The sequence below is a fragment of the Aquitalea sp. FJL05 genome (assembly GCF_003852595.1).
GTDB lineage: Bacteria > Pseudomonadota > Gammaproteobacteria > Burkholderiales > Chromobacteriaceae > Aquitalea > Aquitalea aquatilis.
In genome coordinates this window covers 1-115,343 of record NZ_QAJS01000015.1, presented here as the reverse complement: position 1 = coordinate 115,343, position 115,343 = coordinate 1, and the positions used below count along the sequence as shown (strand labels likewise).

General features: G+C 56.7%; 100 protein-coding genes and 1 tRNA gene (1 of these 101 running past the window's edge). 57 read left to right on the top strand and 44 right to left on the bottom strand.

Features of this window, described 5'->3' with window-relative positions; all coding sequences use genetic code 11:
- Both DBR44_RS13365 and DBR44_RS13360 read right to left on the bottom strand, forming a co-directional pair.
- Positions 1–34 carry the 5' end (the start) of a response regulator transcription factor gene (locus DBR44_RS13365; protein ID WP_124644534.1) on the bottom strand. The gene continues 566 nt to the left of window position 1, outside the view, so 34 of the gene's 600 nt are visible here — the first part of the coding sequence; the start codon lies at positions 32–34; its stop codon lies beyond the left edge, outside the window.
- Positions 31–2,160 (bottom strand): ATP-binding protein, encoded by a 2,130-nt coding sequence (locus DBR44_RS13360; protein WP_199731053.1) that lies wholly within the window; start codon positions 2,158–2,160, stop codon positions 31–33. The genes DBR44_RS13365 and DBR44_RS13360 overlap by 4 nt, the downstream gene beginning before the upstream one ends.
- Before the next feature lie 183 nt (positions 2,161–2,343).
- Between DBR44_RS13360 and DBR44_RS13355 the strand changes: the two genes are divergently transcribed.
- Positions 2,344–3,675, top strand: a complete 1,332-nt coding sequence (locus DBR44_RS13355; protein WP_124644532.1) for an MFS transporter — start codon at positions 2,344–2,346, stop codon at positions 3,673–3,675.
- A gap of 1,150 nt (positions 3,676–4,825) precedes the next feature.
- Here the strand turns inward: DBR44_RS13355 and DBR44_RS13350 are convergent.
- Complete coding sequence (locus DBR44_RS13350) at positions 4,826–5,155, bottom strand: helix-turn-helix transcriptional regulator (protein ID WP_124644531.1); 330 nt, start codon at positions 5,153–5,155, stop codon at positions 4,826–4,828.
- Positions 5,156–5,313: 158 nt separating this feature from the next.
- Here DBR44_RS13350 and DBR44_RS13345 point away from each other — a divergent pair, with 158 nt between their 5' ends.
- The 6 genes from DBR44_RS13345 (at position 5,314) to DBR44_RS19635 (ending at position 11,467) form a co-directional block, all read left to right on the top strand.
- Positions 5,314–6,351 (top strand): ScbA/BarX family gamma-butyrolactone biosynthesis protein, encoded by a 1,038-nt coding sequence (locus DBR44_RS13345; RefSeq protein WP_124644530.1) that lies wholly within the window; start codon positions 5,314–5,316, stop codon positions 6,349–6,351.
- A gap of 1 nt (position 6,352) precedes the next feature.
- A complete protein-coding gene (locus tag DBR44_RS13340) occupies positions 6,353–7,033 on the top strand; it encodes an HAD family phosphatase (protein ID WP_124644529.1) in 681 nt (226 codons plus the stop codon).
- On the top strand, positions 7,030–8,247 hold the full coding sequence (locus tag DBR44_RS13335; RefSeq protein WP_124644528.1) for a cytochrome P450: 1,218 nt from the start codon (positions 7,030–7,032) through the stop codon (positions 8,245–8,247). The genes DBR44_RS13340 and DBR44_RS13335 overlap by 4 nt, the downstream gene beginning before the upstream one ends.
- 18 nt (positions 8,248–8,265) lie before the next feature.
- Positions 8,266–9,792: an MFS transporter gene (locus DBR44_RS13330; RefSeq protein ID WP_124644527.1), complete on the top strand. Its 1,527-nt coding sequence runs from the start codon at positions 8,266–8,268 to the stop codon at positions 9,790–9,792.
- Between the two features lie 217 nt (positions 9,793–10,009).
- Positions 10,010–10,255, top strand: a complete 246-nt coding sequence (locus DBR44_RS13325; protein WP_124644526.1) for a helix-turn-helix domain-containing protein — start codon at positions 10,010–10,012, stop codon at positions 10,253–10,255.
- A gap of 465 nt (positions 10,256–10,720) precedes the next feature.
- A complete protein-coding gene (locus DBR44_RS19635; protein WP_199731052.1) occupies positions 10,721–11,467 on the top strand; it encodes a hypothetical protein in 747 nt (248 codons plus the stop codon).
- Positions 11,468–11,564: 97 nt separating this feature from the next.
- On the opposite strand, the gene DBR44_RS13315 is transcribed toward DBR44_RS19635, so the two are convergent.
- On the bottom strand, positions 11,565–12,452 hold the full coding sequence (locus tag DBR44_RS13315; protein ID WP_124644525.1) for a LysR substrate-binding domain-containing protein: 888 nt from the start codon (positions 12,450–12,452) through the stop codon (positions 11,565–11,567).
- 103 nt (positions 12,453–12,555) lie between these two features.
- On the opposite strand from DBR44_RS13315, the gene DBR44_RS13310 reads away from it, so the two are divergent.
- Both DBR44_RS13310 and DBR44_RS13305 read left to right on the top strand, forming a co-directional pair.
- The gene (locus DBR44_RS13310; protein WP_124644524.1) at positions 12,556–12,813 is read left to right on the top strand and encodes a carboxymuconolactone decarboxylase family protein; all 258 of its coding nucleotides are present in this window, start codon (positions 12,556–12,558) and stop codon (positions 12,811–12,813) included.
- 10 nt (positions 12,814–12,823) lie between these two features.
- Positions 12,824–13,387: a DUF4865 family protein gene (locus DBR44_RS13305; protein WP_158613616.1), complete on the top strand. Its 564-nt coding sequence runs from the start codon at positions 12,824–12,826 to the stop codon at positions 13,385–13,387.
- Between the two features lie 148 nt (positions 13,388–13,535).
- Here the strand turns inward: DBR44_RS13305 and DBR44_RS13300 are convergent, their stop codons facing one another.
- Complete coding sequence (locus DBR44_RS13300) at positions 13,536–14,213, bottom strand: carbonic anhydrase family protein (RefSeq protein ID WP_124644522.1); 678 nt, start codon at positions 14,211–14,213, stop codon at positions 13,536–13,538.
- Positions 14,214–14,320: 107 nt separating this feature from the next.
- Here DBR44_RS13300 and DBR44_RS13295 point away from each other — a divergent pair, with 107 nt between their 5' ends.
- The 3 genes from DBR44_RS13295 to DBR44_RS13285 all read left to right on the top strand — a co-directional run bounded on the left by DBR44_RS13295 (position 14,321) and on the right by DBR44_RS13285 (position 18,847).
- Positions 14,321–15,235: a LysR family transcriptional regulator gene (locus tag DBR44_RS13295; RefSeq protein WP_124644521.1), complete on the top strand. Its 915-nt coding sequence runs from the start codon at positions 14,321–14,323 to the stop codon at positions 15,233–15,235.
- Positions 15,236–15,488: 253 nt separating this feature from the next.
- Entirely contained in the window at positions 15,489–17,108 is a 1,620-nt protein-coding gene (locus tag DBR44_RS13290; protein WP_124644520.1) for a methyl-accepting chemotaxis protein, read from the top strand.
- Between the two features lie 650 nt (positions 17,109–17,758).
- Positions 17,759–18,847 carry a polyamine ABC transporter substrate-binding protein gene (locus DBR44_RS13285; RefSeq protein WP_168190807.1) on the top strand — a complete coding sequence of 363 codons (1,089 nt, stop codon included), beginning with the start codon at positions 17,759–17,761 and terminating at the stop codon, positions 18,845–18,847.
- A 93-nt stretch (positions 18,848–18,940) separates the two neighbouring features.
- Here DBR44_RS13285 and DBR44_RS13280 read toward each other — a convergent pair whose 3' ends face one another.
- Positions 18,941–19,834, bottom strand: coding sequence for a LysR family transcriptional regulator (locus DBR44_RS13280; RefSeq protein WP_124644518.1), 894 nt, complete (start codon positions 19,832–19,834; stop codon positions 18,941–18,943).
- 110 nt (positions 19,835–19,944) lie between these two features.
- Here DBR44_RS13280 and DBR44_RS13275 point away from each other — a divergent pair, with 110 nt between their 5' ends.
- Genes DBR44_RS13275 through DBR44_RS13260 form a run of 4 tightly spaced genes read left to right on the top strand, consistent with a single transcriptional unit; the run spans position 19,945 to position 24,192 of the window.
- Positions 19,945–21,012 (top strand): agmatine/peptidylarginine deiminase, encoded by a 1,068-nt coding sequence (locus DBR44_RS13275; protein WP_124644517.1) that lies wholly within the window; start codon positions 19,945–19,947, stop codon positions 21,010–21,012.
- Positions 21,005–21,937, top strand: coding sequence for an N-carbamoylputrescine amidase (gene aguB / locus DBR44_RS13270; protein ID WP_124644516.1), 933 nt, complete (start codon positions 21,005–21,007; stop codon positions 21,935–21,937). Before DBR44_RS13275 ends, aguB begins: the two co-directional genes overlap by 8 nt.
- A 17-nt stretch (positions 21,938–21,954) precedes the next feature.
- Positions 21,955–23,031: a polyamine ABC transporter substrate-binding protein gene (locus tag DBR44_RS13265; RefSeq protein WP_199731051.1), complete on the top strand. Its 1,077-nt coding sequence runs from the start codon at positions 21,955–21,957 to the stop codon at positions 23,029–23,031.
- Positions 23,032–23,085: 54 nt separating this feature from the next.
- Positions 23,086–24,192, top strand: coding sequence for an agmatine/peptidylarginine deiminase (locus DBR44_RS13260; RefSeq protein WP_124644514.1), 1,107 nt, complete (start codon positions 23,086–23,088; stop codon positions 24,190–24,192).
- A gap of 329 nt (positions 24,193–24,521) precedes the next feature.
- On the opposite strand, the gene DBR44_RS13255 is transcribed toward DBR44_RS13260, so the two are convergent.
- The 4 genes from DBR44_RS13255 to DBR44_RS19955 all read right to left on the bottom strand — a co-directional run bounded on the left by DBR44_RS13255 (position 24,522) and on the right by DBR44_RS19955 (position 28,362).
- Entirely contained in the window at positions 24,522–25,763 is a 1,242-nt protein-coding gene (locus DBR44_RS13255; protein ID WP_124644513.1) for a bacterial transcriptional activator domain-containing protein, read from the bottom strand.
- Between the two features lie 89 nt (positions 25,764–25,852).
- On the bottom strand, positions 25,853–27,541 hold the full coding sequence (locus DBR44_RS13250; protein WP_158613615.1) for a FecR domain-containing protein: 1,689 nt from the start codon (positions 27,539–27,541) through the stop codon (positions 25,853–25,855).
- Positions 27,525–28,142 (bottom strand): DUF6502 family protein, encoded by a 618-nt coding sequence (locus tag DBR44_RS13245; RefSeq protein ID WP_124644511.1) that lies wholly within the window; start codon positions 28,140–28,142, stop codon positions 27,525–27,527. The genes DBR44_RS13250 and DBR44_RS13245 overlap by 17 nt, the downstream gene beginning before the upstream one ends.
- A complete protein-coding gene (locus DBR44_RS19955) occupies positions 28,111–28,362 on the bottom strand; it encodes a DUF6502 family protein (RefSeq protein ID WP_124644510.1) in 252 nt (83 codons plus the stop codon). Before DBR44_RS19955 ends, DBR44_RS13245 begins: the two co-directional genes overlap by 32 nt.
- A gap of 113 nt (positions 28,363–28,475) precedes the next feature.
- On the opposite strand from DBR44_RS19955, the gene DBR44_RS13235 reads away from it, so the two are divergent.
- From DBR44_RS13235 to DBR44_RS13185, 11 genes are all read left to right on the top strand, one after another.
- Positions 28,476–29,525, top strand: a complete 1,050-nt coding sequence (locus tag DBR44_RS13235) for a DUF535 family protein (protein ID WP_158613614.1) — start codon at positions 28,476–28,478, stop codon at positions 29,523–29,525.
- A gap of 38 nt (positions 29,526–29,563) precedes the next feature.
- Entirely contained in the window at positions 29,564–30,211 is a 648-nt protein-coding gene (locus DBR44_RS13230) for a hypothetical protein (RefSeq protein ID WP_124644508.1), read from the top strand.
- A gap of 1,043 nt (positions 30,212–31,254) precedes the next feature.
- Complete coding sequence (locus tag DBR44_RS13225) at positions 31,255–32,166, top strand: hypothetical protein (RefSeq protein WP_124644507.1); 912 nt, start codon at positions 31,255–31,257, stop codon at positions 32,164–32,166.
- 349 nt (positions 32,167–32,515) lie between these two features.
- Positions 32,516–33,139, top strand: a complete 624-nt coding sequence (locus DBR44_RS13220) for a hypothetical protein (protein ID WP_124644506.1) — start codon at positions 32,516–32,518, stop codon at positions 33,137–33,139.
- Between the two features lie 283 nt (positions 33,140–33,422).
- The gene (locus DBR44_RS13215; RefSeq protein ID WP_124644505.1) at positions 33,423–35,180 is read left to right on the top strand and encodes an SIR2 family protein; all 1,758 of its coding nucleotides are present in this window, start codon (positions 33,423–33,425) and stop codon (positions 35,178–35,180) included.
- Positions 35,181–35,278: 98 nt separating this feature from the next.
- A complete protein-coding gene (locus DBR44_RS13210; protein ID WP_124644504.1) occupies positions 35,279–36,592 on the top strand; it encodes a DUF6035 family protein in 1,314 nt (437 codons plus the stop codon).
- A gap of 239 nt (positions 36,593–36,831) precedes the next feature.
- Positions 36,832–38,088, top strand: a complete 1,257-nt coding sequence (locus DBR44_RS13205) for a hypothetical protein (RefSeq protein ID WP_124644503.1) — start codon at positions 36,832–36,834, stop codon at positions 38,086–38,088.
- Positions 38,085–38,819, top strand: coding sequence for a hypothetical protein (locus DBR44_RS13200; protein ID WP_124644502.1), 735 nt, complete (start codon positions 38,085–38,087; stop codon positions 38,817–38,819). The genes DBR44_RS13205 and DBR44_RS13200 overlap by 4 nt, the downstream gene beginning before the upstream one ends.
- Positions 38,820–38,821: 2 nt before the next feature.
- Positions 38,822–43,153, top strand: a complete 4,332-nt coding sequence (locus tag DBR44_RS13195; RefSeq protein WP_124644501.1) for a hypothetical protein — start codon at positions 38,822–38,824, stop codon at positions 43,151–43,153.
- Entirely contained in the window at positions 43,150–44,178 is a 1,029-nt protein-coding gene (locus DBR44_RS13190; RefSeq protein WP_124644500.1) for a DUF2220 family protein, read from the top strand. The genes DBR44_RS13195 and DBR44_RS13190 overlap by 4 nt, the downstream gene beginning before the upstream one ends.
- Positions 44,179–44,193: 15 nt before the next feature.
- Positions 44,194–44,517, top strand: coding sequence for a hypothetical protein (locus DBR44_RS13185; RefSeq protein ID WP_124644499.1), 324 nt, complete (start codon positions 44,194–44,196; stop codon positions 44,515–44,517).
- A 2-nt stretch (positions 44,518–44,519) separates the two neighbouring features.
- Here DBR44_RS13185 and DBR44_RS20095 read toward each other — a convergent pair whose 3' ends face one another.
- The 8 genes from DBR44_RS20095 to DBR44_RS13145 form a co-directional block, all read right to left on the bottom strand.
- Complete coding sequence (locus DBR44_RS20095) at positions 44,520–44,786, bottom strand: helix-turn-helix domain-containing protein (protein WP_370449660.1); 267 nt, start codon at positions 44,784–44,786, stop codon at positions 44,520–44,522.
- A gap of 503 nt (positions 44,787–45,289) precedes the next feature.
- Entirely contained in the window at positions 45,290–46,243 is a 954-nt protein-coding gene (locus tag DBR44_RS13175; protein ID WP_124644497.1) for a DUF2726 domain-containing protein, read from the bottom strand.
- Entirely contained in the window at positions 46,240–47,892 is a 1,653-nt protein-coding gene (locus tag DBR44_RS13170) for a glyoxalase superfamily protein (RefSeq protein ID WP_124644496.1), read from the bottom strand. The genes DBR44_RS13175 and DBR44_RS13170 overlap by 4 nt, the downstream gene beginning before the upstream one ends.
- Before the next feature lie 287 nt (positions 47,893–48,179).
- Complete coding sequence (locus tag DBR44_RS13165; RefSeq protein ID WP_124644495.1) at positions 48,180–50,450, bottom strand: hypothetical protein; 2,271 nt, start codon at positions 50,448–50,450, stop codon at positions 48,180–48,182.
- Positions 50,451–50,494: 44 nt separating this feature from the next.
- Positions 50,495–51,430 carry a TnsA endonuclease N-terminal domain-containing protein gene (locus tag DBR44_RS13160; protein ID WP_233578548.1) on the bottom strand — a complete coding sequence of 312 codons (936 nt, stop codon included), beginning with the start codon at positions 51,428–51,430 and terminating at the stop codon, positions 50,495–50,497.
- A complete protein-coding gene (locus DBR44_RS13155) occupies positions 51,397–52,896 on the bottom strand; it encodes a TniQ family protein (protein ID WP_233578563.1) in 1,500 nt (499 codons plus the stop codon). Before DBR44_RS13155 ends, DBR44_RS13160 begins: the two co-directional genes overlap by 34 nt.
- 54 nt (positions 52,897–52,950) lie before the next feature.
- Positions 52,951–54,693 (bottom strand): TnsD family Tn7-like transposition protein, encoded by a 1,743-nt coding sequence (locus DBR44_RS13150; RefSeq protein WP_124644492.1) that lies wholly within the window; start codon positions 54,691–54,693, stop codon positions 52,951–52,953.
- On the bottom strand, positions 54,690–55,958 hold the full coding sequence (locus tag DBR44_RS13145; RefSeq protein ID WP_233578546.1) for a hypothetical protein: 1,269 nt from the start codon (positions 55,956–55,958) through the stop codon (positions 54,690–54,692). Before DBR44_RS13145 ends, DBR44_RS13150 begins: the two co-directional genes overlap by 4 nt.
- A gap of 974 nt (positions 55,959–56,932) precedes the next feature.
- On the opposite strand from DBR44_RS13145, the gene DBR44_RS13140 reads away from it, so the two are divergent.
- Complete coding sequence (locus tag DBR44_RS13140) at positions 56,933–57,451, top strand: DUF6471 domain-containing protein (RefSeq protein WP_124644490.1); 519 nt, start codon at positions 56,933–56,935, stop codon at positions 57,449–57,451.
- A 572-nt stretch (positions 57,452–58,023) separates the two neighbouring features.
- On the opposite strand, the gene glmS is transcribed toward DBR44_RS13140, so the two are convergent.
- From glmS to mnmG, 16 genes are all read right to left on the bottom strand, one after another.
- On the bottom strand, positions 58,024–59,853 hold the full coding sequence (glmS, locus tag DBR44_RS13135; protein WP_124644489.1) for a glutamine--fructose-6-phosphate transaminase (isomerizing): 1,830 nt from the start codon (positions 59,851–59,853) through the stop codon (positions 58,024–58,026).
- Positions 59,853–60,644 (bottom strand): DeoR/GlpR family DNA-binding transcription regulator, encoded by a 792-nt coding sequence (locus tag DBR44_RS13130; RefSeq protein ID WP_124644488.1) that lies wholly within the window; start codon positions 60,642–60,644, stop codon positions 59,853–59,855. Before DBR44_RS13130 ends, glmS begins: the two co-directional genes overlap by 1 nt.
- Before the next feature lie 195 nt (positions 60,645–60,839).
- Entirely contained in the window at positions 60,840–62,204 is a 1,365-nt protein-coding gene (gene glmU, locus DBR44_RS13125) for a bifunctional UDP-N-acetylglucosamine diphosphorylase/glucosamine-1-phosphate N-acetyltransferase GlmU (RefSeq protein WP_124644487.1), read from the bottom strand.
- A gap of 82 nt (positions 62,205–62,286) precedes the next feature.
- A complete protein-coding gene (locus tag DBR44_RS13120; RefSeq protein ID WP_059285294.1) occupies positions 62,287–62,709 on the bottom strand; it encodes a F0F1 ATP synthase subunit epsilon in 423 nt (140 codons plus the stop codon).
- Between the two features lie 15 nt (positions 62,710–62,724).
- Positions 62,725–64,119 carry a F0F1 ATP synthase subunit beta gene (atpD, locus tag DBR44_RS13115; RefSeq protein WP_124644486.1) on the bottom strand — a complete coding sequence of 465 codons (1,395 nt, stop codon included), beginning with the start codon at positions 64,117–64,119 and terminating at the stop codon, positions 62,725–62,727.
- A gap of 42 nt (positions 64,120–64,161) precedes the next feature.
- Positions 64,162–65,028: a F0F1 ATP synthase subunit gamma gene (atpG, locus tag DBR44_RS13110; protein ID WP_124644485.1), complete on the bottom strand. Its 867-nt coding sequence runs from the start codon at positions 65,026–65,028 to the stop codon at positions 64,162–64,164.
- Between the two features lie 39 nt (positions 65,029–65,067).
- Positions 65,068–66,612 carry a F0F1 ATP synthase subunit alpha gene (gene atpA / locus DBR44_RS13105; RefSeq protein WP_124644484.1) on the bottom strand — a complete coding sequence of 515 codons (1,545 nt, stop codon included), beginning with the start codon at positions 66,610–66,612 and terminating at the stop codon, positions 65,068–65,070.
- Positions 66,613–66,620: 8 nt separating this feature from the next.
- The gene (locus DBR44_RS13100; protein ID WP_124644483.1) at positions 66,621–67,157 is read right to left on the bottom strand and encodes a F0F1 ATP synthase subunit delta; all 537 of its coding nucleotides are present in this window, start codon (positions 67,155–67,157) and stop codon (positions 66,621–66,623) included.
- A gap of 7 nt (positions 67,158–67,164) precedes the next feature.
- Positions 67,165–67,635, bottom strand: a complete 471-nt coding sequence (locus tag DBR44_RS13095) for a F0F1 ATP synthase subunit B (protein ID WP_103523580.1) — start codon at positions 67,633–67,635, stop codon at positions 67,165–67,167.
- 53 nt (positions 67,636–67,688) lie between these two features.
- Positions 67,689–67,970, bottom strand: a complete 282-nt coding sequence (atpE, locus tag DBR44_RS13090; RefSeq protein ID WP_045847701.1) for a F0F1 ATP synthase subunit C — start codon at positions 67,968–67,970, stop codon at positions 67,689–67,691.
- Positions 67,971–68,059: 89 nt separating this feature from the next.
- Entirely contained in the window at positions 68,060–68,878 is an 819-nt protein-coding gene (gene atpB / locus DBR44_RS13085; protein ID WP_124644482.1) for a F0F1 ATP synthase subunit A, read from the bottom strand.
- A gap of 14 nt (positions 68,879–68,892) precedes the next feature.
- On the bottom strand, positions 68,893–69,252 hold the full coding sequence (locus DBR44_RS13080) for an ATP synthase subunit I (protein ID WP_124644481.1): 360 nt from the start codon (positions 69,250–69,252) through the stop codon (positions 68,893–68,895).
- A 92-nt stretch (positions 69,253–69,344) separates the two neighbouring features.
- Positions 69,345–70,202, bottom strand: coding sequence for a ParB/RepB/Spo0J family partition protein (locus tag DBR44_RS13075; RefSeq protein WP_124644480.1), 858 nt, complete (start codon positions 70,200–70,202; stop codon positions 69,345–69,347).
- Between the two features lie 4 nt (positions 70,203–70,206).
- Positions 70,207–70,998 (bottom strand): ParA family protein, encoded by a 792-nt coding sequence (locus tag DBR44_RS13070; RefSeq protein ID WP_124644479.1) that lies wholly within the window; start codon positions 70,996–70,998, stop codon positions 70,207–70,209.
- Positions 70,995–71,621, bottom strand: a complete 627-nt coding sequence (gene rsmG, locus DBR44_RS13065; RefSeq protein WP_124644478.1) for a 16S rRNA (guanine(527)-N(7))-methyltransferase RsmG — start codon at positions 71,619–71,621, stop codon at positions 70,995–70,997. The genes DBR44_RS13070 and rsmG overlap by 4 nt, the downstream gene beginning before the upstream one ends.
- A gap of 16 nt (positions 71,622–71,637) precedes the next feature.
- The gene (mnmG, locus tag DBR44_RS13060; RefSeq protein WP_124644618.1) at positions 71,638–73,530 is read right to left on the bottom strand and encodes a tRNA uridine-5-carboxymethylaminomethyl(34) synthesis enzyme MnmG; all 1,893 of its coding nucleotides are present in this window, start codon (positions 73,528–73,530) and stop codon (positions 71,638–71,640) included.
- Positions 73,531–73,866: 336 nt separating this feature from the next.
- Between mnmG and DBR44_RS13055 the strand changes: the two genes are divergently transcribed.
- The 4 genes from DBR44_RS13055 to DBR44_RS13040 all read left to right on the top strand — a co-directional run bounded on the left by DBR44_RS13055 (position 73,867) and on the right by DBR44_RS13040 (position 77,781).
- On the top strand, positions 73,867–74,616 hold the full coding sequence (locus DBR44_RS13055; RefSeq protein WP_124644477.1) for a GNAT family N-acetyltransferase: 750 nt from the start codon (positions 73,867–73,869) through the stop codon (positions 74,614–74,616).
- 121 nt (positions 74,617–74,737) lie between these two features.
- On the top strand, positions 74,738–75,439 hold the full coding sequence (gene tsaA, locus DBR44_RS13050) for a tRNA (N6-threonylcarbamoyladenosine(37)-N6)-methyltransferase TrmO (protein WP_124644476.1): 702 nt from the start codon (positions 74,738–74,740) through the stop codon (positions 75,437–75,439).
- Positions 75,440–75,489: 50 nt separating this feature from the next.
- Entirely contained in the window at positions 75,490–76,425 is a 936-nt protein-coding gene (locus DBR44_RS13045; RefSeq protein ID WP_124644475.1) for a Tim44 domain-containing protein, read from the top strand.
- Positions 76,426–76,572: 147 nt separating this feature from the next.
- Positions 76,573–77,781 carry an EAL domain-containing protein gene (locus DBR44_RS13040; protein ID WP_103523590.1) on the top strand — a complete coding sequence of 403 codons (1,209 nt, stop codon included), beginning with the start codon at positions 76,573–76,575 and terminating at the stop codon, positions 77,779–77,781.
- A gap of 81 nt (positions 77,782–77,862) precedes the next feature.
- On the opposite strand, the gene DBR44_RS13035 is transcribed toward DBR44_RS13040, so the two are convergent.
- The 4 genes from DBR44_RS13035 to DBR44_RS13020 are packed head-to-tail and all read right to left on the bottom strand — an operon-like array spanning position 77,863 to position 80,502.
- The gene (locus DBR44_RS13035; protein ID WP_124644474.1) at positions 77,863–78,450 is read right to left on the bottom strand and encodes a BON domain-containing protein; all 588 of its coding nucleotides are present in this window, start codon (positions 78,448–78,450) and stop codon (positions 77,863–77,865) included.
- On the bottom strand, positions 78,451–79,041 hold the full coding sequence (locus DBR44_RS13030; protein ID WP_103523592.1) for a phosphoheptose isomerase: 591 nt from the start codon (positions 79,039–79,041) through the stop codon (positions 78,451–78,453).
- A 31-nt stretch (positions 79,042–79,072) separates the two neighbouring features.
- The gene (locus DBR44_RS13025; RefSeq protein WP_124644473.1) at positions 79,073–79,408 is read right to left on the bottom strand and encodes a YraN family protein; all 336 of its coding nucleotides are present in this window, start codon (positions 79,406–79,408) and stop codon (positions 79,073–79,075) included.
- Positions 79,409–79,413: 5 nt separating this feature from the next.
- Positions 79,414–80,502, bottom strand: a complete 1,089-nt coding sequence (locus tag DBR44_RS13020; protein ID WP_233578544.1) for a penicillin-binding protein activator — start codon at positions 80,500–80,502, stop codon at positions 79,414–79,416.
- 27 nt (positions 80,503–80,529) lie between these two features.
- Between DBR44_RS13020 and rsmI the strand changes: the two genes are divergently transcribed.
- The 9 genes from rsmI to DBR44_RS12980 all read left to right on the top strand — a co-directional run bounded on the left by rsmI (position 80,530) and on the right by DBR44_RS12980 (position 86,016).
- Positions 80,530–81,432: a 16S rRNA (cytidine(1402)-2'-O)-methyltransferase gene (gene rsmI / locus DBR44_RS13015; protein ID WP_181835178.1), complete on the top strand. Its 903-nt coding sequence runs from the start codon at positions 80,530–80,532 to the stop codon at positions 81,430–81,432.
- A gap of 45 nt (positions 81,433–81,477) precedes the next feature.
- Positions 81,478–81,562, top strand: a tRNA-Leu gene (locus DBR44_RS13010).
- A 178-nt stretch (positions 81,563–81,740) separates the two neighbouring features.
- Complete coding sequence (locus tag DBR44_RS13005) at positions 81,741–82,940, top strand: integrase arm-type DNA-binding domain-containing protein (RefSeq protein ID WP_124644470.1); 1,200 nt, start codon at positions 81,741–81,743, stop codon at positions 82,938–82,940.
- On the top strand, positions 82,937–83,704 hold the full coding sequence (locus tag DBR44_RS13000) for a hypothetical protein (RefSeq protein WP_124644469.1): 768 nt from the start codon (positions 82,937–82,939) through the stop codon (positions 83,702–83,704). Before DBR44_RS13005 ends, DBR44_RS13000 begins: the two co-directional genes overlap by 4 nt.
- 675 nt (positions 83,705–84,379) lie before the next feature.
- The gene (locus tag DBR44_RS12995) at positions 84,380–84,598 is read left to right on the top strand and encodes an AlpA family transcriptional regulator (RefSeq protein ID WP_124644468.1); all 219 of its coding nucleotides are present in this window, start codon (positions 84,380–84,382) and stop codon (positions 84,596–84,598) included.
- Between the two features lie 18 nt (positions 84,599–84,616).
- The gene (locus DBR44_RS12990; protein WP_124644467.1) at positions 84,617–85,333 is read left to right on the top strand and encodes a hypothetical protein; all 717 of its coding nucleotides are present in this window, start codon (positions 84,617–84,619) and stop codon (positions 85,331–85,333) included.
- The gene (locus DBR44_RS19950; RefSeq protein ID WP_255424587.1) at positions 85,330–85,452 is read left to right on the top strand and encodes a hypothetical protein; all 123 of its coding nucleotides are present in this window, start codon (positions 85,330–85,332) and stop codon (positions 85,450–85,452) included. Before DBR44_RS12990 ends, DBR44_RS19950 begins: the two co-directional genes overlap by 4 nt.
- Entirely contained in the window at positions 85,421–85,729 is a 309-nt protein-coding gene (locus DBR44_RS12985) for a hypothetical protein (RefSeq protein WP_199731050.1), read from the top strand. Before DBR44_RS19950 ends, DBR44_RS12985 begins: the two co-directional genes overlap by 32 nt.
- Before the next feature lie 11 nt (positions 85,730–85,740).
- Positions 85,741–86,016: an ogr/Delta-like zinc finger family protein gene (locus DBR44_RS12980; protein ID WP_124644466.1), complete on the top strand. Its 276-nt coding sequence runs from the start codon at positions 85,741–85,743 to the stop codon at positions 86,014–86,016.
- A 42-nt stretch (positions 86,017–86,058) separates the two neighbouring features.
- Here the strand turns inward: DBR44_RS12980 and DBR44_RS12975 are convergent, their stop codons facing one another.
- The gene (locus DBR44_RS12975; protein ID WP_124644465.1) at positions 86,059–86,442 is read right to left on the bottom strand and encodes a hypothetical protein; all 384 of its coding nucleotides are present in this window, start codon (positions 86,440–86,442) and stop codon (positions 86,059–86,061) included.
- Positions 86,443–86,818: 376 nt separating this feature from the next.
- Here DBR44_RS12975 and DBR44_RS19815 point away from each other — a divergent pair, with 376 nt between their 5' ends.
- From DBR44_RS19815 to DBR44_RS12935, 8 genes are all read left to right on the top strand, one after another.
- Positions 86,819–86,992: a hypothetical protein gene (locus tag DBR44_RS19815; protein WP_233578542.1), complete on the top strand. Its 174-nt coding sequence runs from the start codon at positions 86,819–86,821 to the stop codon at positions 86,990–86,992.
- Positions 86,989–87,333, top strand: coding sequence for a DUF1484 family protein (locus tag DBR44_RS12965; RefSeq protein WP_124644464.1), 345 nt, complete (start codon positions 86,989–86,991; stop codon positions 87,331–87,333). Before DBR44_RS19815 ends, DBR44_RS12965 begins: the two co-directional genes overlap by 4 nt.
- Positions 87,334–87,343: 10 nt before the next feature.
- Positions 87,344–87,694 carry a hypothetical protein gene (locus DBR44_RS12960; RefSeq protein WP_124644463.1) on the top strand — a complete coding sequence of 117 codons (351 nt, stop codon included), beginning with the start codon at positions 87,344–87,346 and terminating at the stop codon, positions 87,692–87,694.
- Complete coding sequence (locus DBR44_RS12955) at positions 87,691–90,468, top strand: toprim domain-containing protein (RefSeq protein WP_124644462.1); 2,778 nt, start codon at positions 87,691–87,693, stop codon at positions 90,466–90,468. Before DBR44_RS12960 ends, DBR44_RS12955 begins: the two co-directional genes overlap by 4 nt.
- Positions 90,455–90,811 (top strand): hypothetical protein, encoded by a 357-nt coding sequence (locus DBR44_RS12950; protein WP_124644461.1) that lies wholly within the window; start codon positions 90,455–90,457, stop codon positions 90,809–90,811. Before DBR44_RS12955 ends, DBR44_RS12950 begins: the two co-directional genes overlap by 14 nt.
- A gap of 767 nt (positions 90,812–91,578) precedes the next feature.
- A complete protein-coding gene (locus DBR44_RS12945; RefSeq protein ID WP_124644460.1) occupies positions 91,579–92,706 on the top strand; it encodes a DUF262 domain-containing protein in 1,128 nt (375 codons plus the stop codon).
- A 3-nt stretch (positions 92,707–92,709) separates the two neighbouring features.
- Positions 92,710–93,324 carry a hypothetical protein gene (locus DBR44_RS12940; RefSeq protein WP_124644459.1) on the top strand — a complete coding sequence of 205 codons (615 nt, stop codon included), beginning with the start codon at positions 92,710–92,712 and terminating at the stop codon, positions 93,322–93,324.
- A gap of 427 nt (positions 93,325–93,751) precedes the next feature.
- Complete coding sequence (locus DBR44_RS12935; RefSeq protein WP_124644458.1) at positions 93,752–94,432, top strand: M24 family metallopeptidase; 681 nt, start codon at positions 93,752–93,754, stop codon at positions 94,430–94,432.
- A gap of 225 nt (positions 94,433–94,657) precedes the next feature.
- On the opposite strand, the gene DBR44_RS12930 is transcribed toward DBR44_RS12935, so the two are convergent.
- Entirely contained in the window at positions 94,658–96,889 is a 2,232-nt protein-coding gene (locus tag DBR44_RS12930; RefSeq protein WP_124644457.1) for a TonB-dependent receptor, read from the bottom strand.
- A 237-nt stretch (positions 96,890–97,126) separates the two neighbouring features.
- On the bottom strand, positions 97,127–97,738 hold the full coding sequence (locus DBR44_RS12925) for a hypothetical protein (protein ID WP_124644456.1): 612 nt from the start codon (positions 97,736–97,738) through the stop codon (positions 97,127–97,129).
- 103 nt (positions 97,739–97,841) lie between these two features.
- Here DBR44_RS12925 and DBR44_RS12920 point away from each other — a divergent pair, with 103 nt between their 5' ends.
- The 4 genes from DBR44_RS12920 to DBR44_RS12905 all read left to right on the top strand — a co-directional run bounded on the left by DBR44_RS12920 (position 97,842) and on the right by DBR44_RS12905 (position 104,036).
- Complete coding sequence (locus DBR44_RS12920) at positions 97,842–98,177, top strand: hypothetical protein (RefSeq protein WP_124644455.1); 336 nt, start codon at positions 97,842–97,844, stop codon at positions 98,175–98,177.
- Positions 98,178–98,345: 168 nt separating this feature from the next.
- Positions 98,346–101,330, top strand: a complete 2,985-nt coding sequence (locus DBR44_RS12915) for an EAL domain-containing protein (protein ID WP_124644454.1) — start codon at positions 98,346–98,348, stop codon at positions 101,328–101,330.
- A gap of 44 nt (positions 101,331–101,374) precedes the next feature.
- Complete coding sequence (locus DBR44_RS12910; RefSeq protein ID WP_124644453.1) at positions 101,375–102,172, top strand: TatD family hydrolase; 798 nt, start codon at positions 101,375–101,377, stop codon at positions 102,170–102,172.
- A 214-nt stretch (positions 102,173–102,386) separates the two neighbouring features.
- Positions 102,387–104,036, top strand: coding sequence for a methyl-accepting chemotaxis protein (locus DBR44_RS12905; protein WP_158613611.1), 1,650 nt, complete (start codon positions 102,387–102,389; stop codon positions 104,034–104,036).
- A gap of 467 nt (positions 104,037–104,503) precedes the next feature.
- On the opposite strand, the gene DBR44_RS12900 is transcribed toward DBR44_RS12905, so the two are convergent.
- Entirely contained in the window at positions 104,504–104,956 is a 453-nt protein-coding gene (locus tag DBR44_RS12900) for a hypothetical protein (protein ID WP_124644451.1), read from the bottom strand.
- A gap of 68 nt (positions 104,957–105,024) precedes the next feature.
- Between DBR44_RS12900 and DBR44_RS12895 the strand changes: the two genes are divergently transcribed.
- Both DBR44_RS12895 and DBR44_RS12890 read left to right on the top strand, forming a co-directional pair.
- Positions 105,025–106,074 (top strand): FimV family protein, encoded by a 1,050-nt coding sequence (locus DBR44_RS12895; protein WP_124644450.1) that lies wholly within the window; start codon positions 105,025–105,027, stop codon positions 106,072–106,074.
- A gap of 333 nt (positions 106,075–106,407) precedes the next feature.
- Entirely contained in the window at positions 106,408–107,082 is a 675-nt protein-coding gene (locus DBR44_RS12890; RefSeq protein WP_124644449.1) for a DNA-binding protein, read from the top strand.
- Positions 107,083–107,609: 527 nt separating this feature from the next.
- Here the strand turns inward: DBR44_RS12890 and DBR44_RS12885 are convergent.
- A complete protein-coding gene (locus DBR44_RS12885) occupies positions 107,610–109,148 on the bottom strand; it encodes a TolC family outer membrane protein (RefSeq protein WP_124644448.1) in 1,539 nt (512 codons plus the stop codon).
- 153 nt (positions 109,149–109,301) lie between these two features.
- Between DBR44_RS12885 and DBR44_RS12880 the strand changes: the two genes are divergently transcribed.
- Positions 109,302–109,976, top strand: a complete 675-nt coding sequence (locus DBR44_RS12880; protein ID WP_233578538.1) for a transglutaminase-like cysteine peptidase — start codon at positions 109,302–109,304, stop codon at positions 109,974–109,976.
- A gap of 8 nt (positions 109,977–109,984) precedes the next feature.
- Entirely contained in the window at positions 109,985–111,901 is a 1,917-nt protein-coding gene (locus DBR44_RS12875) for a LapD/MoxY N-terminal periplasmic domain-containing protein (RefSeq protein ID WP_233578537.1), read from the top strand.
- 143 nt (positions 111,902–112,044) lie between these two features.
- Here DBR44_RS12875 and DBR44_RS12870 read toward each other — a convergent pair.
- The coding region (locus tag DBR44_RS12870; protein ID WP_124644445.1) for an S-layer family protein at positions 112,045–115,343 on the bottom strand (3,299 nt) is incomplete at its 5' end.

Genomic DNA, 115,343 nt, shown 5'->3' with positions numbered 1-115,343 from the left:
CGACAAGGAACAGGGTCAGTGGCAAGTCCGTCATGCTTCAACCGGTAAGGTAAAGGTAAACACCGCACCACCGCTGGCGCGGTTGGCAACCGTCATCGCACCGCCATGCGCTTCGATGATGGTGCGGCAAATATTCAGCCCCAGGCCCAGCCCGTCTGGCTTGGTGGTAAAAAACGGGGCAAAAATCTGTTCGCGCTGCTCGGGGGGAATACCCGGCCCCGCGTCAGCCACGCTGACGGTCAAAACCTGCCCCACCCGCTGGCAGCTCAGTGTAATGGCGCGGCAGTGTGCTGGCTGGCCCTGCATGGCGTGCAGCGCATTGTGGATGAGATTGACCAGCACCTGCTCCAGCAATACCGTGTCGCCGCGCACCGGGGCCGCCGCATCGTCCAGCAGCAGCTGCAACTGTACGCGGTGGCGTTGCAATTCCGGCTTCAGCAGCATCGCCGCATGGGAGATGACATTCTCCATCCGCAGGCTTTCGTAGTGGGCCCGTTGCGGGTTGATGAACACCCGCACCCGCTTGACGATTTCACTGGCCCGCCGTGACTGCTCGACGATTTCGTCGAGGGTGCCGGCCAGCATGTCGGTAGCCCCCTGCGCCGCCAGCGCACGAGCGGCAACGGCAAAATTGGACAGCGCCATCAGCGGCTGGTTAAGTTCGTGCGCCAGGGTGGAGGCCATTTCACCCACGCTGGCCAGCCGGGCACTGCGTGCCAGTTGCAGCTCCTGGTCGCGCTGGCGGGCTTCGGCCTGCTTTTGCGCGGTAATGTCCACCACCGAGCTCATCCAGCCACGGTGCACGCCCTGTGCATCCACCAGCGGTGCGGTGTACACCATGGTCATCACATCCCGTCCGTCCTTGTGGCGGATGCGTGATTCGAAACCCTGCGGGGCAGCACGCCCCTGCAGCACTTCGTCGCTCTCGCGCGCCTGTTTTTCCAGATCATCCGGATGCCAGTAGGGATAAGGCGGCCGGCGCCCCAGCAACTCTTCCGGCGCATAGCCGACCATGGCACAGAGTGCCGGATTGACATAGATGATGGTGCCCGCCGGATCCCTGGCCCGCATGCCTACCAGCAAGGAGTCTTCCATCGCCTTGCGGAAGGTGTGTGCCTCTTCCAGATCGCGCGTGCGCTCCTCCACCCGCCGCTCCAGTTCCAGCCGCGCGGCGCGCTGCTCGACAAAGCGCTTCTCGCGCAGCCGCCAGTACAGTATGCCCAGCAACAGCAGCGCCACCGCCAGGGCGCTGAGCATCAGCGCCGCCTGCCGTGCCTGCGCGACTTCCTTCATGTCGGTCGTGACCGTCAGGGTCCAGCCCAGTTCTGGCAACGGGGTATCGAGCGCAAACAGCGCGCGGCGCTGGCCTTGCACCGTGGTATGCAGGACAAACCCTGCCCCGTCAGCGACCGGCTCGCGCTGCCAAGGCAGCACGGCAAAGCGCTCGCGGCTGCCATATTGGCGATGGCCGGTAATCCAGCGCACATCAGCCGGCGGCACCGGCTGGATACTCTGAAACAGCCATTCGGGCACCGCGCTTAGAAAGACAATGCCATGGCCATCGCGCAGCACCACCGGGTCGCTGCCACGCATCCACGCGGCCTGCAAAGGCTCCAGGCTGATCTTGACCACCACCACGCCCAGGATGACGCCCTGTACCCGCACCGGCTCGGCAATGAACAGGCCCGACTGCCCGGTGGTCAGGCCAAGACCGTAAAACAGCCCCCGCCGGCCATGCAGGGCATCTTCGAAATAGGGCCGCTGCCGATAAGACTGGCCGACAAAGCTCGACGGCAGCTGCCAGTTACTGGCGGCAAGCGTCAGCCCGCCACGGTCGATGAGAAACAAGGCGGCCGCTCCGGTGGTGCGCTGCAGATCGGCAAAGTAGGCATTGACCCGGCCCTGCAAGGCGGCATCCTGCGGGGTGTCGAGCAGGTTTTGTACGTCGGGCTGGCGGGCGGCGGCATAGGGCAGAAAATCGTGTTTCTCCACCAGGCCACGCAGACCCAGCACATGTGCAGCGGCGGCCTGGCGCAAGGCCACCGTTTTGGATTGCATCTCATGCTGCGCGGCCCAGTTGCCCGATGCCACGATCAGAACGAGTGCGCCGGCCAGCGTGATCAGCCTGCGCCAGTGGCGTGCATTGAACCAGGCAAGCATGGCATTTCCCACAAGGCAGAGCAGACGAACATAACAGCTGCCCCCACGCTTTGGAACACTTCTCCGTAGTCTTACGGAGAAGCATGCGACGAAGTTGCGGATGCTCGCCCGGCCCGTGGCTGCGATAGTAAAAGGCCAAAAACGGGGGAAACATGCCATCTCCCGCACAACAAAGGAGACAATATGAGCACCGCTTCCACCAGGCCGGCCAGCCAGAGCCAGGCCAGCGAACGCATTTCCGGCAAACGCTTGCGCGCCATCTTTGTCGGCTCGGCCGGCAATCTGGTCGAATGGTTCGATTTTTACTGCTATTCCGCCTTCGCCCTGTACTTTGCCAGCGCCTTTTTCCCGGCGCAGGACCCAACCGCGCAGATGATGTCCACCGCCGGCATTTTTGCCCTGGGCTTTTTCGTACGCCCCCTGGGTGGCGTGCTGTTTGGTCACCTGGGTGATCGCCACGGCCGCAAGACGGCACTGATGACTTCGGTGCTGCTGATGTGCTTTGGCTCGCTACTGATTGCCTGCGCTCCTACTTATGCCTCGGTCGGCATCCTCTCGCCGTGTATCCTGCTGCTGGCACGCCTGCTGCAAGGCCTCAGCCTGGGCGGCGAGTACGGTGCCAGTGCTACTTATCTGTCCGAAATGGCCGACTCCAAACACCGGGGTTTCTATAGCAGCTTCCAGTACGTCACCTTGATTGGCGGCCAGTTGCTGGCACTCTTGCTGCTGCTAGTGCTGCAGAAATTCCTGCTGGATGCCGCAGAACTGCGCGCCTGGGGCTGGCGCATTCCCTTTGTCATCGGTGCCGGGCTAGCCATCCTGGCCCTGCGCATGCGCCACAACATGCCGGAAACACAGTCTTTCGAAACCGCCCGCAAACAGGCAAAACCGATGGGCGGCCTGAAGCAGCTGGCACGTCACCCCAAGGAAGTGTTGCTGGTGGTGGGCCTGACCATGGGCGGCACACTGGCCTTCTATGTCTACACCACCTATATGCAGAAATTCCTGCGCCTGTCGGTTGGCCTGACCGACGGACAAACCACCGCCGTCTCCGCCGCCTCGCTGCTGTTCGCCATGTGCTTGCAACCCCTGTACGGCGCGCTGTCCGACCGCATTGGCCGCAAGCCGCTGCTGATCGGCTTTGCCCTGTTCGGCACCCTATTTACCGTGCCGCTACTCACCGCCATCCGTCACGCCAGCGGCCCGTGGGAGGCCTTTGGCCTGATTGCCTGCGCCTGGATCATCGTCTCTGGCTATACCTCGATCAATGCGCTGGTGAAGGCCGAGCTGTTTCCCGCCACCATTCGCGCCACCGGAGTGGGCGTCCCCTACGCCTTTGCCGTATCGGTGTTTGGTGGCACTGCCGAATACCTCGCCTTGTGGTTCAAATCGATCAATATGGAAAGCGGCTTTTACTGGTATGCCACCGCCGTGATCGGCTGCTCTTTGCTGGTCTGCTGGTTTATGCGTGACACCGCAGCCCATTCGCAGATTGATGCGGAAGCACGAGGATAAGCATGCGGCAGCCAGCCCGACCACAGCGGCCGGGAAGGGCTGGGGCATGACCGAATGTGGCAGCCGTCGGCAGGGGGCAGGTCACTCAGGCGATGACTGAGCGCGGTAATTTACAGCGCGCCATTGCATGAGGCCAAAGGCCCACTTGGGTCATGCTGTTCACACAATAATTTTTGGCTAGCGTTTTGACTGAAAGAACCGCTGAAAACACCAAAAGCACCGTTTCCACTATATGGAAAGGGTGCTTTTTTTAATCGCAGCAGACGATGAACAGGTTCTTACCGTCTGCACTGTTGTTTGAACAGTTTTTGCCTTGCCGTCACTGGACTTGGCACAAGAAGACGGCAATCCAGACAGAAACCGATCAAAAATCCCGGACCTAGCGACGACACCTTCGTCCCCGTCAAGCATGCCGACGGGTGGCACTGCTGCGGTTTTAAACGGCTGGCTGTTTGAGCGATTGGACGTTAGCCAATCGCGAGTTCCAGCCGTGCCGCAGCAGTGACGGGCCCCGGAGGGGAGCCGCAGGCCATGCTTGCCCGGGGTGGCCTGGGAGGTGAAGGAGGGATTGGCCACACAATCCCTCCTTCCCGTTTGCCGCGCGGCAGCGGCGTGAAAAACATCATCCGCGCTAGCGGATACCAGCCCGGTGTTCTCCAGCGCAAGTGCAAGGACAAAGCCAAGTTCGCGGGTCTCGCCCCGCCGTCGAGCTTCTTTCTTTTGCTTCGCCTGCCAAAAGAAAGAAGCAGCCAAAGAAAAGGCAACCCGCAGCGCTTCGAATTCCCGCCCCGGCCACACCGCCCAGCCGGAACTGGCGGCGCACTAGCGTCGCGCCGCTGCGAACAGCCGACCGCTTAAGACCCTGGGCGACATATCCGTGTCGGCTCGCACTGACGGGACCGGGTGGCAGCGCTTTTGTTTTGGCTTGCCGCAAAATAGGGCTTCTGCAGCGAATGCCATGCAGTTAAAGACTACGTGCTGGTTCTTCTGCTGGAGGAGTCGCTGAAATCACAAAAAAGCACCGTTTCCCATACTTCGAGACGGTGCTTTTTTATTAAGTAAACAGCCCTAGCCCACTTGGGCATCTTTGATTTACCGCCACCCGCAAATAGCAGGCTTGGCTACCCCACCGTCGCCGGCGGACCACGCTTTATGGGGCAATATCCTTGTCGGCTTCTTGCAGGATCAGGCCAAGCAAGCCCGGAAAGCGTTGTTCAATATCCTGACGACGCAACTGGGCCATGCGGCTGTTACCGCGATCCACCTGACGGATGAGGCCGGCTTCACGCAGGATGCGAAAGTGGTGTGAACGCGTCGCCTTGCTTAACTGCAAGCCAAACGAAGTGCAATGCCGTTCGGCATATTCCACATCTTCCAGCAGCGCCTTGACCACCCGGCGACGTGTCGGGTCTGCCAGTGCCATCAATACTTTACCCAGTTCAATTTCATCCCGTTCAGGGTGGCCTTGCTCATCCGGCATTCGTTCCTCTCCAAATAATTCATTTGACATACTGCATGATGCTGTTCTATAAAGCACTGGTTCGAAGATATTCGAACCTTCGACAAGTGTCAAACCATATGCGCATGACGATAGTGCGAGCCGCAAGATCTAGTGCACTTAAGAGCAGGAGTTGATCGATGAAGATTGATCTTGGCCACGCATCGCCGGGCCTGGCTTACGAAAGCACCGTTCCGCGTCATATGGTGCACCGCGCCGCAGTCAGCGAAGTGTTTCTGACTGGCGGCCTGCCCTGCAGTGATCTGCATTTCCAGTGCAGTGCGCAATTACCGCGCGCGCACCGCTATTTTAGTGATCACACCCACCCGCAGTCACACTACGACATGCTGCTGTTGCTGGAGGTGTTCCGCCAGGCTTCCATTTATGTCTCGCACGCTTTTCTGCATGTCAGCATCCAGGACAAGTTTATCTATCTGGATGGCGATACCCGGCTGCTGCAACGTTCCGCGCTATTGATGCGGGATTGCCCGGCCACCGCGCTGGTGGATGTGAAAGTAGTGGATGAGTATGTGCGCAACGGCGTGCGTGCTGGCGTGACGCTGGACATGACCTTGCTGATCCAGGGCGAGGCCGCCGCGCACAAGCGCATGGGCATCCGCTGGCTGGATGATGCAAGCTGGAGCCGCATGCGCGCCAAGGCAATACATAAAGTTGTCGTCAATAGCGACCCGCAGATTCAACTGCCCGCTCCTGCGCAGCCCTCGCTGGTGGGACGGGCTTACGCGGGTAATGTCGTGGTGGGAGGCGCTATCCAGGAGCAGGCTGGCGCGCTGACCGTCCCGGTGATTGTCGATCAGGGCAATGCCGGCATTTTCGATCATCCGCTCGATCATATTCCCGGCATGTTGCTGCTGGAGGCCTTCCGTCAGACCGCGCTGATCGCGGCCAATCGTTACCAGGGCATCAATCCGGAAGAGGTCTTGCTGTCGCGCTGCCAGGTGCGCTTTACCCGCTTTGGCGAATTCGGCCTCGCCACCACTTGCCGTCTGACCAGCGATGCGGTGTGCCTGGCCGACAACCATGAAACGGTGATGATGTCCTTGCTGATCGAGCAGGAAGGCCAGGTGATCGCCACGGCGTCGCTGGAACTGGCGGCGCTGGCCGCCAGTGCCGATGTGCGCCTGACCGCGCCGCTGACGCAGACAGCAGGGGTGTGAAATGCGTACTCCGAAAATGATCTGGTTTGATTTCGGCGGCGTGCTGTCGCCACCCATTCCGGCATTGTTCCAGCAATACCAGCACAAGACCGGCCTGGCCCCGGCGGTATTGCAGCAAGCCATGCGTGATGTGGCCGATGACATGCACCTGCCCATGCTGGCCCCGGTGGAAAATGCTGTCATCAGCGAGGCCGAATGGGGCGAGCGCCTGGAAAACGCCTTGCGCATGCGCCACCCGGACATCGATTTGTCACGCGCCCGGCTGCGCGAATTCGGTGCGCAGTGGTTTGCCGGTGTCACCCCGAATCGGGCCATGGTACAAGCGGTACGCCGCCTGAAGGCGGCGGCATACCAAGTGGGCATCCTGACCAATAATGTGCTGGAGTGGGAGCCCCACTGGCGGCCCATGCTGCGGCTGGATAGCGTGGTGGACCTGGTGGTGGACTCATGCAAGGAAGGCTGCCGCAAACCCGATGCCCGCTTTTTTGCCATTGCAGCGCAACGGGCCGCTGTCGAGCCGGCCGATTGCCTGCTGATCGATGACGTGGGCGAAAATATCGAGGCCGCGGCCAGTCTGGGCTGGCAAACCCTGTTGTTCCAAGACAATGCCCAGGCACTGCTGGAGCTGGAAAACATCACCCGGGTGGTCCTGCGTGAGCAAATGGAGCTGGCCGCATCATGAACGCACCTGTCTCTGCCTTGGCACCGGTACGGGTGGGCGACATCCCTCATCTGGATGCCACACCGGTATATCAAACCACCAGCCCGGCCAACGGTATCGCGCGCATCATCTTGCCCAGCGGCCATGTGGCTTATCACCTGACCCGCTATCAGGAAGTGCAGCAAGCGCTGACCGATGCCCGCTTGGTGCGGCGGCCCTGCAATACCGAGGACGGGCCGAGCTTTCTGCCCACCATCACCCCCAACGAGCTGTTACTTAACAATGATGGCGCCAGCCATGCGCGCTTGCGCAAGGTGGTGGTGAAGGATTTCAGCGCCGCCGGGGTGGCGACACTGCACCATGCGGTGGTACGGGCCACCCACGCCAGGCTGGATGCCCTGCAATCGCGGACAGGTGCGGTCGACTTGCTGGGCCTGGTGCTGGAGTCCATTCCATCAGAAGTGGACTGCCGTTTGCTGGGTATTCCACTGGCGGATCGCAGCTATTACCGGCCGTTGACCCATACCGTACAGATTGCCGACCCGCGTGATGTGCCGGAGTTGTTGCGCCAGTTCTGGCTGGTATACGACTACCTGATGGATCTGGTGACCGGCCGCCGTACCACAGTCCCCGACGGGCTGATTCACCGCTTTGTCGCCGCGCGGGACGAAAGCACGCCCCCGCTGAACGATGAAGAACTGGTCGGTATTCTGCTGGGCATTCTGATTGGCGGCGACCAGAACATCCTGACCGTGCTGTGCAAGGTGGTCTATACGCTGCTGGCCGCACCATCCTTGTGGCAGTCGCTGCGCGAGCAGCCAGAAGATATTCCCGCCATGGTGGAAGAACTGCTGCGGCTGATTCCGCTGGGGACCACCTCTACCTTCCCGCGCATCGCCATTGAAGATGTCCATGGCAGCTTTGGTGTCATCCCGGCCGGCAGCGTGGTGTATGCCGATGTGTTTGCCGCCAATCGCGATCCCGAGGTGTTTGCCGACCCCCTGCTGATTGATCCACAACGCAATGGCAGCAAGCATTTGCAGTTCGGTTACGGCATGCATCACTGCATGGGTGCCGCGCTGGCGCGCATGGAAATCACCACCGTGCTGGAAATACTGCTGCAGCGCATGCCAGACCTGCAACTGGCGGTGCCCGCTGCCAGCGTGCCATGGACCCACGGCACCATTCTGCGCAGGCCCTCATCCCTGCCAGTCTGTGGGTCAACCCTTCGTTAACAGGAAACGAGAATTACCATGAAGCAATCCATTGCAGACAAAGGACTGCTGGCGGTCATTTTGCTGGCCATCTTTGTCGTGCCCAGTTCCATTTCCGGCACCGCCCTTGCACTGCCAGCCATTGGTCGAGACATCCATGCCCCACTGACCAGCCTGCAATGGGTGGTGAATGCCTTCAACCTGACCTTTGCCTGCTTCACCCTGTCATGGGGGGCGCTGGCGGACAGCTTTGGTCGTCGGACCTGCTTTAGCCTGGGCGCGGTGCTGTATGCGCTGGCTTCCTTGCTGTCGGCGCTGGCAGACAGCCCCATGCTGCTGGATCTGTCGCGGGCGCTGGCGGGTATTGGGGCGGCGGCGGTGTTCTCCTGCGGCATTGCCATTCTGTCTACCCGCTTCGAAGGGGCGGCCCGCTTGCGCGCCTTTGCCCTGTTCGGCACCGTCGCCGGGCTGGGGGTGAGTCTGGGCCCCACGCTGTCCGGGCTGATTCTGGAGCATTTCAGCTGGCGCACCATTTTCTGGTGCCACACCCTTGCCCTGCTGCTGGTCTTGCTGGGCAGCTCCATCATTCCGCGCGATCTTCCCCATCTCGGGCAAGGGCTGCAGTTTGATACCGTGGGTGCCGGCCTGTTCGTTCTGATGCTGCTCGCCCTGATGACTGCCATCGTGCAAAGCTCGCAATGGGGCTGGAACAGTGCGGGCATTCTGGCCCTGCTGGCGTTGGCCGTGGCCCTGCTGGTGCTGTTTATCTGGCAGGAAAAGCACCACCCCAAGCCCATGCTTGATCTCTCCTTGCTCACCAATCAGCGCTTTGTCGGCATGGCACTGGTGACGGTGGCGGCGTCCTTCGGCTTTGTCACCTTGCTCACCTATCTGCCCAGCTATCTTGCTGGCGTACTGCAATTGGCCCCCACCCGCACCGGGCTCACCATGTTGCTGCTCACCCTGCCCATGCTGGTCTGCCCGCTGCTGGCGGGCAAGCTGGTGGCCCATGGCGTATCCGCCAACCGCGTGCTGCATGCCAGCCTGCTCAGCTTGTTGCTGGGCATCATCTTGCTGGCCGCTGTCAGCCATCCGTCCAGCAGTTGGTGGCAACTATCCCTGCCCATGCTGCTGCTGGGCTGCGGCATGGGCCTGTCAGCTGGGCTGGTGGATGGGATGGCGCTGAAGATGGTGCCGGCGGAAAAGGCGGGCATGGCCGCCGGTTTGCTCAACACTTTCCGCCTGGGCAGCGAAGCGGTGGCCGTGGCGCTGTATGGTTCGCTGCTGGCCACGCTGCTGGGAGATGCGGCACACGGTGCGCTGACTGCCATCAGCAGCGATGCGGAACAAATACGCAACTGGATCAATGATGCAGCGGCAGGCAATCTGGCAGCGCCCGCCTCGCTCGCGGCCAGTCAGCTACAGGGCATTCTGATCCAGGGCTATGATCAGGCCTTCCATGGCGTGCTGTGGGTTCTGACCGCCATCATCATGGTGTTGACGGTGCTGATTGCCTGGCTGATCCGCCCGGCAACACAGCCCTCGGCGGCCACGCAGTCCTTGTAAGCAGGCGAAAACCCGACAGGGCTAGCCGCCGCCGGCAGACCGGTGTGGCGGAGCCTTGTCATCAGCGCCGCTAACAACACCTCGCCGCGTACCTGGGCCAAGACGCCACGCAGGGACGGGGGTTTTGTTAGCGGGTCTTAGTGGTAACAAGACTGATCCAGCCATGCGGCAACATCAGCATGCTTTGCTATCTGGCCAAATTACTGTCGGGGGCTTTATGTCCAAGTTAGTTATTGATGATGGAAAAGTGCTGCTTGATCCACTGCGCCTGAAAAAATTGCGCAAAAACAAATGCTTTAGTCAGGATGACCTGGCAAGGCATGCCAGCAACAGTCGCTGTCCGGTATCCAGCGCCTCGATCAAACGGGCCGAACTGGGCTCGCCGGTACGCTACCGCACCGCCAAAAACCTGGCCTTGGCCCTGGATGTGGAAGTCGACAGCCTGTTTGCCCGCTTCGAATAATAAATCGACGATAATCATTTGCTACCGGTTTGATATTTATCTGATACCAAGATGATGCGGATGTGATGCTGAAAGTCATTCTCCAGATTTGTATATTTAATGTGCTGATGACTCAGCATATTATTCATTTTGGAGAAATTGAAAATGGCACAGACTTACAATATCTATGTAATCAATAAATCAGCAAATACACAAAATTTCTGGTTGTTTTTGAAACCACCGCAAGCGCTAGAGGCTGACCCTGCCGTATTTGCCAATTCCAGCGCTTGCCTGACTATCGACAGCAATTCGCAAAGTTTGAATAATTTCGGCGTTCCGCTGCAATATCGTGTGGGCTCGGGTGCCAGCAATCAGGCTGTCGGCCTGGAGGTGCAGATTTCTTCCAATGTTTCACTGGATGCAGATATTAACCAGGCCTTTCAGGCCAATTACCAGGAAACGGTTCCGCCAAAAAAAGGGCCGACCATGAAACAAACCGGTGCTTCCACTAAGGATGGCACCATTCAGATTACCAGCAATAATTTTGACAAACCCGGCAACGAAGAAAACAGCTGGTTTTCCAATATGAGTTTCGGCATTCAATCGGCAGCCGGTTTTATTGGCATGACCTGGTCGCCGGCACCGGGCATGACCCGTACCCTGGAGCCGAAGTTTTCCTTTTATATCAGCACCGGCTCCTTCGATTACAACTCACTGGCGCAATGGACCGATGTATCCAGCCAGGCGGCTACCGTGCAGCTGTCCGACTTCAAGCAATTCAATTGCACGGTGACCCTGCTGCCCAATGGCACATGGACTGTTTCCCCAGGTCGCCCGCCGCAGAAAGTATCCGCCCAGGCTTATCAGGCGCTGGTTTCCAGCCACCAGGCACTGTGCAATTCCCATGCCGAACTCATCAGCCTGGCTGATGCCATTGCGCCGCTCGGTGACGGACTTGCCGCTACAGCCCAGCTGGATGTGATTACCGAAGTGGACTGGGATAATCAGCTCAAAGCAGTGAACGGCCCCCTCACTTTCCTGTCCGGCCGTCTGCGCGTGGGCACGGCATTGGCAGCTGGTTTTGGCTTTTTCATCCTCAGCGGGGTGCGCTTTACCATCAAGAACGGTGGCACGGGCGGCACGCAATTTGACTTTGAATATAACGGCACCCAGAGCGCCCAAAACATCAAGGATCTGTTGCATGCCGGAGTAGAAGCAGAATTCCGTAAATAAACCGGCATCTCGCCACTGACCCGGCCCGGATGTCGCGCGATGTCCGGGCTTTTTATCTGGCGGGCCTGGCTTGGTTAATCAGTATCCAAAGAAATACTCAGTAGCGCTGCAAACCATGCAGATAGCCATCCACAGCATGGCTGACCACTTCCGACAAACGTTCACAGCCCGTGGCAGCCGCTGACTCTGCACGATAGAGCATGAGGCGAATCTCTGGCAGTGCGGGTAGATCCTGACGCAGCTGCAGCGTATCCGGCAGGCCAAGCGGAGTCCGTACCGTCAGCCCCAGCCCGGCGGCAACCGCGGCCCAAATGCCACTCAGGCTGCTGCTACAAAACGCCTGCCTCCAGCCAAGGCCGGCTTGTTCCAAGGCAGTACAAGCGGCCGCGCGCATCAGGCATGGTGCCTCAAACGCCACCAAGGGAATGGCGCTGTCTGGCACACAGGTCACAGGGCTGGACTTGCTGTCTATCCAGCACAGCGGCAGCGTCCCCATCACCTGCTGATAGGGCCATTGCTGGCCACCATCCCAGGCCAATACCAGATCAAGCTCTCCCTTGGCCAATCCATCCAGCAGTTGCTGATTGCGCGCCACTTTTACATCCAGACGAAACTGCGGATGGGCACGCGTGAATTGCCCAAGAATGGCCGGCAACAGTGATTCGCCAAAGTCGTCCTGCATGCCGAAACGTAGCCATCCTTGCTCCAGCCCACTGCCCTGCACGGCTTGCACCGCCTCATCATTCAGTGCCAGCAGCCGGCGCGCATAGGCCAGCATGATTTCCCCGGCGGGCGTCAGCACCAGGCCCCTGCCCGCCTTGCGCATCAGCGCTTGGCCAGCCTGTTCTTCCAGCTTTTTCAGTTGTGCGCTGATGGCCGATGTCGACCGGTTCATCCGCTGCGCGGCCAGCGCAAAGCTGCCCAGCTCCACACCAGCGACAAAACTGCGCAACACATCCAGATCCAGACTGATGCGACTCGCCATAACAGTCCTAAAAAATTGAACAATTAATCAAAAACATTTTGATTATCAAAATTATTTTGACTGGCTAAGCTGGGTTCTGTCAAAACCGGCCAAGGAGTCCACCATGACCACCGCTTCGCCAAACAGCATGCAGAGCATGGCCACCGCAGCGGCCAAGCTGGCCAACATCACCCCATCACTGTTAGTTGGCGGCATCTGGCAACGCACGCGACTCAGCCCGCAGAAGCGCAGTATCGCGACAGTAGCGGCGCTGATCGCGCGGTACCGGCTGGAGCAGCTGCCCTGTCCTTTGCAGCTGGCCATGGACAATGGCATCGCCCGTGGCGAACCGGGCAAACGCATCACCCACCTGGCCTTTTAGGAGTAAACCCATGCTTGCCATGCAATACCGTTTTACCCTGCCAGCCGACTACGACATGGCCATCATCAGGCAGCGCATCCATGAGCGTGGACATCTGCTGGATGGCTTCCCCCACCTTGAGTGGAAGGCTTATCTCTGGTCGCAAAAGGATGGCCGACACCCAGGCTCGGTCAATGCCTATGCCCCGCTTTATCTGTGGCAGGACAACGCAGGGATCAACCAGTTTCTGGCCAGCCCCGGCTTCCGCGCCGTGTGCGAAGACTTTGGCAGGCCGCAAATCGATATCTGGTCGGTATGGGAATGCACGGGAAACCAGGCCATGCCTGCTGCTGCGGTTTGCTACCAACAAACGCAAGCCATTGCACCAGGGACATCGCTCGCCGCGCTGCGCCAGCAGGAACACGAACAGGCCGCCAGGCTGCTCCAGCAAGGCGCCTTGTCCGTGCTAAGCGCTTACGACCCCCAACAATGGCGCACATTACGCATGTCGGCTTGGCCTAATGAGCAAGAGTTCATGCCACAGCAAATCCACAGTGAGTGCTATCAGATTGGCTATGTGGCGATGAAGCGATGATGGCGCTGAATCACCATGCAGGAGACGCCTCCAGCATGGACTGTCCAGCATCCTGCAAGCCTTGAAACCGGAAATTTCCTGGCCATCCAGGCCAGCAATAGCCAGCGCGGTGGCCGCGCCATTCACAAATGGTTAGTCAGCCGCGCCACTACCCGGCCACCATGCGCTGCATCGATAGCTCATCGTGCAACCAGGTGTCGTCGAAGAAGGTCACTTCGCCAGTGGCCAGATTGTGTTTGGCACCGATGATGCCGATCTCGCCGGCAGCGATCATCTGCCCAAGGATGTAGCTGCGGTTGATGATCGACCGCACCGAGCGGCGCACATTCAGGTCGGCAACATTCTCCACGAAGGTGGTGTTCTGCGAATTGCGCCTGGCCGGGTCCAGGGTGTGGCTCTCTTCGTACACCGCAGGCTGGATCTTCGACAGCAGTTCGGTCAGATTGCCCAGCTCCACATGGTCGCAGGCCCCCTTGATTGCGCCGCAGGAGGTGTGGCCGAGCACCACAATGAGTTTTGATCCGGCCACGTGGCAGGCAAACTCCAGGCTGCCGAGGATGTCGGTGTTGATCACGTTGCCGGCAATGCGTACCGAGAAGATGTCGCCCAGGCCTTGGTCGAAGATCAACTCGGCCGATGTGCGGCTGTCGATACAACTGACGACGGTGGCAAATGGCCATTGGCCGTCGCGCGTCTCGTTGGCCTGCTGCAGCAAATCGCGGCTGGCACGCAGGTTGTTGACGAAGCGGGCATTGCCTTCCTTGAGCAACTGCAAGGCAAGTGGCGGGCTGCAAGTGGCTTGGGTTTCGGAGGTATGTGTTTTCATGGCCGGACGTATCTTGATTGGCGACAATGGCGTGTGGTGGCCATGTTAACCACAACAGAAAATAATTAATAATCGATAATAGTTATCCCACATATAGTTAAAAACCTATGAATGCCACTTTTCGCCAGCTACGCCTGTTTCTGGCACTGGCCGAGCACGGCAGTGTCACTGCGGCCGCCAAGGCATGCCATGTCACCCAGCCCACCGTGTCGATGCAATTGCGCGAGCTGGCCGACGCCGTCGGCCTGCCCCTCTATGAACAGATCGGCAAGCGCCTGCATCTGACCGAAGCTGGCGAAGCGCTCGCCAGGACGGCGCGGGCCATGCTCGACGAATGGAGGGAGTTCGAGCAGGACATCAATGCGATGAAGGGGCTGGAGCAGGGGCGCTTGCGCGTGGCCCTGGTCAGCACTGCCAAGTACTTCGTCCCGCGTTTGCTGGGCAGTTTTTGTGCGCAGCACCCAAACATCGAGATTGCGCTGGAGATTCTCAACCGCGATGGTGTCGTCGCACGCCTGCGCGAAAACCGCGATGATCTTTACATCATGTCGATGCCGCCCGACAGCCTGGACCTTGAGCAGCATGCCTTCCTGCACAACCCCTTGGTGTTGATTGCCCCCGCAGAACACCGGCTGCAAGGGCGGCGGCTGGCGCTCACAGACCTCCAGCAAGAACGATTCATCCTGCGGGAACGCGGTTCTGGCACGCGCCTGGCCTGCGATGCCTACTTCGCACACAGCGGCTTCGTCCCGGTGGTGCGGCTGGAGTTGGGCAGTAATGAGGCGATCAAGCAGGCCGTATCCGGTGGCCTTGGCCTTGCCGTGATCTCGCGTCATGCACTGGCCGCCCGCCTGGAGGATGATCAACTGACCATTCTCGATGTGGCCGGCTTCCCGCTGCAGTCGCACTGGTTCACCCTGTATCCGCGCGGCAAAAGGCTTTCCCCGATTGCGGCGGTATTTCTCGAACATCTGCAGCAGTCCGCCGCCGAATGGAGCGAGCGCCGCGAATCCGGCATGTAGCAAAAGCCAATGCCGGCTGGCTGCCTGCAAGTAGCCATCGTGGGCCACGGTTCGTGTCAGTTCCGGCTATTGGGGCCTAGCGGCCGGACAGGGCGCCTTCGCTTGCGAGAGGATTGGCAGCAGCGAGCCAGCTGCAGCCATCAACACATGATGTAGAAAGCCGACGTTTAGTCAGTTGCAGCGCTGACAAAATATCCGTCTACGATAAGTAGTGTCTGCATCTGTCCAATCCTTGTTCTGGAAGGCCCTGATAATGGGAAATCTCAAGATTTCAAGTCGGCTATACATATTGCTGGTGATTACGACGGCAGCCTTCTCGCTCATGCTGCTGATTACCCAGTTCGGCATGAGCTATCTTGGCGACCTGCAGGACGCTGGCTATAAACGCAACAGCGAAAGTAACGAGATGCTGATCACCGCAAAGATCGGCCCGGTCATGTATCGGGTCATTGCCGACAGCATCATCAACCGCAATTTGACTGAATCAGCCAAAGACTGGGCTGAAATCAAGATCACGACAGAAAAGATGCTGGCCCGTGCCAGCGAGCTTGCGGATACCCCGGAAGAGAAGAAGTCGGCAGAGCAGGCCAAAACGGCTCATCGGGCACTCATCTCCTTATACGAATCGCAAGTTCTGCCCCTCCTCAAGGCCGATGCCGATCTCAAGCAAATCAGGCCGCTTGACGACGAAATGGACAAATATGTCACCGCCATTAACGACGCCTTGACCCCTTTTGCCTCATCGCTGACAGCGGACGCCGAGGAAGCAGACAAGCAGTTTGATGCGACACGCGCACGCATCATCTCGGGCAGTCTGGCCACGGCCCTGGTGATGCTCAGTGCCTTGATCACCATCTCGCTGTATGTCAGAAAAAGCATTATTCAACAGCTGGGTGGGGAACCACGTTATGCCATGGAGGTTTCCCGCCGCATTGCCGCTGGTGATCTCTCGACCCGCGTGGAGATAGCGGGTACCAGCCAGGACAGTCTGATGGCCTCGATCAAGGTCATGCAGGAGCAGTTGGCGCAATTGATCCGCAAGGTGCTGACCAGCTCGGCCAATGTCTCCAGTTTGGCTGCCGAGCTGGCTGCGGCCTCCAGCCAGGTGTCAGCCAGTGCATCGCAGCAAAGTGATGACACCGTGTCCGTGGCAGCCTCGATTGAACAACTGACAGTCAGCATCGACATCGTGGCGGGGAATGCCCAGGAAGCTGAACAGATTGCCACGGAGTCAGGTAGCCGCTCTGACCAGGGGGCATTGCAAGTCAAGGACGCGACGGACGAAATGACCCGTATTGCCCATAACGTCAAGGAAACAGCCCAGCAAATGGCTACGCTCACTGCGCAGTCGCAACAGATCAGTAGTATTGCCAACGTGATCAAGGAAGTTGCCGACCAGACCAACCTGCTGGCCCTGAATGCAGCCATCGAGGCCGCCCGTGCTGGCGAGCAAGGCCGTGGATTCGCCGTGGTGGCCGATGAGGTCAGAAAGCTCGCGGAACGAACGACCCGATCAGCAGACGAAATTTCATCGATGATCGCCAGCATCCAGAGCCACACTGAGCACGCCACAGCGGCAATGCAACAAGGCAACCAACGGGTAACGGAAGGCGTGGTGCTGGCCGGCCGTGCGGGTGACTCGATGCGCCTGATCAGTGAAGGCTCCAAAGGTGTGGTGCAGGCAGTGACCGGGATTTCTCACTCTTTGCGTGAGCAAAAATCAACGAGCGGTGCCATTGCCAAGCGTGTCGAGCACATCGCCCACATGACTGAAGAAACCAGTACGGTGGTCTCGCAGGTGGCGGCAAATGCCGATCGCCTCAAGTCAATGGCGGATGAACTTAAACAGGCCGTTGCGGGTTTCAGGGTCTAGCCTGGACAGGGCGGCATAGCCGCCGATAAACAGCGGAAGACTAATTAAAGGGTAGCTTTCACCGGCCGTTTCTGACGCGAGAAGATCAACTTTAATCTTCTCGACAGACCAAACTGGGTCGGCAGCCATCGCTCACCCGTGGCGCATTGGCCGACCGCTTTGTCCGACGCACTGCCCCTCATCCCTTCCCCGCATCATCCCCAACGAAAAGAGGCCCTTGCGGGCCTCTTTAGATGTGCATCTGTTGGCAACAAGCTGGTCAGGTCAACGTCCTGCCGACTTCATTCTTTCTGACCACCCGTCACCTGACTACACCGAATCAAGTTCGTCGGAACATGGCAGAAGTATTTGATTCCAAATCACCTACATCTCGTTCGAAAGTCCGTCGGAGCCTAGCCCTAGTTCCTACCCACATCTGAGCTGCGAAATAAAAGTTTGTCGACCAATCCATACGTTTGCTGTGCTATCGCAGATAGGTTTCTAGTATTCGATGCATGAAAATAGTTGATCATTTCAATTACATAACATCACTTTTTTTCATCACTGCTTGATGGCAAAAATGTCAGCTCAAGAAAGCCAAGGCGCAGGTAGCAGCCTGGCTGCCATGACGTCAACAAGGGATGAGGAAATCGATGATGAAATCAATGCCAATGGCGAGCATTCTGCTAACCGGCTTGGCCATGCTGTTGCACAGTGGATTGGCAGCAGCCGATGACAAGCAATTGAATGTGTACAACTGGTCTGACTACATTGCTCACGATACGGTACGCGGCTTTGAGCAGAAGACCGGTATCAAGGTGAAATACGATGTGTTTGACAGCGACGATACGCTGCAAACCAAGCTGCTAACCGGCAAAACCGGCTATGACGTGGTGGTGCCGTCATCCACCGCCATGGCGCGTCAGATAGAGGCCGGCATTTACCAGAAGCTGGATAAAAGCAGGATGCCCAATTTGGCCAATCTGGACAAAAGCCTGATGCAACTGGTGGCCAGTGCCGATCCGGGTAATCAATACGGCGTGCCGTGGGCCTATGGCACGGATGGTCTGGGGTATAACCTGACTCGCGTACGTTCCGTGCTGGGCAAGGATGCCGTGCTGGATAGCTGGGATGTTCTGTTTGATGTTGAAAAGCTAGGCAAGCTCAAAGGGTGTGGCGTGTCCGTGCTGGATCAGCCTTCGGAAATTTTCCCCATTGTTCTCAATTACCTGCACAAGGACCCGAATAGTCACAATGCCGCCGATTATCAAGCAGCGCTGGAGCTGTTGAAAAAAATCAGGCCCTACATCACCCAATTCAATTCCAGCGGCTATATCAATGATCTGGCCAATGGGGATATCTGCTTTGCCGTGGGCTGGTCTGGTGATGTGAATATTGCCCGTCACCGTGCCCAAGAGGCCAAGCGCCATTATCAGATTGCCTACATCATTCCGCGCGAAGGTGCGCCCGTGTGGTTTGACGTGATGGTGATCCCCAAGGATGCACCCCATCCGGAAAATGCCATGAGTTGGATCAACTACATCCAGTCGCCGGAAGTCAACGCGGCCATTACCAATGAGGTGTTTTACCCCACGGCCAATGCGGCAGCGAGAAAGCTGGTCATGCCTGATGTGGCCAATGATCCGTCTATTTATCCGGGAGAGCAGACCCGGAAAATCCTGTTCTCCCTCAAGCCGATGCCGCCGGATATTTCCCGACTGGAAAACCGGCTGTGGGCCCAGTTGAAAACCGGTCGCTAAGGAGCAGTGCCCGTCGTGGAGACGTTTTCAGGCTTCTGGCCATGACGGTTTCGGGCTGCCATTGTGCAGCCCGCTTTTCTTGCGTCCCTGTGCCTATGCCTCGTCAGGCATGGCTGCGTGAGCACGCAACCAGTCAAAAACCTGACTGACCTTGGCCGAACGCGCCTCGCCCGCTACCCGGGATAGCCACCAGTTCTGACCGGGTAAAACCGGATAGCCGTTTACCCTTGCCAGCTTCCCGCTTTGCAAACTGTCCATGGCCGCCAGTTTTGACACCAGCGCCATGCCCCGTCCCCGTTCTACGGCATCCAGTACGCAGCGCTGGTCATCATAGATGGCCGCCATGTGAAAGCGTTGCAGCCATTGCCTGAATAGCGGTCCGGTTTGCTCGCCGGTGAGGTGTTCCTCCAGACATACCAACGGACTGTGCACAGCGTGCTCCTCAAGTGGCAGCGTATTCAGTCGCTCGGCGATGTCCTGTCTTGCCACGACGACCCATTGGTCTTGGAACAGCGGCACCTCCAGCAAGTCGGGCTGCTGAATGGGACGGTTGCCTATGGTGATGTCCACATCGATTTCATCGACATAGCGGGCTGTTTCATCGGTAGACAACAGCGGGCACAAGCCTGGCAAGTCGTGTTGCAGCTGTTCCAGTTGCGCTTGCAGCCAGCCATGCAGCAGGGGGGCCGGACACACCAGTACCACCAGACCGGGGTCCAGATAAGTGGCAATGCGTCCAAGCCCGCTGCGCAGGGTTTCCAGCGAGCGTTGCACCGTTCTTTGCAGTACCTCCCCCGCCATGGTCAGCTCCACCCCCCGTCCTATCCGGCGGAACAGGGCCTGACCGGTTTGTTCTTCCAGCTGCTGTATCTGATGGCTGATGGCGGATTGGGACAGGCACAGCTCGTCCGCTGCCCGGGCAAAGCTGCCCAGGCGCGCGGCGGCTTCAAAACCCATCAAGAGCTTGAGGGAAGGAATACGGTGCATGATCGCAACTCATGAGAAAAGTTGATCTATTTAGCCAATAAACGTCAATTTTTATCAAGAGTGATTGGTTTCATACTGCGTCTACCTACCCAATCCCGAGGAGACAAAAAATGATGTCATTTGATGCCCGCCGTAGCGGCTTTCGCATGCCCGCCGAGTGGGAAACCCAGCAGGCCACCTGGCTGGGATGGCCGGTGGCGGAATACCGGGAAGGGCTGTGGGGTGAGCATTACCCGCAGGTCTGCGCCGAATTTGCGCTGGTCGCCCAAACCATTGCGCGTTTTCAACCCTGCATCGTCACGGCCCATTTCAGTCAGGCAGAGCAGGCACAAGCGCTGTGCGGGCCGACAGTGCAAGTACTGGCAGTAGCTGCTGAAGATAACTGGGTACGCGACTGTGGCCCGATATTCCTGCAAGGCAAGCACGGGCAATTGGCTGCCGCCGTGTTCCGCTTCAACGCATGGGGCGAAAAATACCAGCCTTACGATGGTTGCCAGCAATTGGCTCAGGATATGGCCCGTTATGCCAATGCCACCATTTTCAATTCCCACCTGATCCTGGAGGGTGGCTCGTTTTACGTGGATGGGCAAGGCACTTTGCTGACCACGGAAAGTTGTCTGCTACACCCCAACCGCAATCCGGCATGGAGCCGTTCCGAAATCGAGACCGAGCTGCGCCGTATGCTGGGGGTGGAGAAAATCATCTGGCTACCGGGTAACCCGGACGAAGTGGAAACCAATGGCCACGTTGACGGCATTGCCTCGTTTATTGCGCCGGGCAAACTGTTGTGCCAGTCGGCCACGGAAGATCAGGGCGAGTACTACCGCATCATGCGGGAAAACCGCCGAGCGCTGGAACTGGCAAGTGATGTGCATGGCAACCGGTTTGAGCTGCTGGACCTGCCTTCCCCCATTGTCAGCGAGCGTTATGAGTCGGAACGCTACTGCGACTGTTACGCCAACTACATTCTGGTCAATGGCGCGGTGATCTCAACGGCGTTTGGCGGCCCGGAAGACGAGGCGGCAACACAGGTATTTGCCCAGGCATTTCCTGACCGGGACGTGATTCTGCTGCCGGTTACCCATATTTCCATTGGCGGCGGCAGCATGCATTGCTCCACCCAGCAACAACCGCGTGTTGTGGCCTCTCATTGGAAACAAGGAAATACACATGACTGAACGAACCCTGACGGTGGCTTCGGTACAGATGGCATCCGGTAGCTGGCATCTGGAAGACAATATGGCACGGGCGGAGCGGCTGATTCGGCAGGCAGCCAAACAGGGGGCCCAGCTGGTGTTATGCCCGGAATTGTTCATGATGCCGTACTTCTGTCTGGACCAGAATGCACGCCATCTGGAGCTGGCCGAGCCTTTTGCCGGCAATGCCCGCATTACCCGGTTTGCCGCATTAGCCGGTGAATTGGGCATTGTGCTGCCGATTGGCTTCTTTGAGCGCGCCGGCAATGCGGCTTACAACTCCATCGCCGTGGCCGATGCTGACGGCACGGTGCTGGGTGTCTATCGCAAGACCCATATTCCGGATGGTCCCGGCTACACCGAAAAATTCTATTTCACACCGGGCGATACCGGCTTCAAGGTATGGGATACGCGCTTTGGCCGTATCGGCATTGGTATCTGCTGGGACCAGTGGTATCCGGAAACGGCCCGCACATTGGCGCTGATGGGCGCAGAGGTACTGTGTTTCCCCACCATCATCGGTTCCGAACCGTTTGATGCCGCTTACGACTCCTCCGGCCATTGGCAACGCACCATGCAAGGCCATGCCGCCGCCAATATGATGCCGGTGGTTGCGGCCAACCGTATTGGCGCAGAGACCGGCTTTGGCAATGGCAACGACAGGCAGCAAGGACTGACCGGGGTATTTTATGGCTCCAGCTTCATTGCCGACCATACCGGTGCCAAAGTGGCCGAGGCCAATCGCAGCGACGAAACCATCCTGCTGCACACCTTTGACCTGGATGCCATCAAGGCGGATCGTCAATCCTGGGGATTCTTCCGCGACCGTCGTCCGGAAATGTACCGCACTTTGCTGACCAGCGACGGGCAGGCCTCCTGTTATCGCAAGACCGGAGAGTCCGCATGAAATCCAAACGCCTGGTATTGCTTGCTGCGCTGATCTTGTCGTCCCTGGCACACGCCGCAGAGGAAAAAGTCCTTAATCTCTACAATTGGTCCGACTATTTTGCCCCCGATACGCTGGCGCAATTCCAGAAGGAAACCGGCATCAAGGTGCGCTATGACAGCTATGACAGTGATGAAACGCTGCAGGCGAAGCTGTTGACTGGCAACAGCGGCTACGATCTGGTGTGGCCAAGTAATGACTTCATGGCAAAACAGATAGAGGCTGGAGCCTTTCGCAAGCTGGACAAGAGCCGGCTTGCCAATCTGGCTAATCTTGATCCTGCACTATTGAAACTGATGGCTCACTCCGACCCGGGCAATCAGTACGGTGTACCCTATATGTGGGGCACCGTCGGAATCGGTTATGACCGCAAGAAAGTAGAATCCATCCTGGGCAAGGACATGCCGGCTAACAGCCTGGATTTGTTGTTCGATCCGGTGATCGCAAAACGACTGGCTGCTGGCCACTGCGCATTGGGGCTGCAGGACTCTGCCAGCACCATCTTGCCGCTTGCCCTGCACTATGCCGGACGCAAAGTGCAAAATGCGGATAGCAAGGATTATCAGGCGGTGCGCAGCATGTTGATGAAGGTTCGGCCGGCCATCAGCCTGTTTGCCAATTCGGCCAACGCCAATGAGCTGATGGATGGAGAACTATGCGTGTTCGCCGGGTATTCGGGAGCAATCAATCTTGCCGCGCAAAAGAATCGCGAAGCGGGCAAGGGACGCGAACTGGTGTACAGCATCCCCAGCATAGGCACGCTGATGTGGTATGACAGCATGGTGATACCAAGAACAGCCCCCCACCCGGGCAATGCCCACCTGTTCATCAACTTCATCCTGCGGCCGGACGTTATTGCACATATTTCCAATGCCACCCGCTACGCCAATGCCAATTGGAAGGCGCAGCCGCTGCTTGACCAGGCGCTGCGCCAGAATCCGGGGGTTTACCCCCCAGAATCCGTGCGCCGTACCTTGTTCACACTCAGTACCCAGAGTGCAGAAAGCAGTCGGCAAGAGAACCGGCTATGGACTGCATTCAAAACCGGAAAGTAATGGCAAACCCGTACTGCCAGCCAGGCTGGCAGTATTTTGCAAGGAAAATACCCGATGAATAGCCGACGTGATTTTATCAAGCAGAGCCTGATACTGGCCGGAGGCGGTTTGCTCTCTGGCGGCATGGGCCTGATGGCAAACGCTTCCCAGGCTGCATCCACAGCGTGGCGGATGCCTGATGAGGGCGAATCACATGCTGCCACCTGGATGGCATTCGGGCCGGATGAAGAAATATGGGGTAGTCGCCTGCAGACAGGCGCTAGAGAGGCACTGGCCGAAATTGCGCGTGCCATTGCGCAGTTTGAACCGGTCAACATGCTGGTTCGACCTGAAGAATACGATGTGGCAGCACGCATGTGCGGTGACAAGGTCAAGCTGATTGAAGCGGCCATGGATGATTTGTGGCTGCGCGATACCGGGCCTGTTTTCGTAAAAAAGGCGAATGGAGAACGTGCGGCGGTCAGCTTCAATTTCAATGGCTGGGGTAACAAGCAGCCTCATGCGGATGACGCCAGGCTGGCCGGGCTGATTGCGGACAAGACTAGCGTTTCGCTACTGCACAGCAAGCTGGTACTGGAAGGAGGCGGTATCGAGGTGGATGGTGAAGGCACCGCCATCATTACTGAAAGCTGCGTACTCAATCCAAACCGCAATCCCGGGGTGAGCAAGGCCGCTTGTGAGGCCCAACTGAAGGCACTGCTAGGGCTGGACAAGATCATCTGGTTACCCGGCATTGCGGGTAAGGACATCACCGATGGCCATACCGATTTTTATGCCCGTTTTGCTAGCCCTGGCGTAGTGGTAGCAGGACTGGATAACGACCCGTCTTCGTATGATTATGCGGTTACCCGTCGTCATCTGGGCATATTGCGCAATGCCAGCGATGCCCGTGGCCGCAAACTGAAAATTGTTGAAATGCCTGGCCCATCGTCAATTCGTAAAAAATACGAAAATGACGAGTTTGCCGCCGGCTATATCAATTTTTATGTCTGCAACAAGGCGGTGATTGCCCCCCAGTTTGGTGATACCAAATCGGACAGCAACAGTCGAGCTATCCTGAGAGAGCTATTTCCTGGTCGCGAAGTTATCCAACTCAACATTGATGCCATTGCCGCAGGTGGAGGCGGGATTCATTGCACGACTCAACAACAGCCTGGATAGCTTTGGCGATGGCGATTGGTCCCAATGCCTGTAGACATCACCCCGGACTGCTTTACATCGCAAAGCAGACAGTCTCTTTTAATAGGCTCGAATAACAACTCAGGCCGATGATGGCTCAGTTGGCAGTGAAGACTCGCTGCCAACCATTGGCCTCGTGCCAACACCTATCTAGATTTCAATCTGCTCTGAAATTCCCAGAGCATGATCGACTTCGATACTGAATGGCTGTATTTCTCTGCAGCTTAGGTCGCTTTCGACTCTCGAAGAGACGTTCACATTAATGGAACTCAGACTTTCGAGAGCATTGCAATGAGGGATGCGGGCGGTCTTTAGCTACCAAAATCGTAACGCACACTAAAATTTGAATCAGCTCTACGATAATCGAAAAGGCGGATATTAGAGCGCTGACGAGAAGCTGATACCTGGCCGCGAATACTCAGTCCACGATAAATGTTCCAATTAAGCCCCACTGTCAAGTCCTCGAGAATATCGTATCGTTTTTCCATAAAGACCGGGTTGCTGTGATGATAATGACTATCTACTCGGCCAAACCAGCTGAACCATTCGAAATTTCTGAAAAGAGGACCACTTGCCAATAGCCGCATTCCGACCATATCCCGGTTACCATCGGCTCGTCGTACCGTGGCGGCATCTTGTCCGGCTAGTAGTGCCCAGCCAATAGAATTACGTCCAAGAGGAAAGGTATTGCTTATGGTCAGTACTCTCTCAACAAAACCATCCATTGCCGGCGGCCCCCCTATATAGTGGTAGTTACCGATATCCATGCCAATGACTGGCCAGATTGGGGAGTTGCGCACCGCTTGCCAATTCAGACTGCCAGTCAGTGATCTGCGTACTTGCTGACCTGCTTGCAATAATTGTCCATACTGCATTCCCGCAGACCATGCGCCCATGACCGTAGAATAATTGCCATTCGCACTCATGCTACGATCTTCTGTCGAAAAAACATGCAGATCATCATAGTTTCTGCGCGTATAACCTGCACTCAAATACACATCCATCGTAGGCGACAGCACCCATTCTCCACGGGCATGCACGGCGTTTCCCCAATAGTTGTCACCATTCTGGCGTGACAAGGGGTTAAGCTGAAAGCGTATATTTCCAAGTGCCGGCACTATAATTGAAGTCACATCGGTTGCCTGATTGGCATTACTATCGTACCCACGCACGGCCTCCACGCTAAAACCCCAATGTAGACCGCCACTCCTCATCTTCCCTGCAGGGAGTTCCGGAGAGTTATGCAAGGCCTCTAGTACAGCTTCGTCATCACCCAGCATTAACCAGGCCTGCGCTAGTGCGCGCCATCCTGCCTTATCCTGCGGGGCTTGTGTTACTGCACGCTCCAGTGGCAATAAGGCATCGGCGGGTCGCCCGGCCATCAGTAGTGCCTCGCCCAAAACGAGGTTATTTCTGGCCCTATCGGCACATTGCAGCTCTTGCTGTTGTAATCGGTGGGCTACTTCGATGACTCGACCTGCACGCCAATCTGCCTCCGCACCATCCAGTACTTCTTCACATACGCCAGCCATCGCCCGTGGTACTTGCAGCATGCCCACGCTGCACCACACCAATGGCAAGAGCATCAAGCGCCAAGGAGACCCAATACTGTACCGGCTGCAGTATCCTACTCCTGATGCAGTCATGGACGGCTGACCACCGCCGCTCCGCCAACCTTCTGCCCGCTGGTAATCTGCAGCCCGTAACTGGTGATGATGCCTTTGCCGGAGTTGCCGATAATCACTCCAGCAGCACTGCCAGCGCCTGTTCCACTACCGCAACCGTCACCACTGCATTGCACAGTAAGCGGCAACTTTCCCGCCCGGAATGTTGGCAGATCGACCGAGCCGTTGAATTGCGCATTCCATGTCCGCGCCTGGCTATCACTGGCATTAAGCTGATACGAAGTAACCCTTATTTGCGGACCGAATTGCACGCCGATTTGCAATGCATTGAGCTGTCCCCCTGCACCACCGCGCTCGTCGGACAGCATGGTCGAGCCGACCAAATTACCGAATGTTGCCGTTCCGGACAGATTATTCAGCACGGCACTGGGGGTAACACCGCCGGGTGCGTAAACAAAGTGATGGAAGTCAACATTGCGAATTGCACCACTGCCCGGGTCCACATCATTACCCCCGCCATACAAGCCCCAAATTACATCGGCGCCATCGACTTTGGCGAAGCCAAAATCGTACAAAATACTTACATCATCGGTGAAAAAATTAAATCCATTACTGGTATCGGCCACTGCAGATGGCAAACCCCACACTGGATCAAGCACAATTACCGATCGATTGCGGCGATGATTGATAACACCACCCACTCGAACGTCGTTGCCATCTAGATCCTGACTTGAGCCGACATAGGCTGATCCTCTCGGAGCCTGCGTTGTCATGTCGACATTTTGTACAATCGTATTCAGCGGCTTAAGAAAAATGGCAGCGGATCCCGAATCATCCACACTATTCAACTGATTGATGACCGCCTGAGCGGCCGTTGGATGCATAAGAGCCGACGGCAAATGCTGTAACAATTGCGGCGCTCCACCCCCCAGTGGCACAAATCCGGATTGGGATGGATCCAGATCAAGCGAACCTGTGCTACTAGTCAGCGTAGTACCACCTGCAAGTACGCGGTTGTAGGTGCCGGCAGCCACACCCGGCAGTGCTTGCGGAACATGAAATACCTCATGCGACGTCCCCCGCACACCGATTTGTGCCAACGGGGTATACAAGGCATACAGCTCTTTATGGATATGGCCGATTGCACCGGTAATGGCGTGTACGCTTCCCCAGGCCAAGGTGGCAGAGAAGCGCTCACTGCCATTCATGCTGTCCGGCAAGACAAAGTGATCAAGATGCAAGCGGCTGTGTGCACGCAAATCCAGTCGTCCACCATCCGCCATTGCCAGCTGCACCTGGCTGCCCTGTCCGGTATCGATACGGTCACCTTCACAGATCGGTTGGCCCGAGCTTAGGTTACGCGTTCCACCCACGCTGTTTTCTGCCAGTACGGTGCCATGGGCAAACATCACGCTGCCGGCAAACGGAACCCGGATTGGTGTACCAGTTCCTCCGATTCCCCCGTTGCCATTGGCAGCAAGTGCTGGCGTCGCCGGTGCGCCGCTGCCCCCGATACCACCTGTGCTGTTGGCCGACAATGCGGGGCCGGCCGGGGAGCCAGTACCACCGAGACCACCACGACCGGTATCACTATCCAGTACGAGTACTTTGTGTGAAACCGGATCGATTTCACATATCGGTGCAGCCATTGCCGCGCTTCCGATTAGCGCGAGCATTAGTAGACTAAGCTTAGCGAGGTTCTTCATCGGAGGCCTCATGATAGAAATACACTCCGAAATTAAAGCGCTCACCTTGTTCTGCCTTATCGCCATTTGATTCGAGCATTTGCTGCGCCAACCTGTTTACTTCGTGCAAGGCATCCATTGCACGTTGCGTCGCAAGTGTCTGCAAGACCGAGATTTGTTCTGGCGTCAGTCCGTCATAGAACACACAGCGCTCCATGAAGGGAGAGGGCGTTTCACGCAAGTTGGCACCGATGGCGGCCAGGTGGTCATGCACATTGCGTCCCATGAATTCAAGCTTGTCGTGAGCACTAGCCAACGGTACCGCGGCGCTCACATGCAGATGTACACCATCATTTTCATCCAGGGTGACCACTCCTGCATTCAACCACTCGTCTAGCAGCGCTCGCGGACGAATGTCTTTGCTGACCGACTGCACCAAAGATTCAAATGAAACCTCAAGCCCGGGACGGGCAAAGCGTGGCAACACGCGCGCTTGCTGCTGCTCATCCAGATAGCGGGCATCACCGGTCCAGCGTCCTAATACCTGTGCCGCCAGTGGTGCATCGAGCTTCGCCGGTTCCGCCCCATCACTACGCAGGCGTTTGACATCTTTCCGATGCACGCCAGTCAGCAGACTGATGGATGCGACTGTCGGTTTGGGCCTTGCCTTGCAGTTTGAAATAACGGTCGGCGACATGCACATAGCTGGCTTTCAGTAGCTCGATCTGCGCGGGATAGCTCACGCCATGATCCAGCAGCAGGCGGACCAGCGGCTGCAACAGATGTTCGATGGTGCTCAGAAAGCGCCGTTCAGTCTGTAGAGGAGGTGGCGTATCGGACATGGTTGTACACGCTGAAAATATTGAGGCAATTCTAGCATGCTCATTGATGTGTGAAATATTCCCACGTATAATTTCATAAAACGCGGGAATATTTCCCACAAATGGAGCGAAATATGCTGAGTACGCTGTGGAATGCCACCTATCTGTATGGCCGTGAAAGAAACAAAATCTCCCTGCTGCGCCGCACAAAGTTCCTGTTACGCGCATTGATACAACTACCTCACTCGGTACAGTGGTTCCGCTTCTTGCAGGAACAGCCGGAGCTGGCCGCAGCGCTACCGCAACAGCGGCAATGGCTGCACAAACTGCAGCGTCCTTATCTGTGTGCAGACTATGACAGCCATAGCAAGCTGCAACTGCTGCATCAGCACTTTTCCATTTTTCTGCGGCTAATGCCAAAAGAGTTGCGTTTATCATTACTGCAAAATCAGGCTTTGCGAATGGCGTCGATAGCAGGCAAAAATGGCGCGCTCTACCACATCAAGCTTTCACTGACGCAAACGATGGATAAAGAGGGTGAGTTGATGCTCACGCTGGTGGAGGAGTCCGGTGGATGCAACCTGGCCACGCTGGCTTTTTCCTTTGGCATTGACCAACAACAGGCGGCCAGAATCCATATCGGCTGTTTGCAAGGACCAAGCCATCAAGGTGGACGGGAACAATTCCGCGCGATCACCAAAGATCTGCACGGCTTGATGCCCAAGGCATTACTGATGAAGGCCTTGTATGCGCTGGCACGGCCGATGAACATCGATACCGTACTGGCAGTCAGCAACCGTGCGCATGTACACCAAGCTGCCTGGCACCGTTACACCGTCATTCAGGCAGATTACGATGCATTCTGGATCATGTTGGGCGGCTCCAGGCTCAATGATAGGCACTTCCAGCTAAAAACCACCGCTATAGAACGCCCACTCACGGAAGTCCCCGCCAATAAACGCGCGCAATACCAACGACGCCGCGCACTTGAAAACAGTATTGCCCAACAGTTCGCGGAGTTTTGGCAAGTAGAGCAAGAGGTAAAGTACTCTCAAACCACAACCCGTTCGGTCCTGGCAGGTTCAGCCTCCCCCGGCACAGACGTCCCTGACCACCGCAGGAACAGCTGGCCGCAATCTCCGCAAACCACCCCGAGCCATGAAGCGGGCCTGAGGCTGGCTTAAGTGTTTCGTACAGTCCATTCAGCATGCAGCAAGCACACGTGGCACTGCGGCTCGAAATCCGCATACTTCTGGCATTGCGCGGAATTATCGATGTGGCATTGCACTCCAGCATCAGCCACCCGCCATACGGCATGCTTGGCGATGGTTTTGGCCGCTGCGCCGACTATGCCATTCTTGGCAGCAGGATTCTGAAGCGACTTACCGGTGGCGGCTATCACACCGTGGCGGGTTCAGAGATGCTCAACTGCCACGAAGGCAAGCGGCTGTCCATCTCCGCAGACCGGAAAAGCCGCCGTACGGCCACACATCTGTCACCGCTATCCATGTTCCATTGCTGGATCGAAGCACAACACCTCGTAGGTACCCCCAACATCCGTGAGGAAATCATCGACTTCATCATCCGGCATGCGCATGCAACAGCCAACCAACTGGGTATTTCATACACGCTAGCGCCTCCTTCGCAACCTTTTCAATGGATATGGCGTGACGAGTTACGCCTGCCGGACCACCGGTGTGGACATCCGAGGCTGCGAAATACCGATGCCAGCCTGAAAACAGCCGATGTCGACTGCACCCGTTTATTGCATGCGTACGAAGTAGAAAATCCCATCTACTTCAGTCAACTGGAAGCCAGCGCCATGGAGCGCCGTGTCGACCAACTGATCCTGCCCCACGCTGAGACTTAGCCAGATGCCAAGCCTCCGACTCGCTCTCGCTGTTGTATTGCTGCTGATCCACACCAATATCAGCGAAGAAATATTGCCAGCCTCCGACATGCCAGGCGGATCCCGACTTTACCTTCACGGACCAGTTCTCCATGCAACGGGGCACGCATGCGCGTTCTGGATTCGGACCTGGCGAGCCTATTGTTTGCTCCGTAAGCCACGGCAGTCTAGATGATCACTCTCTGGCCAAAGAGTGTCAGAAATATTGTATAAACCCGCCGTTACTCCCCGCCTAGCGGACCGTTTTGGCCAAAAGCCCCCTTCCTCGAGCTTTCTGCTTGCACTTCTCTACATTCGTTGGCCAAAAAAGCAGAAGGGGCCAATGGCCCCTTCATTTCACTCAGACTCCGACGAACTTTATTCGGATCCGACAGACTTTATTCGGTGTAGTTGTATGCGGCAAATAGAAGTGTTGGTTTCCAAGAGCAAAATACATTAAATCAATGAAATTTATACATAATTCCTGAAAAACCAACACTTCATTAGCTCAAAGAACCAAACATTCTATGCTCTCTAGTACCGAGGAAATAAAAGCGTTGGTTTTGTGCCTCGTTACCTGTGTAAATCAGCCGTTCAAGCCGAAAACAGCCTAGTTACGGTCCTGTCGCCGTGTCGCCACAGGAACCTCTTTGAGCAATGCTCCAAGCTCGTTCTCCTTAAAGAAGTCATGGAGGCCCTCCCCATCCATTTCGTCTGTCAAAACCACAAGCTAATCTTTGTGGGAGGTAGACAACGATTCCTTCTTCTTCTGACTGGGTAGTGGGAAATTGCTCGTTTGTAGCAATACGCACCTGCCCCCTGGGTGCAGGTGAAGAACATCACCACTTGCATGCCATCCCGGATGCCGCTAACCTAAATAAAGCGCCTGTCCGGCCGAGTTGCGAGCGACTCAAACAAGACAGCTGTACCCACCGTGTAGCACCCAGAAATACCAAGCCAAGCGTTTCTCAATCGCGCGGTCAGGTAATCGCTCGAATGTCCGTGCACTTTTGTGAGATAACAAAATGGCCACCATTTCTGAAATTGCGTATGCCCTCCGTACGGCTTCCCATGCCACCGCTAGCCCCATCAAGCTAAGCCATGCCCAGCAGTTGGTTGCTGCCGCTTTGGGCTACAAGTCCTTAGCTGCTTTCCAAGCATCCCCATTGGAAGCTCCGACCCTAGACGAAGCAGCACATTTTGTTCTGAACGGTGGACTTCTTGCTGACCGAGCCAGCGAGCTATGCTTGCCGCATCAGCTATCTGAATTAGCCATATTGCTCCAACAGGCTTTCAAAGCGCGCCTACCAATGGCTCGGCTACATCAATCCGAATCGGGGATTAATGACTACATCATAAGCCTTGTCGACGATGTAGTCGTCAATGACGAAGCGGTGGCAGGGCAAATGGCTTCTACCAATGGTGATGGCATTGAAGAGGTCTATATGCCTGTCGATGAGTTCGAGTTGGCTAGCTTGCCACCCGCTGGGCAAACATTGGATATAGAGCTCGAAGGCCACATCGCGATGGGAATCGATATTGAGCGCCCGTATTCTGGCCACATAATTAAAGTTGAGGCTAGCCTCGTGATTGAGCGTACTGGGAAGGTCAGTATTGCCGAACCAAATTGCGAAGTCACAAAAGCTCAATTGGATTGGAGCTGGGGGGATGATGACTATGAAAATGAAGGTAGCCTGGTCTCTCTTGCTGAAGCTTTGGCAGATGAATTTGGCCTTAGCATTGCTGAGGCCGAGGAGCTTGTTGATGCCGTTGCGACGCCCAACCTGAGCGATGATGGCCTATTTTACAGTTACACTTTCGACTTTACGCAGCATGCATCGCTGGAGGTCGCTGAGAAACTAATGGTCAAATATGGTTCCCTACAACTAGAAGTCCAGCCCTGGTTCTTCGACCGTGTCGCCCATCCTACCGGCTAAATCTACCTATACCGACGGCCATCCAATAAGGAATGGCCATCGGTATATTTCTGAGCAGACATCTCAGTAGAACAGAGAAAGCTAAAATACTGACTCAGTTGTCAGCAGCAGCCCTGGGGACTGAGTCGGTCTCACTACCACGCAAGGAAAGGTCTGAACAAATCCCCCGCCTTCCCTAAGCAAAAGCCTCAAAACAACGATGACAACAAATCCTAACCGGTTAGATTGTGAAACGCATGAGAGCACAATTGCGTCCCTTTGCCATGCATTTCGGTGTTCCGCAGAATCGTTTCTGCGGTTTGTCCAGGACCCTGTACATGGCCTTCATTACGATGAACACTGGCGAGACTTGCCTGAATTCCAGAAATATCTCTTCGAAAGGGCCACCTCACACTTTGGCAATCCGCAGCTGCCTTCAGAGGTCTGCTGGTTCCATGGAACACGAGTCCCGCACGGCACCACATTTCAGGAAGGCATTTTTCCCTTGGGCCAGCGAATTGACTCCTTAAAAGCAGCCATCCTAGCCACACTGGACCACGACCAACATCAAGAACAAGTTCGTCAGGCTTTTGCCCGCAAAGGCGGTTATGCATACCATTTTCGCGAAAAGATAACCAATACCATGCACTGGGGGCCCTATGCCATTCTGATACGAGAGTTGGCCTTCCATGCAGAATCCTGTTCCCAACATGATTATCTGGCTATGCCGGAAATCATTGAAGACCTCTGTGAAGAGATACGTAATGCTTGTAAGTTGGATTTGTTGCCCATCTTCCAAGAACGTTGGCAACCAGCTCTTGTGAAATTCGTCGCAGTTGCTGATTCCCTGGTGGAAACCTATCTGGGGGTGGCTCTCTGTTACTTGAGGTCAGCCCTATTGGAAGGGGTGCCTGACAGTAATTCGGTTATGTGCTTCGATGGGAAAAATACCCCTGTCTCTCCGGAGCAAATCATCAGAGTGGACTTTGTCTAGCGTATTACAAGTTTAGATAAGAAAAAGCCCTTGGGTGTTCTTACCCCAAGATACTGATACATATTTACAGGCTAAGTAGCGGACAATCCCGAGTAGCCCTTAGCATTTCCGAGGTGATATTCTAAATGGGTTTCTTGGCGAGCCGACATAGCCTATTTGAGACAAACCGCGTGCATAATTTGGGGGAGCTTGCCGCCCGCAAGCTACCGCACTGACATCGACACATGTGGGGGTGGAGCAGACGGTGTCTGGCGACGCCATATAAGAAAATCTCGGGGGATGCATGATTGAACCTATTCACTCGTTGGCCTTTTCAATGCAGTCCAATCGCGGCGTTTATGCCGTGCTATTCGGCTCCGGACTGTCACGGTCGGCCAGGATTCCGACTGGTTGGGAAATCACGCTAGACCTAGTACGACGCCTTGCGGCTGTGGTTGGAGAAGAGTGTGGGGTAGACCCTTCGGCGTGGTATCGCGGCAAATTCAATAAGGAGCCAGACTACTCGGAATTGCTCGATGCGCTGGCCAAGACCCCCGCAGAGCGACAGCAACTTTTGCGGCAGTATTGGGAGCCGACGGAGCAAGAGAAGGAAGAAGGGGCAAAGCAACCCACGGCAGCCCATCGCGCCATCGCCGATTTGGTTGCCAAGGGCTTTGTGCGAGTCATTGTGACGACCAACTTCGACCGTCTAATGGAGCTGGCGCTGCTCGATGTCGGAGTTACGCCAACCGTGCTCAGTAGCTCCGACGATGTTCACGGCGCGATGCCGCTCATCCATACGCAATGCTGCGTATTTAAGGTACACGGCGACTATCTCGATACCCGCATCCGAAACACTCCCGAAGAGTTAAGCGGCTATCCCGCCGAGTTCGACACATTGCTCGACCGTATCTTTGACGAATTTGGCTTGATTGTTTGCGGTTGGTCTGCTGACTGGGATGAAGCGCTCCGGCGTGCCATCTTCCGCGCGCCGTCGCGGCGCTTCGCCACGTATTGGGCAGTTCGTGGGGAGCCAAGTGACGCAGCGAGACAGCTTATTGAGCACCGAGGTGCTCAAGTTGTCTCCATCACAGATGCCGATGGTTTCTTCAGCACAGTGCATTGGCAAGTGGAGGCACTGGAAGAATTTGCGAGACCACATCCATTGTCTACGGCCGCCGCCGTTGCCGCCCTGAAGAGGTACATGTCCGAGGCGCGCTACCAGATTCAGCATGCCGACTTAGTTGAAGGCGAAGTAGAGCATGTACTATCCGAAATTGGACCCGACAAATTCCCTATCCAAGGCGGGCCATTCCCTGATGCCCCCCAATTCAATCACCGGGTCAAAGCATTTGAAGCCGCTATGACTACGTTGGTAGCCATGGCCGTTGAAGCTGGCCGATGGGCGAACGATGACCACCAAGATGTCTGGGTGCGAGCCCTTCAGAAGTTAGCGACCGGACAGGCACAAGGTGGTGGTTACACCGTGTGGGGAGAATTGGTGCGTTTTCCTGCGACCCTTCTACTTTTTGCTCTCGGCGTTCCGGCCCTTGAATCGGCACGGTTCTCATTTGTACAACGTTTGCTTTCAGCCTCCGTCGTAAGGGAGTACCAGAAGACCAAGCAAACCGTACACCTGCTTCCTCCTAAGTGCCTGTTTGAGAAAGACGGCATTGCCAAGTGGCTGGAAGGGAAGGAGAACCACTATGCACCGCTAAGCGATTGGTTACACGAGCGATTGGCATCACAACTGGAGCGACGCTTTTCCAGTGCAAAAGCATACCAATTGGCCTTTGACAGATTCGAAATCATGTTGGCCCTGGCTTACAGCGCAAATACAGAGGTAGGCGAGTATTTCAGGTATTGGGTACCTCCCGGAGCCTTTGGCTATAGGGATGAAAACCGGACCAAAATCATTTCATCGCTTCGGTCACAGTTAGCGAAAGAAGGTGACAATTCGGCTCTTGTTACAAGCAATCTGTTTGGTTCCACCGCAGATGAGTGCGGCAAGCGACTAGACGCGTTGGAGGAATTTGTTCCGAAACTACAGTGGTGGGGATGAGCAGGGCACTGTATGTCTAGCCGGCTGCAACGTATTGAGGCATACCAGCCTTGGGTGACTGACCTCTGCCGCCCATAACCATAAGTAAGGAGAGATGCATGTCGCTCGCAGTCGAAAATCCGGCCATCCAAGACGTCCTGGATTTACAGACCGGCCAGCATCATCCCGTCACGAAGGTTATTAGCTCGAATTACGCTGAGGTAATGAAACTTCGGATGGCATTGCGTACGCAGATTAATAAGCAGGAGCCGCTTTACGCTTGTTCTTTATGTGGTATCCCTGTGTATCTTGTGAGTTGCCCTGACAAACAACACTTCTTTTTTCGGCATGAACTTGAGGACGACCGATGTCCGGCGCGAACCCGGGGCGAGTTGTCCCAAGAGGAAATCAACGCCAGAAAATACAACGGTGCCAAAGAAAGTGCCTTGCATCGCCGGATGAAGGATTGGGTCGTGCAATGCCTTTCTGCAGACCCTAGGTTCTCTCAGATTCGAAGTGAAGACACATGGAAAGGCTCCTTGGGTCAGTGGCGGCGCCCAGATGTTCAGGCGATGTACGGCGATATTCCAGTCATCTTCGAGATTCAGCTTTCAACGACATACCTGAATGTTATCGCCGAGCGGCGTCAGTTCTATCTGCAAGAGGGGGCCCTACTATTTTGGATATTCGCCCAGTTTGAGAATGATAACCGGCGTCTGACGCAAGACGATGTGTTTTACAATAACAATCAAAATGCTTTTATTGTTAACCGAGAGACCGTAGCAACTTCTCTCGAGCAGGCTGAGTTCCATCTTGAGTGCATCTGGGCGCAGCCAGCGTCAACCAACTTATCACGACAGATTATTGATTTTCATGAATTGACACTCGACCTAGCGGGGCAACGTGCGTTCCATTTCGACTACGAAAAGGCTCTGCAAGCATGGCAGAAGCAAGAATCCGCACCGGAAACCCTGCGCCGGAGAGCATTCGAGGCCTTTTGGCTTGACTATGCGGCAGACCGAGGCTCTGTCGACTACAAAACTTGGGGGGAACTTCGGAAGCAGTTTAGCCAGAGCCCATACCCCTTGCCAGAGTTCCCAAGTTATCTACCCCGTACAATATTGAACGCCTTGTATTCAGCAAAGCATGGCCACCCAGTGGGTTGGAATTACTCGACATTGGTCGAGGCTGCACACTGGATTGCCAGTGCCCAAAAGCCTGTGTTGCAATTATTTCGGAGGGCTCTGCAGGTCTATAATCGCGCGGAGCAAATTAAAGCTGAAGACCCGACGGGAAAATGGCGACAAAAAGTAAGAATGTACAAGTCCGCCATTAGCCGGGGAGACCCGTCTTACCTCCCTGATACGAGTCATCATGAACTTGTCGAGATGCTTTTCCCTGAACTGGACATCTTCGAACATTCTCAAATTTAAAACCACACCCCCTTAAAGAGCTCCGGCTTCATTAAGATAGCCTACGACCTCATCCTCATTTTTTAAGATTATTTGCTGCGCCTGCGGCGCAACTGCTTGCCTCCCCTCGAATCCAAGATGCTTGAGTAGGTAAAAAAGCAAAGCCTGACGGCAGTCGAGACGCACTTCACCATTCTGCATGCCATAGTCGAGCTCGACGACTTTACGTTGCGCAGGCGGTACTCACAGCACTGGACCAGATGATGGAAGGCACAACCATCCACATGGGTTGCACGCCAGCAGAACTCATTGACCGATTGCAGGCGGTTGCATTGTCGATGAAACCGAGCCTCACCGCGTCGCAGGCACGCAGGGTGGCTGAAGTCATCCTCGACACCCTCGACAACAAAGCCAACGCCTACCGCGAGTTTGCCTTTGACTTCTTCCACGGCGGCTCTCGCCAAATGAAAACTGTCCGCTTCCGGTTGGTCAGCTATGAGCCGGACCTGGAGGACGTATATCGTTATCGCCCGACGGCTGAAGGCTATCTTGTCTATCTGGGCATGCTCGACCTCGAACCTGAGGATGCGCAGGAACTCATGGAGAAGATGCTCGACCTTCTAGTACAGCGAGGACGCTTTGATGCAGCTCTCGAATTTGCCAAGCGTGCACGCACACTGTCCCTCGAGTACCGGCAGTTCATTCGCGACCGGCTGATGCAAGCCTACCGCGCCCCCGGTTCAGTGAGTTGGACGAAAGAAGTAGCGGGCAAACTTAAGGAAGCGCGCGGCCACGTCGGCGCCCGCCAGGCAGAGGACCAGCGCATGACCGAGGCGGTGCGGGAGGCCTTGCAGGCTGCAGAGGAGGCAAAGACTCGGCAAGACCTCGCGCAGCTATTGAAGACCCTACAAGGGGCGAGTGTGATTCGCGCCAATCTAGTGAGCGATATTACGGTCGCACCGGACAGGTTTCTACAGGCACAACGAGCGCTTTTCCGCGCCCGTCGTCCTTCCGGGCTGCCTGACCTGGAAACCCGCCTCTTACCTGACCTGCTCAAGCTCGACAGCGATGTACTGGCCAAGAATGCTGATGACGTCATCAGCGGGATGTACCCGGCCAAATGGCCCAAAGTATATGGACTGAACAACGTCTTCGGTTTGCTACTGGAGCGGCGTAAGGGGGCGGTCACACCTGATGATGAAGAAGGCGAAATCGAGCCTTTCGTGCCTCCCCCCATACAGTTTGCACCAGCCCTTATCAGCGAAGTACAGGCATGGCTGAACAATAAGTTCGCAACTGCCGGAACCTACAGTGTTGATGAGCTGTTGGCCATGGCCGAAGCGGAAGGCTTAGACCGCACTAGGCAGCGTTGCCTCGTACTCATGATGTTCCGTAGTTTTGCTCAGGCCGAAACACTCTTCCCAACCATGCGAGCAGAGGTCGATGGGAGCTTTGCGCGCGACGTCGCGCAAGGTTCAAACCTGCGTTTCTCCCCACTAGAAGGGAATATGCCGTGAGGGCTCCAACCTGTACGGCACGCAATGCCGCGTGTCTGGTCTACAAGGCTATCCAACCAGCCCTCTCACCGGTCAACGACCCACAGTACCGAGAACTGCTCGACCTTTACCGTGCCGACCCGAGCTTCGCCAGCATGGTAGATGAGGTCGCTGACGGGCTCGAGCTGTCGGTGCTCGACTTCAGCGAGCGTGGTCTGGTGGTTGTACCCACCTCTCGTGAGAGCAAGTTCGCCATGCGTATCACCGACTTGCGTGCCAACCTCAAACCCGGACAAAAGGCCGGGCTCGTCCTTGCTCACGTGGCCGTGGCAGCAGCATTCTACCCGACCACAAGCGGACTGGAGGATGACAGCTTCGTGCCACCACCGGCTAGCCTTGCGCAGTTTCGCGACACTTTGCTGGCGTTGGCACGACGCTTGAAGGACGGCGCGGAAGAGGCCGATGACGAGGATACCCCGGACGAACTGGCTTCGGGCTGGGAGCTCATCTGTGCGATGCCGTTGATGATGCCCGGAGCCCAGCGGGCGTCGCCAGCGTCGGTGACCGGCCTCATTAGTATCGCGCTTTTGAACATGGAAGCCGGCGGCTTGGTGCGCGTAGCACGAGAGGCAGACGACGAGACGCAGGTGACCTATACCCCGACTCACCGCTTGCAGGTGCAGCTCCGAGAGCTGACCCTCCGGCGCCTTTTCGAAATCGCCCAGATGGGCACCACAGCAATGCAGGCCTAATCATGCAGAAAATTTCACGCATCTACGTCGGCAACTATGGCATCGATGGGGCATGGTATGACGGTGTGACGTTGGACATAACCGACCCAGACACCGGCGAGCCGACCGACACCATTCTGAACCTCGAGAACGGTGGAGGGAAAACCACACTGCTGAGCTTCGTGTTCTCGTGCTTCGATACTCCAGTGGAGCGATTCCTTAAACACCTCCAGAACCCAAACCATCGCTTCAGTCAGTATTTCGTGCCTAACGGCCGACCCGGCATCATCCTCATCGAGTGGGTGATGCCACCGCGTACTGCTGGAGCTCAACCCTACCGTCTGGTCATCGGACAGGTAGTTAGCACGAAGACCAGTGCAGAGCGCGATGAAATCGACCGCATCTTCTTTAGCTTTGAAGCCAACAGTGCTATCAACTTCGAATCGGTACCCGCACCGAAGCTCAATTTTGCCCCAGCGAACAACATGCTTGAATTTGCCGGTTGGATTCACGACGCGCACAAGCACTCCCCCGATTTTTTTCATACCCGGGCTCAACGCGACTGGCAACAACACTTGCGCGAGGAACGGCTTATCGATGTTGATATGCTGAAGCTGCAGGTGAACTTCTCCATTGAGGAAGGCGGCATCGACAAGGGATTTCTGACGTTCAAGTCGGAGCCAGAATTCATCCGCAAATTCTTCGGCCTGACCCTCGATGAGGAGATTGCTGGCTCTGTACGCCAAAGTGTGGTCGATGTCTGCGACAAACTTCGGCGCAAGCCACATTTGCAAAAATGTCTGATTGAACTCACCCGATTGCGCACGACACTACTCGCGTTCAACAACGCCGCTGAGGTGTATGCAGCTTCTCGCCAGAAGCAGGATGAGGAGTTTCGTCGTGGAGCCCGGCTCACGCGCGGTCTCAACGTCTTGGTGCAAGAGTTGCAAGAGGCTGAACGCGACGCCGCGGCAAACCAAGATAAGCTGTCCCTCCTAGCCAGCGCGAAAAGCGACCTATCGAAGCGTCTGGCTGGGGAGGCTATAACGCTAAGGCTGCTGCAGCTCACGCGCGCGTTGGAAGCCGCTACGACACGCAAGGAGTCGGCCCAGCGGGTCGTTGATGCCGCGCGGATGACCGAGCAACGGGTCAAGGCAGGCAAGGCTCACGCTGAAATTACGGCGCTCGAGAAACACTTAGCAGAGTTGGTGGCGAGTGCTACCGCAGCGCGCGAAGCGCTCGAACCCTGGCGCGACAAGGTGGAAAACCAAGGGGCGCTGCTGCGCCATGCGCTCCATATCGCCGAGCAGGAGCTGCACTCTCAAGTAAGCACCGCCAACACTGCAGAAACTCAAGCCAAACAGCGTCTCGGCACTCTCGCACAAAGCCTGCGCGAGCTCGGGGCTGCCGTACGTAAGCTTGACGTTGAAGAAGCGAGCCTGAAGACGGCCGAAGAAGCCTATCGTACTGCGCTCGCGCAGCTCATCGCCGAGGGCGTGCTTGAAGAATGCGAATCCACGTCAGCAGCGCTTTCACGTTACGCTGACCTCGTTGCCGAGAAGCACAGCGAGGAGTGCAAGTACCGCACCCAAGCCGAGATGCTTCAGAACAAAGAGAACGAGGCGCGTCAACATACTAAACAAGCCGAGCTTGCCGCTGCCAAGATTGAAGGTAGCATCACCCAGTCCGAGAAGTTCGTGGCGGAAGGCGAAGCCGAGCAAGAGAATCTCTCGCAACTGTCGATTCTGCGACAGGTCGCAGAGGCCGATACCGCTGACCCAGAGTCGCCGGCTTTGTTGCCCGCCCTGGAAAGATTCATGCTGGCCGAAGAGCGTGCGGTGGCGCAATACGAGGTGCAGCTATCTACCCTTCACGCAAGTCGAAGTGCGATTATGGAGACCGGAGTTGCGGGGGACTCGCGTAATGTCAATGAGGTTGTGGCAAACCTTCGCTCACTGGGTGTGAAATCGGCCAAACCTTTCAATACCTATCTCGCCCAAGCTATCCCAGATGCCGCGGCAGCCCGCACTTTGGTCGTAAGCAACCCGGCGCGCTTTCTGGGCGTATCGGTCGCTTCCAGCGAGCTTGCACTTGCTCGGGAACTCGTTGGCCAGGCTTTACAGCTCGATGCTCCAGTCATGGTATCGGTCGCCGCGTTGGAACCTGATGTGGCGGATGAGGACCGTTTTGTTCTACCTGCGGCCGATGATGCTGCATTCAACTTGGAGGCTGCCCAGGCGTTGCTGGCGACACTTGACGTCAGGCTCTCCGCGGTTGAAGGGCAGCGCAAGGTGCATGCCTCGCGCTCGAAGGAAGCGGTGGCGGCTCAGGAGCGGCTGTTAGCATTCGCAAAGCGTTTCGGCGGCGGAGCGCTTGCCCGTGCTCGAGCGGAGATTGAACATTTGCGTAACGAGTCGACAGCCGCGTTAGCGCGGGCGCAAACGTCGGAAGCGCAAGCCGAGGAGTATAGCCGGCTCGCCGAGGAGGCGAATCTGGCCGCGGGCGAGTGCGCCCGGGTTGCGCACACGGCTGAAATTTATCGAAACACGGTACGACGCTTCAGTGAACAGTATGATGCCACCCGACCAGCGCGGCTTGCTCGCTTACAGACCATTCCCTCCGAACACGCCGAGCAGGACACGCAGCGCATTCAACTCGAAACCGAGCAGACCGAGGTTACCGCAGCTAGGCAGGCTGCTTTCGAGCGCAAAATAGGGTTCAACGCCAAGGCAGCGGAGCTACGCAAGGAGCAGCTGACAGTAACATACTGGCGAGAAGATTTTCCAGCCGAGGAAGAGTTGCTGTCGCAGCCACAAACGCTGGAGGCGTTGCGAACCCGCTACGCTGACGCAGAACGAGTGTACTCCACCGAGGCCGACCAACGGCTGGGGCTGCTCAAGTACCAGGAAGACCAAGCGCGCAAGAACCTCTCCGAGCAACAGTTTGCCTTCGCGGAGGAATTCGCGGGCGTACGCCAAGAGGACTATGAGCCCTATCTCGCCATACAGGATTTTGCTGAGCAACTCCGACAGTGCGCCGAAACGCTCGAGCAGGCCAAAGACGAGCAAGGCCGCGCGGCCCACGGAGAAACGGCAGCCACGACGGAACGCAACATCTTCCTGAAGGAGAAGCGCCAGGCCGAACCGGCCACGGCTGCAATGCAGGCTCTCGATGATGTCGCTCTTGAGGAGGCGTTGTCTTATACCCGCCAGGCGCAACAGGAGGCGGGCCTCGACGCACAAACAGCACTGACAGAGGCTAACCGCTACAAGGAGACCGCGCGAGAGGCCGGCGACAAGGCTCGCAGCGCCGAACAGTCAGCGAACAGCCTACGGGCGTCGTTGGGACTGCCGGAGCTGCTCGATGCGGAGATAGAAACCCCGGACAGCGCATTCGAGCAACAGGCAACCGCGCTCATTGCGGAGTTTCAGCGTAAGCGCCAGGAATCGGACGGTGCATGCTCCTCCGCCAACAAGGCTTTTGAGCGACTCAAGGCCGAAGCGTCCGCACCCACATTGCAGGAGGTGGAGCCTGACCTCTCTAGCCAGTTGCTCCGCAATGAGTTCGACGCTGCTTGCACAGACAGCACACGTATCCTTGAAGGGCTCGATGACCGCATCGGCACAACACAATCGAGCCTTGACAGCATGCGTGAAGACTTCGAGGCATGCTTGGGTGAGCTCCACAATCTCTCCAGTAGCGCCATCACACTGCTTAACTCAGCCTGCACTAACAAGCGTGTTCCAGTAGGGGCACCCTACGTGGGTGGAAAACTCATCATGAAGATGCGTGCACGCTTCCATGAGCTTGGCCACGACCTGCGCCGACATCACCTCAGCAACTACCTTGATGACCTGATTGGCTCGAAGACTGTGCCAGCGAAAGGAGCGGAGCTCGTCGCAGACGCTTTGTTGCGCATCCACGGTAAGCCACTTGGGTTGCAGATACTCAAGATGGTCCCGGATGAAGCACGGCAGTACGTCGCCGTGGACAAGATTCAAAACTCGGGGGGCGAAGGGGTCGTGATGGCCATGTTCCTCTACATGCTCATCAACCAGTTGCGCGCCGAGACTCAAGCCAAGCTGAAGAAAGCAGGGGGCGGACCGCTCATCCTGGATAATCCGTTCGCCAAGGCGACCACACCGACCCTGTGGCAAGCACAGCGGTTGCTCGCACAAGCGATGGACGTACAGCTCATCTTCGCCACCGCGCTGCCCGACTACAACACTGTAGGCGAGTTCAACCGTTTTGTACGACTACGCAGGATAGGCAAGAACACCAAGACTGGACGCTGGCACATCGAGGCAGCCGACTTCAAGCTCAATGAGCAGCGCATGGCCGGGGCAGCGATATGAGCGACATATTCCTCAAGGCGTTGGAGGCTGGCCCCCGTAAACGCGTAACACTTGAAGAGGTCCGGCGAGCGTTCTTCACCGCGCACCCTGAGGCCGTCACGGTCCCTGGTCGCAATGCGCTTCTGCTCGAATGCCTGCGAGCGCTCGAGAGAGCTGGTGCCCTCAAGCTGCCAGCGGCCGGAAGGTGGGAGAAGGTGGGTAACCCGCCGCTACCCAACTGGGTACAAGTGATTCGCAACGAGACGCCAGCCACGGTAGTGGATTACGCCGCAGAGCCGTGGGTTCCGGAACTCGGGTTCTGGCCGGAATTGAAGCCCGCTTCCTTGGAGGCCGCCCGCGTCATCAACGATTTTCTGCTGCGTCGGCGTACCACGCTGACGATGGTCCCCATTAAGGAACGCTCGCTTGACATCTTCGGCGATGAGAAACGCCTTGATGCCTTACGCGCCAGCGGCGGCGACAGCCTTTTTGGCGGTCGGCTCCCTCTGTCAGCCCTGGGTGCCTTCGTGGTGCCGTCACCTTTACCCTACCGCATGGCCGACGCCGTGGGTAAGCCTGTACTCCTTGTCGAAAATCACAATAGCTTCTGGAGCTTCAGCGAATGGAACCAGCAAGAAAAGCACTATGCCGCCGTGGTATACGGTTCGGGCAAGGCCTTTCAAGGCAGCGGGGATGCGCTTAAGCAGGTGCTTCACGAAGTTGGCGGAAGCGGCGCTCAGTATCTAGGCGACCTCGACCCAGCAGGAGTGCGTATTCCACTGGAGTTCAACCGCACACGTGTTTGCAGTGGCTTCACGGTTACGCCGGCGTTCGAACTCTATCGTTGGCTACTCAAGAACGGGCGAAGGCGAGCACTCGCGGAGCGACAAGCAGGACTGAGTAAGCTCGCGGACGACTGGCTCGGCGCTGAGCTTGGCGCCGACCTGACTGCGCTATGGAAGGCTGGGCAATGGATTCCCCAGGAATCCTTAGGTTTCGAGCAACTGACTCAAGGACCCAAGTTGTATTTTGAGTGTGTCAATTGATGGGAGGGGATAGTTATGCTGAATTTCTTACGCTTTCACCTTGGCGCTGTGCTGAGCCGATTTGCCAAGCGTCGTCGCTACAAATTCGCGGATATGCCTGGCTGGCTCTTACTGTTCCTTGCCGCGGCATCTGGGGCGCAAGCTGCGTTCTATCAGAATATTCTCTCGGATGTTGGGCCGATGTATCTCAAGGCATTTGATAAAGTCGGGGTTATGGGGCTTGGCGCAACCGGCACAATCCTAACGATTGCTTTAGGATACTGCGTGCTGGTTTTCTTCGTCAGCGGATTACTGTTTGCCCGCACAGCAGACATACTCAAGAACCGCTGGCTTCCATGAGGTCAATCTTTATTCTGCGGCTTACGCTTCTGCGATGCACGTAGTCGTGGCTTGGCAGCTCGAGTTAGTGTGAGCGGATTGATAGTAGGCACTGGGGCAATGGTTTGCAGCCATGACTCCCGGCCCAGGGTGCGAAGCACCCTGAGCAAGGTATTGACTGATGAGCCTTGTCCGCTCTCAAGGTTTCGCAGAGCACGAACGCTTATTCCCGCCCGCGCTGCCAAGGTCTGCTGGTCGATGTTCTTGTTCAGTCGAAGCCTTCTGAGCATTTCGCCCAGCACAGCTTCCATTTCTTCTGACGTTAGATTTGCAGCTGCCACAATTGCACTCGCTTGGTTTTTCCGAAGCGCCTTGATTGACCGATAACGTACCAAGCTATCAAACAGCCGCGCTCAGTGCATCGGCCTAACAATAAAACGAGTAGTATGGTTAGCACCGCAACAGGCAAGATTCTGCCTTTAAACGGCTTAAATCCGTTTAAGAGGCAAAATTATGCCTGTAATGACGAATAGCCGTATTGCTTTAGACAGGACATGGAATACCACAACCGCCTGGGCAGATGGGTTGCTCCATGTCGGTGTTTTAGGCGTTAGCGCGCTCATCAAGCTTCGGAGCAACGATGCGGGGAAACGACTTGTGCTGCGGCTAGATGGCGAAGGGATGATTCGCCTCAAGCTCGCTCTTTGGCAAGACACCTCTGTCCGCCGGTGCACACGCGACGAACTATCCATCGGATGAGCTCTCCGCAGCCGTTTCCCATACGTACCAGCCCTTAGCCCATCATGACACGGGCCTGCAAGGATGCAGGCACCAAGGTATCGTGGTCGCGTCGCGGCCGGAGCCGGCGGGGGCGTATCTTATCCAAGGACTCCGCATCAGCAATCAGCAAGTCGTAAAAATCCTCGGCTCGCACATGTGAAGCGTTATCCGCTCGGATACGAAACAGTGGAATACCAGCCAAGGAAAACAGCTCGTCTTTCAACTGGTCGCGTTCCACCACTTCCGCGGCATCGTGATAGGCCGAATCCAATTCGAACCCAACAACGGGGTCTTCCTCATGGGTACACAACAACACATCGACTTGAGCAGCCCGTACATAGCTGCGGTGACGCTCGGATAATCTACAGACCATTCCCTCTACCTCGATGAAATTCCGTAATGGCACGTTGGGATAGGCTTGCAGATTGGGGAAGTACTGTCGTACCGCCTTGAGAAACTCCCGCTCTTGACGACTGGCGCAAACATTTTTCTTAAATGACATCATGTCACTAACATTCACCACACCGAGGGCGTACTCACTGTGCAGCACGATGCGCCGCATAGGAATGGTATCCGCGGACGCAGGCAGGCCAGAAGGAACGGTGCGCTTTGAACGGCGGGGAAGTTCATCAGAATATGTCATCAACGGAGTCGGCAAGGGTGTCCCTGCATCTTTGACCACTCGCCAAGCTGCCGGTAGTTGCTGGTTAATACCGACAAGAACTTCATTATCAACAACGAGGAGCACGTTGCTACGAATAAGCTGCGCAAGGCGCACCAAACAAGGCGCGTCGATACGCCGACTTTGCAGCAACTCAAGCAGAATCGCAGGCAAAATACGCTGTGTTATATCGCGAATATCGAGAAGACGAGCCTCGGTCTGCAACATGGACTCAAAGCCATCGAGAAAGCCAGCCAGATTCCGTTCTTCCAGACACGCCCTCAATTCCTGAGCGATGGCATTCATCGTACGGCCTCCTCGGCAAAATCAATATCCAAGAACAGACTTTTTCCTAACGCAAAGGGGAATGCCTGTGGCAAGGGGACCTGCAACGCTTCCATCCGGAACAGCCGAGGCACTATCCCTACATACATCACCATGAAATGACTTTCGAGCGCCAGACGTAGCTCCTCTGCCTCGCAGGCATACACCAGGTAAGGCAAGGGGTCGTCTTGGGTAATGAAAGTGCCTCCCGCCATTAGCTTTTGCAACCGCATTCCCGTGCTGAGCTCTTCAATCGCTTCGCGTACCGTTTCCTGAATCTCGCTGCTCACTCCGCGGGGAAGTCTGTAAGTCACATGGTCAACCCGAGGCAGGAGCGTGCGCAATAGGACATCATCTTTTGCCAGAGCAAGCTCTGAACGGTTTGGTCGCGCAAACAAAACGTTCGGCTCCTGAAGCTGCAAGCGCTCAATGAGACCCAGTACAAACCCTACCGGTAGTTGGGAATCAATAGACAATTGCTCGTCAACTTCTGCGCAGTAGCTTTCCCAAGTCAGGCCAGCCTGGTCCAATTCGCGGAGCAACCGAGGCATGTCGACACGGTAGCATTCGCTCAGCCCGTCCAAATCTTTCAGAAGCTTAGCCTTAACCTCAAGATGCGGTATGCCATGTAGAAAGAAACGATTTGTGACGTGATAACGTCGAAGTAAGGCCGCAGAATCGGCCTCGTTAAATTCCCGAATGAGCAGACCTGGGCTGATGTCTTTCGGGCGAATCGTGGATAGTTGCCAAATATATCGGGCCGCGCCGATTATCCAAGCACCATCCTTTAACGTAATCGCCTGTACTCCCTGTTTTTTGGACGCTAGTTTCAACTGTGACCAGCAGGTCAGCTCATCTCCGCGGGCGATTTCATAGCCTGAATCCAACTCGTGGTCCACTTGAAGCAGGACAAGTTCTGAATTCACCACATCGGCCATCGTCAGGTCTGTACTATCAGCGTGCGACAACCCTGACGACAAGCTACGACACAATTGAAACACCGCAAGACCATCCAGTATAGCTTTCCCTGGTATCTCTAGATGTCGGCGCAACATCTCCAGCGCACCAGAAGCGTCGGCGAGCAGTTCATCATTACCGGTTAACGTGGTTACCAACAAGAACGGCCAAGTCTGTTCAGAAGCGTCTGACTGCTTGACGTGGACATTAATCGCCATGTGACTGGCGGCAAAACTGAGGCTGAATACGCATGGGCCACGCTGGGCCACCCAATCTTCGCACCAGCTACAGAGTCTGATGGCCAAATCTTGCCAGCGAGCAAAGTCTTCGGTTATATCCCCCATGACTACTGTCAATCTGAGTGTGTCATTAGGAACTTGCCGCCGGGCCGTATGCCAGTCTGAGAACCCCTGTAACCGAGAGGCCGCCTCCACTGCTGCTGTGTGCTTGATAGCAACGCCAAATTGCAACAGCTCTTGCTGGAGTCGTCTGGCGAGTTGCTTGAGCCCTTCCTGCGGGCTCTGTGCAAGTTTGCGGACGACAATCTGTACGGTTGGCTCCGTCAAACGGGGATGCTTAGGACCGAGATACGACCATAAGATTTTGGCTTCTTCTTGTTCAGAATGAGCGGCAGAGAAGCCAGCGGCGGCATTGGTAGAGGAGAAAGCAGTCATGATGAACTCCATAACGGAAAGCTCTTCAGGACGGCACGCGTTATCCGGCTTTCCAAGAGTCATCAAGCCGAGAGAGAGGTATCGCTGGAATTTCGACTGGCTTTGCCGTGCCGGACAAGTCCGGTGCGTGCACTGACGGGCGCCAACTCGCCCACGGTTTGGCTCAACCGCTAACCTATACTAAGTGCATGAAAACCGTGCGTCAATACTTGCTGAGTGTCAGCCATGAGGCATCAAGCGACAAACTGTAGTCTCTCGCTTCTAATGCTACATGCCCGCACCGCCGGCTAACCATCGATGAACAAATCCTGTTCGTCATCAATCCAAACCAAGTCGTTATCGCGACCAATGGGCTTGACGAAATCGCTCTCCTGTAGAGGTGCCTGATTGAACTCAGAAATAATGGATTTCACCTTCTGGCGTTCTAGATGCCTCCGGGCCTGCTCTTTCGGTGTACCATCCGTATCGAGCACAGGGGCCGCCATTGCTGCGTTACGCTCAACATTGTCTATCTTGGCTTGTGTGACTTTCGAAACCAATGCAGCAGATGCCGCCCTTTCAGCACTAATGGCGGCATTGACGTGCTTGCGAGCGATGAATTTTGCTTCTGCAAACAGGTGGTTTCGGTAGCAATTTTGGTATTTTATTAAAAAACCATACCCATCCTCGAATATCTTCTTCGTCGACGCTGTTGCTTCAAGCAGCCCAAGTCCTTGGCCAGTCAATTCCCAGAGCAAGACAAATGGAGCATTTGGTATCTCGTAAGTTTTTATTTTACAAGTAGTCTCATTGTGCATTGATTTAAAAGTACGCGCATAGAGCTGAAGTTCTGCCGAGGTATATTTTCTACCATCGATTGTAACAATTCCATTCGGAGCTTTCTGTTCTCGAGGAATACATAGTCTTCTAAAAATATCTTCTGGAGCAAGGTCCCACTGAGCATCACCACGCCTACGGTTTTTGTTGTAACGATATATTTCGGCAGGGCAAGCGGGAATTTTCTCCTTCATCATATCCGATGTCAAAAGATGTCTTGCATCGGTCTCCAGATTACGCCTACTAATTGCCTTAAGCAGGGCTTGCATGAATTCCCCCAAGGAAACAGCTCCCTTCTTGGCATTTTTTTGTCTTTTCCTATCCTCATCTTTATCGCCAGTTTTGAATATAGAACCAGACAAATTACTCAGCTCTTCTTGGAAATACTTCATCACCTGCTCAGCGTGCCCTTTGGATGGCGGACTACCCGGAGGAGCCATTTTTGCAGCCACTCTCAACCTATCGACAAGCGACGTTTGTACCCTCAACGATACTCCAGGCCCCCGGTCAATAAATAAATCAGTGGCACATCCATAAACCATACCGGCCAGATATGGCACCCCCCACCGATGAAGCTCACGAGTCTTTGACGTGTATGCCGAAAAAACACAATTTAAATATGCATCACCATTTTCAGGACCCAAGCTCACATACCAACCAACAATAGCTAGGCTTGCCCGGTCAACCGCCAGCAGGACAGTCGGTTTCCCAACCCCGTCAATCCTCACCTCTTCACTACCAAAAAGAAGATAATTGTCTGCAGGAGTTCCATCTATATCCAAAATAGACAATTGGTCATGCACAATGTCTTGAGCACTACCTCCTCTTCGACCTGCCTTAACTTCCCGACTTTCATCTCGCTCAGCCCTAAATTGCTTAAGAAGCCTCCTGCCAATCCTCTTCATATTATCGTCACCGGAAAAATTTCTGGGGTCGACTTGATATGTAACTAGACATCCATCCTTATCACGATTAAATGCCACACGACTAACAAGCCAACGCTGAAATATTTTAGGGAAATTATCATTACTATCCCATGCTTCTTTCCTTAAAAAGCTAGCGTATTTTGCAAGCTGTTGCTTGGTTAGGCGCTTTCTCTTATATCCTTTACTCCCAAATATCTTCTCACTATCAGTTCGCCTACCAAGCGGCGTATGAGTTCCATCTTCGTTTCGCAAATCTCGCCGTGAAACGCCTGGAGCACCTTTTCTCCAATAATGGTCTACAAGCGCATTCTCATGTTCGCCATAAAATTTATGCATTTCAAACCACTGCCGCACTGCATTCTCACTAGCGCAGAATCGAGTTGCAGCGTCACTAACGGCTCTTGCATTAATTGCACGGCTCCAAAAAACAGAATCCCCCCAACATCTCTCAATATACTCGACGGCGCTTCTTCTCCGGTCCAATTCTGGACTACTTCCTGGAGGGACGCTGCATTGAGTCATTTCCTCTGGGATGCCAAGCTCCGCCACATGCACAAGCGTTCCATTCGCAAGAGCATTATCTACAAAACTTCGCGCCCATTTCTTTCTATTACCGACTTTTTTCGAGGGGGAATTCGGTATAAATATTTTACTCACTAGAGCATTACCCTTGACCGATTTTACCACCCCCAGTTCAACAACGCAGACACTCAATTCATTATAAGCAAGGACCCTAAATATTAGTTCCTTACCGCGCCCAACAATAAGTGATAGATTACTGTTGCGTATAATTACCGATTTTTCTGTAGCATCCACAATTAAACTCCAGTCAAACTCAGCAACATAAAAAGCTACAATCGTCAGTCCCCAACCAAAACCAAGGGCTTATCAGGCAAAATTTCATGTTCATGGTCAAGCGTTAGATAGCCTAAGAAATTCGCAATCGCGAAAATCCGATAGCCTGCATCCCTCCCCAATCCTAAATATCCAGCAGCAGCACTAACTCTCTGGTCGCATATTTCAAACTTAGTCTCACTCAACAATATGGTCGCCATATTTGATGCAACCTCCTGATATGCTGAAACATCATTTACCATTTTCATATACTCAAAAAGACGTCTGTTATTAATATGCTCACGGATGGAAATTGAATGCTCATTCATTATTTCGTGTGTACAACCCCACCAATGAAGCAATTCCACCTCACGTAGATGCCTTTTCTGTACAGATAGCTGTTTTAGCTTTTCATAAGGTTTCACTGAAATGGCATGATAGTGAAACCCCGAGCCCCCTGGCATTTTCAAAGTCAGGAGAAAATCAATAGTTATCACGCCACGTTTTGGCATACGCAAATTCATTTCTTTGCATTCCTGATACATGCCGCGCTCCCATTCTGGATATTGCGCACGCACCTCAACAACAAATGGATTCATCCCAAAATGATAGAGGCAGCGTTCCTCAAGTCCAGAATGGTTTGGCGTAAGCCCTCCACCTTTAAAGCCAAAATAATTTCCAGCAATACCAATTTTGCTATCTTGTGCTTTTTTCCAAGCTTCAAATTTCGGTGTTGATGGATGCCCACGCGGGTCATGTTTCGGCAATTCAGGAGGCCATGACAGAATCGGCTTGCCAACCAAATCCGCCAAATAAAAACCTGTTGCATTTTCTGGTCGTGGAAAGCTCTCAACGTAGTCAAGCTTACCGGTACGGAGAATACGTTTTGCATCATCCGGGGTGTAGGGCAGATGACTACAATCAGCAATTAACCTGCGTTTTGGGTATGCCATCGTGAGCATTTTTCCTGCTTCAGGTCGTTTCCTTTCACTCGCTTCTTCCACTCAGCAAAGGTTTCTGAGCAAGCAGCAAGTGACATTTGAATACCTTCGCTCACAAGCACCAAGTTAGTGGTGGTTTCGCACGACACATTGGAGAGAAGATAAGCTTTAGTGATTCGCTGCATGGGCCTTTCTTTAAGAGATAACTCGTATCGTTTTTGTATATGCCTAGTAAGCTGCTCAATTTTTCTCACATTAATAAGCTCTTGAGTTACATAACACCGTTTTCTGGCCCTTGACGGTAGAGTGCGGTCGTACCATACTTTATCGACATTTAACAGATAACGGAGTGCAGCCTTACTACCAGGTTGAGATTTCAGTTCTGCTCTATAAATGGCGGGATTTTCATGCAATAATTCAAGTAACCATTTTCTATATGTCAACCTAAGATTAGCCTGCTGCTCCCATGGAAGACCACCAACCCATTCAATGTATTGCTCTTTCGTTCGATGCCTATCCTTTCGGCGCTTGTCGGGAATTTTTTTATCCGACTCAGGATTAGAAAAACGAATACCAACCGTTTCTTGGCCTGCTCGTAGCACAGCTGAAAAATTATCAAATCCGCCAAAAACCGCATGTATGACCGCAAGATTTTGAATGGGATTGCGAATAGGAGCATAGTGACCCGAAGAACCTACCAGACGCTTCAAAGTATCCAAACCGATACCTAGGAATGAGCGATAATCCGGTCCAATAGCCTGATATAGCGCTTCATTCAACCGGTTATGTAGACGCTGGCAGTTTCCAAAGTAATGGTGCAGAGCCTGCGTGACAGACTCCGAGGACACCACTGAAGAACCCGTTCCTCGAAGAATTTGGTCGGCCATACTGGCGACCGATATGGCCATTTCTTGCGTTTTGTTATCTAGCCTTGCTACTACCCTCAAATGGCCGCCACATACACAGCGTCTCATCGGACGCCAGTTCGTCCGTACACGACGATGACCAGCTTCACAGGCCTCACAGAACGTGAGTAGTGGTCGTTTATGTACTGGGCACGCCCAAATTCCCGGCATCAAGGCAAGTCTGTGCCAGATGGCATAACCATTCTGGTGGGTGTCGCGCTCCATGCACTCTGGGCACATAGTCATCCTTCCTCGGAAAGCACCATTCGTCATACCAACACGAGCAGCCACCCCCTTAATTGCAATTCCCTTGTGATGCTCACGTAATGCTTTTGAATCTTTTTCCGTCAAGAATTTTGCATAAAGTGGAAATCGAGTATGACCATCAATTAATTCGTCAACAGGTGGAAGATTGGCCTGCAATTCCTCCCCAAGGTGGCCAAGCCCGGAGGGGAATACCCATCCTGGTCGTCTTGTAGAATCCGCTACAGTGCTTGGCCGTATAAGGACCTTTCCTTGACTCCTCTCAAATGACTGGCGCACAATAAATCCAGTCACGTCTTCTTCAGGCACCATGTGCATGGTGAACAACTGCGGATTTCTACGCACCACTGGCAATCCCCTAAATTTAAATAATCAATCTGTTTTTTTCTTTAATGCTTTACGAATAGTCTCTTCACGGAGGCCAGCTTTCTTTGCAATAGCACATGGTCTACCGACAAGCCCAGCAAGGCGCTTGAGACGCGCTCGAACAAAATCATCTTGCTGCTCCTCGCGCTTTTCCACAAAACCATTATCCTCACACTTCTTCAAAGCATAGATAGGGACTCGTGTAAGTTCTTGGAAACGATAGCGGGACATGTTTATGCGCTTTTTATCTGGCGCAGTACAAACATCAGCTGCTTCAGCGAGCGCGCTATTTAAGTTGCAAAGTAATTGGCATGGCGGGCTTGCACGCACTCCATTATTAGGCAACTGGAAAGTAGGCTGATTGGCCACAAACCAGTCATGCGCATTTCTATATAATCGCATCCATAATGTTGGATATTTCTTCCGTAAACTATTGCGAGACATTTCAGGATTTGTCTGGATTGCATTCAGCCATTCCGCCTTATCAGACTCTATGCGAGCACTCAGCGCTTTCTCGCGAGGAAGCGGTACGTCTGTCAAAATTGCAAGTTGGCGGCACACACTTGTTAGTGAAATTTGGAATTTTGCAGCAACTTCAGACGGTGACTTACCATCCACTAGCTCTTTCGTGACTAGATTAGCAATAGATTCCTTCAAAGTTTTAGGACGCCAACTAACATTAATTTCATAACGTTTGCACAACACGTTGAGTAGCGAGGCGCTAATTCCCATGGCCATTGCTGTTGCCTGCAGGGCCTTATGTTTAGCCAGCTCGGCAGCAACAACTTCACGCAACGGCATTACCTTTGGACTTACCAATCTTCTGTGCGCTGCCTCAATGGGTATGACTACCGTGGACTGGGCTGGACCGGTGTATGGCTGTTGCTCCGCAAACCAAGCAAATAACACACACCATTCTGGGTGGATACTTTTTTCATTACGCAATAGCGCACGTATCGCATTTTCAATATAGCGTTCCGACTGGCATAGAATTTTTAAACGCTCATCCGAAAAAGCTCCATCAAAAAAAATCGAGAACTTCCGTGTAAAATCCATAAGGTGAAACCGATTGTTATGATTTATCCAACCTGATAATTTGAATAAATTAATAACACTATCTTTGTCGTATCTTGATAAATGCACAGGCGTCTCCATGCAATATTCAATACGTTTCCCGAGTTCCATAGTCATAGCCACTTGATAACTATTTGGCTTTGACTGGCAGTGGGCGTCAAAAAGTAGCAACTGTCTCTTGCTGGTACGCAAAGGAACACCATGAATGGGGCAGACATTTACGAATGGCACACCCATGCGCCGATGGATGAATGAGAATCCATACTCTCTTTTTTGCTGCTCTTCACATTCAGAACATTGCAAATAACTCTGTTCACTGACGCTAAAAAGCAAAGGAAGTCGGCAGAGCCGAACAGGCCCCTTATACATATCAATCAACCTAGCCCGCTGAACAGAAAACTTCGCCTTGGGTAGGCCGCAGCAAATGAAGTTGAATTCGGTATGCTTATCGATGAGCGTATCGATATCGCCATAAAGATAGCCGAGCTCTTGATGGAACAAACCAAGGTAATTCGGCATTCCATCAAGACTGGGGCGTCTATTGAGAAGCTGGCGGCATGCCAGAGACAAAGAGTGCACGCCGCCATAACTCAGTATGCGAGTGAGGAAGGCGTTCACAATCTCTCCGTCAGGGAAGTGCGGCGCTACCAAAATGTTTCGATTCATTGCGGTCATATCCGACTCAAGATTGCTTCGTCCAACCACTCGTACACCTGAGGCTTTTCAAAAAGCGCAGCAGGAAGGTGGTCGAGATTCTTCAAGACAGCCAGCTTGCTTTGACCAGATACCACTTCTTGCGTCCTCGCTATGGCACTTCGGGCACCGGTATGCAGCTGTAACGTCCGCTCAAATATTTGCCTCACGGCGTCTTCGGTAAGGCTGCCTGGCTGCTGCATCTCAGGTGTCGTCACAAGCGTTACGTGCAGTGCCCGAAACCCCTGAACCAGCCAACCAAATCGGCCTAATGTCACGCCATATACCCACTCAGGAAGCGCTGCCGGCATCTCACAATGTTCTGGAAGCACTCCCTCCTGCCACAACCAGGTAACTACTTGCCGCCAGACACCTCTGGCTTTCGGGACCACGCCATCTACCAACGGAACAGGCTTGGGAATCGGGTCGAGATGCAGACCAGGGCCGTTGACCAGGTTAGAGGACGTAGTTCCCATAAAGCTTGTGCAGTACATGAATGCGCTGGTGCCTGAGATGAGCACTGGGATGCCTGTGTGCTGTCGCAACTTAAGCAGGAATTGCAAGATGGCCGCTGTATGCCCATTGACGTTTGCAAACCCACCACCATCAAGGACAACCAGGCCGACATTCAGCAGGGTGCAGATTGCAATCGCCACATTCTGGCCACGCCAACCCTCTATATCGGACAGTGCATTGATATCGGTGTCGTACCCTCCAATCACAGACAGAACGCGCTCACGCATATCCCTAAGCATCCCCTGGAGCGTTCCGCAGGTCGGGTAGGTTAGGTAGAGAACCGGTATCACCCACATACATCGCGGGGCAGGATGCTCTCCCTCGACCAAAAATGGCCTTCCCAAGATTTCAACCAACCGCCGCAAAGCCGCAGTTCGCCCCATTAATGAGGGTCCTGTCAGCCAGAATCCTGTGTCGGTGATAGAGCTGAGACATGCTGGCAGTGGTCGCAATCTCTCTCCATGCAGAACCTCCGCGGTTGCGTGGAAATAACGCCGAAATTCCTCACAACCAAACTGCTTGGCGCGGTATACCTCACGAATTTTGGCTAGAACCTGCGAAATAAACGTCAGTGTCTCCGTTAGCGGGAGATAGGCCCCGCTGAAACTGGAGAGGGCTTGGATTTTGGTCTCGGGGTCGGCCTCTCGCAGTTCTGCTGCATGAGGCACAGCCGGCCACCGCATCTTATTGCGCAACTCTGTGGCCGACAGTACCCGCATGATTTCGGCCATGCGGGGGCTCAATAGGTCGCTCACTGCAACTGAAGTGGAACTCAAGACAACTTCCCGCGGCATCACTTGCGGGGCACGGGAAGCCGTGGTGACCAGTGAGTTATGCATGGTGGCCACCTATCAAGGCAGCTTCGAACCAGAACGCATACAAGCCGCACCGGGAAAAACGATGAGGCAACGGACAGTAGGTGTGGTCCCTGGACGGGCAACTTACGATAAAAGAGTCTGGGCGGCGGGAGTATAGGCGGCCGCCATCCTTGACGCGGATAGTCATTTCCATTGATTGCATCCATAGCTTCGCCCCCCTGCAGCCAAAAAATTGGCCGCAGGGGTTGACAGAGCACGCCATGCATGAAACCATCCCGTCTGAATTGGGAGTTTGGGCGGCTTCAAGTTTGGCTTGCCACTAAAACAAACTCAGTGGAGGGATTTCTGGCGGCAACCAGAAACCCTCCATTTTCATTTGTGGTGCACAGATTGTTGGTGCTGCTATCGAATTAGCGTTTACATGCTTGTGCTCCAGCCCACTGTGATTGAAAAATGGTGTAACGGGGCAGTTGACAAAAAACCAATTTACGGTATATTATGGTTAAATGTCGGTTTTTTGCCTACGCATAAAGCAAAAGAATTCGCATTCTACTGCGCACACCCTCCCCAAAGCAAGGGCCCGCGCTCGCACAGCAGTTCTGTGCGCACGCACACAACCAGCCTGTTGCAATACCCTCGCTTAACTCAGCTTCCAAACCGCCAAGCCATCTCTTTGCTCACTCTGTTGCGCCATAAGCTCCCTTCTTAGCCCACATGCAAGCCATCACACCAACAATTGGCAGAAACAGCCGACCTTCCTACAATTGAGCTACTTCAACGCTGATAGCAGGGTCCTTGCCCATTCCTGACGGCGAGAGCTCTCCTATAAAATATAGGTATTTACAGCGTAAACAATAGACGTAAATTTCGAGAACACAAGGAAATTTGTGAGCGAAAAAATTGCTCCTTGGGCAAGCCTGGCTGCCCGTGTCGTTCGCGTTGCCCTCATGCGAAAAGATGTGGGCTATGCCGAGCTCGCCAGACGGTTAGCTACTACATTTGGCATGCACGAAGACGAAAAAGCGCTGGCGTCTCGTGTCGCGCTCGGAAGGGTACGTTTGGAGTTATTCCTGCAGATTCTTCATGTGATTGATGCCGAGCCGCCTATGCTTTGGCAAACAGCATTTGATGTTGCAACCCCTTGGGAAGAGCGTGCTAAAGCTGTCATTCTTAGCGAAATCCGTCAAATCCCACCGGTGAGCATCGATGAGCTTGTCGCTCGGCTAACCACGCTTGGCGCCAGCTTCACACAGAAGACCCTCGCCGCTCACGTAACGTCTGGAAATCTATTCCTACCCGACTTCCTACGATGCCTCGTTATCCTGCGCAGCAGAAGTTTGGACGCCTTTATTGAATACCGAGACTTGGTTTCGGCCGCAGCATCCACACCTGCAAGCGGCGACTAAACAAACCAAGCATCATTGCCATGCCCCCAACTTCGTCACTCGCTCCTCGACGAAAAAGTATGTATTAACTTACATTTTTACAGAAAGCTACTACCCCTACAGAACCCATTACCAACGTCAGTCAACAGCCTTACCAGCTATACCCCCATCGCAGGCTGCAGACCACACATCATCCAAGACGCCCAAGACGGAGGAGCCCAGATGGCCATCTCCCTGCACAACCGAAGGCGTGGGTTTTAAGCTATACGGATATACCCCACTAGATGTGCTACTCATAAAATCCGCTTGTGAGTAATACCGAAGACGTGAATACCACCGTACTGAGTAGGCAACGCTACGGCAGCAAGAGGAGGTTAGGCGGTGGCGCCCAGGGCGAATTCTAAAAAGAATGGGGGGAGGTTGTTCTTGTGCAATTCTAGCTGAAAAATGTCGCGACAAATAAATACGTTGGGAAGCAATGCTGGCGCGGGTTTCCGGACAACTGAGGCTACGAAAACCCACGCTTCTATGAAACGCAAAACCAACGCTTCTATTTACCGCCTACAAACGTAGTCAAGTCATCACACGCCTGCTTACTCAACCGTCACACTCTTAGCCAGGTTGCGTGGTTTGTCGACGTCCGTGCCGCGGGCCAGGGCGACGTGGTAGGCCAGCATCTGTACCGGAATGGTGTGGACGATGGCGGACAGCACGCCGACATGGCGTGGAGTGCGGATGACATGCACGCCGTCGGACTCGCTGAAGTGGCTGTCCAGATCGGCAAACACAAACAGCTCGCCGCCACGGGCGCGCACTTCCTGCATGTTTGACTTCACCTTTTCCAGCAGGGCGTCATTAGGAGCGATCACCACCACCGGCATGCTTTCGTCCACCAGCGCCAGCGGGCCATGCTTCAGCTCGCCTGCCGGGTAGGCTTCGGCGTGGATGTAGGAGATTTCCTTGAGCTTGAGCGCGCCTTCCAGGGCAATCGGGTAGTGCAGGCCACGGCCCAGGAACAGCGCGTTCTGCTTGCCGGCAAACTTGTCGGACCAGGCCTTGATTTGCGGTTCCAGATTCAGTGCGTGCTGCACCGAGCCCGGCAGCTGACGCAGGGCTTCCTGATAGCCGTGTTCGGCAGCGGCATCCACCCGGCCACGCTGCTTGCCCAGGGTAACGGCCAGGGCGAACAGACCCACCAGCTGGGTGGTGAAGGCCTTGGTGGAGGCGACGCCGATTTCTGCGCCGGCTCGGGTGTAGAACACCAGTTCGCTGGCGCGCGGAATGGCGGATTCGCGCACATTGCAGATGGACAGGGCCATGCTGTGGCCCAGCTCCTTGGCGTATTTCAGCGCTTCCATGGTGTCCAGCGTTTCACCGGACTGGGAGATGGTAACCACCAGATGCTTGGGGTTGGCAAAGGCATCACGGTAGCGGTATTCGCTAGCGATTTCCACATCGCAGCTGATGCCGGCAATGCTTTCAATCCAGTACTTGGCCGTCAGGCCGGCGTAGAAGCTGGTACCGCAGGCCAGAATCTTGACGCCCTCGACTTGCGGCAGCAGTTCGCTGGCACGCGCACCAAACAGCTCGGCGACAAAGCCGTTTTCCAGCACCGCTTCGATGGTGTCGGACAGGGCCTTGGGCTGCTCGTGGATTTCCTTTTGCATGAAATGGCTGTACGGGCCCAGTTCCAGCGAAGCCAGCGAAACATCAGACACATGCACGGCGCGCTCGATGAGCTGGTCGTTCTTGTCATGCAGCAATACGCTGTCGCGGGTAAGCAGGCCGATATCGCCTTCTTCCAGGAAGATGACACGGCGCGTGGCAGACAGGATGGCAGAGACGTCGGAGGCAATGAAGTGCTCGCCCTCGCCCAGTCCCACCAGCAGCGGGCAGCCCATGCGGGCGCATACCAGCTCGTCCGGACGGTCCAGCGCGATGACGCCGATGGCGTAAGCGCCGCTCAGCTGGCGGGTGGCCTGCTTGACGGCATCGAACAGGCTGACACCCTTCTGGTAATGATGGTGTACCAGATGGGCGATGACTTCAGTATCGGTTTGCGATTCGAACACATAGCCCAGGGCCTTGAGGGCTTCGCGCTGCTGTTCGTGGTTTTCAATGATGCCGTTGTGCACCACGGCAATGCTGTCGTGCGAGACATGCGGGTGGGCATTGGGTTCGGTCACGCCGCCATGGGTGGCCCAGCGGGTGTGGCCAATGCCCAGCGTGCCCTGCAGGTTTTCGGCGGCAGCGGCGGCTTCCATTTCGGCCACGCGGCCAACACGGCGCACCCGGCTGATGGCCGTGCCGGTATGCACGGCGATGCCGGCGGAGTCATAACCGCGATATTCCAGTCGCTTCAGGCCGTCTACCAGGATGGAAACCACATTGCGCGCCGCAATGGCGCCGACGATGCCACACATTATTTTCTCCTTGCACTGTCACTGTTCGAGGGCGCGCAAATCAGCGTGATGCCCTTCGCTTTGATCATGTCCGCTGATGCGGCGGGCAGGGCCTCGTCGGTAATCAGGGTGTGAATGTTGTGCCACGGCAATTCCAGGTTGGGAATGCGGCGGCCTATCTTGTCCGACTCCACCATGACGATGACTTCGCGCGCCACTTCAGCCATGACCCGCGACAGCCCCACCAGCTCGTTGAAGGTGGTGGTGCCGCGTTCCAGATCGATGCCGTCGGCACCGACAAATAGCTGGTCGAAATCGTAGGAGCGCAGCACCTGCTCGGCCACCTGCCCCTGAAACGATTCGGAGTGCGGGTCCCAGGTGCCACCGGTCATCAGCAGGGTGGGTTCGTTTTCCAGCTCGCGTAGCGCAGCGGCCACATTGAGCGAATTGGTCATCACCACCAGGCCGCGCTTGTTACCCAGCAAGGGAATCATGCCGCTGGTGGTGGTACCGCTATCGATGATGATGCGGTTATGGTCGCGAATGCGCTCGGCAGCGGCACGGGCGATATCCAGCTTGCGGTCGGACAGCTGGCCGGCATCCGGCTCGGCCATCATTTCGCTGGGCAGGGACACCGCACCACCATAGCGGCGCAGCAGCAGGCCACCGGTTTCCAGCAGGGCCAGATCCTTGCGGATGGTGACTTCAGAGGTGGCAAAGCGGCGGGTCAGCTCGTCCACGCTCACCTCGCCCTGTTCTTGCACCAGAGTGGCAATGGCATGGCGGCGCTGCTGAGTGTTTCGTTTGGTCATGCCATCATTTCGTTTCGAAAGTTTGCCGATGATAGCAAGGCGGAAAAACCTTGGCAATGAAACAAAACAACAAATCAAGCAATTTTCTTTCGAAACGAAAGAAAAACGACAACATTGAAAGATAACATCCAGCAAAAACCCGGTGGCTTCCATACAGGAAACACACCGGGCATCGGAGGCTGGCGCTAAGTAGCTTCAGCTCTTTTTCTGCGGTCGCTTCCAGCCGGCAATCGTCACCTGCCGTGCACGGGCCACGGTCAGGGCATCGGCCGGGGCGGTGCGGCTGATCACCGAGCCGGCACCGACTGTTGCGCCGCTTTCCAGGGTAACCGGGGCCACCATCAGCGTGCCGGAGCCGACAAACACATTGTCGCCAATCACGGTCTTGAACTTGTTCACGCCATCGTAATTGCAAGTCACCGAGCCGGCACCCACGTTCACCTTGCTGCCGATTTCGGCATCACCGATATAGGTGAGGTGATTGACCTTGGAACCCAAACCAATGCTGCTCTTTTTCACTTCGACGAAATTGCCGATGTGCACTTCGTCGGCCAGCACGGCACCAGGGCGCAGGCGAGCATAGGGACCGAGGCGGCAATCCGCTCCGACCACAGCATCTTCCAGATGGGAAAACGCGGCAATGCGGCTACCGGCGGCGACGCTGACATTCTTCAGGATGCAGTTGGCACCGATTTCGACATTGTCGCCCAGTTCCACCACACCTTCGAACACGCAATTGACGTCAATGCTGACATCACGGCCGTGTTGCAGGGTGCCACGAATATCGATGCGGCCCGGGTCGGCCAGCGTGACACCGGCAGTCAGCAGTGCACGCGCCTGGTTTTGTTGCAGGATGCGCTCCAGTTCGGCCAGTTGCAGCTTGTTGTTGACCCCAGCGGCTTCCCAGGAGGCCGACACGCTGGCGCTTTCCACACTGATGCCAGCCGCAACGGCCAGTTCCAGCACGTCGGTCAGATAGTATTCGCCCTGGGCATTGCCATTGCGCAAGGCATGCAGCCAGTCGCCCAGATGACGGTTGGGCAGCACCATCATGCCGGTATTGATTTCACGGATGGCCAGCTGCTCCGGCGTGCAATCCTTGTGCTCGACAATGGCCTTGAGCTTGCCATCGGCATCGCGCAGCATGCGGCCATAGCCAGTGGCATCGTCCAGAATATCGGTCAGCACCGCCATGCCATCACCAGCAGCGGCAATCAGCTGCTGCAGCGTTTCGCTGCGGGTGAGCGGAACATCGCCGTACAGCACCAGGGTCTTACCATCCTGCGGCAAGGCCGACAGCGCCATTTTCAGCGCGTGACCCGTCCCCAGTTGCTCGGCCTGTTCAGCCCAGATGATGTCTTCGTCCTTGATGACCTGGCGCACCTGCTCGCCGCCAAATCCGTACACCACCACCAGCCGCGTCGGCTTGAGCGTGCGAGCGGTGGCAATGACGCGCGCCAGCATTGGCGCACCGCCGATGGGGTGCAAAACCTTGGGTTTGGCGGAGTACATGCGGGTACCCTTGCCTGCCGCCAGAATGACAATACTGAGGCTATCCATGCGAACTCTTTGCTGACCAGAAATGAAAAAGGCTGCCACATAAGTGGCAGCCTGCAACTATACACGATTCGTTCTCGCGCTTTTAGTGCACACGCTTCTTGAGGTAATCCAGTGCCTTGAGCTGGGCAATGGCTACTGCCAGGGCAGCGTGCGCCTTTGCCGTGCTCAGGTCATCGGTAGCGTGCTGCAGAGATTCCTCTGCGGCGCGCTTGGCCTCATTGGCGCGAGCTTCGTCGAGATCCTCGCCGCGGATCGCCGTATCAGCCAGTACGGTGATGTGGGTGGGCTGTACTTCCAGCATGCCGCCGGAGACAGCCACCAACACTTCTTCCTTGCTGCCGGGTACTGTCATGCGCAGTACACCGGGTTTGATACGGGTCAGGAGCGGCACGTGTCGCGGATAGACACCGATCTCACCTTCCAGCGCCGGAGCGACCAGAAACTCGGCTTCGCCAGAGTAGATGAGTTGTTCGGTGCTCACCACTTCCACATGCATCTTGGACATAAGCCCTCTCCTTAATTAAAGGGTCTTGGCTTTCTCAGCGGCTTCTTCAATAGAGCCAACCATGTAGAACGCTTGTTCCGGCAGGTGGTCGTATTCGCCAGCGAGAATCGCCTTGAAGCCCTTGATGGTGTCGCGCAGGGAGACGTATTTGCCCGGGGAACCGGTAAATACTTCGGCCACGTGGAAGGGCTGGGACAGGAAACGCTGGATCTTACGCGCGCGTGCCACGACCAGTTTGTCTTCCTCGGACAGTTCGTCCATACCCAGAATGGCGATGATGTCGCGCAGTTCCTTGTAGCGCTGCAGCGTGGATTGCACGCCACGGGCTACGGAGTAGTGCTCGTCACCAACCACCAGCGGGTCCAGCTGGCGCGAAGTGGAGTCCAGCGGGTCAACGGCCGGGTAGATACCCAGGGCAGCGATGTCACGCGACAGAACCACGGTAGCGTCCAAGTGGGCAAAGGTGGTTGCCGGGGACGGGTCGGTCAAGTCATCCGCAGGGACGTATACGGCCTGGATGGAGGTAATGGAACCATCCTTGGTCGAGGTAATACGTTCTTGCAGACGGCCCATTTCTTCGGCCAGAGTCGGCTGGTAACCCACGGCGGAAGGCATACGGCCCAGCAGTGCGGATACTTCGGTACCGGCCAGGGTGTAACGGTAGATGTTGTCAACGAACAACAGTACGTCACGGCCCTTGCCAGACTCGTCCTTCTCGTCACGGAAGTGCTCGGCCATGGTCAGACCGGTCAGAGCAACGCGCAGACGGTTACCCGGCGGCTCGTTCATCTGGCCATACACCATCGCTACCTTGTCCAGTACGTTGGAGTCCTTCATTTCGTGGTAGAAGTCGTTACCTTCACGGGTACGCTCACCTACACCAGCGAACACGGACAGACCGGAGTGGGCCTTCGCGATGTTGTTGATCAGTTCCATCATGTTCACGGTCTTGCCTACACCGGCACCGCCGAACAGACCAACCTTACCGCCCTTGGCGAACGGGCACAGCAGGTCAATCACCTTGATGCCAGTTTCCAACAGGTCGGTAGCGGAAGACAGCTCGTCGAACTTCGGAGCAGACTGGTGAATGGCGCGACGTGCGTCGGTAGCCACCGGACCAGCTTCATCAACCGGATTACCCAGTACATCCATGATACGACCCAGGGTGGCGTTACCCACCGGCACCGAAATCGGTGCGCCGGTGTTGGCAACAGCCATGCCACGCTTCAGGCCGTCCGAGCTACCCATCGCAATGGTACGGACCACGCCGTCGCCCAGCTGTTGCTGGACTTCGAGCGTCAGGTCAGCGTCAACCAGCTTCAGGGCATCATAAACCTTCGGCATGGCGTCGCGCGGGAATTCCACGTCGATCACCGCACCAATGATTTGTACGATTTTGCCTTGGCTCATTATCGGTTCCTAAACATTTAACTTTTACAGTCTGTGTACGGCTTACACCGCTGCGGCACCAGCCACAATCTCAGACAGCTCAGTGGTAATCGCCGCTTGACGGGCCTTGTTGTACACAAGGCGCAGCTGCTTGATCGTATTACCCGCGTTGTCGGTTGCGGCTTTCATGGCCACCATACGCGCTGCCTGTTCGGAAGCCATATTTTCGGCCAGAGCCTGATACACCACCGACTCCAGGTAACGCTTGACCAAGAACTCCATCAGGCTCGGGGCATCCGGTTCGTAGAGGTAATCCCACGAATGCGAGTGCTCCACCACCATGTGATGCGGAGTCAACGGCAGGAGCTGTTCGATTGTCGGTTCCTGTTTCATCGTGTTGATGAAACCGGAATAGACGATGTAAACCGCGTCCAGTTCGCCTTCAGCGTACTGCTTGAACAGCACTGTAAGCGGGCCAATTAGTTTGTCCATCTTCGGAATATCACCGAGCTGGACGGCGCTAGCCACGACATTGAGACGAGCACGCTGGGTTGCAGCCAGGGCCTTTTGACCCAGGCAGCACACGTCGATTTCGACGTTTTGATCCTGCAGTTCCTTGACCTTGGCATAGAAGCGCTTGAACGAGTTCACGTTCAGGCCGCCACACAGGCCCTTGTCAGAGGAAACCAGGATGATACCAGCGCGCTTGACAACGTCACGGCGTGCAAGCAGTGGATGACCAAGATCCGCGTTTGCCTGAGCAAGGTGCGCCATAACCGTGCGCACCTTCTCAGCATAAGGACGGGCAGCGCGCATACGCTCTTGCGTTTTGCGCATCTTGGAGGTTGACACCATTTGCATCGCGCGAGTGATCTTCTGCGTGTTTTGCACGCTTCGGATCTTGGTGAGAATCTCTTTACCGACTGCCATTCCTGAACCTTTCTTTAGCTACGACGTGAGTCGAAAGGCTCAGTTGAAGCTGTAGCCAGCCTTGAACGATTCCATCGCCTTGGCCAGTAGCTTCTCGTTGTCGCCGGACAGATCGCCCGAAGCGTTAACGGCTGCCAGTACATCGCTGTGGTTCGCACGCACGTAGGCGAGGAACTCAGCTTCGAATGCCAGGGCCTTCTTCACCGGAACGTCTTCGTAGCTGCCCTTGTTCACAGCCCACAGGGTCAGCGCCATTTCAGCGGTGGCCAGCGGCACGAACTGCTTCTGCTTCATCAGTTCGGTAACCACTTCACCGTGTTGCAGCTGCTTGCGGGTTGCTTCGTCCAGGTCGGAAGCGAACTGCGAGAACGCAGCCAGTTCACGATACTGGGCCAGGGCCAGACGAATACCACCACCCAGCTTTTTGATGACCTTGGTCTGGGCCGCACCACCCACGCGCGATACCGAGATACCGGCGTTGATGGCCGGACGGATACCTGCGTTGAAGAGGTCGGATTCCAGGAAGATCTGGCCGTCAGTGATGGAAATCACGTTGGTCGGAACGAAGGCGGAAACGTCACCAGCCTGGGTTTCGATGATAGGCAGTGCGGTCAGCGAACCGGTCTTGCCCTTCACTTCGCCCTTGGTCAGTTTTTCTACTTCGTCCTCGTTGATGCGGGAAGCACGTTCCAGCAGACGGGAGTGGAGGTAGAACACGTCGCCAGGATAGGCTTCACGGCCCGGCGGACGACGCAGCAGCAGGGAGATCTGACGATAGGCAACGGCTTGCTTGGACAAGTCATCGTATACGATCAGTGCATCTTCGCCGCGGTCGCGGAAGTATTCGCCCATGGAGCAGCCGGAGTACGGTGCAATGAATTGCAGCGCAGCAGCTTCGGAAGCGGTAGCGGCAACGATGATGGTGTGACCCAGTGCACCGTGCTCTTCCAGCTTGCGAACCACGTTGGCGATGGACGAGGCTTTTTGACCTACGGCTACGTAGATACAAACAACGCCCGTGCCCTTTTGATTGATGATGGCGTCCAGAGCAACGGCAGTCTTGCCGGTCTGGCGGTCACCAATGATCAGCTCACGCTGACCACGGCCAACCGGAACCATGGAGTCAATGGCTTTCAGGCCGGTCTGCATCGGCTGGGATACGGATTGACGCGCAATCACACCCGGCGCGATCTTTTCGATCGGGCTGGACAGCTTGGCGTTAACCGGACCCTTGCCGTCGATCGGCTGACCCAGAGCATTGACAACACGGCCCACCAGTTCCGGACCTACCGGCACTTCCAGAATGCGACCGGTACACTTGACTTCGTCGCCTTCGGAAATGTGTTCGTACTCGCCCAGAATCACGGCGCCGACAAAGTCGCGCTCCAGGTTCATGGCGAGGCCGTAGGTATTGCCCGGGAACTCGAGCATTTCGCCCTGCATCACGTCTGCCAGACCGTGGATACGAACGATACCGTCGGTCACGGAAATGACCGTACCCTTGGTACGGACTTCAGCGCCTTCAGCCAGGTTCTGAATCTTGGCCTTGATCAGATCGCTGATTTCAGAGGGGTTCAACTGCATGATCTCTCCTAATTCTTGAGGCTTGCCGCCATCGCTTGCAGCTTGCCGCGCACGGAACTGTCGATGACATCGTCACCTACCAGTACGCGCACACCACCGATCAGATCGGCATTGTCACGCACATCAAGACGTACGGTTTTGCCGTATTTCTTGGAAAGCGTGCTGGTGAGTTCGGCTTTCTGTTCTTCGGTCAGCGGGAACGCCGTTTCAACTTGCGCATCAACGATGTTTTCCGCTTCGGCCTTGTACAGTTCGAACTGACTGGCGATATGCGGCAGCAGCATCAGGCGGTGGTTCTCGATCAGGGCGACCAGAAAGTTTTTCACGCTTTCATTGGCACGCTCGCCGAGGACATCCAGCATCAGCGCCTCAACCTCTTTTGCGGTATGTTTCGGATCGGTGACAACTTCGACCATATCCGGGTTGTTCACCATGGCAGCCAGCCACGCAAGCGCATCGGACCACTGGTCCAGCGTACGCGTTTCGGTGGCGAGGCTGTATACCGCTTCGGCGTAGGGCCTTGCGACGGTAATGAGTTCTGCCATGAGTTAATTAAAACTCCGCTTTGATGGAGGAAAGCAGGTCGGCGTGCTTGGCTGCATCGATCTCTTTGCGCAGGATCTTCTCTGCGCCGACTACGGCCAGCTGGGCCACATGCTCACGCAGGGCTTCCTTGGCACGCATCACTTCCTGATCGATCTGACCTTTGGCGTCAGCCACAATACGGGCACCTTCAGTGCTGGCATTGTCTTTGGCTTCGTCCACGATCTGGGTAGCACGCTTCTCGGCAGAAGCAATGATTTCCATTGCTTGCTGCTTGGCCTTGCGAACTTCGTCCGCAACGCGCTTTTCAGCGGCTTCCAGATCTTGCTTGCCACGTTCTGCAGCGGCCAAGCCGTCTGCAATACGCTTGGCACGCTCTTCCATCATATTGGTAAGCGGAGGCCAAACAAACTTCATGGTGAACCATACCAGGATGGCGAACGTGATCGCCTGGCCCAGTAGTGTTACGTTAAATTCCACGCTTGTTTTCCTCCAGAGAATGACTTCTACACCAACCGTTTACTGACTAAAAATTAGCCACCCAGAGCTGCTTTGGCAGCGGACAGGAACGGGTTGCTGAAGGTGTACAGCATGGCAACGCCCACACCGATCATGGAAATCGCGTCAAGCAGACCGGCGATAATGAACAGCTTGGTTTGCAGAACCGGGATCATTTCCGGTTGACGGGCGGAGGCCTCGAGGAACTTGCCACCCAGAATGGCGAAACCGATAGCAGTACCCAGAGCGCCCAGGCCAATGATCAGAGCAGCTGCGATAGCGGTCATCGACTGAATCTGAGAAACGAGTGCTTCCATTATTTATCTCCTAAGACTTATGCAAGGATGGTTGGTAAAAAAACTAAAACAAAGGTAAAGCTCAAACTAAAACAAATACCACGAACTCTTTAGTGCGCTTCCACTGCCAGGCTCAGGTACACGATGGTCAGCATCATGAACACGAAGGCCTGCAGGGTAATGATCAGGATGTGGAAGATGGCCCACGGTGCGCCCAGAACCCACTGCGCGCCCCAAGGCAGCAGTGCAATCAGGATGAAGATCAGTTCGCCAGCGTACAGGTTACCGAACAAACGAAGCGAGAGAGAGATCGGCTTGGCGACCAGCTCCACCAACTGGAAGATGAAGTTCAGCGGCGCCAGGATGATGGCACCAACCGGATGGTGGGTATGGAAAGGAGCAGTCAGCAGTTCCTTGAACCAGCCGCCCAGGCCCTTGGCCTTGATGGAGAAGCCGATGATGCACAGGAATACAGACAGCGACATGGCGAACGTGGCGTTCACGTCGGCGGTCGGTACCGAGCGGAAGTAAACGTGATGTGCTTCCAGGCCGAAGAAGGTGTGACCGATCCACTGTGCAATATTCGGCAGCAGGTCAACCGGCAGCATGTCCATGGCGTTCATCAGGAAGATCCAGCAGAAGATGGTCAGCGCCAGCGGAGCGATGACCTTGCTTTTGGCATGGAAGATTTCCTTGACCTGGGTATCGACCAGTTCAATGATGGATTCGACGAACAACTGCAACTTGCCCGGATTTTCCAGGCTGGCGCGACGAGCCACCATGGCGAAGATGCCGGCGAACACGAAAGCCAGTACCAGCGATACCGAGAAGGTGTCTACGTGCAGGCTCCAGAAGCCACGAGCCGGGGACGGATCGGAGTTCCAGAAAGTAAGGTGGTGGTTAATGTACTCAATTGCGTTGCTTGCCATCGCTCTTTTCTCAATTATTTGATTAGAAGCCCTAACCAGTAGCCGGACACCGTGGCGAAAAAGCCTGCCAGCAAACCCACTACCGATAAATCCTTGAAAAACACCAAAGATGCACCAAACATAAAGACAGTCAGCAGGAATTTCACTGCCTCAGCCTTGAAGTGCGCCTTCATCAGCACCGCAGGTGGGACATGCCGCTTGGCGTAGGCGATTCTGGCATAGACCGCGGCTGGAATCAGCGCCGACAATCCCCCCAACAGAACCGACACCGGAACCACCGTGGTGCCACCACTCAATATGGCACCAAGTAGCACAGCCACTACAAGCAGTTTTGCCTGCAGGCGCAGTACGCGCCCGACTTCCGCATTTTGCATGTCCGACACTTAAAAAATCGCTCGATTATAGGCTGAGGGCTTGATTTGCGTCAAACTGAACATCACCCGCACCATTGCAGTGCAACATATAATCATTTGCTTGATTTTGCTTGAAGTTTTTCCAGCAGCCGTTCCAGATCGTCCAGATTGGCATACTCCACTTGCAAACGGCCTTGCCCGCGCGCGCCATGACGGATGCTGACCTTGGCTCCGATGCGCTCCGAGACTTCCTGCTCCAGCCGGGCAATGTCCGGATCGACACGCTTGTCCACGGCAGCCACTGTGGTTTTTTGGTCAGACAATTGTTGTACCCGGCGCTCGACTTCACGCACCGACCACCCCTTGTCCACCGCCAAATGCGCCAGCTCCAGCTGCTGCACCACGGGTAGCGCCAGCAAGGCACGGGCATGGCCCATTTCCAGCAGTCCCTGATGCAGCATGTGCTGTACCGGCTCCGGTAGCGCCAACAGGCGCAACAGATTGGAGACCGCGCTGCGCGAGCGGCCTACTGCATCGGCAGCGGTTTCGTGCGTCAGACCGAATTCGCTGATCAGCCGCTTGAGACCTTGCGCTTCTTCTATCGGGTCCAGCTCCTGGCGCTGGATGTTCTCGATCAGTGCCATGGCCAGGGCGGCTTCATCAGCCACGGTTTTCACCACGGCCGGCACTTCGGTGAGACCGGCCTTGCGCGCGGCGCGCCAGCGGCGTTCACCGGCGATCAGTTCGTACTCACCGAGGCCTACTTCGCGCACCACCACCGGCTGGATAATGCCCTGCGCCCGGATCGAAGCCGCCAGTTCGTCCAGTGCCACTTCGTTCATATGACTGCGCGGCTGGTATTTACCGGGACGGATCAGGTCGATGGAAAGCGTGGTAAGACGGTCGTCTACCGCAGCGCTGGTGGCGAGGAGCGCGTCAAGACCGCGCCCGAGTCCTTTGAGTTTGGCCATGTTGTCAGACAGATGGAGTTGCGGTTGCGGATTCGAGGCGGGCAGTCAGTTCCTGCGCCAGCGCGAGATAGGCCTGCGCACCGCGGGCATTGCGGTCGTACACCAGACCGGGCAGACCATGGCTGGGTGCCTCGGCCAGCCGCACATTGCGCGGGATGACGGTTTCGAACACCTTGCTGCCAAAATGGCTGGCCAGTTGCTCGGAAACCTGCTGTGAAAGATTACTACGCGCATCGAACATGGTACGCAGCAGGCCCATGATTTCAATGCGCGGATTCACCGCTGCGCGCACCTTGCGCAGGGTGGTGACCAGATCGGACAACCCTTCCAGCGCATAGTATTCGCACACCATGGGAATCAGCACGCTATTGGCGGCAACCAGCCCGTTCAGCGTCAGCAGATTGAGCGAGGGCGGGCAGTCGATCAACACATAGTCGTACTGATCATCGACCAGACTGAGTGCGTTTTTCAGACGGGCTTCGCGTGCCAGCTCATTCACCAGCTCCAGCTCGGCTCCGCCCAGGTCGCGGTTCGCGGGCAGTACGTGATAGCCGCCCTGCTTGGCAGGCTGGCGCACCTCTTCCACCGAGGCATCGCCCAGCAGCACGTGATAGACCGACTGCTCCAGCGTCTGCTTGGCGATGCCGCTACCCATGGTGGCATTGCCCTGCGGATCGAGATCCACTATCAGCACCCGCCGCCCCAGCTCGGCCAGACCTGCTGCCAGGTTGACCACGGTGGTGGTCTTGCCGACCCCACCTTTCTGGTTGGCGACCGCGATCACCCGTGCATTCATTTAGCCACCATTCTGACCAGATGGCGTTCGGCGTCCAGACCAGGCACCGACACCGGCAATACTTCGGCCACGGCCACCGTCTCCGGCAGCAGCGAGATTTCTTCGTAGGGATAGACACCCTTCATCGCCAGATACTGGCCGCCTTCGGCCAGCAGGTGCGGGGTGAGCTTGACGAACTCCGCCAGCTCGGCAAAGGCGCGGCTGGTGATGCGGTCGAACTTCTGCTCTGGCTGATAGGCTTCCACCCGGCTGGTGATGACCTCGACATTGGGCAGGCCCAGTTCGATGACGGCCTGGCGCAAGAAGGTGGTTTTCTTGTGGTTGGAATCCAGCAGCACCACCTGCAAATCGGGCCGGGCAATGGCCGCCGGAATACCGGGCATGCCGCCGCCAGAGCCGACGTCCAGCAGGCGGGCACCACCATTCAGGTGCGGCACCAGCGACAGGCTGTCCAGCAGGTGGTAGCTGACCATGCGCTGTTCTTCACGCACGGCGGTCAGGTTATAAGTGTGGTTCCATTTGGCCAGCAGCGTCAGATAGCCATCCAGCAAGGCCAGCTGTTGTTCATTCAACCCCAGGGCCAGTTGATCCAGCCCGTTTTTCAGTTCTGCAGTATGTGTCATGCGCTTGGCTTGGCAATTATTCAATTTTGGCGTCGGTAAAACCGCGTTTCAGATGCACCATCAGCAGCGCAACGGCCGCCGGGGTAATGCCCTGGATGCGCGAAGCCTGGCCCAGGTTTTCCGGGCGCTGCTGATTCAGTTTTTGTTGCACTTCCTTGGACAGGCCCTTGACCAGAGCAAAGTCGATGTCGGCCGGCAGGCGGATGTCTTCCAGATTGTCGCGCCGCGCCAGCTCTTCGTTCTGGCGGTTGATATAGCCTTGATATTTGACCTGAATTTCCACTTGTTCGGCAACCACGTCGTCCGCCACACCGCCAGCAGCCTCGGGCAGGGTCATCAGGTCGCGGTAGGCGACATTGGGGCGCTTGAGCAGGTCGAACAGGTTGTATTCACGCTCGATGCCCTTGCCCAGCAAGGTTTCCAGCGCGGCAGCGTCCTGCAGTTTGGCCGGATGCAGCCAAGTGGTTTTCAGGCGTGCGGTTTCGGCTTCCACTGCGTCGCGCTTGCGGCAGAAGGCCTCCCATTGCGCATCGCCCACCAGGCCCAGCTTGCGGCCCATCTCGGTGAGGCGCAAGTCGGCATTGTCTTCGCGCAGCTGCAGGCGGAATTCGGCACGGCTGGTAAACATGCGGTAAGGCTCGGACACCCCCTTGGTGATGAGGTCATCCACCAGCACGCCCAGATAGCCCTCGTCGCGACGCGGACACCAGCCTTCCTCGTCACGCGAATACAGGCCAGCATTCAGGCCTGCCAGCAGGCCTTGCGCCGCCGCTTCTTCGTAGCCGGTGGTGCCGTTGATCTGGCCGGCAAAGAACAGCCCCTTGATGGCCTTGGTTTCCAGTGTGGACTTGAGGCCACGCGGGTCGAAATAATCGTATTCGATGGCATAGCCGGGGCGCAGGATGTGGGCGTTTTCCATGCCGCGAATCGAACGCACTGCTGCCAGCTGGATATCAAACGGCAGGCTGGTGGAAATCCCGTTGGGGTAGAACTCGTGCGTGGTCAGGCCTTCCGGTTCCAGGAAAACCTGATGGCTGTCCTTGTCGGCGAAACGGTTGATCTTGTCTTCGATGGACGGGCAATAACGCGGCCCCACCCCTTCGATCACCCCGGTAAACATCGGACTACGCTCGAAGCCGGAGCGGATGATGTCGTGGGTTTGCTGATTGGTATGGGTAATCCAGCACGGCAGCTGCTTGGGATGCATGCTGCGCTGGCCGCGATAGGAGAACACCGGCTCGGGGGTGTCGCCCGGCTGCTCTTCCATTACCGAAAAATCGATGCTGCGGCCATCGATACGCGGCGGGGTACCGGTCTTGAGACGCCCCACCGGCAAATCCAGCTCGCGCAAACGCGCACCCAGCGTGGAAGCAGCCTGATCGCCAGCCCGGCCACCCGTGTAATTTTCCAGGCCGACATGAATCTTGCCGGACAAAAAGGTGCCGGCAGTCAACACCACGGTGCGGGCGCGAAAAGTAATGCCGATGGCCGTGATGGCACCGGCCACGTGATCCCCTTCGATCAGCAGATCATCCACCGGCTGCTGGAATAGCGTGAGATTGGGCTGGTTTTCCAGCATCTCGCGAATGGCCGCCTTGTACAGAATGCGGTCGGCCTGGGCGCGGGTAGCGCGCACCGCTGGCCCCTTCGAGGCATTCAGGGTGCGGAACTGGATGCCGCCGATATCGGTGGCCAGCGCCATGGCGCCGCCCAAGGCATCCACCTCTTTCACCAGGTGACCCTTGCCGATGCCACCAATCGACGGATTGCACGACATCTGACCCAGGGTCTCGATATTGTGGGTAAGCAGTAGCGTGGCGCGCCCCATGCGGGCTGCGGCCAGTGCGGCCTCGGTGCCGGCGTGACCGCCGCCGACCACGATCACGTCAAATTGTGTGGGATAAATCATCTGGCTGTACTCGGAACCCCGTGCATGCGAACGACGCATGGGTGATGCGTGCAGGAAAAACGGCCTATTCTACGGCAAAACCGATAACCGTGTAAGTCATTGATTTACTTCACCCCTGCTGTAACCCGGCGTTAAAACGCAGGTCATCCACAAGTCATATGACGGAAATGTCTTCGTCAAACAGGATGATTAGCATGTTTTGGACGGACAGCAGGCCCAAAAGCTGCTGCCAAATGAAGGAGTTGCCGCAACGGCCGGCCTGATGGAACGAAAGCCCTAGCGACAGTCCTTGCTGACAAAACTAGCATGCCACGCATGTGCCGAGGGGAGTAAGTCATGCAACTGAACGAAAGCGTTTCCACCCGCCGCCAGCTGAAACTGGGCGTCCGTGTCGCTGAAACAGCCGAAGACATCCGCCGCGCCCAGAAACTGCGCTTTGATGTATTTGCCGGCGAAATGGGGGCCGAGCTGTCCTCGCAGCAACTGGGCATAGACTGCGACGAATATGATGCGCTGTGCGACCACCTGATTGTGGAAGACGCCAACAGCGGCCTGGTAGTGGGTACCTATCGCATGCTGCCGCCGGACATGGCACGCCGCGCACCCTCGCTGTACTCCGAACACGAATTCGACCTCACCCGGCTGGACAATCTGCGCGACGGCCTGATCGAAGTGGGCCGCTCCTGCGTCCACAAGGATTTCCGCAGCGGCGGGGTGATTGCCCTGCTGTGGTCTGGCCTGGCCGACTATGTACAGAAAAAAGGTGGCGAATATCTGGCTGGTTGCGCCAGTGTCAGCCTGGCCGACGGTGGCCATCAGGCCGTCAGCCTGTATCGCCAGCTGGAAACCAGCCACCTGTCCCCGGCGGAATGGCGCGTGTTTCCGCACCTGCCACTGCCGCTGGACCGCATTCAGGACGATGCTGCCTCCTCGCCGATGCCGCCGCTGATCAAGGGCTACTTGCGCGCTGGTGCATTCATCTGCGGCGAACCGGCCTGGGACCCTGACTTCAACTGCGCCGACTTCTTCATGCTGTTGCCGATGAGCCGCCTCACCGGCCGCTACAACCGTCACTTCGTAGGCTGATTCACAGCCTGCCGCAGCCTTGCTGTGTCATCAGCCCGGACGAAGCCCCCGTTCGTCCGGGCTGTTCTGTTTTGCCAGCCACTACCGCGCAGCCAGCCGGCTGGCTGCTACAATCCGCCAGATGAGCTACCCGTTTGCAGCAGTCGGCATTGTCCACTCGCCCTACAAGGAAAAATTCGGCATCCCGCGCCAACCCTCGCTGGCCCCGGCCGCCGACATCAGTGTGGAATTACTGCCGCCATTCAATCATCCGGACACCGTACGCGGGCTGGAAGCCTTCTCCCACGTCTGGATCAGCTTCGTATTCCACCAGACCGCTCGTCGGGGCTGGCAAGCACTGGTGCGGCCACCGCGCCTGGGCGGCAATGCCAAGGTGGGGGTTTTTGCCAGCCGCTCCACCCATCGCCCCAACCCGCTGGGCCTGTCGCTGGTAGAGCTGCGCGGCATCGATTTTCACGACGGCGTACGCCTGCAACTGGCCGGCGCCGATCTGCTGGATGGCACGCCGGTGCTGGACATCAAACCCTATATTCCTTTTGTGGAAGCCCGGCCGGAAGCCCGTGGCGGCTTTGTCGATGGCCCGCCAGCCTGCCTGCAGGTGGACTGGAGTACGACAGCCCTGCAGCAGCTGACCGCCCTGCCCTCTCCTCCGCCGGCACTGACGGCGCTGATCGAGCAAGTGCTGGCGCAAGACCCCAGACCCGCCTATCAGGATGACCCGCAACGCATTTATGGCGTGCGACTGTATGACTACAACATCCGCTTCAGCGTGGCGGATAACCATGCCTGCGTGCTTGAAATACAGCAGCTTGCCCCGAACTAAAGTCACATGCCCCGGTCACACCGGGGCCCTTTACTCTGGAGAATACAATCATGACACCTCGCGCGAAGACGATCATGCTCGCCTTCACCCTGGTTTCTGTCCTGGCGGCACCGTTCGCGGAAGCCGCTCGCCTGGGCGGAGGCAAGAGCGCCGGCATGCGCCGCTCGGCCCCGACCAAGAGCTACCAGCAGCCCACTCCGATGCCCGCCCCGGCACCACAGGCTGCTCCGCAAGCACAGCCCAAGAAAGGCCCGGGCGTAGGCACGGCCATTGCGGCTGGTGCAGCCGGCGCAGCAGCCGGCTACATGCTGGGTTCGGCCATGAACAGCAACCACGCCTCCGGCAATGCATCTGAATCCGCCAGCGGTTCTGGCTTCCCCTGGGGCACACTGGCCTTGCTGGGCCTGCTGGGCATTGGCGGCCTGATGTGGTTCCGCCGCAAAAACGCCGCCAGCGCCGCACCGATGAACACACCGATGCCGGCCGGCAACGCTCCGGTATTCAATAGCAGCAGCCAGGATGCCGCCCGCTTCGATCCGATTCCCAAGATCGGCTCCGGTCTGGGTCAGGCACCATCTTACGGCGGCGCTGCACCGGCCATGGCTGGTGGTGCACTCGCCCGCCTGCCGGATGGCACCGAAACGCCGAACTTCCTGCGTCAGGCCAAGGCGACTTTCCTGCATCTGCAAAGCCTTAACTCACCGGACAGCCTGGAAGAGGTACGCAAGTACATGACGCCGGATCTGTTTGAAGGCCTGCGCAACGACATCGCCGGCAATGGCGATGTGGCGGACTTCCCGCAGCTGGACTGCCAACTGGCCGAAGCCGTGGAAGAAGCTGGTCGTTATATCGCCACCGTGCGCTTCTCTGGCACCGTGAGCGAATCGGTCAACGCCCTTGCTGTGCCGTTTAGCGAATACTGGCACTACATCAAGGATGGCAGCACCGGCGGAAAATGGCTGGTGGCAGGCATTCAGCAGGAGTAATTTCCTTCTTTTGTGCGGATTTATCCTAACGGGCCCAGTCGGGCCCGTTTTTTATTATCCGGCCATGCTCTACACTGGAATGCCAATTGCTAGAGAGATTGGCTTACGGGCCAGCAAGAGCCCCACTCCAGGAAGGAATGTACTGTAATGAAACGTTTCGAGCATGCCGGTCTGACCCTTGGCAGCCATTTTCAGCCCATCTACAGCCTGGCGCATCGCCGCACGGTGGGTGTGGAAGCCCTGTTGCGCGCCGAGCAGAACCAGCTGCCACTCTCCCCGGCCGAGGCTTTTTACGCCATGGTGTCACCAGAACGGCGTCACGGGCTTGATCTGGCCGTCAGCCAGGCCCATGTCCAGCATTTTTCCCAACTGGAACAGGCCCATCCGCACTGGTTGTTTCTCAATGTCGATGCTGCCTCCCTGTCGCGCCCCGAGCGTGCCATGGCGCTGGCCAACTCCATTCGCGAAGCCGGCCTGCAACCCGGCAATGTGGTGCTGGAAGTGCTGGAACATGTGCTGGAAGTGGATGAAGCGCTGATCGAAGGCGTCAATCTGCTGAAAAAAGCGGGTTTTCTGATCGCCATTGACGACTTCGGCGTCGGCCATTCCAATCTGGACCGGGTCTGTCAGTTGGAGCCGGATCTGGTGAAATTCGACAAGGACTTGCTGCGCAGTGCAGTCAGCCAGCCACGCACCCGTAATTTGCTGTCCAGACTGGTGCGCCTGATGCACGAAATTGGTGCACTGGTGGTGGAAGAAGGCATCGAAACCGAAAACGACGTACTGGTGGCGCTGGAGTCCGGCTGTGATCTGGTACAGGGCTACTATGTGGCACGGCCCAGCCTGACACCCGACCCGGACGACATCATCACCAAGCGGCTGGATTCGCGCTGGGACGAATTGATGGTGCGCGACCTGCTCAAGCGCAAAATCACCCGCCGCCAGATCGAACTGGCACGGCAGGCATTTGTACAATCCGCCATTTCACTGATGCAGGGCACCCCGTTTGATCAGGCGGCCACACCGATGCTGGCCATGCCGGACGTGATCCGCTGCTTCTTGCTGGACAGCGAGGGCCGGCAGATCGGCCGCAACCTGAACAGCCGCCACAACACCGTGGCCAGCAATCTGAAATTTGCCCCGCTGGCCGACACCACCGGTGCCGTGTGGTCGCGCCGGGCCTATTTCCAGCACGCCATCGACCAGCCCGGCGTGCTGTACATGAGCGAGCCCTATCTGTCGATGACCGACACCCGCTCCTGCGTGACGCTGTCGATGGCTATTGAAATCGACGAAGCCATGCATGTGCTGTGTGCCGATGTACTCGCTCCGCGCGTACACAGCAGCCACGGCTGAACACGGCCAACGCAGCAATGAAACAAAAGCAGCAATGAAAAAGGACCGCATGCGGTCCTTTTTCGTTTCCGGCCCCCAGGCTTACTGGGCCGGGGCGATTTCGGTGATGTTTTCAAACAGGGTCACCACCTTCTGCACCCCTGCGGTTTCGCTCACCACCTGTGCAGCGGCCTGGCCCTCGGCCGGCGTGACCAGGCCCAGCATGTACACCACACCGCGCTCGGTCACCACCTTCACCTGATTAGGCGAATAGCCCTTGCCATCCAGCATGCGGGTACGCACCTTGCTGGTAATCCAGGTATCGCTGCTGCGCTCGGACAGGCCAGAGGACGGGGCCACTACCGTGTAGTTGTACACCCGGCGGACATTGGGCATGCCACGGGCAATCAGCTCGGCCTGCTGGCCAGCTTCGGCTGTCGGCACTTCACCAGTCAGCAGTACCGCACGGTTGTAGCTGGTGGCGTTGACATGGGCAGATGGCAGCTTGTCGCCAATCTGGTGCGATACCTTCACTTCGATACTCTGGTCATCCACATAGGCACCGCTGGAACGACGGTCGGTGGCCACCAGCGCACCACCGGCCACGCCGCCGGCAGCCAGGGCAAAACAACCGGACAAGGCGCTGGACAGGCCAGCAGCCAGCAACAGGGTCAGGACTGTGTGTTTCATTTACTCGCCTCCCAACAGCATGTAGTCAATCGCATCGCACAGCGCATGCACCAGCAGGATATGCACCTCCTGAATGCGCGCGGTACGCAATACCGGCACATTCAGCTGAATGTCTTCCGGCGACAGGATTTCACTGATCTTGCCGCCGTCCTTGCCAGTGAGGGCAATCACGCCCATGCCGCGCTCGTGGGCGGCATAGATGGCTTCGATCACATTGGCAGAATTGCCCGAGGTGGAAATGGCCAGCAAGAGGTCGTTGGTATGCCCCAGCGCACGCACCTGCTTGGAAAAAATCATGTCGAAATCGTAGTCGTTACCAATGGCGGTGAGGGCCGAGGTATCGGTTGCCAGTGAAATGGCCGCCAGACCAGGGCGCTCTTTTTCGAAGCGTCCCAGCATCTCCGCCGCAAAATGCTGGGCATCTGCTGCCGAGCCGCCATTGCCGCAGGCCAGAATCTTGCCCTCGTTCATCAGGCAGGTCACCATGCGCTCGGCCGCCAGCGCCACGGCCGGCGACAGCAATTCCATTGCCTCCTGCTTGGCAGCGATGCTTTCCAGAAAATGTCCGTTGACGCGTTCAATCAGGTCCATGCTTTTCCTCGTAGCAGCCAACCGGGGGCTGCTATGCAAAAATGTTTTTCAGCCACTGTAGCGGCTGCTCGCCTTCACTCAGCACAGCATCAAAACGACAAGGTGCGTCTACTCCCCTATCGGACAGGTAGACTGCCGCCGCGTGCATGAGTTTCCTTTGTTTGGCTGCGGTAATGCTGTAAGCGGCACCGCCAAAGCGGGCGCTGGCGCGATGGCGCACCTCCACGAATACCCAGCTGCGGCCATCACGCATGATCAGATCGATTTCGCCACCCCGGCACAGCCAATTGCGCTCTACCAGTTGCAGCCCCTGTCGCAACAGGAAGGACAAGGCCCGCTCTTCCGCCAGCCTGCCCTGTTCATTCATGGGGTTTACTCGCCCTCGCCAATCAGCGATACCGGCAACTGACGGTCGAACACACGGTCACGACCCAGTTTCAAATCACCGGTCACGCCATCCAGCTTGATGCTGGCCGGATTACGGCTGGTCGCCAGCTGCATGGCCAGCCGATAGGCATCAATCCCCAGCGCGTACAGCCGCTCGGTTTGCAAGGTCAGCGTGCTGGCCGGCCGCGCATAACGCTTCACCGCCGGATGTTGCGGCATCAGGAACCAGGGCATGTCGATAAAACGGATACCGGCCAGTTGCCGGTCCGGCGTGCGGGTGCTGATCTGCGAAGTGGCATACACTGCCAGCTCGGGCAGCAGGACAGGCTTCAGCCGTGCCGCTTCGGCAGGCTCTAACGCCAGAAACACCGCATCCGCCTGCCCGGCCGCCACGGCCAGCTCAGACAGATTGTGGCCGTTATCTTCCATCTGCTGCGCGTCCTTGCCCGCCAGGCTGCGCCATTCATCGGCAAAAGCCTGCTTCAGCCGGCTGGACAGCACCTCGCCATCGGCAATGATCAGCGGATTGGCGCGGCCATCTTCCCGCATCAGCCGGGCAATCTGCCGGGCTTCCACTTCTACATTCAGGGCCAGGGTAAACAGCTTGGGGCTGGTCGCTACATCGCGCCCCACTGCATTCAGCGCCAGCGTAGGCACGCTGACATAGCGAGCCACCGCAGCGATGCCGGTGCGCGACAGCGGACCGATCACCACATTCACCCCGCCGGCCACCGCCTCGCGATAACGCTGGGCGGCATTGTGCTCATCGGCATCAATCACCACCACCTCGGCCTGAGGATCAACCTCATGCGCTGCCTCCACCCCGCTGCGCACCACGGCAGCAGCCTCGCCCAGCAGGCGGGATTCGGTGGGCAGCAACAGGCCGATTTTCACCCGCGACGCCATCTTGCCCGGCGCGGGCAAGGGCTTGGCCACCGGGGCCACGGCCGGCGCCGATGCCGGCGCAGTCTGCGCCCGAACCGCCGCACCAGCCGCGCTATGGAGCGGCGCGGCATTGAGTTGGATGATATAGTCCGGTGCCTGCGCCTGCGCAGCCGTCAACCATGTCATCATGACGCCAACCAACAGCGGAGCCAGTCTTTGCATACTTCGTTCGCTCACTTGCTTGAATCTGCACGGGAAAGTTTCTGTCGCGGCACATTATATGTGGTGGCCACCCCCATTGGAAACCTGGGAGATGTTACCGCGCGTGCGCTGACCGCCTTTGGCGTGGCCGATGTCGTGTGCGCCGAAGACACCCGCGTCACCGGCAGCCTGCTGACAGCATACGGCATTCACGCCAACAAACTGGTCAGCCTGCGCGAACACAACGAACGCAGCATGGCCGAACAAGTCATCCGCTGGCTGGCCGAAGGCCAGATCGTGGTGCAGGTATCCGATGCCGGCACCCCCGCCGTGTCCGATCCCGGTGCCCGGTTAGTGGAAGCCGTGCGCGCCGCCGGCCACCCGGTACGCCCCATTCCCGGCGTATCCGCCGTCATCACCGCCCTGTCTGCCAGCGGCTTTACCAACAATGCCTTTCTGTTTCATGGCTTTTTGCCGCCGAAAAGCGGCGAACGCCGCCGCACCCTGCAGCAATGGCTCAGTGCCGACCACCTGGTGGTGTGCTATGAAGCCCCGCACCGCATCGTCGACACCCTGCAGGACATCGTGGCCGAACTGGGGCCGCAGCGCCGGCTGATGCTGGCACGCGAACTGACCAAAACCTTTGAAACCTTCCACAGCCTGCCCGCTGGCGAACTGCTGGAATGGGTAAAGGCCGACAGCAACCAGCAGCGCGGCGAAATCGTCCTCATCATCGACGCCGCCCCGCAGCCCGACAGCGACGAAGCCCTGCCGGAAGAAGCCGTGCGCATCATGAACATCCTCAGCGCCGAACTGCCGATGAAACAGGCCTCCACCCTGGCCGCCCAGATCAGCGGTGCCAACCGCAAGCAACTGTATGACCATGCGCTGAAATTGAAAAAGGACGCCGCAGAGTGATTTACAAGGGCAGGCAGATCAGATAGACTTGCCTCCTCTTGCGATGCCCGGGTGGCGAAATCGGTAGACGCAGGGGATTCAAAATCCCCCGCCGCAAGGTGTGTCGGTTCGAGTCCGACCCCGGGCACCATCGCAACGTACAGAGAAGTCCCAGAAAGTCCAGAAACCCGCACAGCACAAGGCTCTGCGGGTTTTTTGTTGTCCAAATCCGTCCGGCACCATCCAACCAAAGCCAGCACCAAACGTTGGTATTTCTGTTGGTACGAAGTTACCCTTCTCGTAGAAATACCAACACGAGGAATACCAACATGCCGCTGACCGATACCGCCATCAGAAATGCCAAGCCCCGCGAAGATGGCAAGCCCGACAAGCTGGCAGACGGCGGCAGCCTGTTTCTGTGGGTAATGCCCAACGGTGCCAAGTACTGGCGCATGTCCTACCGCTTCAACGGCAAACAAAAGACCCTGGCATGTGGCGTCTACCCTGATACCAGCCTGAAAGAAGCCCGGGAGAAACGCGAAGCAGCCCGCAAACTGCTGCAAGCAGGCACAGACCCCGGCGAAGAGAAGAAACAGCAGAAACGAGAAAAGAAGCTGGCGGCAGAAAACTCGTTCGAGATCATCAGCCGAGAGTGGTACACCAAAGAACTGCCCCGCTGGAGTGAAGGCCACGCCAAACGCGTCATCGAGTCACTGGAAGCTGACGCATTCCCCGACCTGGGCAAATATCCCATCGACAGTCTCACCGCGCCCATCATCCTGGAGTGCATACGCAAGATCGAAAAACGCGGAGCTATCGAGACTGGTCAGCGCGTACTCCAAAGAATTGGTGCCGTCATGCGCTATGCCATCCAGACAGGCCGCGCTGCTCACAATGTAACGGCAGACCTGGTTGGGGTACTACGCGCCCCCAAAGTCGAACACCGGCCTGCGCTGGCCCGTAGTGAACTAAAAGAGTTTTACCGCCGCCTGGCCGCCGAGCCGATCTACCAGCCCACTCGCATTGCCATGCACCTGCTGATGCTGACCTTTGTGCGCCCTGGTGAACTGCGGCATGCCCGCTGGGAAGAGTTTGATATGGAGCGCGCAGAATGGCGGATTCCGGCAGAACGTATGAAAATGCGCGAAGCGCATATTGTGCCATTGTCATCACAAGCGCTAGAGTTGCTGCAACAGCTGCGCCCGCTGACTGGCCGTGGTGCCCTGCTCTTTCCGGCCATGACGGATCATGACCGGCCAATGAGCGAAAACACGCTGAGTTATGCCATGGGCCGCATGGGCTACAAAGGCCAGGCCACACCGCACGGTTTCCGCGCCCTAGCATCAACGGTGCTGAATGAAGAAGGCTTCAACGCTGACGTGATCGAGCGCCAGCTGGCGCATGCGGAGCGGAACAAAATACGGGCGGCTTACCACCGGGCGGAGTATCTGGAAGAACGCCGGAAAATGATGCAGTGGTGGGCAGATTTCCTGCAAAATCACCAAATTGATGGAATTACTGTTCGATGAAAATGCACAGCATTTACTCTCGAAATAGGCGGAAAGATATATCAACAAAAAAGATTGATATTCAACGCATATCGACCATAGTTGGCGTCACCATCCTTATACTTGCACCCATAGCATATTTAATTGGTACATTTTATTACTATGGGTACTTAAATGCATTTGGCGTAGACTCAAGTCATTTCCCCATATCAACACAAGAAACATACATTAACGCCTACAACGCACTTACCATCGGATTACTAAAATCAATTGAAGCCATTATAACCACACTAAATGAAAATATAATAATTTCAATTGCCATACCATTTTTCATGGTGGTATTTTTTTATATTTTATTCCACAAAAAAACAGTACAAACAATTAGAATACTCATTAAAAAATGGAACAATTTTACTTCATCAGATGATCCAAACCGTCTAGCACTGGCGGCATGGGCTTCTTTTTTATTGACATACATATCGATATCAATTTTTTACTTACTCGCCTGTGTAGCAATAACATGCTGGCTAGCCGCATCAATTTCGTTCAACCTTGGAAAGGCTGCCGCTGAAAAGTCCATCTCTCCATACTCAAAATCAGGATGTCATTACGAGAATAAAAAAACTTGGAATAGCTGCATAGCCATAATCGAGGGCAACAAAGTCATTTACGAAGGAATCTTAGTTACAGCAAATAAAGAGAAAATTGCCATCTTCGACGCTTCCGGAACCAAAGTCATACCCAACAGTGCCAGATATGTAATAACAAGAAACTATCAACGATAGAAATACCGTAATTCCCGGGCTTAGCACCCATCCCTTACTGCCCCACAACCTCCCTCTCCCGCACGCCCTCCCAATCTGATGCCGACACTCGTCGGCATCAGCGTTCGTTGCACCAGGGCCGCTGCAGCGCCCACAGTCCACCAAACACTCTCCAGCCCCCAGCGCGCGCAATCGAAGCCCCGCCTCGCCCCCGGTCTTCATGTGCCTCAAATCATGCACCTGCATGATTCCCCGCAAGCCCCGCCCAGCCGGGCTTTGTCCGGGCCTTTCTCCCTTTTAAAAATCATGCGTTTTCATGCACTTTCATGCGCTTTTTTTCAGTGATTCATGGCGATTAGCTGCTTTTGTCGCTGGACTTGCTCGGACTGATGCGTTTTGCGTCCATGAGCGTTTGTTGTCGTCCAAAGCAGTCTGAAAGCAGCTATCCACGCAGAAAAACACTGATACCCCAGTCCTGCGCGCTCCCAATACGACACCCGCTCCCTGAATGCGGGAAACAGGAAAATTGCTCAGTCCAAGCACTGATTTAAGCGGCTTTCAACAACCCGTGTTGTACGGCCCAAGTCATACAACAGCGCTTCCACACGTCCATTTTGTTTTTCTGGATACTGCACTCGCTCCCCGACATATCCGGGTAGCACCGAGCACATCCACCCAACAACTACAGGACACATCATGCCGACTTCCAGCTGCCTTCCGACTTCAACTCCCGCCCGGTTTCTCCGCTTGCCGGAGGTGATGGGTCTCACGGGCCTGACGCGTTCGACGCTGTACGACAGCATCAAACGCGGCAGCTTTCCGGCCTCTGTGCCGTTGGGCGGCAAGAGCGTGGCCTGGTTGTCCACTGAGGTGGATGCCTGGATGGCCGAACGTGTCGCCGCCCGTCAACAATAAAACCAGAAAGTCACTCTCATGCACCTGAGCAACTCCGCGCTGAACACGCAATTGACCGAACAACTGGCTGCCGCCAAAGCAGCGCTGGCCACCTATCAGCAACACCGAGAAGACTGGCAGAACAAAGCGGCCATGGTGGTGAAGCATCAGCAGGCTGCCCAAGCCGCCGAAATCAGCGCCAAAGGCTTCAAGCAGCAGGCCCGCGCCATCCTGCACAGCATGCTGGGCAAGACCCCGCCCAAGAAGATGGCCGAGCTGCGTGCCGAAGAGCGTGCCGCCTACAGTCTGGCCGAAGACTTCCGCTATCTGGCCACCGAACTGGAACTGGCACGGGATGCTGCCGAAATCACCATGTTAGAAGCGGGCTGGGCGTATCTGGCTGCCAAGAACCGCACCATGCAGACCCTGGCCGATGGCCGGATGCAAGATGCGCTGGAAAATTTGGGTGGACTACTCAGTGCCATGGCACTGCGTCGCATAGTGCTCAATCAGCCAGATCAAGCCGCCATGTGGCAAATGCGGGGTTTTGACAGCACCCTGGATGTACTGATGGCGGAGGTCCGCAAGCATCTGGAGCAGCAACTGGAGCGTTTCACCCTGGATGTGAGCCAGGAGCCAGTCCTGCAGGCCCTGCCCGATGAGGACGGTCTCGACGAGGCCCGCGCCATCGGCCCGCTACAGTTGAATCGCCGCCGTACCGAACTGGCCCAACGTCAACAGGAGCATGCAGCATGAGCAAATGGATTGCAGTAGACCTGGACGGCACCCTGGCCGAAGTGGGCCGTAACAATATGGGCGGCATTGGCAATGCCGGTGGACGCCATGATGAGCCGTGTCAAAGCCTGGCTGAATGAGGGCGACTATGAGGTGCGGATTTTTACCGCCCGCGCCGCTGACCCGGCACAGGTGAGCAAGGTGAAAGACTGGCTGGGCCGTAACGGGCTGGCTGGCCTGGCCATCACCAACATCAAAGACACCGACATGGTGGAACTGTGGGATGACAAAGCGGTGCGGCTGGAGCGCAACACCGGCAAGGTGTGTGATGGCTGCGCCAATGCCGAGCGCGGTACAGCCGGTTTCAGCCATCGCCATTTCACCCTGCGCGATGTTGAACAACACACCGACTGCTAACGGAGGACACCATGGCATTTCCTTGCCCGCTGTGTGGTGCATCGTCTCGTGCGCGTACCAGCCGCATGCTGTCAGCGACTACCAAAGAGACCTATTACAACTGCACCAACGATGATTGCTGCCACCAGTACAAGACACTGGAAGGCGACCCGCGCACGCTGGCCAAACCGGTGAGCCCTGCAGAAGTCATCCCCGCCAACCAGGTGCGCCGTATTGCATTGCAAGAAAAACCAACAACTACCGCTATCACCCAATTACCAGGTGGAGTACGTCACCACATTCGTTAGAAATAATGGCCTGCACCAACAGGCCATTATTTGAAATGTAATTCAATTATTCTCGAGAATTTTGCAAAATAAATCGTAGACATTCTGCGTCCTTTTGCGCTTTTCTTGTGCAAGTTTTAATTCGATTTTTAGTCTTTTTATTTCAGATTCAATTTCATCCACCATGTAATTATAGGCATCATTAATATGAACAGCATTTTTAATCAGATAGTGTGGAGTGAATTGTTTTCTAATTTGATCTTCATTCCAGCGATCACCCGGCCAAATCACTCCCTCCCATGAGAAAAATAACTTCCTTCTGCTTGAGCACGACTTGCATTCGATGTAGTACTCAACAAAAAAACTAGTAATTTTTCTACTACTTCTTTTTACCAATCTTGCACTACCGCATTTATTGCAAAAAAATCCATCCAAAATACTTTTCATCAAAAATCCAAAATAAAAAAGCCCCTGCTGGGGCTTGAATATAGCTAACTAACTTTTAGAGTATATCGCCATGCTTGCATTGCGTACAACTGCCCGACAGCCTCAATGGCTTGACAATTTAGAACGACAGCCTAACAATGGCGGCGTGCTGTTCAATAGCGGCACCGGGCGTAGGAACCCGAGTTATGTAGGCGGACACCGCCGCGAGAGCGGTTTTTTTGCGTCCGTACGTCTTGTCTTGCCTTCTATGGCGGGCCGGGCGGGGCAGCCTTCGGGCTGGCCGGTGCCTACTACCGGTATTCCTACCCCCGTTCGGACTGCCACCCACCGTAGGAAGTGGGTAGCGGTAATCAAACCGTTAGTAGGAGGACACACCATGTCCAGGATTACCCACGCCTTATCTCGCCTGTTCCCTGCCGTTACCGCGCCTGTTTCCATACTGCCTTCCGAGGCCGAAGCCCGCGCTTTGTCTGCGTTGCTGGTTGCTCAAGGCCGCCGCGCCGTGTTTCATCGCACACCGTCCGGCTTTGCTGTGGAGGTACTGGCATGAACACCCTGCACATTCTCAGCCAGGCCGTTCCTGCCGCCCATCTGGCACTGTCCAGCATTCAAGGCGAACTCAGCCGCCTGCAGACGCTGGCCAGCCAGCCCGAGCATGCGCCGCTGCGCGAGTCCATCAGCCAGCTGGCGGGCCTGTGCCAGACCATCGAACACACCATTGCCGATGGCATCCACACCCTGGCCCGTTCCGGTGACGGCCTGCAAGGGCTGCTCGATCTGCTGCACCACGCCGAGGACAAGCCGCTGCCAGCCAATCAGCTGGCCGGGCTATTGACCCCGCTGCAGCAGCAAATCAGCCACGCCCGCGCCGATATCGGCCAACTCCTCTAAGGGGCAGACCATGAAACAGCAATCCACTCTCCCGAAATCCGGGCGAGCCGCCCCCGGCTTGCCTGCTGCCCGCACCTTGCATGATTGGGCCTATCAATCCGGCCACCTGCGCGCCCTGGAACTGCTGGACACGGTACTGACCTTCCGCGACCGCCAGGACATCAGCAGCTACCAGCAAGTGCAGGCCGACGCTGCCGTACTGGATGGCTTCTTTGCCACCCTGCGCCCGGCGCTGGATGACGCCTTGCCCATGCTCACCCCGGAAGAACGCACTGCGCTGCTGGCCAACATCACCGAGCGCCTGCGCATCCGCGCCGCTGTGCTGATGCAGTACCGGCCACTAGCCAAGGGGACGCCATGAAACCGGCCAGCAATGGAGCGCTGGGCGACTGGTTCGCCCGCCTCAAGACCGAGATTGATTTGCACGACCTGGCCGAGCGGCTGGGCCTGCACCGCCAGGGTGGCAAGGGTAACTATCACAGCCCGCACCACCCGGACAGCAGCGCTTCACTGTCGATCTTTGACGGTGGCCGTGGCTGGAAGGACTGGAGCGGCGATGCGGGCGGCAGTTGCATCGACCTGCTGCAGTATTGCCGCCCGGAGCTGGACACCCCACTGGCTGCTGCCCGGCTGCTGGGGGACTGGTATGGACTGCCACAGCCAGCAATGAAGAAGGACAGTGCGGGCCAGTCAGCCCCGGCGCGCAAATCCACGCTGGACTACATTGCCGAGCGCTGCCTGGCCAAGCCGGAAGCCGTGCTGGATTACCTGCTTGGGCGTGGCATTGCCGAGGCGACGATTCGCCGCGCCATCCAGTGCCGGACGCTGGGCTGGAATGACTGGCTCAGCGCCAAAGTGCCACCGGGCGAAGTGGGCCACGGCGGTGCGGCCGCTGCTTTCATAGTGCGTGGCACCCTGTCGGCCAAAGTGGTGGCCGTCGATCTGCGCTATGTCGATCCGGCACTCAATGGTGGTGTGAAGACGCAATGCCAGGGAGAGCGCGAGGGGCACGGCTGGACGGCAGACCCGGCCCGGCTGAAACGGGCGCAAACGGTCGTCATCGTAGAAAGCCCGGTCAATGCGCTGTCGGTCGATTCCGTGACCCACCACAGCGTGGCCAGCCTGGCGCTGCGTGGCACCTGCAATGTGGACAGCATCGACTGGACGTTTCTGCGCGGCAAGCGGGTGCTGGTGGCGCTGGATCATACCGACCCGGTCAACCCGCACACCGGCCAGCGTCCCGGACTGGCTGCCGCCTGGCAGTTGTCTGAAAAACTGACCGCCGCCGACATTGGCCACCTGCTGGTGGACATGCAGGACTGGGAGGAAGGCGAAGACATTAACGATGTACTGCACAAGCACGGCCCTCAGGAACTGACCGCCCGCCTGCGCAAGCTGGAGCCGTGGCTGGTTCCTGGCATGCCTGGCGGTGGCGAACGACTGGAAGGCACCCGCCGTATCCAGCTGCCCGGCCATGACTTTGCGGTGTACTGGCGTTTCCGGGTGAAAGAGGATTTCACCCAGTACGTGGACGAGTTCAAAACCGACGATGACGGCAACCGTTCAGAAACGCTGGGCGACCTGTGTTCCTTCCGCGTGGCCGGGCTGTCCAGATTGCGCATTCAAAGCCATCTGGCCACCATCAGCGGCACACCCGACCACCAGCCGGAAACCGTGTTTGGTGTCAGCGCCCAGCTGGCCCGGCATGGTGTGGTGCTACACCGCGAAGTGGCCACCGATGACAAGCTGTACAACCTGGAGTGGTGGAAAAGCCGCTTCGGGGCGATCTGGAAACCGGCGCAATTCCAGCGTCTGGTCAACCTGATGGAGCGAGCGGCTGATCTGGGTGCCCGCGATGTGGTCAACTTTGTCGGGCTGGCGTGGAAGGCCGGTGAACTGGCCGCCCAGGAGGGGCAGGACTGCTACTTTGTTGAACCACAGAAACAGTGCCTGTACTACAACCTGACCTTTCCACGCGGCAACCGCCATCAGGCCCGGTCGGTGATACTGGCCTATCAGGACACGTTCAAATGCAATGCCGCGACCATCGCCCTGGTGTGGGGCTTGGGCAGTCACCTTAAAACCGTGCTGGGCTTCTATCCGCACTTGCAGATGCAGGCCGAGAAAGGTTCGGGCAAATCGCGCTTGCTGGAAAGCCTGCAAAATACCCTGGCGTTTCAGGTGCTGTCCGGCCAGATGCTCAAGACCGACCACCGCCGCCGTGCTTCCGTGTCCTTCACTTCGCAACCGGTAGGCTGGGACGAATTCAGCAAGCTGCCAAAAAACATCCTGGCCGACATCGACGCGCTGTTGCAATCCACCTACCGCTTTGAATTCACCCGCGTGGGGGCATCCCTGACGCCTTACCTGATGTGCGCCCCGGTGCTGCTAGCCGGTGAAGAAGTGGATGTGCAAAGCCTGCAATCCAAGCTGTGCCGCAGCAGCCTGTCAGTAGCCCGGCAGGGCAACATCATCCCGCACGACCTGGCGCAATTCCCGCTATGGCCATGGCTGCAGTTTCTGGGCGAAATGCCACCGGCCCGGCTGCGTGACCTGCATCAGCACTATGTTGGTTACTGCCGCCAGCACTGCCGCGCCCCGGAGGGGGACGCTACGGCCAAACGGATGATGGAGAACTACGCCGCCATCCTCACCAGCTGGGCGCTACTGTGCGAGTTTGCCGAAATAGACCTGCAGCAAGGCAATTTCATTGACGACCTGCTGGCCGAAATGAACAGCCACATCGTGGACACCGACGGCACCCGCCTGCCGTGGGTGTGGATCATGGAGATTCTGCTGTCCGAGCTGGACGCCCACCGCTATGAACACCCCTATTGCTGGGACGTGTTCAAAACTGCAGATGGCCACAGCGAAATGGCGTTATTCATCCGGCCCAACCATGTGATGGATCATCTTTCGACGGCCACCCACCTGCGCGCCAAGTTCGACGCGCTACCGGTCAAGACGGGCCGTATCTTCAAAAGCCAGCTGCTACAAAGCAGTGCCGTGCTGGCGGATGACATCGAGAAAACCATCCATGGCCGCCGCCATGGCCACCTGACCGCCATCAGCCTGGCCAAGCTGGAAAAGCTGGGCCTGTATGCCAGCCCGGATACCCTCCATGGCCAGCACTAAGCCCCAGCAGCCGGAGGATGCCACCCTTGCCGTCCTGCGCATGGCCTGCGCGGAAATACGTCGTGGCCAGTACACGGGCCGTTACCTGATGGGAGAATGGCAGGGGCGGCCCTGCCTGTTCCTCAAACGTGGCGACGTGCTGGCCCACCTGAAACGCAGCCGTGCCATGAAAGGGCAATGGCGGCACTATCGCACCTTCACCATCCGCCAGCTGAAACAAGGCTGCCTCCGTCATCAGCTGCTGCTGACCGACGCCGTAGAACGCCAGATTGCGGGCCAGCGTGTTGGCCACTTGCTGGCGCTTGATCTGGCCGGACTGGCGCGTAATGGCATCCACCTCTGACCTGCGCACCCCAGCACTCCCAGGCCCGCCGCGCGCGGGCTTTGCTTTGTCTGGCATGTCACCAAACTGCAAATCCCTTTGAGCACCATTTATGACATAGGCAACACATTTTGGTGGCAAACGCACCAAGCCAGCCCGGTTTCCCGCCATTGACCCCGGGAGTAAGTGAAAAAAACCCGTGGATTGACGGCCCAATCCCGCTGAAAGCCTTATTCCACTAGGAAACCCTGCCCACGGTTTACCCTCAGAATTCCACGGTTTGGGTCTGAATCTCCACGGTTTGCCCCCAAATCTCCACATCCCGTTTTTGGGGACTTTGCCCCTCTTTATTCTTCTTTTTTTATAAAAATCAAAGAGATAGAGATAAGAAAGCAGTGAAAAAGGCAGGATGGACAATCCACGGAATTGGTTTCACAATGCCAAATGCATCCACGATTTCACCAACCCAAACCGTGGAAACCGTGGATGACACCATCCCTTCAAAGCATTGATTTTATTGAGAATTCAAAGATACCCACGGAATGGTAGAAAAACCCGTGGGCGAAACCGTGAGGCTGAAACCCTTGCCTGGCAAGGCTTTGTGGGGTGCATCCACGGTTTGGGGCGGTTTTTTGATGTGTGTGCTTAGCAGGCAACGGTGCCGACCATAGAGAACCGGACACTTTACTTCCAAACCCTGTAATCGATCCCTGTGAGTCATACCCTGGGTATGGGGTAAGATGGAAAAATACATCTAACATTGTTATAGAAACATATAGGAAATTGGCATGACTGAGTTCGAACTAACCCCCGATGATCAGCAGGAAAACGAGGATGACATCCTCGTACCAGTATCATTCAAAGATGCGGTAGTTCTGAATGCTGATTGGACAATTGAGACAATTAACCTTCAAATCGAGAAGGGTAATATTGATTTACAACCTGGATTTCAGCGACGAATCGCATGGGATGATGAAAGAAAAAGTAGACTAATAGAGTCCATTATTGTTGGGCTACCTGTACCAAACATTGTTCTTGCAGAAAACAAAGATTCTCGTGGGAAATTTATCGTCATCGACGGCAAGCAGCGACTTGTTGCGGTGAGCGAATACCTACAAAGCAAGTATAAGCTTAAAGGTCTTGACATGAGAAACGACCTTAATGCAAAAGCGTTCAATGAATTACCTCAAGAAGATCGCGAATACTTAGAAAATGCGACGATTAGGGCAAGTGTTATTAGAAATTGGCAGGATGAAAATTTTCTCTACGTCACTTTCTTTCGCTTGAATAGTGGTAGCTTGCCACTCTCCCCCCAAGAGCTTCGTAAAGCATTGATCGGGGGAAATCTCATTAGTGCTATTGACAATTACATGCTAGGTAGCAACTCATTCAAATCGGTATTTGGGGATAGCTTAGATAAAAGAATGAGAGATTCGGAGTTGGTCTTGCGCTTTATTGCATACGACCAATCTCTGACCGAATACAAAGGGGACTTCAAAGAATTTCTTGATAGCAACACTCGATACTTTGAAAATGACTGGGCAGCAAAATCAAAACAAATCGAGGACATATTCAATCGACTAGATGTTGCTCTTAATGCCGTGCATCAGATATTTGAAAATGATTCATTTAAAAAATGGACTGGGGACAAATACGAACGCGTCATTAATCGCGCAGTATTTGATTGCATCGCACGATTCTTTGCACAGCCCGACGTTGCCGCCGAAGCTATAACTCGTAAAGTTGCAGTAATTGAATCATTTAAAGAAACATGTACAATTCAAACATTTAAAGATTCGATAGAGAAAACACCTAAAACAGTCGTTGCAACTTTCCAACGCATTGACATTTGGGGTGAAAAATTATCTGCATGCCTAGGAAAAACTTACGACAGAAATGCACACAGGATTGCTTAATAAATGGCAACTCAATGTATTCACTTCGCTCACTTAAAAGCAAGACTCTCTGATCTGAAGCTAAAATTCCTAGACGATCAAATAAATGCAGAAATAGCCAATCCAACAACATTCTCACCTGACCTAGATAAAATAGCTGCATTCAGACTTTTAATGCATGCTGAAATAGAAGATTTCTTGGAGCGCAAAGCAAAAGAAAACTTAGATAATATAAATTATCAGCTAATTCAACCCGGGACAGGTTCATCCCGAAGCTTTCCGGAGCTATTTTACATATCAATTGCAGCCAAGCACCCACTTGACCCAGCTCATGCTTTTGATGAGAAATCTTTAAAAGGCCACATCTCCAATATGCTTGGAACAGCACGAGGCATTATTAGAGAAAACAATGGAATTAAGGAAGGGGCGTTTAACATGCTATCGATTTTTGCAGGAAAAACTGCAGACGAAATCGATTCAACGCTCTCTGCCAGCCTTAACAGTTACGGAAAAAATCGAGGTGATGTAGCTCACCAAAGCACACGACACTCTTCAACTATCAATGCACCCAGCACTGAATTTGCTTCTGCTAAATATTTAGTAGAACAGCTCGCCTTATATTTTGACTTAACAAGTTAGACTCTCTACGAGTGGTAGTGGATCAGTCTCGCAACACTGTTGGTATATTTGTTGGTACAAACAATTACCACACCACACAGAATCCTTACCGGACAATGCTTTCGAGACATCATTCGATAGAGACCCCGACCATCGCAACGTACAGAGCAGTCCCAGTAAGTCCAGAACCCCGCACAGCACCACGCTCTGCGGGTTTTTTATTGTCCTGAGCAATCTGGCAAACCCAGCCCTGTGCGAGCCAGTCGTGGTCTACCTTGTTGCCACCCGTCTATTCCGGGTACTTGCCCGCATTATCCAACCACGCTGCCAGCCTGAAGCAGTCGCCCTCTCGTCCCGCTTGGCTGGTTTTTGTTCATGACTCTTGCGCTCGGCAGTGGCATGGATATGATGAATTCATTTTTCAGCCACCACCCTTGGAGGGATTGCCATGTCGGATGCCCTGGCCCAGCAGGAAGCTGTCGGTTCCGGTTTTTCCCTTGCCAAAATGCGCTATGCGCGTGACAAGACTTTCGAGGCGGTGCGGCTGATTGCGGCGCAGATTCGGCCCGGCATGGACGAGCAGCAGGCCAAGGACCTGGCGCGGGCGACGCTGGCGCGCATGGGAATGGAGCGGATCTGGCATGGCATCGTCATCCGCTTTGGTCATTCGACGCTGAAAACCTTCAAGCAGAAGATCGACCCCGACAATGTGCTGGGTGAGCACGATATTTTCTTTATCGACCTGGGTGTGGTGTGGGATGGCCACGAGGGCGATGCCGGCGATACCTTTGTGGTGGGGCAGGATGGCGACATGCATGCCTGCGCGGCGGCGGCCCGTACGCTGTGGCAGCTGGTCAGCGAAAAGTGGCAGCAGGATGGCTGCGCCGGCAGCGCGCTGTACGACTATGCGGCCGAGCAGGCCGCCGCCATGGGCTGGAAGCTGAATCTGGATATCAAGGGGCACCGGGTTTGCGATTTTCCGCATGCGATTTACCAGGCCGGTTCGCTGGGCGATTTTGCGGCCTGCCCGGACACCGGCTTGTGGATTCTGGAAATCCAGATCCGCCACCCCACGCTACCGTATGGCGCGTTCTATGAAGACCTGCTGCTGCGCGATGCTGGGCGCTGAACCGTAAGCGACAGCAGCCAGGCTTATGCTCAGCTGCTGTTTTGCTACGGCACTTTGCCACGGCCCACAGTCGCACAGGCCACGTTTGACAGCTGGCTGGCAGTGCCAAGCCGTTGCCGGATTTCCGGCTAAGCAGGCTGGAAATCGCCGGCATGCAGGATTGGCCACCAGCGGCCAGCCCCGCCACGCCATCGTGTCGCAGGGCAGCCTGCCGCCGGTGTGCGCTCAGAACTGGTAATTAAGCGCGGTATATAGCGAGCGGGCAGCACCCGGCACGCCAGTTCCCCATGCGCCCAGCCCACTGGGGTTCTTCGCCATGGTCCGGCCCTGGCCGGTATAGGCTCCGCCCAGCGGCTGTACGTAGTAGCGATTGAACACATTGTCCACGCCCACATCCACGCTGAACTGTTTCCACTCATAGCGGCTGCGCAGGTTGAACAGGCTGTAGCCCGGCGTTTTGATTTCATTACGCACGGCGGAGATATCGGTCTTGGCGCGCACCAGCTGCAGCTCGGCGGTATTGCTCCACTTACCCAGGGTGTGCACCAGCGCCAGTTTGGCATTGAGCGGCATGATGTTGTAGAGATTGTCGCCGGTGCTCAGGTTTTCGCCACGGGTGTAGCTGAGCTGGGCGGTGGCATCGACACTGCCGTATTGCGGGCCATTGGCCAGCCGCAGCTTGCCGCTGACATCCACGCCGTATAGCTGGGCATTCTGGTTGACGTATTGCAGGGTGACATAGCTGTTGGTGCTGCTCAGGTTGCTGCTGCCGCCACACAGGCTGGTGCCGCAGCGCTGGGCATCGATGTAATTTTGCACATAGCTGTAGTAGGGGCTGATTTTCAGGCCCCAGGCGCTGCCGTCGGCGGCGTGCCAGTCGGCGCTGCTGCTAAGGGTATGCGCCACTTCCGGCTTCAGGCTGGGATTGCCGAAGTAGCCGTTACCGTCACCGACAAAGTTGTTCATGATGGCGGCCATGCCCATGCTGGACCAGGTATAGCGCTCGTACAGATTGGGCGAGCGGGTTTTCTGGGCATAGGCCAGCTCGTACTGCTGCCCGGCCGACGGGGTGTAGCGTGCCAGGGCGGACAGGTCGAGATTGTGGTCAGTCTGCTGATGGTTCAGCGCATTGAAAGCCGCAGCATCGGTGGCATAGGCGGCCATGCTGTTATAGCCCGCCACATTGCCGGCATTGCTCTTTACCTGGGCGGCGCGCAGGCCGAGGATGCTGCGCCATTGCGGGGTCCAGTCGGCCTGCCATTCGGCAAACACATCCAGCCGGTCGCGGCTGCCGTCCTGGATATTCCAGAAGGTATTGGGGCTCATCATGCCCATGCCGCTGCCGGCGGCTGGCCACCAGTCGTTGAGGCCGTAGCGCTGGAATTCAGCCCCCAGCTTCAGCTGGTCACGCTGGTTCAATGGCAGATCGAGCACCAGCGCCCCGCCCAGTGCGTGGCTGGCGGTGTCCATCGGCATGCCGCCATAGCTGCCATAGACGGTTTGCTTGTCATCGCCAAAGTCCATGCTGTGCCGCACATACTGGTCGTACAGCCGCGCATCCAGTTCACCCCAGCCAAACTGGCCGTTGTAGTGCAGATTAAACTGGCTGCTGCTGTTGTCGGTCATGTCCATGCGCTGGTTGGCAAAGCCTTCGTACGGGGTGTTTTGCACGCTCACCTTGGCTTCCAGCAGCTGGTAGCTGTCGCGCCAGGCCACGCTGACTTCATGGTTCTGGGTGTGGTAGGCGCTGGAGCCTACCGTGTCGCCATCCAGCCAGGCGCGGCCAGTGGAGGCTCCGGCACTCTTGAAGGCGGCAGCAGCATCATAATTGCCGGAGCGTGCGGTGGAGCCGCTGTAGTTGATGCTGACATGGTCATTGGCCAGCGTGGCAGACAGGTTGGCGCCGCTGGCATCGCCATTGCTGCGGTAATAAGCGCCCATCTGGCCGGTCAGCAGGGTTTGTCCGGTTTCGGCAAAGCGCGGGGCGGCGGCCTTGGCCACGATCACGCCGCCAATATTGTCGCCACCGGCGCTGACCGGGGCGCTGCCGTTATACACCTGCACGCTGTCCACCTTGCTGGCATCGATATAGGACAGCGGCGAGTTCATGTGATTGGGGCAGGAAGAAACCAGGCTGATGCCATCGGTCTTGGTCAGCAGGCGGTCATCGGCCAGACCGCGCAGCACCGGCAGGCTGGAGAAACCGCCCGCGCCATGCAGGCTGAGGCCGGGAATGTCCTGCAACAGCTGGGCGCTGTCGCTGCTGCGGGCTTTCTGGGCGGACAGTTGGGCCGCGTCCAGCTTGCTGCCGTCGGCCAGACTATCCGGGCGCGTGCCGTGAACCACCACCTCCGGCATGCTTTGCAGCGCGTTATTGTCTTCTGCCAGCGCGCTGTGACACAGCGCGGACAAGGCCAGGGCCACTGCCAGCACGGCAGGCTTCTGATGGTATTGCATGATGTTTCCCAAGTGAGCAACGGAATGGAATGCGGGCCAGGTCAAAGGCGCAGCTTGCCTGCCATCTTGTTGGCAAGCCCATTCCGGCTGGTGGGGAACACAAAACAGGCTTGCTGGCGCTGCAGGCCAACTGTTATTGGCTCAGCAGCCGGGGCGAGAGTAGCAATTTGCCACCCGCTTGGGATGTGACCAATTGCCGCAGGGGGGACGTGCTGACGGTGGAGTGGGCAGCCCGATTCAGGGCGCTGGCGAAGCAAATGGCCGCAACACACCGTCTTCCAGTTGCAGGACAGGCCGCCAGGGGCCGCCGCTTGGCCCGATATTGATCAGGGTCTTACCACCCTGATAGCTCAGCGAAGTGGTGCATTGCCGCAGATTGGCCGATTCCTGTGCCGATGCCGCCGGCCAGGCAGCAATTTGCTGATAAGCCCCCTCTACCGACAGTGTGTAGTATTGCAGCTCGGTACAGTTTTCCTGCTGCGGCGGACAGCCGTGCAGGCTGAACAACAGGCTGCCATCAGGCAGGATGCGCGGGCGCATCTGATAGCGATCCGACTGCCGCCAGCGCGCGCGGGCTTCCAGGCTCAGCAACTTGCTCAGTTGGCCGCTCGCTGGCCGGAACAGGTAGAAATCAGCCCGGTTAGCCCTCATGTGGGATACGCCTTGCCCCCAGCCGCCCAGCGCATCCCAGACCGAATGGCTCTGCGTGTGCTGTGTCAGCGCCACGGCCACCCGTTCGCACGCCGGGCCGGCACTATCCGCCACACTGAATGACGACACGGCAGCACCCACCGGCTCTACCCATGAGCAGCCCGATAGCAATAGCAACAACAGCGGCAGACAGCGCATCGACCTACTCCACGTAGACAGCCCGGCGGGCCGGCGGCGCTGGCTGGCCGGGCCTGAAAGGACAAATTACACTGTCTGGCGAACAAACAACAGCAGGCGCGCCATGACCGAACAAGTACCAGACATGAACCAGGATATTCGTGATTTCCGCCAGCCCATGGTGACCTCTCTCGGCATCATTCTCGGCTTTCTGCTTGGCTTTCTTGGCCAGTGGGCGATCAAGGACAATGGTGAATCGGCCATCCAGGGCCGGGCCGACTGGGTGGTGGTGCTCACGCTGATGGCCGCCATCAGCATGATGCTGCTGGTGCTGTACCGGCTGCTGAACAACCGCTATCCGCTGCAGCGGGCCGGTCACTACTATCAGCACACCTTCCAGCTCTATATGTTGTCCATCGTGGTGGCCTTCAGCGGGGTCGTGGCCGCGCTATTCGTGTAAACCGCCTGATACGGCGCAAAAGAGTGTGAGATGACTTGCGATTGGCATGACAAGTCAGGAAATTGCTCAGTACACTAGCGGGTCTATGTGCAGGCTGCCTGCCATGGCCTGGCAGCGCAACGGTCAGGTTGCTGCGCTGCCGTTTTCCACTCATCTGCACTGGCTACCGTGAACAAAATCTGGCGCTCCTGGCTGATCAGCCTGCTGGTCGCCCTGCTTGCCTGCCTTGTCGGCATGAGCGTGGTGTATTTCACTGCGCGGCAAGACGAAAACGTCGCCCGCTCCCAGGCGCTGGCCGACGCCAGCGACCGTGGCAATGCGGTACGGGTTGCCATGGACCGCGCCCTGTCCTCCACCTATGCTCTGGCCGCCATGGTGCGGCAGGGCCGTGGCCAGCTGGACGATTTTGACACCTTCGCCCGCCCGCTCATCATTTACTACCCCGGCGTGATGTCGCTGCAACTGGCACCCGCCGGCGTGGTGCAGCAGATTTATCCGTTCAAGGGCAATGAAAAGGCCATCGGCCACAATCTGCTGGCCGATCCGGCGCGCAACAAGGAAGCCTTCATGGCGCGCGATACCGGCCAGATGACCCTGGCCGGCCCTTTCCCGCTATTACAAGGCGGTATCGGTGCCGTTGGCCGCCTGCCCATCTTCATTGGCCGCGACAACAGCGGTAAGCCACGCTTCTGGGGCTTTGCCATCGCCCTGGTACGTTTTCCCGATGTACTGCATGGTGCCGGGCTGGACTGGCTGCCGCAGCGCGGCTATCAATACCGCCTGTGGCGGCTGCATCCGGACACCAGGCAGGTGCAGATCATTGCCGGCGCAGACAGCAAGAGCAAGGCGCTGGGCGACCCGGTGCACTACTACATCAACATGCCGAACGGGGTATGGACGCTGGATGTACAGCCACAGGGTGGCTGGCGCGATCAGCACCGCATCGTCATCAACAGCGCGCTGGTGCTGGTCATCAGCTTTCTCTTGGGCTGGCTGGCCTGGCAGATGCTGGAGCTGCGTCGCCACCGCGCCGAGCTGGCCCTGCTGGTAGCGCTGCGCACCCGCGCGCTGGCACAGGAAACCTCGGATCGCCAGGCCGCCGAACATGCCGCGCTGGCAGAAACCATGCGCCAGGCCGCCCTGCTGCAGACGGCCGCGGACGGCATCCACATCCTGGATGAGCACGGCCAGCTCACCGAATTCAGCGACTCTTTCGCCAGCATGCTGGGTTATGCGCCAGATGAAATGCGCCAGCGCCAGTGGCAACTTTCCGACTGGAATGACGCCGTGCCATCGGGCTTGCTTGAGCAACTGCTGCAAGACGAGAGCGGACAGGGCTATCGCTTCGAAACCCGCCACCGCTGCAAGGATGGCAGCCAGATCGAGGTGGAGGTCAATGCCAAGGCGATGGATATCGGCGGCCGGCGCTATCTGTATGCGTCTTCGCGTGACATCTCCGAACGCAAGCATGCCGAGCAGCTGCTGCGCATCGCCGCCACCGCCTTCGAAGCACAAGAAGGCATGGTGGTCACCGACTGCCATACCGTCATCCTGCGGGTGAACAGCGCCTTCAGCAAAATCACCGGCTACCCGGCTGAAGATGTGGTGGGCCGCAAGATCAGCATCCTGCAATCCGGCCGGCACGACGCGGCCTTCTACCGCCGCCTGTGGCTCAGCCTGCGCGAACAAGGCGTTTGGCAGGGGGAAATCTGGAACCGCCGCAAGAACGGCGAAATCTACCCGGAATGGCTGAGCATCAGCGCGGTGCTGGGTGACAATGGCGAGGTCAGCCATTACGTCGGCACCATGAGCGACATCACCCAGCGCAAAGCGGCGGAAGACAAGATCAAGCGGCTGGCCTTTTACGACCCGCTCACCCAGCTGCCCAACCGTCGCCTGCTGCTGGACCGGCTGCAAGTCGCGCTGGACAACAGCGCGCGCAACCAGCAAACCGGCGCCCTGCTGTTTATCGACCTGGACAACTTCAAGACCCTCAACGACACCCTGGGCCACGACATGGGCGACCGCCTGCTGCAGGAAGTGGCCGTACGCCTGAATGACTGCCTGCGCAGCGGCGACACCGTGGCGCGGCTGGGTGGTGATGAATTCGTGGTCATGCTGGAAAGACTCAGCCCGCAGCAACAACAGGCCGCACAACAAACCCGCGAGCTGGGCCAGCGCATCCTCGACTCGCTCGCCCGCCCCTACCCCATGCTGGAAGGCACCCACCACAATACCTGCAGCCTGGGTGCGGTACTGTTCTTCGGCAATACCACCACGGTGGAAGAACTGCTGAAACGGGCCGATCTGGCCATGTACCAGGCCAAGGGTGCCGGGCGCAATACGCTGCGCTTTTTTGATCCGGAAATGCAGCAGGCCGTCACCGCCCGCGCCGAGCTGGAAGCCGACCTGCGCCGTGGCCTGCAACAGCAGGAGTTCCAGCTGTTCTATCAACCACAGGTGGACGCCGACGGCCGCATCACCGGTGCCGAAGCCCTGCTGCGCTGGCAGCGGCCGGAATACGGGCTGGTGACACCGGCCAGCTTTATCCCGCTGGCCGAAGAATCCGGCCTGATCGTGCCGCTGGGCGAATGGGTCTTGCACACCGCCTGTCGCCAGCTGGCGGCATGGGCGGCAGATTCGGCCACCGCCCAGCTGGAGCTGTCGGTCAATGTCAGTGCCCGCCAGTTCCATCAGGCCGGCTTCGTGGCCATGGTCAGGATGGCCCTGCAGCAAAGCGGCGCACCGGCGCGTCAACTGAAGCTGGAGCTGACCGAAAGCCTGCTGCTGCAGGATGTGGACGACACCGTGCGCAAGATGCAGGCACTGAAACAGGATGGCGTGGGCTTCTCGCTGGATGACTTTGGCACTGGCTATTCCTCGCTGTCCTACATCAAGCGCCTGCCGCTGGACCAACTGAAAATCGACCAGTCTTTCGTGCGCGACATCGACAGCAATGTCAACGATGTGTCCATCATCCGCACCATTGTCGCCCTGGCCGGCAGCATGCAATTGCAAGTGATTGCCGAGGGGGTGGAAACCGCCAGCCAGCGCCAGTTCCTGCTGCAACAGCACTGCCGCGCCTTCCAGGGTTATCTGTTCGGCAAGCCGATGTCGATTGGCCATTTCATGCGACTGCTGGCCAGTCGCTGACAGCGGCTAATTACACAATGCGCCCTCACCCCGTGGAGCCCGCCATGCGCTTTCAGCCTGCACCCGGCCACTGCCTGATCGACTCGCACTGCCATCTGGATGCGCCGGAATTCGACGGCCAGCGCGATGCCATCGTCGCCACAGCCCAAGCCGCCGGCATCGGCCAGCTACTGCTGCCCTCCATCCACAGCGACAGCTTTGCCGACAGCCTGGCCATGCGCCAGCGCTATGGCTGCTGGATTGCCTTCGGCCTGCATCCCATCTATCTGCAACGCCATATGGATGACCACTTGCAACTGCTGGAACAACATCTGCAACAGCATGCACCGGTGGCGGTGGGAGAAATCGGGTTGGACTTCTATGTGCCGGGGCTGGACGCCACCCGCCAGGAGCAATTGCTGGTGGAACAGCTGAAACTGGCACGCAAATACAATCTGCCGGTGTTGCTGCATGTGCGCCGCGCACAGGATCGCATTCTGAAATACCTGCGCCAGATTCCCGTGCCGGGTGGCATTGCCCACGCCTTCAATGGCAGCCGGCAACAAGCCGATGCCTTTATCCAGCTGGGTTTCAAACTGGGTTTTGGCGGGGCGATGAGCTATAGCGGTTCGCGCCGTATCCGTGAGCTGGCTGCCACGCTGCCGCTGGAGGCGCTGGTACTGGAAACCGACGCCCCCGACATCCGCCCGCAATGGGCAACACAGCAGCCCAATACGCCGGCCAATCTGGAAAAATTCGCCATCATCATGGCCGAATTGCGAAATATCGACTTGAATACATTAACACCTGCCCTCTGGCGCAATACCTATCAGGCAGTCGGCCTGGCTTTGCCAAGCGGCTAACCTGGCGACAAGGGGTGATTGTTAAGCTATACCATGCTAATGTGCCGGCCGGGTGTGGCTGGCATGGTCACGACGACGGCTGGCAACAGCAATAAAAACAGGTCCGGCCCCTGGCGTCATCAACCAGTCATAGAGATGGCTGACTGTTGATTACCACAGCATGCAAGCACCCATCCGTCATCCATCTGTCTGGCTACGAGGTTCGGGGAATTCAATGAAAAATCTATCCATCGCCACGCGCATCACCACAGGCTTCAGCCTGCTGCTGGTGGCGCTGGCCATCATCGGCAGCATTACCCTGCAGGGGCTCGGCCGCATCGACCAGCGTGTCGAAGACGTTTCCACTCACGAACTGGTGTTTTTCCGTGATGTATCGCAGCTGCGCGTGCACATGGGCAATCTGCGCCGCTTCGAAAAAGACTATTTCCTCAATGTCGCCTCGGCAGAGAAACGCAGCGAGTATCTGGGCAAATGGAAAGACACTTATGGCAAGGCACAGGAAACGGTAAAGGTTCTGCTGCAGGAACTGAACGTGGGCAATAACAGCCTGAGCGCCACGCTTACCGGCCCGGTGACGCGGCAGGGCGAATTGCTGCAAGCCTATGCTGATGGTTTCACCGCAGTCAGCACCCAGGTGGAGGCCGGCAGCATCACCACACCGGCCGACGGCAATGCCGCCATTGGCAAGTACAAGGAAAACGTGCACCAGATGGAAGAGATGCTACAGACCATCAGCAAGTCGGCCGTGGGTGCCGTGGACGCACTGGGCAGCCAGATCAATACCACGTCGACCTCGGTACGCACGGCGGTACTGGCGCTGCTGGCCATCGCCCTGCTGCTGGGCATTGCCCTGTCCTGGCTCATCATCCGTTCCATCCGCCACCCGCTCAACAGCATGCGCGACAGTAGCCAGCATCTGGCACAAAGCCGCGACCTGACCCACCAGTTTCCCGATCTGGGCCGCAATGAGCTGGGCAGCATGGGCCGCTCGGTAGCCGATCTGGTGGGCACGGTACGCACGCTGATCCAGGAATCGCACGGCTATTCCTCGCAACTGGTCGGTGTGGCCGACCAACTGGGCAATGTCAGCGACTACGTGGCCAAGGCCTCGCACCAGCAATCGGAAGCCGCCTCCGCCTGTGCCGCCAGCATCGAGCAGATGACCGTCAGCATCCACATGGTGTCGGACAACACCCAGGGCGTGGAAGAACAGGCACGCCATGCCACCAGCGAAGCCACCCAGAGCAGCCAGCTAGCCATTCAGGCGGCCGCCGAGATTCGCCAGATCGCCAACAGCATTACCGAAACCTCGCGCGTCATCGACCAGCTCAACCAGCGCTCCGGCGAGATCGGTGACATCGTCAAGGTGATACGCGATATCGCCGACCAGACCAATCTGCTGGCACTGAATGCCGCCATCGAAGCGGCACGTGCCGGCGAAATGGGACGTGGCTTTGCCGTGGTGGCCGATGAAGTACGCAAGCTGGCCGAACGCACCAGCGTAGCCACTGCCGAAATTTCCTCGCGCATTTCCGGGGTACAGACCGATACCCAGCAAGCCTTCCACAGCATGCAGCAAGCCAATGCCCGCATCGAAACCGGCGTCAGCAGCACGCAGCAGGTAGCCACCTCGCTGCAGCTGATCCGCGATCTGTCACAACGCTCGGTAGACAAGATCGGCGATGTCGCCGGTGCCATCAAGGAACAAAGCCAGGCCAGCCAGGATGTGGCGCGCAATGTCGAGCAGATCGCCCAGATGAACGACAATACCAACCGCTCGGTCCAGGAATCGCACCAGCTGGCCCAGCAGCTGAAAGATTTGTCGGCAGCCCTCAACGACAGCCTGAACCGCTTCCGCGTCTGACGCTGCCTGCCCTCCCCTCAAAGGCCGCTCTGCGAGCGGCTCAGATTATTGACAAACCCCTCTCGCTTTTCGAAAGGAAAGCGAGGCTCCCTTGCAGGGCAAGGGCGGGGGGATTGGGAGTAAATTGGAAGGCTGCGGAATCAATCACTTAGTCGAGAGGCCCGGCTTTGCCGGGTCCAGTGCAATCGCACCAAATAACTTTGTCAGCAGCCTGGGCCGCTCTGCGAGCGGCTCTTTGTCTGTCTGCGACACCGCGCCCTGGCAGCTCTTGCCATACCTGGCTGACAATATCCGCGACAAATCGCAATCAAAGCCGCGTCGCCCCGCATGCCTTGCCATACCGGGCCGCCAGTACTACTTTCAGAGCAGAATCCAGGCTCGGACATGACAAGCACTTCCGCGATTGACAGGACAGTACAATGCCTACAAACTCAACAGATTTATGAGCTGTTTTAAAGGAAAAGTCGTTACGCAAATGGGAAAATTGTTGGCAAAACATTGAAAAAACGATGGGTCGCTGGCAAACCGGGCGAAAAGACGCAATAAAACAGCTTTACTATCTCTTTACGCGACAGCGCCAGGGCAGAAGCTGGCAGCCATGTGCCCGCAGGATGGGCAGGCTTGTACCTGAACAGAGGCCGGTGTACCTGGCAGGAGCCGACGGTGTGGTTCTGCTTGCAGCCGCTGCCAAGTGGCCGGTGCTGGCCACAGTAAACAGCAGTGTGTTTCAGGCAGGACCGAAACAGGATAGCGCACTGAACATAATAAATAAAGCCGCAAATAATTACCCTGCCGGAGCAACAGCCGCAATATTGTTTTTCAGCAGTAAAACAATGATTGCCAGGCAAATAATAAACGGCAGTGCAAACTAATAAATCAAAATTTCCAGCGACCAGCCACCGTGCAATGGCCGCTTCCATAGCCTGTTTATGGAAATAATTTCTGGAGCAATATCATGTCGGGTTGCGATAAAATCAAGCTGGGGAGCATGATTGTATCTTCCTTCCTGTCGGCCAATGCACTGGCCGGCCTGGGAGATTTACAGGTCAAATCACACCTGGGCGAACCGTTTCAGGCTGATATTAATCTGGTCGGATTTTCCGTAGAAGAACTGGATAATGCCAGAATCGCCTTGGCCGGTGAAACGGAAGTCCGCGACCCCGATCTTTATTCTTCCCGCTTTCTGTCCTCCCTGCGCTTTACCCTGCTTTCTTCCGATCAGGGCGGCATGATTCATATCAGCTCGAATCAGCCTATTGATGAAGCGTATCTGCGCTTCGCCATTAAAATCGAGGCTTTATCTAAGTGGCAGGTCCGGGAATATACTGCCATTCTGAGTCCGAACACGGCACCGGCAACAAGCAAGCCAGTGGCCGATGCCCAGCTTCCAGTGGCACAAGCGGTCCCGGTCCCGGTAGTCGCTCCGCCAGCAGCTCCGGCAGCCACTGCCGTACAGGTCAGCATGCAGCCGCCCACACCGCCGGTGATGCGTAGTGAGCCGGCCAGCCCCCCTGCCGCCGCTAGCAAGCCAGAGACCAAACAGGCGGCTGCCTTGCAGCAGATCAGGGCCAGCCGTGGGGCCAGCCTGTGGCGTCTGGCACGCCAGCTGAAACCGGCCAATACCAGCATCAACCAGACCATGGCCGCTCTGTACCTGGCCAACAAGCATGCTTTTGTCGGTGGCAACCCCAACCGGCTCAGACAGGGTGCCTTGCTGCAGTTGCCCGAAACATCCCGGATCAAGGCGGTATCAAAAGGCCAGATTGATAAAATCCTGCATTCTGACAAACTGCCAGCCAAGACAAAATTCGTGTTGAAGCCGGCCAGCAAGCCGTCTGGCAAAACGGCAGACAAGCCAGCCATCGACATCAAGCAGGCTCCCGTGGGCAAACCGGCTTCCGCCCAGCCCAGCACAAGCCATGATGATCTGCGCATTGAAGAGCTGCAAAAGAAACTGCACTCCATTGACGAAGCACTGACAAAGATGGATGGTCTGAACAAGCGGATCGAAAAGCTGCAACAACAGTTGAAGAATTAGTCATAGCGCTTGCCGATACATGGCAAGCATATGCAATAAAACGCGGCATATTAGCAATCCATGCGAATAGCACTGTGCCAATTAATGAAGATGGTGCCGGTCTAATCAGCCGCCACCATCTTGCTTGTAAAAGATGGACTGAATATGGCGGAGCATGCCGCTGAATCGCGTTTGAATAGCGGTAACCGGCATGGCTCAGGCTGATTTAACCATTTATGGCGTTGGCTCACTTTGGCCACTTTGGGTGGTAAACTGTAGGTAAGCAATTTTAGCACTTCCGACAATGGTATTCTGATAAGCCAGGGTGGAGTGCAATTAGACAGGAGAGTTAAAATGGATAATCGGATGCAAGTGCCGACTGAAATCAGGGATCGGATTTTTTCTATTGCCAACCTGCTGTACGAGCAATCGGGGAGAAGCGAAATGCCGGCGCTTGACAAGGTCCGGGAACTCGCTGGCATCGACATGGTGACCGCCAGCCAGGTGCTGAAAGAATGGCGCAAGGTTCTGCCGGCTTCCGCTACCCAGTTGAGCGGCAATACGCCTGAAGAACTGTCCAAGACTTATAATGAAATGCTGTCCAGTGTCTGGGAATGCGCCAAGAAAATCGCCAACCAGAATCTGTACGCTGCCCAAAAATCCTGGGAACAGGAACGCGACGAACTGGAACGCCTGCGCCTGGAACTGTCCATGGCATACGACCGCCAGACCCAGGAGCTGATCGCCACCCAGAAACAGTTGTCGCATCAGCTGAGCATCAACACGACCAACGAAAACAAGCTGAACCAGATGCTGCCCAAGCTGCACGAGTTCGGCACCAAGGCTGTCAGTGCCCAGGAAAAGGTGACCGTGCTGGAAGAAACCGTACAGCAACTGGAACACCGTCTGCGTACTGAACCGCAGGAATCGGCCTTTACTCCGCCGCAAGCTGCCGACCTGGCAAATGGCGCGGAAGCCGAGCAGGCTGACGCTGCAGATCGCGTGAGCAAGTTCGTCAAGATGTCCTGATCAGCTGGCAATGTCGAAAACGCGCTGGCTGAGTGCGTCATTGCCTGGCAGGAAAATAATGTAATACCGGATACGGGAACGGTGCTGTCGTGCCTGCTGCATGTGCCAGCGGGCAGCACACCGTTCTCCTGTCGGCCACGCTGTCCGCACGACCTACCCGCCCTTGCGGCTTGGCATCCACGCCAGCCCCGGCCACACCGCCTGTCTACGACTACCCCGGCATGCTAGCAACAGCTGGCACAGCACTTGTTACGGCCGCTATGCCACCCTTAGAACCTGTTCATAGTCTGCTGGATTGAGTCGAGATGGGGCTGATACTGCGTTAAAAACGCCTGTGGAATGCTCATTTACTCTAGGTAAACTCCGCTTTCCCACTTGTTCCCGGTTATTTTCGCCTTGTCTCACTCTAGCTCGCGAGACTTTGAACAGGCGCTTAGGCCTTCTCCAAAGAAAAACGGGACATTGCTGTCCCGTTCTTGCCAGACAAAGCCAGCCTGCTGCGTGCAACGCAACAGACCAGCCTGTGCTTAATTGGCCATTGATGCCGCGATTTTCTTCTTTTTGGCTTTTTGCGGTGCCAGCTTGGCCGGAACCGCAGCGGCAAGCGCAGTCGCCGGTGCCACAACCGGTTCAGCACTCGCTGCCTCATAGTGCCGCGCCTGAATCGACTGCACATCGATCAGGGTAGGTGCGGTATAGGCCGTGCTGCAGGCGTTCTGCTCTTCATCGCTCAGGCTGCTGTCAGTCTGGAAGCTTTCCACCGGTTTCAGTCTGAGCGTTTCCAGCAGGCGGCCGGAGTTGCCCAGCACAGTGGCTTCGGCCAGCTTGTAATCGGACTGGGCATTGATGTAGGCGCGCTGGGCGTCGAACAATTCATTCTCGCTATCCAGCACATCCAGCAGGGTACGCTGGCCGATATCAAACTGTTTGCGATAGGCATCACGTGCCTTCTCGGTGGACAGCTGATGCTGACGCAGCGAGTTCATCTGCACCTTGAGCTTGATAATATTGTTGTTGGCAATGCTCAGCGTCTGGCGCATATCACGGCAGACCTTGTCGCGCAGGTCTCGGGTGGTATTCAGCTTCTCGGCAGCCGAACCCAGGCGCGCACGGTCAGCACCGCCACGGAACAGGTTCATGTTGAAGATGATGGCCGTCGACGAGATATTGGTGCGACCGTTGTACCCGTTATAGCTGTCGGTGGGAGCCTTGCTGGCTTGCAAATCCAGCGTGGGCGAGAAAGCACCACGGCGGACATTCACTTCGGCAGAGGCGGAACGGACATTCGCCAGCGCACCCAGATAAGCCGGATTGTGCAAGACAGCGTTCTTGATCAGGTCGTTGTTGCGCGGCAAGGCTTCGGTCAGCACCGGCAGCTCGTTCAGCTGTGCCGGCGCTTCGCTGCCGGTAAGACGGGTGTAGCGGGCAGACACATCATGCAGATTGGAAGTGTCGGTCAGCAGATTGGTTTCGGCCAGGGCCAGGCGGCCTGCTGCCTGTTCCAGATCGACGCGGCGGCCGACACCGGCGTTCACCTTCTGCTCGATTTGTTCGTAAATGCCTTTGTGGATGGCATAGTTTTCCTGCGCGCTGTTCACCAGCTGGCGATAGCGCAGCACATCCTGGTAGGCCTGGATGGTTTGCAGGGCAATGCTTTCCGATGTATCCAGCAAGTCGAAATAGCGCACTTGCTGATCGTAGCCCAGCTGTTTGACCGTGTTATAGGTTTGCAGACCCTGGAACAGGTTCTGGCTGAGGCTCAGTTTCCAGCCTCGGGTAGTGTAATTCTGATCCGCCACACCAACATTGTTGGGGTAGTCATAACGCTGGCGATTTGATTCATAGGTCAGATCGACAGTCGGCATATAACCGGCACGGCCTACATTCACATCCTGTCCCGCCCCACGGAACTGATGCAATTTGGCCAGCACTTCCGGGTTATTCAGCACCGCCTGTTGTACAGCATTATCTACATCGATCGCCAAAGCATGCTGTGGCAGTACTGCAGTAATACCGCCGAAAGCCAATGCTGCCGACAATCTGATGGATTTATGTAGACTTCTCATGAATACTACCCCATATCAAATATCTTGTTTATTTATAATTAATAACTAAAACACAATATATATAAAATTATACACACGGAAATTTCCGAACGCTGCAACTTTTTGTTCCAGATCAAGATCATGCCCCAGCTTTGCGCAGCCAGAACCTTACCTTTGCGTCACCCGCGACTGAGTTCATTCTCGGCTGCCGTGGTACGTCTGCTGCTACTGCCTTTGCTATTGTGGTTTCTCTGCCTTGGTGTCACCGGCAGCAGCCTGCCCAGCGAACAGACGGTAGCGCGCTACGGGCCACAGGCGCAGCGCCTGTATCGGGAATGGCAGAGCATGCTGAATACCGCAGGCAGCAGCGACAGCCAGCGCCTGAAAGACGTCAACGAGTTTTTCAATCGCCGCATCACTTATGCAGAAAATAGCCAGGTATGGCGACAGGAAGATTACTGGGCCACGCCACTGGAAACTTTCGGCAAGGGCATGGCTGATTGCAAAGGCTTTGTTATCGGCAAATATGTGTCGCTGCGCCTGCTGGGCGTATCGCCGGACAAGATTCGTCTGACCTATGTCAAAGCGCGCATAGGTGGCCCCAACAGCAATATCACCCAGGCACACATGGTGCTGGCATACTACCCCACGCCCACGGTGGAGCCGCTGATTCTGGACAACCTGATCACCAGCATCCAGCCTGCCTCGCAGCGCCCCGACCTGATTCCGGTGTTCAGCTTCAATATGGAAAGCATCTGGGTAGGCGCTACACAGAACAACAATGTCAACCGGCTGACCCGCTGGAAACAGCTGCTGGATAAACTGAAAACTGAAGGCTTTTCTTTTTGAGCATGCCCGTGATTACACGCAAACTTTCCCTGGTGCAGCGCCTGTGGCTGCTGTTGCTGCTGCTGATGACGCTATCCATTGGCGGCGCACTGATTGCCAATCTGCTGAATGCCCGCAATTACCTGGAGCAGCAACTGAGCGCCCAAAGCGCCGATACCGCCAACTCGCTGGCACTGATGGTCACCCAGTACAAGGCTGATCCGGTGATGGCGCAAACCCTGCTCAGCGCCGCTTTCGAACAAGGACATTTCGCCGAAGTGCGCTGGGAAGGCGTACCTGCCGATGCCGCCATCCGCCTGCGCAACAACAACGGGCTGGAAGACACGCCAAGCTGGTTTCACCGCCTGCTGCCGCTCAGGCCGCAAAGTGGCCAGGCCCAGGTCAGCAATGGCTGGCTACAGGCTGGCCGCATCGTGGTCGTGGCCCATCTGGGCTATGCCTACAGCTCGCTCTGGCTAGGGGCGCTGCAAACCGTGTTCTGGCTGGTGGTCATTGGCCTGGCAGCCGGCCTGCTCGGCTTTTTCGATATCCGCAGCCTGCGCCGGCAGCTGCATGCGGTGGTCGAACAGGCACACGCCATCAGTGAACAGCGCTTCATGCGCATTCCCATTCCCGGCATCCCCGAGCTGGCCGAAGTCGCCAGCGCCATGAACACCATGGTGGAGCGACTGCAAAACTACCTGCTCGGCCTGCGCGACGAGGTGGACCGCCTGCGGCGTGCCGCGCTGACCGACAGCAGCACCGGCCTGCCCAACCGCGAAGCCTTCGAACAACGCTTCTCCAGCCTGCTCGACCCACAAGCCGACCCAGCCAACGGACATCTGCTGCTGATCCGCATCGCCGGCCTGGCCGAGCTCAACCAGCGCCTGGGTGGCCGCCGCACCGATGCCCTGCTCAAGCGCGTGGCCGACGACCTGTCCACCCAGTGCCAGCACCATCGCGGCTGGATGGCCACCCGCCTGCGCGGTGCCGACTTTGCCCTGTTCTGCCCCGAGCTGGGCGCAGCAGAAGCCTGCAAGCTGGCAGATGAGCTCTGCCTGCTATGGCCGGTGTACTGGACGATGGAATTGTCCGACCAGCCCGGCCTTGGCCATATTGGTATCACCCACTTCCAGAGCGGCGACAAACTGGGCGAAGTACTGACCCGCGCCAGCCATAGCCTGACCGTGGCAGAAGCCCAGCCGCTCAATAGCTGGAAACTGGATGACGGGGCCGGCAACCCGCAGCAGACCAGCGATTTTGACTGGAAGCAGCTGCTGGAAACCGTCTGCCAGGACAACTCGCTGCAGCTGCGCTGGTATCCGGTATGCGACCCGGACAAGACGATACTGTGGCATGAAGGCATGCTGTTTCGCCCGGCCAGCGGACAGATCCCGGCCATGAGTGCACTGCGGCTGGTTTCCCAGGCCGCCCGGCTGGGGCTGATCCACCGACTGGACATCAATACCCTGGCGCTGGCGCTGCAACAGGGCCCGCAAGGCGTGCTGGCAGTGAATATGTCGCCAGCTTCGCTGCATCACCCCGACTTCCTGCCGGCCATCCTGCACTTGCTGCAGCAGCACCCGCAGCGCCAGATCAATTTCGAGTTTCACGAAACCGGGCTGGACGAGCACTGGGAGCATTTTATCGCCTTCAGCCGCGCCATCCGCCCGGCAGGCCATCAGCTGGCGGTAGAAATACAGGGCCACAATATGGCACTGGTAGCACGCACGCACGAAGCCAGCATCAGCTATCTGGTGCTGGACAACACCCTCACCCAGGGCATGCACAGTGACGAGGGCCGTGCCGCCTTGCTGCGTGGTTTGCTGCGCATGGCCTCGCTGATGGGAGTGCGGCTGGAAGCCAAGGGCGTCAACGATACCGCGGATGCCACAGCGCTCATCGAAATGGGTGTGCACTGCCTGACCGGGCCAGCCATCAGCTAAGCGCCCCACATGAGCTGCCAACACCCCGCCTCCAGCCACTGGACGCGGGGTTTTTCATGCCTGGCGCGGCCGGCGCTGAGCGCTGGTCACAATAAAAAAGCCGACAGCGTGTCAGGCTGTCGGCTGTGCGGGCTAGGGCTGGCTTAGTCGGTGATCAGCTTGCCGCCATTCAGCAGGTTTTGCAGGATCTGGCTGTCCGACAGCAGCGTGGTGCCGCTATGGGTCAGGTCAACATTCTGCAGCACAATCTGCTGGGTCTCATGCGCGGCCAGATTACCGGTTTCGCTGACATGAATCACCGTGCTGGTTACCCCAGCAGTCGTGCTGGTGGTGAAGTGCAGGTAATTGCTCAGGTTACCGACATCCGTACCGCTATGGCTTTCGCCTACCAGCAAATCACGCAGATCCAGCTTGTCACCACCATTGGTCACCGTTGCAGTCTTGAAGTTGATGATGGTATCCACGGCCGGCGTTGCTACCGTGCCCTGGTCACCCAGCACCCACTTGAAGGTATCCACACCGGTGGTGCCACTGGTCATGGTGTCGTTACCCGCACCACCATGCAGCAAGGTGGCACCGGTTCCGGCGTACAGATAGTCAGTACCCGCCGTGCCATGTACTTCATTACCAGCTCCGACCAGGAAAGACACCGGCACAGTCGACGAGGTCGCTGTATTGCCATTGCTTTCAATCGCGGTCACGGTGGCGTTGAAGCTGACCTGTCCATGGTAGCTGCCGGACAACTGCAAGGAACCGCTTTGCAGATCGCTCAGGCTCAGACCCGTTACCGTCAGGTTGCCAGAAGCGTCCGGGGTGTAGGTCGTGCCATGCAGCACCAGTGATGGCGTTCCTTCGGCAGAGGTCAGGCCGCTGATATTCAGCGTCAGGGTTTCCGTGCTGACAGCCACCGGATGCGAAGCCGTCATCAGACTGGACAGGGCGATGGTGGTCGTTGCCGCATCGCTGGCCTGGAAACCGCCCTGGGTCAGCACGATATTGTCCACCATGGCACCACGGCCACTGGAATCGACCGCACTGGCCGGGGTGTCGGTCAGAATGGTGATGACCTGATTGCCGCCGGCACCGGTAAAGTCGAAGGAAATATTGCGCCAGTCCAGTGTGCTGCCGGATGTCGCCGAATATTCGGCCACCAGCTTGCCATCCACATAGATGCCGATCTTGTTGATATCGGTGGAATAACCCGGCCGACCGGCAAAATCCATGGACAACTGGTATTCCGCCCCCGCCACCGTGGCAACGGTACGGGTAATGCCCAGCGTCTGGATAATGTTGGTAGCCGAGTTGTTCAGCTCAATCCAGTGGGTGTTGCCGGCACCGGTAGACGAAGCCGGGGTGATGGTGCTGCCGCTGGCCGTGGTCATGGTGTCGCTGGAAGTCCAGATCTCGAAACCATTGATACCGCCAGGTGCCACATCGTTGCTGGTCACCAGCGTCCAGCCCTCGGCTGTTGTCGAGGTGGTTGTCTGGTTGGTGGCTTCCCAGGTGGTATTGAACAACTGGGTCGTCGTGATGTTCGATACCAGATTGATGGTCGGCAACGTGGTATCCACCGTCAGTACATGGGTGGCCGGTGTGGCTGCATTGCCGGCGGTATCGCTGACATTGGCCGTCACCGTGACACTACCATCCGCCAGCTTGACCACATCGGTCGCCGGTACGGTTACCGACCAGCTATTACCGCTTACCGTAGCGGTGTAGTGAACGTTGTTCAGCACCACATCCACCTTCTGGTTATCGGCCACACCTACCGTGCTACCGCTCACCAGCAGTGACTGATTGTGTTCGGCGGCATTGATCACATCATCACCGGACAGCGTGGTGGCAATGGCAATGGTCGGTGCCGTCAGATCAATCTTGGCACTGTCGCTGGCGCTGGCCGAAGTATTGCCGGCCGGGTCGCTGACCGAAGCCGTTACCGTCAGCGTGCTGCCATCGGCCGGTGTGGCCGGAGTCAGCACCACCTTGCCGGCGGTGATTTCAGCAGCCGTCAGCACATGGCCGCTCTGCACCACGCCATTGATGGTGACATTCAGCGTGTCGCCAGCCTTGGCATTGCTCGGCAGGCCGATATTCACCGTATCGGTGGTGGCGCTGCCCTGCTCGGCCTTGTTGATGTAGCCGTCGTTGTTGACGTCGGTGGCAATCACCACAGTCGGTGCCGACGGGCCGCTAATGTCTTCAATGGCAGCTGCGCTACCCGTGCTGGAGACATTGCCATGGGTATCGGTCTGGGTGGCCGAAATGCTGACCGATTTGCCATCACCCGGTTCCGGCATGCTCAGCGTCACCACGCCGGTGCTGGCGTTGTAGCTGGCCGTAACCCCGTTGGCAGCACCGTTGATGGTGCCGTCATGGTTAACCACCAGCTTGGTCACCACGCCATTGTCGGTCACGGTGAGGTTGGCACTGCCACCGGCGCTGATCAGGCTCTTGTCCAGGGTCACCGTCGATTGCAGCGTCACGGTACCATTGGTGGTTTCCGTGCTGTTGAGGTAGCCATCCTGATTGCTGTCGGTGGTAATCACCACCGGCGGCGTGGTTGGCAAGTGGTAGCTATCGCTGCCCACACCAGAGGTATTACCTGCCAGATCGGTCACGGTGGCATTCACCGTCAGCGTGGTCCCAACCGGCGGCGTCGTCACCGGCAGGTAAATCACACCATTCTGATAGCTGTACACCAGGCCGCTGCCATCAACCAGCTGATTGCTGGAATTCAGGTGCAGCGTCACATCCGTACCCGTGCTGGAAGTGATATGCACGGTACCGCTATTGTTCAGTTCGGTCTGATCCTTGGCGTCCAGCGTGACGGTAGCCGTCATGGTATTGCTGCCCACCAGGCTGATGACGCTGGCAGTCGTGCCGCCAGTCGGTGTCAGCGTGCTCTGGAACATGGCTTGACCGCCCTGATCCCAGTACACGATCTGGATGGTATGCAAATTACCCGCCGTGGCACCCAGAGTCAGGGAGAAGTCGGTACCGGTCGGCGATTGATTCGCGTTTCTGGTGGCAACCGTCACCCCATCCACGATGATCTGGTAACCATCGTCCGCCAACACCGTCAGCTTGTAAGTACCCGACGATGCCGCGAACACACCATTCATGCTGATGATGGCCTGATTGGTGGAACCATACGTGCTGGCGTATTGCACATTGCTGGCGTTGCTGCCCAGGAAGTTGGCCAGATTGCCACTGGCACCCAGATTGCCGGTCACCGTGGTGGCCACGCCAAAACTCAGCGCGTCGGCCACAAAAGTAGCCGTCGGGCTATGGCTGGCAATATCGCTCAGCACCTGGCTTAGCGGTGTTGTTCCGGTAATGGCCGAATCATTCAGACCGTAGTAATTACTGGTCAGGCCATTGGCCAGAATGGTCACCACCGGCGTATCCGGCGCGGTGGTATCACGTACCGCACTGTCGCTGG

Bases quoted from the DNA above. Each gene is read 5' to 3' on its own strand.
- DBR44_RS19815 (WP_233578542.1), top strand. From the start codon at position 86,819: ATGTCCAGGATTACCCACGCCTTATCTCGCCTGTTCCCTGCCGTTACC.
- DBR44_RS13185 (WP_124644499.1), top strand. From the start codon at position 44,194: ATGCTGAATTTCTTACGCTTTCACCTTGGCGCTGTGCTGAGCCGATTT.
- atpE (WP_045847701.1), bottom strand. From the start codon at position 67,970: ATGGAAGCACTCGTTTCTCAGATTCAGTCGATGACCGCTATCGCAGCT.
- DBR44_RS13345 (WP_124644530.1), top strand. From the start codon at position 5,314: ATGAAGATTGATCTTGGCCACGCATCGCCGGGCCTGGCTTACGAAAGC.
- DBR44_RS13280 (WP_124644518.1), bottom strand. From the start codon at position 19,834: ATGCACCGTATTCCTTCCCTCAAGCTCTTGATGGGTTTTGAAGCCGCC.
- DBR44_RS19635 (WP_199731052.1), top strand. From the start codon at position 10,721: ATGAAACAAACCGGTGCTTCCACTAAGGATGGCACCATTCAGATTACC.
- DBR44_RS13120 (WP_059285294.1), bottom strand. From the start codon at position 62,709: ATGTCCAAGATGCATGTGGAAGTGGTGAGCACCGAACAACTCATCTAC.
- DBR44_RS13295 (WP_124644521.1), top strand. From the start codon at position 14,321: ATGAATGCCACTTTTCGCCAGCTACGCCTGTTTCTGGCACTGGCCGAG.
- DBR44_RS13170 (WP_124644496.1), bottom strand. From the start codon at position 47,892: ATGACTGCTTTCTCCTCTACCAATGCCGCCGCTGGCTTCTCTGCCGCT.
- DBR44_RS12905 (WP_158613611.1), top strand. From the start codon at position 102,387: ATGAAAAATCTATCCATCGCCACGCGCATCACCACAGGCTTCAGCCTG.
- DBR44_RS12900 (WP_124644451.1), bottom strand. From the start codon at position 104,956: ATGGAAGCGGCCATTGCACGGTGGCTGGTCGCTGGAAATTTTGATTTA.
- DBR44_RS13310 (WP_124644524.1), top strand. From the start codon at position 12,556: ATGACCACCGCTTCGCCAAACAGCATGCAGAGCATGGCCACCGCAGCG.
- DBR44_RS13255 (WP_124644513.1), bottom strand. From the start codon at position 25,763: ATGCTGCAAGTACCACGGGCGATGGCTGGCGTATGTGAAGAAGTACTG.
- DBR44_RS13225 (WP_124644507.1), top strand. From the start codon at position 31,255: ATGGCCACCATTTCTGAAATTGCGTATGCCCTCCGTACGGCTTCCCAT.
- atpB (WP_124644482.1), bottom strand. From the start codon at position 68,878: ATGGCAAGCAACGCAATTGAGTACATTAACCACCACCTTACTTTCTGG.
- DBR44_RS13300 (WP_124644522.1), bottom strand. From the start codon at position 14,213: ATGAAAACACATACCTCCGAAACCCAAGCCACTTGCAGCCCGCCACTT.
- DBR44_RS13360 (WP_199731053.1), bottom strand. From the start codon at position 2,160: ATGCTTGCCTGGTTCAATGCACGCCACTGGCGCAGGCTGATCACGCTG.
- DBR44_RS12895 (WP_124644450.1), top strand. From the start codon at position 105,025: ATGATTGTATCTTCCTTCCTGTCGGCCAATGCACTGGCCGGCCTGGGA.
- DBR44_RS13275 (WP_124644517.1), top strand. From the start codon at position 19,945: ATGATGTCATTTGATGCCCGCCGTAGCGGCTTTCGCATGCCCGCCGAG.
- DBR44_RS13260 (WP_124644514.1), top strand. From the start codon at position 23,086: ATGAATAGCCGACGTGATTTTATCAAGCAGAGCCTGATACTGGCCGGA.
- DBR44_RS13030 (WP_103523592.1), bottom strand. From the start codon at position 79,041: ATGGACCTGATTGAACGCGTCAACGGACATTTTCTGGAAAGCATCGCT.
- DBR44_RS13195 (WP_124644501.1), top strand. From the start codon at position 38,822: ATGCAGAAAATTTCACGCATCTACGTCGGCAACTATGGCATCGATGGG.
- glmS (WP_124644489.1), bottom strand. From the start codon at position 59,853: ATGTGTGGCATCGTCGGCGCCATTGCGGCGCGCAATGTGGTTTCCATC.
- DBR44_RS13075 (WP_124644480.1), bottom strand. From the start codon at position 70,202: ATGGCCAAACTCAAAGGACTCGGGCGCGGTCTTGACGCGCTCCTCGCC.
- DBR44_RS12885 (WP_124644448.1), bottom strand. From the start codon at position 109,148: ATGAGAAGTCTACATAAATCCATCAGATTGTCGGCAGCATTGGCTTTC.
- DBR44_RS12935 (WP_124644458.1), top strand. From the start codon at position 93,752: ATGTCGGATGCCCTGGCCCAGCAGGAAGCTGTCGGTTCCGGTTTTTCC.
- DBR44_RS13330 (WP_124644527.1), top strand. From the start codon at position 8,266: ATGAAGCAATCCATTGCAGACAAAGGACTGCTGGCGGTCATTTTGCTG.
- DBR44_RS13210 (WP_124644504.1), top strand. From the start codon at position 35,279: ATGTCGCTCGCAGTCGAAAATCCGGCCATCCAAGACGTCCTGGATTTA.
- DBR44_RS13020 (WP_233578544.1), bottom strand. From the start codon at position 80,502: ATGATGACATGGTTGACGGCTGCGCAGGCGCAGGCACCGGACTATATC.
- DBR44_RS13175 (WP_124644497.1), bottom strand. From the start codon at position 46,243: ATGAATGCCATCGCTCAGGAATTGAGGGCGTGTCTGGAAGAACGGAAT.
- DBR44_RS19950 (WP_255424587.1), top strand. From the start codon at position 85,330: ATGAGCAAATGGATTGCAGTAGACCTGGACGGCACCCTGGCCGAAGTG.
- tsaA (WP_124644476.1), top strand. From the start codon at position 74,738: ATGAGCTACCCGTTTGCAGCAGTCGGCATTGTCCACTCGCCCTACAAG.
- mnmG (WP_124644618.1), bottom strand. From the start codon at position 73,530: ATGATTTATCCCACACAATTTGACGTGATCGTGGTCGGCGGCGGTCAC.
- DBR44_RS13045 (WP_124644475.1), top strand. From the start codon at position 75,490: ATGACACCTCGCGCGAAGACGATCATGCTCGCCTTCACCCTGGTTTCT.
- DBR44_RS12965 (WP_124644464.1), top strand. From the start codon at position 86,989: ATGAACACCCTGCACATTCTCAGCCAGGCCGTTCCTGCCGCCCATCTG.
- DBR44_RS13190 (WP_124644500.1), top strand. From the start codon at position 43,150: ATGAGCGACATATTCCTCAAGGCGTTGGAGGCTGGCCCCCGTAAACGC.
- DBR44_RS13025 (WP_124644473.1), bottom strand. From the start codon at position 79,408: ATGAATGAACAGGGCAGGCTGGCGGAAGAGCGGGCCTTGTCCTTCCTG.
- atpG (WP_124644485.1), bottom strand. From the start codon at position 65,028: ATGGCAGTCGGTAAAGAGATTCTCACCAAGATCCGAAGCGTGCAAAAC.
- atpD (WP_124644486.1), bottom strand. From the start codon at position 64,119: ATGAGCCAAGGCAAAATCGTACAAATCATTGGTGCGGTGATCGACGTG.
- DBR44_RS13160 (WP_233578548.1), bottom strand. From the start codon at position 51,430: ATGCTCACGATGGCATACCCAAAACGCAGGTTAATTGCTGATTGTAGT.
- DBR44_RS13145 (WP_233578546.1), bottom strand. From the start codon at position 55,958: ATGGCCGAAATCATGCGGGTACTGTCGGCCACAGAGTTGCGCAATAAG.
- DBR44_RS12920 (WP_124644455.1), top strand. From the start codon at position 97,842: ATGACCGAACAAGTACCAGACATGAACCAGGATATTCGTGATTTCCGC.
- rsmG (WP_124644478.1), bottom strand. From the start codon at position 71,621: ATGACACATACTGCAGAACTGAAAAACGGGCTGGATCAACTGGCCCTG.
- DBR44_RS13350 (WP_124644531.1), bottom strand. From the start codon at position 5,155: ATGCCGGATGAGCAAGGCCACCCTGAACGGGATGAAATTGAACTGGGT.
- DBR44_RS13305 (WP_158613616.1), top strand. From the start codon at position 12,824: ATGCTTGCCATGCAATACCGTTTTACCCTGCCAGCCGACTACGACATG.
- DBR44_RS12955 (WP_124644462.1), top strand. From the start codon at position 87,691: ATGAAACCGGCCAGCAATGGAGCGCTGGGCGACTGGTTCGCCCGCCTC.
- DBR44_RS13155 (WP_233578563.1), bottom strand. From the start codon at position 52,896: ATGCACATGGTGCCTGAAGAAGACGTGACTGGATTTATTGTGCGCCAG.
- DBR44_RS12930 (WP_124644457.1), bottom strand. From the start codon at position 96,889: ATGCAATACCATCAGAAGCCTGCCGTGCTGGCAGTGGCCCTGGCCTTG.
- DBR44_RS13315 (WP_124644525.1), bottom strand. From the start codon at position 12,452: ATGGCGAGTCGCATCAGTCTGGATCTGGATGTGTTGCGCAGTTTTGTC.
- DBR44_RS13080 (WP_124644481.1), bottom strand. From the start codon at position 69,252: ATGCAAAATGCGGAAGTCGGGCGCGTACTGCGCCTGCAGGCAAAACTG.
- DBR44_RS13040 (WP_103523590.1), top strand. From the start codon at position 76,573: ATGAAACGTTTCGAGCATGCCGGTCTGACCCTTGGCAGCCATTTTCAG.
- DBR44_RS13035 (WP_124644474.1), bottom strand. From the start codon at position 78,450: ATGAAACACACAGTCCTGACCCTGTTGCTGGCTGCTGGCCTGTCCAGC.
- DBR44_RS12975 (WP_124644465.1), bottom strand. From the start codon at position 86,442: ATGAAAAGTATTTTGGATGGATTTTTTTGCAATAAATGCGGTAGTGCA.
- DBR44_RS12990 (WP_124644467.1), top strand. From the start codon at position 84,617: ATGCACCTGAGCAACTCCGCGCTGAACACGCAATTGACCGAACAACTG.
- DBR44_RS13235 (WP_158613614.1), top strand. From the start codon at position 28,476: ATGCTGAGTACGCTGTGGAATGCCACCTATCTGTATGGCCGTGAAAGA.
- DBR44_RS13000 (WP_124644469.1), top strand. From the start codon at position 82,937: ATGAAAATGCACAGCATTTACTCTCGAAATAGGCGGAAAGATATATCA.
- glmU (WP_124644487.1), bottom strand. From the start codon at position 62,204: ATGGATAGCCTCAGTATTGTCATTCTGGCGGCAGGCAAGGGTACCCGC.
- DBR44_RS12985 (WP_199731050.1), top strand. From the start codon at position 85,421: ATGATGAGCCGTGTCAAAGCCTGGCTGAATGAGGGCGACTATGAGGTG.
- DBR44_RS13335 (WP_124644528.1), top strand. From the start codon at position 7,030: ATGAACGCACCTGTCTCTGCCTTGGCACCGGTACGGGTGGGCGACATC.
- DBR44_RS12890 (WP_124644449.1), top strand. From the start codon at position 106,408: ATGGATAATCGGATGCAAGTGCCGACTGAAATCAGGGATCGGATTTTT.
- DBR44_RS13285 (WP_168190807.1), top strand. From the start codon at position 17,759: ATGGCGAGCATTCTGCTAACCGGCTTGGCCATGCTGTTGCACAGTGGA.
- DBR44_RS20095 (WP_370449660.1), bottom strand. From the start codon at position 44,786: ATGCTCAGAAGGCTTCGACTGAACAAGAACATCGACCAGCAGACCTTG.
- DBR44_RS13150 (WP_124644492.1), bottom strand. From the start codon at position 54,693: ATGACCGCAATGAATCGAAACATTTTGGTAGCGCCGCACTTCCCTGAC.
- DBR44_RS13290 (WP_124644520.1), top strand. From the start codon at position 15,489: ATGGGAAATCTCAAGATTTCAAGTCGGCTATACATATTGCTGGTGATT.
- DBR44_RS12925 (WP_124644456.1), bottom strand. From the start codon at position 97,738: ATGCGCTGTCTGCCGCTGTTGTTGCTATTGCTATCGGGCTGCTCATGG.
- DBR44_RS13130 (WP_124644488.1), bottom strand. From the start codon at position 60,644: ATGACCAAACGAAACACTCAGCAGCGCCGCCATGCCATTGCCACTCTG.
- DBR44_RS12960 (WP_124644463.1), top strand. From the start codon at position 87,344: ATGAAACAGCAATCCACTCTCCCGAAATCCGGGCGAGCCGCCCCCGGC.
- DBR44_RS12995 (WP_124644468.1), top strand. From the start codon at position 84,380: ATGCCGACTTCCAGCTGCCTTCCGACTTCAACTCCCGCCCGGTTTCTC.
- DBR44_RS19955 (WP_124644510.1), bottom strand. From the start codon at position 28,362: ATGTCCGATACGCCACCTCCTCTACAGACTGAACGGCGCTTTCTGAGC.
- DBR44_RS13070 (WP_124644479.1), bottom strand. From the start codon at position 70,998: ATGAATGCACGGGTGATCGCGGTCGCCAACCAGAAAGGTGGGGTCGGC.
- DBR44_RS13055 (WP_124644477.1), top strand. From the start codon at position 73,867: ATGCAACTGAACGAAAGCGTTTCCACCCGCCGCCAGCTGAAACTGGGC.
- atpA (WP_124644484.1), bottom strand. From the start codon at position 66,612: ATGCAGTTGAACCCCTCTGAAATCAGCGATCTGATCAAGGCCAAGATT.
- DBR44_RS12910 (WP_124644453.1), top strand. From the start codon at position 101,375: ATGCGCTTTCAGCCTGCACCCGGCCACTGCCTGATCGACTCGCACTGC.
- DBR44_RS12980 (WP_124644466.1), top strand. From the start codon at position 85,741: ATGGCATTTCCTTGCCCGCTGTGTGGTGCATCGTCTCGTGCGCGTACC.
- DBR44_RS12945 (WP_124644460.1), top strand. From the start codon at position 91,579: ATGACTGAGTTCGAACTAACCCCCGATGATCAGCAGGAAAACGAGGAT.
- DBR44_RS13325 (WP_124644526.1), top strand. From the start codon at position 10,010: ATGTCCAAGTTAGTTATTGATGATGGAAAAGTGCTGCTTGATCCACTG.
- DBR44_RS13340 (WP_124644529.1), top strand. From the start codon at position 6,353: ATGCGTACTCCGAAAATGATCTGGTTTGATTTCGGCGGCGTGCTGTCG.
- DBR44_RS13355 (WP_124644532.1), top strand. From the start codon at position 2,344: ATGAGCACCGCTTCCACCAGGCCGGCCAGCCAGAGCCAGGCCAGCGAA.
- aguB (WP_124644516.1), top strand. From the start codon at position 21,005: ATGACTGAACGAACCCTGACGGTGGCTTCGGTACAGATGGCATCCGGT.
- DBR44_RS12940 (WP_124644459.1), top strand. From the start codon at position 92,710: ATGGCAACTCAATGTATTCACTTCGCTCACTTAAAAGCAAGACTCTCT.
- DBR44_RS13205 (WP_124644503.1), top strand. From the start codon at position 36,832: ATGATGGAAGGCACAACCATCCACATGGGTTGCACGCCAGCAGAACTC.
- DBR44_RS13005 (WP_124644470.1), top strand. From the start codon at position 81,741: ATGCCGCTGACCGATACCGCCATCAGAAATGCCAAGCCCCGCGAAGAT.
- DBR44_RS13215 (WP_124644505.1), top strand. From the start codon at position 33,423: ATGATTGAACCTATTCACTCGTTGGCCTTTTCAATGCAGTCCAATCGC.
- DBR44_RS13250 (WP_158613615.1), bottom strand. From the start codon at position 27,541: ATGAAGAACCTCGCTAAGCTTAGTCTACTAATGCTCGCGCTAATCGGA.
- DBR44_RS13100 (WP_124644483.1), bottom strand. From the start codon at position 67,157: ATGGCAGAACTCATTACCGTCGCAAGGCCCTACGCCGAAGCGGTATAC.
- DBR44_RS12950 (WP_124644461.1), top strand. From the start codon at position 90,455: ATGGCCAGCACTAAGCCCCAGCAGCCGGAGGATGCCACCCTTGCCGTC.